The organism is Nocardia sp. NPDC056541, from assembly GCF_042794235.1.
In the GTDB taxonomy this organism is placed as follows: domain Bacteria; phylum Actinomycetota; class Actinomycetes; order Mycobacteriales; family Mycobacteriaceae; genus Nocardia.
Window position 1 is genome coordinate 1 of the sequence record NZ_JBHTUD010000015.1, and the last position, 115,343, is coordinate 115,343.

Below are 115,343 nucleotides of genomic sequence, written 5' to 3' on the forward strand. Positions count from 1 at the left end.
CCTTCGTCGCGTACGCAACGGCGCCTGATCGACGGGACGGCCGCGAACCCGCCGCTGCGCGGCGGATCCCTCCTCGGGGTCGGGATGTGCGGGGCTGGGTCGGGCCTTTATTTATTCGACGGTGACCGACTTGGCCAGGTTGCGGGGCTTGTCCACGTCGTAGCCCAGGGTCTGGGCCACCTCGGCGGCGAAGATCTGCAGCGGCACCGTGGACAGCAACGGCTGGTACAGGGTCGGGGCGGCCGGGATCTCGATCAGGTCGTCGGCGAACGGGCGCACGGTGTCATCGCCCTCTTCGGCGATCACGATCGTCCGGGCGCCGCGGGCCTGGATCTCGCGAATGTTGCTGAGCAGCTTGGAATGCAGCACCGCGCGCCCCTTCGGCGACGGCATCACGATGATCACCGGCAGGCCCTCTTCGATCAGCGCGATCGGCCCGTGCTTGAGCTCGCCCGCGGCGAAGCCCTCAGCGTGCATGTAGGCCAGTTCCTTGAGCTTGAGCGCGCCTTCGAGCGCCACCGGATAACCCACGTGGCGACCGAGGAACAGCACCGTCGGCACATGCGCCAGCTCGCGCGCGATGGCCCGCACCTGTGGCGCGGTCTCGAGCACCCGGGCGATCAGCTTCGGCATCGATTCCAGTTCGGCGAACTCGCGAGCCACCTCGTCGGGGTACTTGGTCCCGCGCGCCTGCGCCAGGGCCAGACCGACCAGATAGTTGGCAGCCACCTGCGCCAGGAACGCCTTGGTCGAGGCGACACCGATCTCGGGCCCGGTCCGCGTGTAGATCACCGCGTCGGACTCGCGCGGAATCTGCGCCCCGTTGGTGTTGCAGATGGCCAGCACGCGCGCCTTCTGCTCCTTGGCGTGGCGTACCGCTTCGAGTGTGTCGGCGGTTTCACCGGACTGCGAGATCGCCACCACCAGCGTCGACCGGTCGAGAACCGGGTCGCGGTAACGGAATTCGCTGGCGAGCTCCACCTCCACCGGCACCCGGGTCCAGTGCTCGATCGCGTACTTGGCGAGCAGGCCCGCGTGGTACGAACTGCCGCACGCCACGACGAACACCTTGTCGAACTCGCGCAGCTCCTGGTCGGCGAGGCGCTGTTCGTCGAGGACGATCCGGCCACCCTTCTCGTCGACGACGAAATGCCCCATCAGGGTGTCGGCGACGGCGGTGGGCTGCTCCTCGATCTCCTTGAGCATGAAGTAGTCGTGGCCGCCCTTCTCCGCGGCGGCGAGGTCCCAGTCGATGGTGAACGGCCGGCTGACCACCCCGTCGGTGTTGCCCGCGAAGTCGGTGACGCTGTAGCCGTCCTTCGTGATCACCACGGCCTGGTTCTGCCCGAGCTCGACCGCCTCACGGGTGTGCTCGATGAACGCGGTGACATCGGAGGCGATGAACATCTCACCCTCGCCGACCCCGACGACCAGCGGCGTCGACCGGCGAGCCGCCACGATCGTGCCGGGATGGTCCGCATGGGTGAACACCAGTGTGAACGCGCCCTCGAGCCGCTGCAACACGGCGTGGACACTCGCGGTGAAGTCGCCCGCGGTGGGGCCGTCGGCGTACGCGCGCGAAACCAGGTGCACCGCGACTTCGGTATCGGTGTCGCTCAGCAGCTCCACGCCGACGTCTTCCAGCTCGCGGCGCAGCGGCGCGAAGTTCTCGATGATGCCGTTGTGGACGACGGCGAGCTTGCCGGAGAGGTCGCGGTGGGGGTGCGCGTTGCGGTCGGTCGGCGCGCCGTGGGTGGCCCAGCGGGTGTGCCCCATCCCGGTCGACCCGGCGAAACGCTCGGTCCCCGCCTCGCCCAGTTCGGCTTCCAGGTTGGCCAGCCGCCCGGCCTTACGTTCGACCGCCAGAGCACCGTTTCCATCGAGGATCGCGACCCCCGCGGAGTCGTATCCGCGATACTCCATGCGTCGCAGCGCGTCGACGACAACGCCCAGCGCATCCCGGTATCCGACGTACCCCACGATTCCGCACATGGTCCCCCACCCTACTGATCGGATACTCTTCTCGCCGTGTCGGTGTCTGCAAAATCGCTCGTGAGCACCCTGTCCGTGCGCGGCCCCCACCGGGTGCTGCGTGGGAACTTAGGGATCGCAGGTCAGCCGGGTGTGGTGTACACGCCCGAGTCCGGGCTGAACCTGCCCGCTGTCGCGTTCGCGCACGGCTGGCTGACCAGCGCCGAGAACTACAAGAGCCTGCTCGAACACATCGCGTCGTGGGGTTTCGTGGTCGCCGCGCCCGACACCGAGCGTGGCCCGATTCCGTCACATCTGGACCTCGGCACCGACTTGCTCACCACGCTCGACATCGTGAGCAAGGTCCGCCTCGGTGACGGCACCATCAGCGTCCACCCCGACCGCCTCGCCCTCGCCGGCCACGGCATGGGGGCGGGCGCCGCGGTGATCGCCGCGGCTCAACGCCGGGTAGCCGCCGTCGTAGCGCTCTTCCCTGCTCCCACCTCCCCCGCCGCGGAGAACATCGCCCCCGACATCGACGCGCCCGGCCTGATCCTGACCGGTGACGACCTCGACTCGGTCAGCTCCAATGCCCGTGCCCTCGCCGCCGCCTGGTCGGGCCCATCGATCCTGCGCACCCTCGACGGCGCCTCGCACAACGGCATCATCGAGGGCCGCCGCCTCTTCGCCGCCCTCGGCGCGGGCCGCTACGAACACAAAACCGACAAGGCCACCCGAGCCTTGGTCACCGGCTACCTGCTCGCCACCCTTCTCGCCGACAAGAAGTACGCGATCTTCGCCGACCCGGAAGCCGAGATCCCCCACACCAAGGTCGTCGACCCCCACGCCGAGGTCGAGGTCGAGGCGCCCAAGTTGTCCATCGGCACAGTCGCCAAACTCATCCGCGGCTAGAAGCGTCCGGGCCGGCCGAGCGACGCCGGCCCGGCGCGATCACCCTCCGTATTCGGCCTGGCGCCGGTGATTCAGACCAGCCAGCTCTTGCGCTGGTAGTACTCGGCTTCAGGATCGTCGTCGTCATAAGGCGCGACGACATCGTTCGCACGGCGCGCCGCCGCCGCGCGAGCGATGGCGGCGCGCTGCTCCTGCGCCTCTGCTTCGAGGCGGTTCAGTTCGGCCTGGCGCTGTTCGGCTGCCGCCCTCACCTTCTCGTCTTCCTCCGCCTGCGCGAGCACCCGCTCCAGACCGGCGGCAGTACGTTCGGCATGGTCTCGGTCCCGGTCGGCGGTGGCACGGTTGATCGCGTCGAGTTCCTGATGCAGGATCGCCGTGCGCCGAGCGTGCTCGTCGAAAATCTGCTCGAGCTCGAGGACATAGTTCATGAGCGGGGCTCCTCACATGACGAGTGGACGATCACAGCGGGCCTGCCTCAGCCAGGACTGCGCCGGTGTCGACCGGCTCTTCGGCATCACCGGCAGGCAGCGGCTGCGAGTAATGCTCACCGTCGTCTTCGCGCTTGGTGGCACCCGGCATGCTCGGCGTGCTCGACGCGGGCGTCCCACCCTCTTCAGCGGTTCCGGAGCCGGAGCTCGGCGTGCCATCACCGATGACACCTTCTTCGGTCGCAGCCTCTTCACCGGTGGGTTCGCCCTCGCCGACGGGTTCGCCACTCTCGGTCGTGATGACCGGCTGGCCGTCGGCGCCGATCGTCATGCCATATTCGGTGGACTGACCGTCGGCGCCGGTGACGACCATCTTCAGGTTGCCGTCCTCGCCCATCTCGACCTTGACATTGTTTCCGGCAACGTCGAACTCCGCGGACTTGCCATCGATGACATCCGGCACCCCATCGCCGTCGGCATCCTGGAACACAGATTCAATCTGCCCGACCGCGTTCTCGATGCCTTCGGTGATCGTGGACGTGATGGTGTCCATGTTCTCGCTGAGAGTGCTGGCAGCCGTCGTCAACAGGTCCGTGGCGGCGTCGGTGACTGTGCTGACGATCTCGCTGAGCGTGTCGTCGGTCGTCGTGGACGGCGTTGTCGTTGTGGGCGTTGTTGTCGTCGGTGTTGTCGTGGACGGCGTTGTCGTCGTCGGCGTTGTCGAGGCGGGGGTCGTCCCGGACGGTGTGGTCCCTGCGGGAGTCGTCCCGTCACCTTTGTTATCGGTGGTGACAGTGCCTGCCGGTCGCGGATACGCCCCGCTGTCGAGCGCGTTGGTCGCCGTCGTCAGTACCCCGTATGCCAGCTTGACGGTGTCGTCGGTGTTGGAGCACAGGGAGAGGAAGTTCGCCAGCTTGTCGTCGAAGTCCGGTTTGAAGACATCTCTCAGCCACGCTTCGGATTGCTGCTTGTCGTAAGCCGTCTTTCCGATATAGGCAGAACCCAAGCCGGGGACGGCCATCGCAACGATGCCGAGGCCGATAGTCCCGACATCGACGACATCTGTTTCCTCGATCATCTCGTCGATGTCGGCGACGGTCTTTCCGCCGACCAACACCTGATTGCCGGTGACCAGCGCCTTGACCCAATCCTTCTTGCTGGTGACCAGCCCACGCAATTTGGTCGTCGCGGTCGCGAACGCTTCCACCGCCGTGGTCAATTTCGTGCGGTCCTCGGTAGCCAGCGTCAGCTGTTGTCCGAGCATCGTCGCTGCGGCCTCGGCCGCCGCGCCGCTGCTCCACACCGTGGACATCTTCTGCGAAAGCCCCTGCTGCACACCCCATTGCGTATCGGAGACCTGCAACGCGTTGTACAGCGCTTCGGCCGTGTCAGCCAGCTTGTCCAGATTCATACCGCGCTGTTCGTCGTACTCCGCGCAGATCTTGGCCTCGGTATGACTGCAGTCACCGAACGCCTTGTTGTATCTGGGGAGCAACTGGATGAAGTACTGCAGCCCCGGTGCACCGTCGTCGAGGAGCGAATCGACGTTCTGTCCGCGTATGCCCTCGACGGGGCTGCTCAACACCGTCATCGGTCGGCTCCCACATATCCTGCGTCGCTCACTACAGCGCCTGCCCTGCCTTGTTGGTCTGCTTGGCGTTTTCAGCATCGGTGTTGGAGTAGGCAATCGATGAGGCGCCGATCGCATCGCCGATAGCCGTGGTGGCCGAACTCCAGTTGTTCAGCCACGCGATCGCGACATCGAGGCCCGCCGTGACGGTCTTTCCCTCGGCGGCGTAGTTCTTCCCCGCGTCACCCGAGCCGAACTTGTTGTCGGAAATGCGTTTCACAGTGTCCTTGACCGCACCGCCCGACATCTTCAAATCGTTGCCCAACTGCCCGAGTTCACCCGTCTGCACGCCCAGCGTGTTCGAGTACCCCATAGCGTCCCCTCCGTTCCGGATCCCGTTGCCGTCCCCCACCGTCCCGGAAGACTCCTTGTCTTCTTAGACGCGCCAAGACCCGGATCGGTTCCACGATCACACGACGAATGCCGCTGTGCTCGGATTCGATCACAGCGGCACCCTGGTGCGCTACTTCTCCAGGTTCCCATGGTCGGTCTTGCGCCACTCCGACGTGCCGTCGGGATGACGGTGGTATTCCCAGGCGGCGTAGTCGCCGTCTTCCTCGACGACAGTGACGTGATCGGCCAGGCCGTCGTGGTCGTAGTCGGACCAGATGCTGGTCGAGTCGGCATCGCCGGTGGAGAGGGAGTCGACGACGCCGTCGTGGTCGAGGTCGAGAGATGGGTTGTTCAGCTCGACGGGGCCGAGGCCGCCCAGGGACGAGTGGGCGTCGATGTCGGGTAGGCCGAGGCCGGGGAACTCACCCGAGGTGACCATGACTGCTCCTCCAACGGAAAACTCGCGGATGACGACGTGGCGGGGTTGCCACCATCTTGTCATCCGCGAGCGGGCGCCGGGGGGTTCGGGGCTACTTGTTCGGGATGAGGATCCACATCGCCAGGTAGATCAGGAACTGGGGACCGGGCAGCAGGCAGGACACGACGAAGACCAGGCGGACGACGTTGGGGTTCCAGCCGTAGCGTTCGGCGAGGCCGCCGCAGACGCCTGCGATCCACTTGTTGCTGGTCGAACGGGTGAGGCGGCGGGCGGGGGCGGTCATGGTGTTGCCTTCCTGTGGAGCGGTGATGTCTCCACTGTGCCGTCGGAGCACGCCCGCCCGCATCGGTCCACAGACCCATCCGCACCCTGATTTCGACAGGCCCCGACCTCAGGGTCAGACCCCGAGACGGGCACAATCGTCGAGGTGAGCACGACATTGCACGCCAGTGGCCTCTCCGCGGGGCACGCCGAACGGACCCTGTTCGCCGACCTCGATTTCACTCTCGCCCCCGGCGATGTGATCGGGCTGGTCGGGGTGAACGGCGCGGGCAAGTCGACGCTGCTGCGGATGCTGGCCGAGCGGGAACCGGGCGAGGGCACCATCGCGTTGAGCCCGCCCGACGCGACCGTCGGTTATCTGACCCAGGAACCGGAGCGCATCGAGGGCGAGACGGTGCTCGAATTCCTTTCGCGCCGAACCGGTGTCGCACACGCCCAGCAGGTGATGGACGCGGCGGCCGAACGCCTCGGCGACGGTGGCGACGACGACTACTCGCCCGCGCTGGAACATTGGCTGGCGTTGGGTGGCGCGGATCTCGATCAGCGCGCCGAAGAGGTCGCCGCGGACCTGGGGCTGACCCACGGCTTGGCCGGTGGGCTCGACACCCCGATGACGGGCCTGTCCGGCGGCCAGGCGGCACGCGCGGGGCTGGCCTCGGTGTTGTTGTCGCGCTTCGACATTCTGCTGCTCGACGAGCCGACCAACGACCTCGATCTCGACGGCCTCGACCGGCTGGAACGGTTCGTCACCGGGGTGCGCGTACCGCTGATGGTGATCAGCCACGATCGAGAGTTCTTGGCGCGCACCGTGAACAGCGTCCTCGAACTCGATCTGGCGCAGCAGCAAACCGGTTTCTACGACGGCGGCTACGACGCCTACCTCGCCGAACGCGAGATCGCCCGCAAGCACGCCCGCGAGGCCTACGACGAATTCGCCGACACCAAAGCGGGTTTGGAGTCGCGCGCGCAGATGCAGCGCAACTGGCTCGAGCACGGGGTGCGCAACGCCCGCCGCAAGGGCAAGAACGACTCCGACAAGATGGGTCGCAAGACCCGCGCGGAATCCACCGAGAAGCAGGCCGCCAAGGCCCGCCAGACCCAGCGCCGGATCGAACGCCTCGACGTGGTCGACGAGCCGCGCAAGGAGTGGGAGCTGCGGATGGAGATCGCCACCGCCCCACGCAGCGGTGCGGTGGTCGCGACCGCCAACAACGCCACCCTCACGCGCGGCGAATTCACCCTCGGCCCGATCACCACCCAGATCGATTGGGCCGACCGGATCGTGCTCACCGGCGCCAACGGCTCGGGCAAGTCGACCCTGCTCGGCCTGCTGCTCGGCAAGATCGCCCCGGATTCCGGTACCGCCGCACTGGGTTCCGGTGTGGAGATCGGCGAGGTCGACCAGGCCCGCGGGCTGTTCCGTGGCGACGACGCGCTGGCCGACACCTTCGCCGCGGCGATGCCCGACTGGCCCGACGCCGAAGTCCGCACGCTACTGGCCAAATTCGGCCTGCGCGGGCCGCACGTGACGCGTGCGTGCGACACCCTGTCCCCCGGTGAACGCACCCGCGCGGCCCTGGCCCTGCTCCAGGCGCGCGGGGTGAACCTGCTGGTTCTCGACGAGCCGACCAACCACCTCGACCTGCCCGCCATCGAACAGCTCGAACAGGCCGTCGAATCCTTCACCGGCACGTTGATTCTGGTGACGCACGATCGCCGGATGCTGGATTCTGTTCGTGCGACCCGTCGTTGGCACATGTCCGGTGGGCTTCTCAGCGAGGAATGACGCATGGACTACGCATTGGGCATCGACACCCGAATCACCCTGCTCGTCACCGGATTCCTCTTCCTGAGCGCGTTGCTGCTCGGGGTGTGGAAGTACCACGGCATCCGGACTGACGGCGCGGCGCACGTCTATGTCGACATCGCCCACCGCGCCGCGCTGATGTACTCCTTCGCGGGGATCCTGCTCGCGGTGTTCACCGAGCTCAGCGCCTGGCCGACGATCGTCAATCTGACCGCCGATCTGGTGGTGCTCGCGTTCTTCGCCGGTGCGATCGCCAGTTACGCCCTGCACGGGCTGCGCCGGGACACCACCAACCAGTTCGACGGGAGGATTCCCGCCGAACTACGGCTGTCGATGTACGGGCTGATCGTGGGCGAGATCGGTGGTTTCGGGGTGCTGTTCAGCGGATTCGTCGCCGGACAGTTCTAGAGCGACTGCACTACAGCGGGCTCGGCCGCACCGAACAGGTCGATGTCGGAGCCGAGCTTGGCCCCGATCAGACCGACGCCGAAAGTGACACCGAGCACCGCGACCACGGCGATGAACGACCGCGAGCGCGGTACCCGCGGCGCCGCGAACGCACGGGTGCGTGGCGCCTCGGCGACCGGCTCATAGGCGGACTGCCCGTAGCCTTCGTCCCGGATCGGCACAGTGTGCGAATACCCTTGCGGCACTTCGCGGCACCCCGGTCGCCCGCAGGCTCCACCACAGCGGTGCGGCTGGTCGGCTTCGCCGTACTCGTACGGGTACTGGTCCTGGTAGTTGCGGGCAGGCAGCGGCGGAACCATGATCGGCCCCCTTCGAATCGTGCTGCGCGCCAAAATAACCGCCTGCGCCGAGCAGCACACACGCGCCACGGGGCACACAGGTCCAGACGGCGTATCCCGATACTAGTGGGGCCCGGTGGAACACGCCACAGCACCGATCGCCGACCCGTCGTCCGGGTCCCGGCGACTAGACCGCGGCGACCCGCTTGGCCAGATCATCGGCCAGCTGACGCGCCTGCGCGGGATCGGTGGCCTCCACCATCACCCGCACCAACTGCTCGGTCCCGCTGGGCCGCAACAGAACCCGCCCGGTGTCCCCGAGGATCCGCTCGGCCTCCGCGACAGCGTCCAGCACCTCGGGAGCGACAGCGACAGCACCCTTGTCCGACACCGCGACATTGATCAACACCTGCGGCACCGTGGTCATCACCGAAGCCAGCGAGGCCAGCGAGCGGCCGGTCTGCGCCATCCGCGCCATCAACCGCAGGCCGGTGAGCACCCCGTCCCCGGTGGTACCGAACCGCGGGAACACCACATGCCCGGACTGTTCCCCGCCCAGGCTGTATCCGCCGCGACGCAACTCCTCGAGCACGTACCGGTCGCCGACAGCGGCGGTGATCACGGTGATCTCGGCGGCACGCATCGCGATGTGCAGGCCGAGGTTGCTCATCACGGTGGCGACGAGGGTGTCGTCGACCAGTTCGCCCGCGTCGCGCATCGCCAGCGCGAGTACGGCCATGATCGCGTCACCGTCGACGATCTCGCCCGCGGCATCGACGGCGAGGCAACGATCGGCGTCACCGTCGAGCGCGATGCCCAGGTCGGCGCCGTGTTCGAGGACCGCGCGCCGCACGGTGTCCAGGTGCGTGGAACCGCACCCGTCATTGATGTTGAGCCCGTTGGGTTCGGCGTTGATCGCGATCACCGTCGCGCCCGCCTCCCGGTACACCTGCGGGGCGACCTCGGCGGCCGCACCGTGCGCGCAGTCGACGACGACGGTCAGCGAGGACAGGTCCTGGCTGGTGGATTCGAGCAGATGCTCGACATAGCGCTCGTGGGTGCCCTCGACGGTGTAGTCGCCACGCACGCGGCCGATGCCCGCGCCGGTCGGGCGCACGGTGACGCCTTCGGCGATCAGGGCCTCGATCCGGGCCTCGATGGCGTCGTCGAGCTTGTGCCCGCCCGCCGCGAAGATCTTGATGCCGTTGTCGGGCATGGGGTTGTGCGAGGCGGAGATCATCACGCCGAAGCACGCGTCGTACAGGCCGGTCAGGTAGGCCACGGCCGGGGTGGGCAGCACGCCGACCGAGAGGACATCGACGCCGACGGAGGTCAGGCCCGCGGTCACCGCGGCCTCGAGCATCTCGCCGCTGGCGCGCGGATCGCGACCGAGCACCGCCACCGGGCGCTTCTTGCCGCGCGAGAGCACCTGCGCTGCCGCGGCGGCGACGCGCATCGCCAGTTCCGGGCTCAGCGACTCGTTGGCGAGTCCGCGAACACCGTCTGTGCCGAATAGCCGTCCCATAAAAACCCTCTACCAGTAGTAGGTCCCCGAATACAGCACAAGAGCAGGCGACCAGCGGTGCTGGAAGCCTGCTCTTGCACACACGCTCCGCCGACCAGGCTCATCCCCACTCGCGCGGGCAGCATACCCAGCGTATGCGAAAGCCGAGAGTCGACAGTGCGTAAATCAGCGCTTCGAGTACTGAGGCGCCTTACGGGCCTTCTTCAGGCCGTACTTCTTACGCTCGGTGGCACGCGGGTCACGCGTCAGGAAGCCGGCACGCTTGAGCGCGGGACGGTCGTCCGGGGTGACCTCGATCAGCGCGCGGGCGATGGCCAGACGCAGGGCGCCTGCCTGACCCGACGGGCCGCCACCGACCAGGCGAGCGAAGATGTCGAAGTTCTCGACACGCTCGACCAGAACCAGCGGGGACTTCACGAGCTGCTGGTGCACCTTGTTCGGGAAGTAATCCTCGATGGTGCGGCCGTTGAGCTCGAAGTTGCCCGAACCGGGCACCAAGCGAACGCGAACGACGGCTTCCTTACGGCGGCCGACGGTCTGCACCGGGCGGTCGAGGCCGATCGGCTCGAAAGCCAGCTCTTCCTCGACGTACTCGCCTTCGGCGTAGCCTTCGCCGTCTTCGACGATCTCGACTACGACCTCATCGGTGGCGTCGAACTCTTCGGCTGCGAACTCTTCAGGAGCGGTCACTGGGCCACCTGCTTGATCTCGAACGGAACCGGCTGCTGCGCGGCGTGGGGGTGGTTCGGGCCTGCGTAGACCTTCAGCTTGCCCGCGATCGCGTTACCCAGCTTGTTCTTCGGGATCATGCCCTTGACGGCCTTCTCCACGAGACGATCGGGACGGGTCGCCAACACCTCGCCGACAGTGCGCGACTTGAGGCCGCCCGGGTGTCCGCTGTGGTGGTGGATGAGCTTGTCCTGCTTCTTGTTGCCGGAGATGGCAACCTTGTCCGCGTTGATGATGATGACGAAGTCGCCACCATCGACGTGGGGTGCGTAGGTCGGCTTGCCCTTGCCGCGCAGCAGGCCAGCGGCCTGCACGGCGAGACGGCCGAGGACTACGTCAGTGGCGTCGATGACGTACCACTTGCGGGTGACGTCACCCGCCTTGGGGCTGTACGTAGGCACAGTCGTTCCCTGTCTGTCGTCGGTGTTGCCGGCCCTGATGTGTGGATCGAGGCTGTCCTGGCGGCCGGTGGAGACCCAGGACATCGAGGAGACGCCGATCCGCGAACGGTTCGGCGTTCCACACGCCAACGGGCAACGATACCAGCCACGCATCACCGACCCGTAATCGGGCGAGGCTAGATCACGACCGGCGGACCCGGGTCGGTCGCACGCGCGGGACCGGGAATCAGGTAGCGCAAAGTATCGATGCCGGGGGTGACGCAGGCGGAGTCGTCGACCAGCAGGCCACGCGCGGTCTCGATGCCCTCGCGCGGGACCGTGTTCGCGTACGGGGTGAACGCGCAACTCACCGGTTCGGCGGCCGCGGCGACGGCGGGATCCGGCTGGAGCGCGACCAGCGCCAGCGCGCCGACCACGGCCGGTGCGCCGAAGAAGCCCTTCTTCACCTTGCCGAGCAGTTTGCCGCGGCGGTCGTCGTCCTCGGCATCGTCGTGTTCGAGCGCGTGCCGCGGCGCACGAGCGGGTGGACCTGACTGCTGCGGCGGTTGCGCGGTGGGCGGACCGGCGACGAACCCGGCCGGTCCGGGCGGCTGGGCGGCGGGCGGTGCGGTGGGTTGGGCACCCCACCCGACCTGCGCGGCGACTGCCTGACCCGGATGTCCCGAGTCCGGATAGTCGTCCTCCTCGTCGTCGAGATCGGGCTCGGTGACCAGCAGATGCGCGGCGCCGAGGACCAGCGCGTGCATCGGATGATCGGCCACGTGCAGGCGCTGGCCCAGGTGGTTCTGGAAGGCGAAGCGCAGCGCGTCGTTGAAGCAGACGTTGCCCGCGAGCAGCACCGTCGAGGTGTCCGCCCCGATCGAGCGGGCCGCGGCCATCGCCTCGATCACCACGTTGTCGGCCGTGCGGGCGTCGCGCAGCGCCTCGGCGCTGACCGAGACCTCCGTCGATTCGGTCGGCTGCTCGTCGTCGCCGTGCACCGCGACCACCAGCAGCGAGCGACCGTCGGAGTAGATCCCGGTGGCGCCGATGCCGGTGCGATGCCGCTCGCTGGGCGGGGAGACCAGGCCGAGCGCGCGCACATAACCCGAGAGCGCGACGCTTTCGGGCAGCGGTTCCACGACCACGTCGAGCTGTTCGACGAGCGCCGCGTACACCTCGACCTTGTCCTCGGGCCAGCTGTCCGGATACGGCAGCGCGACCAGCTGCGGCTTGCCCTGTAGGTACTTGCCGATCGCGGCCAGCGGGTTGTAGAGCCTGGCCCGGAAGACGAGTTCGGCGGGCCAGGTGGCGCCGGCGATCACGATCTGTGGGTGGCCGAGGATGTCGCGCACATCGGCGATCGCCATCCCCAGGTCCGGGCGCTGCCGGTCGACACCGGCGGTGTGCAACCTGCCCGCGGCATCGGCGAGCAGGTAGGCGGGCGGGGTGTAGGTGCCCTCGACCTGTACCGGGCGGACCGGGGTCGCGCCGCCACCCGCGGCCACGGACACCACGTCCCACCCCAGATGTAGGGCCCCAACTCGAACGGTCACAGGATCAAGTGTGCCCGGTCGGCGACAGACACGCGCAGCTTGCCCACCGAAACGATGCTGACCTGGCGGATCATGCCTGCGACTTCTTCAGTCGTAGTCTGCTCCAGGTGATCAGGGCGAGGATCGAGGTGATCACGATGAGCATCACGATGTCCAGGATCCAGATCCCCGCGCTGTGCCCCCAGAGTGGGTCGTCCTGCGAGCCGAAGACCAGCTCCGTCAGGTCCACCGTCGACGCGCCCGCCGCATAACCCCAGCGTGAGGGGAACAGGTACGAGATCTGCTCGAGGCCGACCCGGTCGGTCACCGGGATCAGGCCACCCGCCATCACCAGCTGCACCATGATCATCACCACGAGCATCGGCATGACCTGCTCGTTGGACTTGGCCAGGCTCGACATCAGCAGGCCGAACACCACGCAGCACACCGCGGTCATCGCGATATCGAAGTACAACTCGACGCTGCCGCTCGGAATCAGCGAACCGGCGCCCGGCGCCTTCTTCCCGATGAACGTGATACCGATCAGGACCGCCGACTGCAGGAACGCGGTCACGCTGAACACGACGATCTTGGCCATCAGGTATGCCGAGGGCAGCAGGCCGACCGCGCGCTCACGCTGGAAGATCGACCGTTCGCCGACCAGGTCGCGCACGCTGAGCGTGGCGCCCATGAAGCACGCGCCGAGGATGAGCACCACCAGCAACTGCTGGGCCTCACCTCCGCTCTCCCGCCCGAACGAGCCGTCGGGCAGCTGCACCAGCGCGCCCGCCGTGAACCCGTCACTACCCGGCACCACCAGCGACAACGCGCCGAGGATGAAGGGCAGCACCACCAGGAAGATCAGATATCCCCGGTCGGAGAAGATCAACCGCAACTGCCTGCGAGACAACGTGCTGAACTGCCGCATCGCGCTCGATTGCGGCGGCGCGCCCACGTTGCCGCGGTTCGGCTGCGCGGGCGGCGGTGGCGGCACATAGGCCTGCCGGGACCGATACTTCGCGAAGGCCTGATCAGGGTTGGCCGCGACCTCGGCGAAGATCTCCGCCCAGTCGCTGGTCCCCATCGCCGCGCCGACCCCACCCGGATGACCGGCGAACGCCGTCTTACCGCCGGGCGCCAGCAGCACCACCTGGTCGCACATATCCAGGCAGGCCACCGAGTGCGTCACCACGATCACCACGCGACCAGCGTCGGCCAGTTCGCGCAGCATCTGCATGACCTGCCGATCCAGCGCCGGGTCCAGACCCGAGGTCGGCTCGTCGAGGATCAGCAGCGACGGACCGGTGAGCAACTCCATCGCCACCGACGCGCGCTTGCGCTGGCCACCGGAGAGCCGGTCCACCCGGGTATCGGCGTGCTGGGTGAGCGAGAGCTCTTGCAGCACGCCGTCGATCACCTTCTGCCGGTCGGACTTGGTGGTATCGGGCGGCAGCCGTAGCTCGGCGGCGAAGCCGAGCGCCTGGCGGACCGTGAGCTGACGGTGCAGCACGTCGTCCTGGGGCACCATGCCGATGCGCGAACGCAGCGCCTCGTATTCGGCGTGCAGGTTGCGGCCCTCGAAGGTCACCACACCACCGGAGGGCTGGGTATTGCCCGCGATCAGCTTCGACAGCGTCGACTTGCCCGCGCCCGACGGTCCGATCAGCGCGGTCAACGTGCCACGCCCCGCCGTCATGTTCACATCGACGAGCAGTTGCTTGTTGTTCTCGACGGTGAACCCGACCCCGTGCACCGACAGACCCTGCTCGGCGACCGGCTTCTGCCGATGCGCCAGCGCCCCCTGGGTGACGACGAAGTCGATGTTGCCGATGGTGACGATGTCGCGCTCGCGCAGCACCGAACGCTGCTGGCGGTGACCGTTGACGAAGGTGCCGTTGGCCGAGCCGAGGTCCTCGATCACCAGGCCCTCGGGCGAGGCCAGCAGCTTCGCGTGCGCACGCGAAGCCAGCGGATCGTTGACGACGATCTGGTTGTCCGAGGTGCGGCCGATGCTCAGGCCACCGGGCGGAATGCGGTCACCGCGCGCGACCGGTTCGGTCGAGGCGGCCTTGCGGACCGGCGGCAGCATCGACGAATCGGCGCGGCGGGTCATATTGATGTTGTCCTGCGGCTGCGCGGGCAGCTGCGAGGTGGGAACGTATTGCGGTTGCTGCTGTTGCGGGCGCGACGGCGGCTGGAAGCCGGGATGCGGCTGCTGCGGACGCGGCTGCTGATAGTGAGGTTGCTGCTGGTGCGGCTGTTGCTGTGGTTGCGAAGGCGGCGCGACCATGGTCGCCGCGTGGCGCGCCCCAGGCGCCGCGGGGACCAGGTGCAGCAGCGGCCCGGTGATCGCGTCACCCAGGCGTACCTGGGTGGGTCGATCGATCGAGACGGGCTGGTTGAGCCTGCGCGCGTCGACGAAGACGCCGTTGGTACTGCCGTTGTCGGCGAGCACCCACGCGCCGTTGCTGAATCGAAGAGTGGCGTGCACACGAGAGACCAGCGGACTGTCCACGAACAGGGTGACCTCGGGCGCGCGGCCCATGGTGATCTGCTGACTCGCTTCGAAGACTCGTTCGGTTCCATCATGGCGCACGGTGATGGTCTGCGCCCCCGGTGAAGACATGGAGCGGATACTATGCCATCGCCCGGACATCGGCGGTGCCCCCGAGACGGCTTTGTGCCCGATCCGGCGATCGACCTGCACGTGTATCCGGCCGACCAGGGGGACGTATGCCGAAAGCCCAAGTGTTCGTTGCGATCTCTGTCGTGCTATGCGCGCTGATGGGTGTCGGGTGCACGCGGGCGATCGATGGGCACGGGGTCTCGATCTACGACGATCCGTTCCAGGTGGCGGGATTGCCGACCACCGGTGGGCCGAACGGTCCGCGCACCGGGGTTCCCGATTCGCCCCTCACCGCGTCCAACGGCGACGGCGGCGAGGTGGACCAGCTGGCGCTCAACGCGATCGACGACATCCAGTCCTACTGGCAGGCGGGCTTCGGTACCGAGTTCCCCGGCGAGACCTTCGACCCGGTCGAGAAGCTGATCTCCTGGAAGGCCAGGGCGGCCCGCAGCCAGGCGGTCGAATTCTGCAAGGAGACCACCTACCACCTGGTCAATGCCGCCTACTGCCGCAGCGACAACTCGATCGGCTGGGACCGCGAGATGCTGCTGCCCACCATGAGCGAGACCTTCGGCACGATGTCGGTGGTGATGGTGCTGGCCCACGAATACGGCCACGCCATCCAGAGCATGGCCAAGATGGTCACCAAGAAGACGCCGGTCCTGGTGAAGGAGCAGCAGGCCGACTGCTTCGCGGGCGCGTTCATGCGCCATGTCGCGGAAGGCAAGTCGAAGCACTTCACGATCAACACCTCCGACGGCCTGAATTCCGTTCTGGCCGCGACTGTTTCGATTCGCGACTCCGATCCCGACGACCCGGAAAGCGTGCACGGTTCGGCCTTCGAGCGCGTCACCGCGGTCCAGATCGGGTTCACCGACGGGCCGCGCGGCTGCAAGGGCATCGACGAGGACGAGATCGACTCGCGCCGCGGCTCTCTGCCGCAGAGTTTCTCCGGCGACAGCGGGCGCGGCGAATACCCCGTCTCCAAGGAAAATCTCGTCGAGCTGAGCAAGGCGCTCCAGGCCATCCTGCCGGTGAAGGACGCGCCGACCTACGACTACGCGGGCTCGCGCATCGACTGCAAGGACGGCGCGGTCACCGAACCGGTCACCTATTGCCCCGCCAAGAACACCATCGCCACCGATGTGCCCGGACTGGCCGAACGCGGGGCCAGCGATACCGACGACGACGGCCCGCTGCCGGTGAAGGTCAGCGGCGACTACAACGGCTACGTCGTCTTCATCTCCCGCTACACCCTGGCCGTGCAGCGCAGCCACGGCCAGCAGCTGACCGGCGCGAAGACCGGACTGCGCGCGGCCTGCCTGTCCGGGGTCGTCACCGGCAAACTCGCCCAGCCCGGCCGTCCGGTCACCCAGGGCGACATCCAGCTGTCGGCGGGCGATCTCGACGAAGCGGTCTCGGGCCTGCTCACCGACGGACTGGCCGCCAGCGACGCCGAGGGCAACACGGTGCCCAGCGGGTTCTCCCGCGTCGACGCCTTCCGCGCAGGCGTCCTCAACGGCGAAACCACCTGCCTGTCGCGCTACAGCTGAATTCTTGGAGCGCTGGCGCGCTCGGGTTCGCGGCCCCGCCGGTCCCGTCGATCAGGCACCGTTGCTTGCTCCTTCGTCGCGTACGCAACGGCGCCTGATCGACGGGACGGCCGCGAACCCGCCGCTGCGCGGCGGATCCCTCCTCGGGGTCGGGATGTGCGGGGCCGGGAATGCGATCGGTGGAGGGCTGTCAGCCGAACGGGGGTGGTGCGGCCGGTTCGTAGCGCAGCACCCGGTTGCCGATCATCACCTCGGTGCCGGGGACGAGCACCATCGGCTGATTCGGGGTGAGGCGGACCCAGTCGCGGTAGCCGGGGTGCCGGCTGCGGGTGCCGTTGGTGGAACCGCGATCGATGAGCTGCACGTCCCAATTCACCAGGTGCACTTCGGCATGCGCGCGCGACATGCCGCCGGAGGTGTCGTCGATGCGCAGCGGGATGAGTCCGCGCTGGGCGGCGTCGGAGTTCTCCGGGTCACGCCCGATCACCGCGTCGGCGGCCATCAGATAGGTCATGCCGTCGTCGAGCACGAGCATGCCGAGCGGCGGGCGGACCACCTCGGCGAGCGCTTGGGTCTGATCGACCGGCATGCCGCACACCGTGCAGAACGCCGAGCGCGGATCACTGGGATGCGCACGCGCGCACTTGAATCCCATCACCTTCACCGCCAGCACCGTCGACTTGGCGGTGGCTTCGAGCCTGCGCTGCAGGTCGGGGTCGGGTTCGGGTGCGGGATTGGTTCCGGAGAGCCGGGTTTCGGCGTTGTGCGGGTCGGCGACGGGGGTGTCGACCGTGCCGTGCGCCGCGCCGGTGACAGCGTCCAGCATCGAGGTCGCCGGCTGCATCCCCGTCGCGGGCTGCTCGGACGGTCGTGAATCCGGTTGCGCCGCACGCGGTTCCCGATCGATACGCGCGGTAGGCGGTGGCGGCCTGCGAGTCTGGCCCACCGGTTCCGCGGTGCGCACCCGGCTGCGCACATCGTTGGACCACATCACGGCCCCGCCTGCCTGCGCGATTCCCTCGACCAGCCAACCGATTCCGCGCTCCGGCGGCAGATCCGGGATGCGGCCCTTGGCGTCGTCGACGAACAGCGCGACCGCCTTCGCGGGCTCGGAGGCGACCCGGTCGACGGTGAACGCCGCGTCACTACCGCGGTAGTACTCCGGGCCGTGGTCGTCGGCGAGTACCGCCGTCACCGAACCGTGCAGGAAGATCGCCACGCCGCCGTTGTCGGCGGCCGAGAGCACCCCGAAATCGATCGGCACACCCGGCGAGATCTGCTCGGCGTACTTCATGAGCCACCGCGTCGCCTCGCGCGCCACCACCGAACCCGGCCCCGACGGCGCCTGCTCATGCGCGTCACGCACCAACTCCGCCAGCGATTCCAGCGCGATCGCCGCGGTATCGCCGGGCGTGAGCTTGCCCTGCCCGCGATGCGCGACCACGATCACCGCGCCCGCGACCCGTGCGACCGCGTGACTTCCGAGCACCACTTCGACCTGCCGATCCCTCACAGGTATCGGCCTCCACCGGAACTGCACAGCAGGGGGGTCGCCATGTCATCCAGACTATGGCAAGCACCCCGATCAGGTCCCCCTGGGCGGGGTAGGTCCGGTAACTTCATAGGTGTCGCGGGAGGAACATCGAGGGGAACCTGATGATCGATTCGACCAGAATTCGCATCGCGCTCGCCTGGGGTGGGGCTCTGATCGTCCTGTCCGGCTGTGCCGTCAGCGGCACAGCCGTCGCCGGTGAGCCCGATGTGCGCGGCCTGGAGACCGGGACCTTCGCCACCGACCGGCACGGCTACACCGACACCGCGGGCGACAGTGGCGCGATCGTCGAGGGTGCGCGGATGTCGGCGGCCGTGGTGCCCGCGGTGCGGATCGATCCGTCGCTCTCGCACGGACGCGGCGGCGCGATCGTCCCCGATATCGAACGCGCGCTGGATTTCGTCGCCAACGTCTCCAAACCTGTTCTGGAGAACCGCAAGTTCGTCACCGGCTATGTCGCGCTCGGCGCCGACAAGGCAGATCCCGACGGCCAGACCCGTCCCGGTCCCGACGCGACCGCGCTGACCACGGCGCTGTTCCGCTTCCCCACCGCGGCGGCCGCCACTCTCGCCGCGCGGGAACTCGAGGACGTCGACCTGGCCGTCTCCCCCGACAACCGCAAACTCGCCTCCACCGAATACCCTGACGCCTACCTCCATTGGCGCCCCGGCGTGCCCACCATCGGCGCCTTCCTCGCCCACGAAGAGTTCGTGATCTCGCTGTTCATCCAGCGGCCCCGGGCCGACGCGACCGACCTCACTTCCTGGGTCGACAAGAATCTCGCCGCCGAACTCGCCCAGCTCGCGAAGTTCGACCCCACGCCCACCGAGAAGATCTCCGACCTCCCGGTAGACCCCGCCGGACTCCTGGCCCGTGCGGTCGTCGACGACCGCGCCGCCATGCGCCCCGGCCAGTACTCGTTCGCCTCCTATGCTCCTGAGCATCTCGTCAACAAGGCAGCCAACCTCACCACCCGCCAGAACCTGGTCGACGCAACAGGAGTGGAAGCCCACGCGGTGGTCGAGGGCGGCTCCGTCACGCGGGTACGCGACCAGTCCGCCGCGCAATCGCTCATGCAGGGCCTGATCGATTCGGCGGGCCACTACGACCCGATCACCGCCCCCGCCGATGTCCCCACCGCGACCTGCCTGAAACTCAACGACAACGGCAACAAAGAAGACGACTACGTCTACCGCTGCTATGTCGCCTACAAGCGCTACCTGGCCATGGTCAGCGCCGACGGTGAGCCCGAGGTCCGCCAGAAAATCACCGCCCAGTACGCCCTGCTGGCCAACAGCTTGTGAGTTCGCTCGGCCCCACTCCTCGATTGCGGTGACGTAGGATCTCGCCGACGATCGTTTCGGGGAGGAAATGAGTTGCGAGCCACCAAAGTCGTCTGTGTCCTGGCGACCGCACTGTTGACCACTGTCGTCACGGCCTGCGGTGGTCCCGACGAGATCGCCGCCACCGACGCCCCGGTGGACCTCGCCACTCTCGACGTCGGCAACTATCCGACCCAGCCCCGCCAGGTCGGGACGGTCGCGAACCTGGACCAGGGCCGCTTCATCGAGGCCGAACGTCTCGGCGACTTCGTACCGACGCCCGCCGATATCGATCCACGGTTCATCCACACCAATCCGTCGATCGCGTCGGTGTTCCTCGACGCCGAAGCCGCGCTCGGCAAGATCATGGCCGTCGACCGGTTCGCCGAGGTCGCCCCCGATTTCATCGGCGGATTCGTGAGCTCGGCGGAGACGAAGCCCAGCAACATGGGCCTGGACATGGTGAACGCGGTGATGATCTTCCCCGACGCGCAGAAGGCCACCACCGCCGCGGCCGAGCTGGAGAAACTCGATTTCGGCTACGCCCCGAACAACCAGCGCATCGAGATTCCCGGTTATCCCGCGGCGATCGCGCACTGGCAGCCCGATCAGCAGTCGATCGGGTCCTGGTTCGCCACCGGTCATCTGGTGATCTACACCTGGTTCTACGACTATCTGAAGATCTGGCTGGAGAAGGTCGACAAGCAAGCACTGCTCGACCTCACCCGCAAGAGCCTCGACACCATCGTCCCCGCCGTCGCGAAATTCACCCCCACCCCCAGCACCGAACTGATGACCCTGCAGCGCGATCGCGACGGCATGCTCGGCCGCACCGCACCCCGCCCCCGCGAGGATTCCTGGATCAACCCACCCGGCGTCTACGCGGGCCGCACCGCCCGCCACTTCCTCTCCGACCCGGTGAGCGCCGCGAAGATGATCGACGACTACGGCATCGACCTCTACGCCAACGACGGCGCCGAGGTCTACCGCGCCCGCGACATCGCCGGCGCCCAGGGTGTCCGCGACGAGCTCGGCGGCGTCACCCGCAAATTCACCGCCTCCGCCGCACCGAAGAACCTGCCGAGCGCCCAGTGCAAGGAATACATCGGCAGGAAACAACGGATCGCGATCCGCTTCTATTGCGCGGTGTCCTACGACCGCTACGCCGCCTACGTCTGGTCGAACCAGCTCCTCGACGCCCAGCAGCGGATCTCGGCCCAGTACGCATTGTTGGTGAACGCGAAATGACAATCCGATCCGCCGTGCTGGCTGCCGCGCTGGCCACCGTCCTGACCGCGTGCGGCTCCACCCTGTCCGGGCAGGCGCTGCCTGCCGAGATGGATGTTCGCAGCCTCGACGTCGGCTCGTACCCGACCGAGCCGGTCAACGCCCACGACGACGACCCGGTCCCGCCGTTCTACGAGATGTACGAGGTAGCGGCGATGCGGATCGCCGACTATGTGATCAACTCCCGCGACGTCGACGCCCAGATGACCTACGGCAAACGCGCGACCACCGTCTCCGCCGGCGTGATGCCCTCCGCGCTCGGCGACGAGCCGGCGATGTCGGCGATCGCCAAGAAGTACAAGATGCTCTACGGCTTCGAATCCAATGGCGCCGCCAAGGATTCGCGGGTCGAAACCTACGGTGACTGGCCGACGAAGAAGGCCGACAACAGGCTCACCGCCACCACCATGGTCCTGCAGTTCCCCGACGCGGACCGCGCGACCGCCGCCGCGAAAGAGTTCTACGACACCGACTTCGCCATGAAGGAAGGCCGCAACCAACCCGTTGCCATCCCCGGACACCCTGCGGCCCTGTCGCATTGGCGTCCCGACTCACCCTTCCTGCGCACCGTGCTCCCCCACGGCCCGTACGTGATCGCCTTCCTGCTCTCGGTGCCGACCCCCGACCAGCAAGCGCTCACCACCCTCGCCGCGAACGCCCTCACCGAGCAGATCGAGGCACTCGCCGAAACCACGCCGCTCACCGACGAAGAGGTCATGACGCTGCCGTGGGACCCCGACCACCTGCTGATGCGCACCCTCAACCCTGACCAGCTGGCCAACCCCGAGGGCTCCGGCTACTACGTGGTCACCGGCAAACACGGCATCCTGCACTACGCGGGCGACCAACTCCCCACCGATCGCCACTTCATCGACGAGCAGCTCACCAAGATGAGCGCCCAGCAGGTGGCCCTGTCCTGGGGCTCGATCGCCGTGCGCACTCCCGACGAGCAGACCGCCCGCCGCGCGGTCACCGAGAAGATGTTCCTCTGGCAGGTAGAAACCGAAGCCGCCAACCCACCCAACCTCCCCGACACCGCCTGCGTGGAGAACAAACGCACCGGCGCGGCGAAACGCTTCAGCTGCATCCTCGCCTACAACGAATACGTCGGAATAGTCAGCGGCAACCAGCTTTTGGATGCCCATCAACGTGCGGCCGCGCAATATGCACTATTCGCCAACAGCCGATAATCCCACACCGGCCGACCCCTACGGAGTCCTATATGCTCCAGCCGGGAAAGCGGCAGTGTGCGGCATTGAGTCAGGAGATCGTAAAAGATGGTGATGAGCCACGGCACCATCGTCGGCGGGTACCGCGTGCAGCGGGTACTCGGTGCCGGCGGCATGGGCACGGTTTACCTGGCCAAACATCCCAGCCTGCCGCGGATGGACGCCCTGAAGGTGCTCAGCGCCGAACTCAGCCGCGACCCCGAGTTCCGTGCCCGCTTCGAGCGCGAGGCCAATCTCGCCGCCGGCCTCGACCACAACAACATCGTTTCGGTCTACAACCGCGGTGAAGAGCACGGCCAGCTGTGGATCGCCATGCAGTACGTGGACGGCACCGACGCCGCTGCCGAACTGGCCCGCGACCCGCATTCCATGACCCCGCTGCGCGCCCTTCGCATCACCAGCGAGGTGGGCAAGGGCCTGGACTACGCCCACCGCCGCGGCCTGCTGCACCGCGACGTCAAGCCCGCCAACTTCCTGCTGTCGAGCAGCGACGGCGAAGAGGAACGCGTCCTGCTCACCGACTTCGGTGTCGCGAAGTCCACCGATGACGCCACCGAACTCACCCAGACCGGCAGCTTCCTCGCCACCATCGCCTACGCCCCGCCGGAACAACTCAGCGGCGCCGTCCTCGACCACCGCGCCGACATCTACAGCCTCGCCTGCGCCTTCTACAAACTCCTGACCGGCCAAAACCCTTATCCCGCAGCCCAACCCGCCATGGTCATGATGGGCCACCTCCACGAGCCCCCACCCCAGGCAACCCGAGTCCGCCCCGGCCTCCCCCACGCCATCGACCACGTCTTCGCCCGCGCGATGGCCAAAAACCCCGCCGAACGTTTCGCCACCTGCCGCGAATTCACCGATGCCGCATCGAACGCGCTGACCCCGGGCTTCAACCCCACCGGCCACAACACTTCACCGACTTACCCGATCCAGGTGATGCCGCCCCGCGAGCACACCGATCCGCGGGCCGCGGTATCGCTGCACGGACTCACAGCATCCACACCGACCGCTCCCAGCAAGACCAAGCGCGCGGTAGTGATCGGCGCAGCAATCGCGCTCGTCGTCGGAATCGGCACCGGAGTCGGCATTTGGGCCGCGGGCGGATCCGACCCAACGCCCGGCACCACCACCAGCACATCGGCCTCTGCCCTGCCGCCGATCGAGCAGGAACGCAAGGACAATCCGCAGTTCGCAGGCAAGACTGTCACGCTCCTCAATGTCACGCAGCAACCGAACAAATTCGGAATCTATTTTACCGGCAGCCCGCAGACACAGTTTTTGGAAAAACTCGGTTTCGTCTACAACTTCAAATACACGAATACCGAAGGGATTCCGTCACCCAAAGAGGTCTCGGACAGCTCGAGTGCGCTCGAAGCACCGGACGACAGCTACGTCATCGTGCTCCGTAGCGACGAGAAGGCCGGTGGCGGTGGGCTTCTCGGTCTCCCGTACGGAATAACCAGCTCACGGGCAATTGTCGTCCCTATCGATGATCCCAGCACGGTATCCGCCATGCGGAATTGGTCGCCCGAATCCGAGGCACTGATGATCAGCAAGCTGGTCCCCGTCCTCAAATCAAAGATCAGATAGAAATCAGTTAACTAACGATGGGGGGATGCTTTGCGTTCTGAACCGAAATTATCGAAAGCTCTGAGAATACGAGCGTACAGAGCAGTATTCGGTGCAACAGTATCTTTCGCGTGCCTGCTTACGACAGGCTGCGGGGGTGAAGCGAGCCCATCGGCCGCTCCAGAGCCCCACGTCGACCTGAGTAAGCTCGACGTCGGAAACTACCCGAACAAACCGACCGCCTTGGGTATGGCCAAAACCGACGAAGAGGCAGCCTTGGTAGAGGTACAGCGCCTTGCCGAAGTCGCACCACTACCTACCGAGATTGACCCCGAATTAAATTTCACATTCAAATTCGATCAAAGTCGAACATTCACAGATGTATCAAAGAGTTCAATAGCCCGTGAGCTCCTGATGAGTCAAGACGAATTTAATGCGACCGCTCCGGGATTCCTCGCCGGTTACTACAGCGAAGCAAGAACCAATCCCAATGCAAACCTATCCTGGCAGCTGAAGAACTTCACGCTTCTGTTCACAGACGCCGACGCAGCGAAAAGGGCTGTACCCGCAGTCGGGGAAAAGCATCGACATGCCCTGGGAGATAAATACCAGGGCACCAATCTTGCAAAATACCCGGAAGCTCACGCCACGTGGACCTCACTATTTGATACACTATACGTGTGGCATTCATTCGACCGATTCCTGATTCTGACTGTCATAAATGACAAAGTAAGTGACCAGATCGGATCCCCCGATCTCCCTGGAATGCAGGCAAAAGCCGAGAAATCCATCGCCGCCATGTCGACGAGACTAGCAAAATTCACGCCTACACCACGCGATAAATGGAATACCCTGAATCGCGATGTCGATGACATGCTTGCCATGACCGTCCCCGCCATCAATGATACTCAAGCCAACAGCGTTACGATACCAGCTGTATACGAGACGCATGGCGCACTGCAAGTTTCACCAAAAATAGCCGATGACCAGAGGTTATTCGACGAAACCGGCGTTGACCTGGCTTCCTTCAACGGCGGGGCGCTGTATCGTGCAAAGGACGCTAAATCTGCACAGCAATTGGCAGAACGCCGATCACAACTGGGACGGATGTTCATTGTAGCGCCGAGCCCCGAGGGTCTACCCTCGGCCAAATGCCACGAAAATCGCGAGAAATTCCGCGGTGTCGACCCTCGGTACTACTGCACAATCAGCTTCGATAGATATGCAGCCCAGATTTCGGCAAATCAGCTTTCTGACGCACACCAACGCATTTCCGCCCAGTACTCGCTATTGGCGAACTCCAAATAGCAGCTTGACGGAAAGCGAGGAAATATCATGCGCAAATATATCGCAAGATTATCGATTGCAGTGACGCTTTCATCGATCTTGACAGCGACGGCAGGGTGTGGTCCGCAAGTCGATGGAACTGCAGTCGCCGGCGAGATCGATGTCCGTACCCTTGATGTAGGGAAGCTCCAGACACTTCCGGTAAGCGCTTACTATCAGTACAAGCACAGCTTCACATACGGCCAGAAGCTAGCGGCTATGCGACTTGCCGACCATCTCGTGCTCGGCACAGAGGTTGATCCGAGTCTAAAATATGGACACTGGTCTTCGTTTACATCGGAAAGCTTGCTGAACGAATTCAGCGAGAATGTGCACCCCGCGCTGAAGGAACATCGGATGCAATACGGGTTCAGCACCGGAAGCACCGACAAGGAACACTTCGACGCGTTTGTCCTTTCTCCCGGCGACGATGCCCTTGCAGATATCCAGCGCTCGCTTCAGCCGAAATATTTCGGCATGCGCGTCATGCAGTTTCCCGATGAATCGTCTGCAAAACTCGCGGCTGAATCAATCGAGACACTGGACTTCAATGTTGCTCCCGACCAAAACCAGAAGTTGACTGTCGATAGATACCCGACAGCCCATGCTCATTGGCGGCCCGGCGTGCCAAGCATGGCTGCGACCATCGCACGCGGCAGCTACGTCATTGATCTGCAAGTGGGCGTGCCTACTCCCGATTTGACCCAACTAGCGGACCTTGCAGCCCGAGTGTTCGACGCGCAGCTCCCGCGGCTGGACAGACTGCCACCGCTGACGCCGATGCAAATACTGATGCTCGACAATGATCCTGCGCATGTCCTCGAGCGTGCACTGAATCTGCAGCAATTGGGCGGACCCGAAGCCAATCGATCGGCGTCCTATGGCCTTCAAGGGTTCCTGCATGTCCGGCGTGACGAACAGGAGCATCAAAGTCTCTATCAGGAGACCGGGGTCGAACACATCGGGATTGGTTGGGAGGCAACTGTTTTCCAGGCACGTGACGCAGCTGCCGCCGAGAGGTTCCAGGCCGGAATGTTCGAGGGACCACGCTTCGCAGCGGCAAACGGGCCGCTGGCGGTCCCGTCAACCGTGTGCGTCGAAAACAAGGTCACGTCCAGTGATGTCAAGCGGTTCTCTTGCTCGGTGCGCTACCGGCAGTACGTAGCGGTCGTCAGCAGCCACCAGATCAACGACGCGTACCAGCGCTCGGCCGCGCAGTACGCCGTCTTCGCTAACGCGCAGTAGCTGATGTTGCAACCTCCGCTCCTGTACGACAAGGCGGCGGGTGCGGGGGTGTGCACACAGCGCCGCGATCGGTATGGTGATACGCGAAGTGCTGCGCGCCTGGCGACTCCGGCCGTGGCAGGGGAAGGAGGGGGAAGATTCGCGGACAGGTAGACCTCGTGTCGCCGTCGGCAGAGGGGCCCTGCATCCGCAGGTACAGCAAGGTGGGCATCAGCGTCATCCTGGGGGCCGAAAAATCTCGGAAGATGTGGGAACCGATCCACCCTTGCTCGCGTCCAATCATATGAACGGGTCGACCGGAGCAGTTGCTCTCGACTCCCAGCAACCGGAAGGAACACACCATGGCGGGTCAGCTCAGTGCCAGTAAAGAGGCAATCGAGGACTTCGTGAAGACCTCCGAGCAAAAGCATCTGGATCTACTCAACGCGATCAAGGCGCTGAAGACTCTCGAGGATCAGACCACTGCGACGTGGAGTGGTGGCGCCCGCGCGGCATTCGACTCCTTCATGGAGCGCTACTACTTTCAGGCTGACAGGCTCAACGACAAGCTGCTCGAGACCTGTGAGAACCTGCGCAACGCCGGGAAGAAGTACGACGAGCAGGACCACGACTTCGCCTCGCAGGTGAAGGCCCAGGTCGGCTCGCTCGACCTGCCCGCAATCTGATCCGAACCCACCACACCTTAGTAAGGAGCCATCGATGGCAGGCAACGACGTCACACGGATTTCCGCCAACTTCGGCGAGGTCGAGGCCGGTGCTCAGCGCATCGTCCAGGATGCCCGCGGCATCATGACCCAGCTGGAGGACTTCCACAAGCAGGTCACCGACTTCGTCACGAACAACTGGGCTGGTGACGCGAACGATGCGTTCACGCAGCTGCAGGCGCAGTGGAACACGCATGTCCAGCAGCTCAACACCACGCTCGAAGGCGCGGGCACGCTGGTCCAGTCCGGCAACTCGGATCTGCAGGGCACCGACACCGCTCTCGCGGGTCTGTTCTGATCCAGCACCATGCCAGTCAGGCCCCGGCTCAGCCGGGGCCTGACTTGTCTCACGAGCAGGCCGGGCTATTGGTCGTGAGTTGACTACTGCCCGCTGATCCGCACACCGCTGAGGATCGTGTCCAGCTCTGAGCGGTAGCGGGGGACGTTGGTGATGGGGGTTTGGGTGGTTATTTGGATGGGGTAGAACTTGTCGCCCACCGGGTAGGCGAACTCCAGGTAGTCGTGGTGGGAGTTGGCGGTGGTTCCGGCGGTGAGGTGGGCGGGGGTGCCGCAGATCCGCACCTCTTCGGAACGTGTTCGGTGCCAGTCGGATTCGTGGGGGCGCAGGATCTGAAGGGTGTTACTCGCGGCGTCGGCGGTCTTCGCGGGGCTGAAGGTGGTGACGGTGACCGTGGCCATGCCGAAGGGTGGGTCGGCGCCTTCGATGGTCTCGAAACGGTGGAGGACGAGACCACCACCTTCGACCGGCTGGGTCGACCAGCCCGGGAGTTGGGGGGCGTGGATGGTGAAACCGGCGGTGTTGGCCGTGGTAGCCGAAGGAACGTCCGTCGGGCACGAGGGCGTGCTGGAGGTCGACAGGTCGGCCGGGGTACATGCCAGCGTGCAGGACGCCAGGAGCGCAGCGAAGAGGATGCGGCTCATGGCCCGACGTGGACGCCTCCGACGACCTGCTCGCAGGCGGACATCACACCGGCCCAACCATTTTCGGCGTACTGGCAGCCGATGCTGACCTGGATTCCCCGTTCGACGAGGACCTGCCAGCGAACCGTTGACCCGTCGGCGGGACGCTCTTCGTAGGAGAGTCCGGGGCGGCCGGCGAAGACTACGTCTCGGCGCACCGGGGTGACGGTGCCTGCGGGCTTTTTGGCGATTTGGGCGCTGAGGTCGGCGGCGACCTCGTCGTAGCCGGCACCGGGGGTGACCGGCTTCTGGGTGATGGTGATGCGGTGGCGGGCCGCCTCGTCGGGGACGAGGTCGGCGCGGGCCTCGGTGGCCGTGGTGCGGTGCCAGCCCGCAGGGATCTCGATGACGACTCGGCCGACCGTCTCGGTGGTGGGTTTCGGCTTCGGCTTCGCCGATGTGGGCTGGGGTGCTGCGCTCGTCACCACGGGGGCCGAGGTGGTCGCGACGGCGGCCGTGGCCTGTTGGTCGCCGGATCCGAACAGGAAGAACCCACCGATCGCTGCCGCGGCGACGACAGCGGCGAGAGCCGCGGCGCCGATGTAGAGCGGGCGGCGATCGACCGGGTTGGTCGCCGCGGCACGTTCACGCAGGGGCTGCATCCACTCGGCCGCGGGCGGGATGTTCGGCGTGTAGGCGGGGGTCTTCTGAGTAGGTCGCGCCAGGTCTGTTCCGGTGAGCGGACTGACAGGAACGCCTGCGCCGCACGCACTTTCGACTGCTGCGGTGACCGAGGCCAGTACCGCCGGATCGGTGGCACCGAACACCTGGACGACGTCGGCGGGGCGATCGGCGAGCAGCCGGCCGAGAAGTGCCGTGAGCCGGCCGAAGCCTTCCTCGTCGGCGAGTTCCGAGGCCGCCAGGTTCGGTTCGACCTCGACCGCCTCGACGTGGGTGCCGTACGTGTCGTAGGTGACCGACGAAGCCGAGGTCGACAGCATGCCGAACTCGATGATCGCGGTGCGGCGGCTACGACTGGCGGTGACATCGACGGCCGAGGCCCGCAGTGCACAGGCCTCGAATGCCACCTCGTGGGTGAATTGCTGTGCGGCGGTGCCGAACAGATCGAGTTCGGGTTGCCCCCACGAGGTGGGATGCACGATGACGATCTGCTCACACAGCGGCGTCACCCGCAGAGTGTCCATGATCGCCGCGAGCAGCGCGGACAGGGCTTGGCCCACCGTCGGCATCCGAGGTGGCAGCGCGAGTACACCGCCGGCCAGGTACTGCACCACCGACACCGCCTGGGTGGGCGGGGTCAGCGGCTCACCGACGACGAGATCGGAACCGTTGCTGCCCAAGACAACCGACGGCGCGACATCCCAGTGGGTGGTGGCGCCACGCGCCCACACTTTGGCTTCGCTGACAACGAGCTCGACGACGGTCATTCCGGTTGCGGCATCCAGGCGGTCTGGACCAGGCCCTCGGTGTTACGCGTGACGAAGGTGCCACGCCCGGCGGGTTTAGGGCCGGGACGCGTGGTACCGACCATGACGCCTTCGTCTTTGCTGCAGCTCATCACCAGTGCGGCCGAACCGAGGTCCTTCATCCGGGCCAGCGTCGCCTCGTACATGGCGCGGCTGGCTCCGCCGGAGCGGCGAGCGATGATCAGGTGGAAGCCGAGGTCGCGAGCGTGCGGCAGATGCTCGACGAGTGCCGAGACCGGGTTGCCCGACGAGGTGGCCACCAGGTCGTAGTCGTCGACGAGCACATACAGCTCGGGACCGGTCCACCACGAACGCTCACGCAACTGCTGTGGCGTCACCTCGGGACCGGGGGTTCGCTTGGCGACATACGCCGCGAGGTCGGCCATGTTCTGGGTGAATTGCGGTGCGGTGGAACCGTATCCGGCCTGGTAACCCTCGGGGATGATGCCCAGCATCGAGCGGCGGTAGTCGCCGACGATGAACCGTGCCTCATTCGGGGTGTTCGACGCGGCGATGCCCTCGATGATCGAGCGCAACAGCGTGGTCTTACCGGACTCGGAGTCGCCGATGATGATGAAGTGCGGGCTTTCCGCGAAATCGATGTAGACCGGAGCGAGCTCGGCCTCGTTGATACCGATCGGGATTCGCAGGCACTTGGTCGCCGGATCGACCCGCGAGGGCCAGTTGCCCGCCAGGTACAGCAGCTGTTCGCGGGGCAGCTGATCGGGCAGCATGCGGACCTGCGGCGCGGGACGGCCCGGCGTCATCCGGGCGATCGTCTCGACCGCGGACGACACCGCTTGGCCCAGATTGGACGGATCGGCGGAGCCGTCGATCCGCGGCAGCGCGGTGAGCATGTGCAGGCACTCGGCGGTCATACCGCGGCCGGGGCGACCCTGCGGAACCAGCGACGCGAACTTGCGGCCGAGGTCGGAATCCATCGGATCGCCGAGGCGCAGCTCGATGCGGGTGCCGATCTGGTCCTTGAGCGCGGGGCGGGCTTCCGCCCAGCGGGCGAGCGCGATCACCACGTGCACGCCATACGAAAGACCCTGCACCGCAAGGTTCATGATGACCTGCTCGAGCGCGTCGAAGTCCTGGCGGATCGAGCCGTAGCCATCGATCACCAGGAACACGTCACCGAACGGATCCTCGTGCGCGCCCTGGGCAGCCGGGCTCGACGCCGGGTCCATCGAACGCAGACGACGGAACTCGACCATCGACTCGATGCCGAGCTGACGGAACTTCGCCTCACGGGTGCGAACGATCGTGGTCATCTCGGCGACGGTGCGCCGGACCTGGTCCTCGTCGAGGCGGCTGGCCACCGAACCGACGTGCGGCAGACCCTGCAGGCTGGTCAACGTGCCACCACCGAAGTCGAGGCAGTAGAACTGCACCTGCTCGGCGGTGTGGGTCAACGCCATCGCCATGATCATCGAACGCAGGGCGGTCGACTTACCCGACTGCGGACCGCCGACGATCGCGACATTGCCTCGCGAACCGGACAGGTCGACCACGAACGGGTCGCGGCGCTGATCGTAGGGGCGGTCGACGATGCCCATGGGGGCACGCAGGGTGGCGATCGCGGCGAATTCGCCGGTGAGGATCGAGCGCGGCACGAGCTGATCCATGGTCGGCGCTTCCTCGAGCGGCGGCAACCAGATCTCGTGGGCAGGTCGGCCGTGGCCCGAGATGCGCGAGACCAGCATGTTCAGGTTCGACATCTGCTCGTTGTCGTCGCCGACCGGCTCCGGCTCGAACTCGGCCTCCACCGGCAGCGGAACCCGGTCCGCGGCACGGAAGCCGACGTGGGTCGCCGCGAAAGGCCGGGCGTTGACGTCGATCTCGCCGCCGACGATGCCGGCGCTGGTGACCTCGCGCGCCGATCCACCACCGACATACGGACCCGACACGTACGAGGCCTGGAAGCGCTGGATCTCACCCGAGTCGGACTTCAGGTAACCGCCACCGGGGGTGCTCGGCAGGTTGTAGGCGTCGGGGACGCCGAGGACCTGGCGGGACTCGTTGGCGGAGAAGGTCTTCAGGCCGATGCGGTAGGACAGGTGCGATTCCAGGCCCTTGAGCTTGCCCTCTTCCAGACGCTGCGAGGCGAGCAGAAGGTGGACCTGCAACGAGCGACCGAGGCGGCCGATCATCACGAACAGTTCGGCGAAGTCGGGGTGCTGGGTGAGCAGTTCGGAGAACTCGTCGAGCACGACGAACAGTGCGGGCAGCGGGTCGAGGTCGGCACCGGCGGCGCGGGCCTTCTCGTATTCGGAGACGTTGGCGAAGTTACCGGCCTGGCGCAGGACTTCCTGGCGGCGGTTCATCTCGCCCGCCAGCGCGTCCTTCATACGGTCGACGAGGTCGGCTTCGTCCTCGAGGTTGGTGATCACCGCGGCGACGTGCGGAACGCCGTCCAGGCCGAGGAACGTCGCACCACCCTTGAAGTCGACGAGGACCAGGTTGAGCTGGTCGGGCGAGTGGGTGGCGAGCAGGCTGAGCACCAGGGTGCGCAGGAATTCCGACTTACCGGAACCGGTCGCGCCGATGCACAGGCCGTGCGGGCCCATGCCGTTCTCGGCGGCTTCCTTGATGTCGAGCTCCACCGGTGCACCGTCGGCGCCGATGCCGAACGGCACGCGCAGACGCTCGCGGCCGTAGCGGGGACGCCAGGCGCTGGCCGGGTTGAAGTTGCCGATATCGCCCAGGTTCATCAGCTGCGACCAGGTGGAGATGGTCTCGGTCTCGTCGGTCTCGACATCGCTGCTGCGCTGGGTGGCCGCACGGTAGGGCGCGAGCCTGCGGGCCAGCTGCTGGGCCTGCTCGGCGCTGACCCGGTCGATGGTGGCGAAGCGTTCCTGGTTGCCGGTGGCGCCGCGGCCGAGGCACTCACCGTCTTCGACGACCATCTTGATGCCGCGCGAAACAGCAAGGCGCGGTGCGTAATTGCACAGGTCGATGATGGTGACGCCCTCGTACCCGGACTCGCGCAGCTGGTCGTCCTCGGCCTCGAGCAGGCCACCGTCGACGACGATCACCACGTGCACCATGTTCGGGTTGTTCGGCTGGTTACGCGAGTAGCGGACCCGGTTGCCGAGCAGCGGATGCAGGCCGCTCATCGCCTCGCGGATGGAGCCGTAGAACATGCGCTGGGTGCCGATGCCGTCCTGGGAATCGGGGTGCTGGGTGTGCGGGAGCCACTTTGTCCACTCCCACTCGCGGGCGGTGTCCGGGCCACAGACCACGGCCACGAGCACCTGGTCGGGCGCCTGGAACATGCACAGCTGCAACAACATCGCGCGCGTCATGTCGCGCGCTTGGGCGCGGTCGCCGTCGAGGGCGACGGTGCCGAAGCCCTTCACCGCGATGGCGGTGGGCAGATCGGGAACCGTGGAATGCGCGCGCACGAAACGGCGCAGCGACACCGCGGCGATGGGCTCCAGCTCTTCGACGGGGCCGGTTTCGGGGGCTACCAGCCTGGTCGCCAGGCGCTGGCCGCCGAGGCCGATGCGCGCGTGGCAGAAATCCTTGTCGCCGGAGCGGCGCTCCCACATCCGGCTGGTGCCCGCGAGCATCCAGATCAGGCCGGGCTCGGGGTGGCTCCACTCGACGGCAGCGCGCTGCTGCTTGGCGGTCTCGTCGACGTCTTTACGGACCTGATCGAGGTAGCGCAGATAGTCCTTGCGGTCCTCGTTGGCTTCGGCGGCCTTGGCGCCCTTGCCACCACCCTGTCCGAACATGGTGACCATCGACATGATCATCATCATCGGGAACATCATCGACATCGGGTTGGACAGCATGCCGCTGCCCTGGGTGAACATCAGCGCCATCATGCCGACCATGCCGACGACCATGACGACGGGCATCAGCTTCGCGAGCAGGTTGCCCGGGGTGATCCGCGGGATCTCCGGCGGCGGCTGCAGCGTGACCTCGCCGCCGGGTGTACGCGGCATCTCGCGCCGGGCACGGCGCTGGAACCTGACGGTGCTCATGGTCGAAGACTCCCCCTGCTTGACTACTCGCTCATCTGTCGTCGCGACGGGCTCAGTGTAGAGGTCGCGGCCGACATGTCGTATGGTTCGTCAGGCATTCTGCTGTCCGAACGGTGGGTTCCGCAAACTGTCGACCGTGTGAGCGGTCGAGCGGAAACACGAGGTAGAGACGGAACTGGGGGAGTTTTGACGCACGCGCGACTCGATCATGTGGAAGAGGACTCCGCGCGCGGCATCGTGCGCGCGCCGGACCTTGCCCGAGTAACCATCCTGGCCAAGCACACGCAGGTAGACATGGCTATTCCGGTGGATGTGCCGGTCGCCCTCGTCATCCCCAGCGTGGTCGACATGGTCGCGCAGCACAGCCGCTCGAATGATTTCGACAACGACGGCGAACGCTACGAACCCGCCGAATGGGTGCTCGCCCGCATCGGCCACCCCCCGTTCTCGAACTCGCTGAGCCTCGGCGAGCAAGGCGTACGCGACGGCGAACTGCTGATGCTGGAGAGCGCCTCGCACGCGGCGCCGACGCCCCTGTTCGACGACATCATGTACAACGTCGCGGTCGCCGACGCCGAGCACTACCGCAGCTGGACGCCGAAGACCGCCCGCGTCACCGGTTCGGTGCTCGCCGCGCTCACCATGCTGGTCGGCTGCTTCGGCCTGCTGGCCGCGCCGGATGCGTTGCCGTTCTGGGTTTCCGGATCGCTCGCATTGTTCGTCGCGATCCTCTGCGTGGTGGCGGGCACGGTGCTGAGCCGCATGTACCGCGACGCCTCGGCCGCGCTCGTGCTCGCCGGCTGCGCGCTGCCGACCGCGTTCACCGGCGGCATGCTGCTGGTGCCCGATCACTACGGGGCGGCGCATCTGCTGCTCGGATTCGCGCTGCTCGGTTCCATCGCGGTACTCGCCTGGCGCGTCACCGGCATCGGCCTCGCGCTGTTCATCGGCGCGGCGACCGTCTCGGTGTTCGGCGTGCCCGCGGCCCTGGTGGGGCTGCTCGCCGATCAGCCGGTCAAGGCGATCGGCGCGGTCGTCGCCGCGCTCGGTCTGGCTGGACTCTCACTCGCGCCGCGTGTTTCGATGCTGCTGGCCAAATTGCCGTTGCCGCCGGTCCCCTCCCCCGGCACCCCGATCGATCCGACCGAGGACGATCCGGACGACCACCGCGCCCTGCCGACCCTCGACGCCCTGCGGGCGCGGTCGGAACGGGCCCGTAACTACCTCGCCGGCCTGGTCAGCGCGACCACGCTGGTCACCGTCGCCGGCGCGCTGCTGGCGACCGACGCGGGCTCCGAAGATCCCTACTGGCCCGGCATCTCGCTCGCGCTGGTGTGCGCGGTGGTACTGATGTTCCGCAGCCGCACCTACGCGGGCGCCGAACAGGCCATCGTGCTGATCGCGGGTGGCTCGTCGATCGTGCTGATCATGCTGGTCGGCGTCGCGCTCGAAATGCGCCAGCCGCTGGTCGTTTTCGGTGCCGCGCTGGTGATTCTGATCTCGGCGCTGGTGATGGGCCTGATCGTGCCGAACCAGTCCGCGACGCCGCCGATGCGCCGGGCCGTCGAACTGCTCGAGTACGCGTTCGTCGCCGCGGTGCTGCCGCTGGTGTTCTGGGTCGCCGATCTCTACTCGCTGGTTCGCGGGCTGTGAGGCTCGGCTTTCGACTGACGGCCGTTGCTCTGGTCGTCGGTCTGAACGCCGGATTCGGTCTCTACGGCACAGCGCACGCGGACCGGCCGCCGGCCATCGACCCCGGACTGCTGCCCGCGGGAGATCCCGCCGCGCCGCCGGACAAGACCGAGCGCGGCAGCGGTACCAACGGACTGTGCTTTCGCACCCAGGCGAGTACCGCGACGGCGGTGATTCCTCCCAGCCAGCGTTCCCTCGATCTGGAGCGGGCCTGGGAATTCTCGCGTGGCGCAGGACAACTCGTCGCGGTGATCGACACCGGCGTGGAACCCCATCCCCGACTGCCCGATCTGTGGGCGGGCGGTGACTACGTGGCCGCGGGCGGCAACGGGACCGAGGACTGCGACGTGCACGGCACCGTTGTCGCCGGGATCATCGGCGCGACCAAGATCGACAACCAGGGTTTCTCCGGTGTCGCGCCCGAGGCCCGCATCCTCAGCATTCGCCAGACCAGCTCCCTCTATCAGTCCGAGGGCGCGGGCCGGAACAAGGGGCCCGACGATTTCCCCGAGGGCTACGGCAAGGTCTCCTCACTCGCGAGCGCGATCCGGCGGGCGGCCGACTTCGGCGCCCGCGTGATCAACATCTCGCTCGTCGCCTGCAACAGCGGTTCCCCGGCCAACGAAGCGGCGTTCGGCGCGCTCGGCGCGGCCGTGCGGTACGCGGCGCTGGAGAAGGACGTGGTGATCGTCAGCTCGGCGGGTAACTCCGACAACGCCTGCAAGTCGGGCAATCCCGGGCCGGACCCGCTCAAGCCCGCACAGGATCTGTGGAGCACGATCCGCACCTATGTGAATCCCGCCTGGTACGACGAATATGTGCTCTCGGTCGGCTCCATCGGCGCCAACGGCGCACCGTCGTCGTTCACCGTGCCCGGTCCGTGGGTCGGCATTGCCGCACCGGGAGAAGGCATTACGTCCCTCGATGCCAGGACCGCCGGCATCTCCGACGGCAAGTACGACAACCAGGGCAAGTACATGGCCTACAGCGGAACAAGTTTCGCTTCGCCGTACGTCGCAGGCGTCGCCGCGCTGGTGCGCGACAGGTTCCCGGACCTGACCGCCAAGCAGGTCATCCAGCGGTTGCAGGCCACGGCCCACGCACCGGCAGAGGGCTGGAATCCGTACATCGGTTACGGCGCAGTGGATCCCGTCGCGGCGCTGACCAACGAAGTGCCGAGGGAACTTCCGCCGAAGCAGGCCAGCCCGGCGCGCAGCCTGCAGCTCGCGGTGCCCGCGCCGCCGCCGCCCGCGGACAACACCGCGCGCAACGTGGCGCTGATCGGTTCCGGCGCCATCGGCCTGATCCTGGTCCTCGGCGTCCTGGCGTCGTTCCCGATCCGGCGCAAATTCGGGATGTCGGCCGACGATCTCTGACCTGCTCGACCACAGAGCAGGGTACGGTCGGCGGGCCAGAGCCCGTCGACCCAGGTAGCCGCATGAATTCGTCAACAACCGACCGTCCACTCACCCGCAGGCAGCGGTGGGAGCGCGCGACCAATCTGCCGTTGATGGCGCTCGCGGTGGTGTTCGTCGTCATGTACGCGTGGCGGGTGCTCGACACCGATGTGTCACCGCGCCTCGATACCGGTCTCGTGCTGGCCGATATCGCGATCTGGGCGGTGTTCTTCGTCGATTTCGTGGTCAGATTGCGGCTCTCGGGCGACCGGTTGCGCTTCCTCCGCAAGCATCCTCTCGACCTGCTGGTCGTGCTCGTGCCGCCGTTTCGCCCGCTGCGGCTGCTCCGTGCTTCGCTGCTGCTGCTCGACGCCCTCAACCGCGCGACGCATCCGCGCACCCGCCTGGTGACCTTCGTGGCCACCAGCTCCCTGCTGATCCTGTTGCTGTCGAGTCTGGCCTTCTTCGACGCCGAATACGGCGCACCCGACTCCAAGATCGAGACCTTCGGCGACGCACTGTGGTGGTCGGCGGTCTCGGTGACCACGGTCGGCTACGGCGACGTCTACCCGGTGACCACCGAGGGCCGACTGGTCTCGCTGGTGCTGATGACGCTGGGCATCGGCCTGATCTCCTTCGCCATCGGCACCATGACCAGCTGGGTCGTCGAACAACTCAAGACCGTCGACGACGCCGCCGACCGCGCCGAGAGCATGCTCCGCGAACTGGTCGACGAGGTCAGAGCCCTACGGACCGAGGTCGCCGAACTTCGCTCCGATTCCGCGAAGTCGGCGACCCCGTCCGGCTAGTTCACCGTGGCGACAGGCTTTTTGGCGGGCGACGGATCCGGCGCGACACCGTCGTGCGCGACCATCGCCTCTTCCCGACCCATCGTCGGCCCACCCGCGAGCAGTCCGATGATCGGCCACGGCGCCGGTTCGGCCTTGACTTCCTCCAGGCCGAGCGCCTTGACCGCGTCGGCGTTCTTGACGCCGAAGCGGACGCCGGTATCGGCGATGTAGAACAGGCTGTCCTTGCGGCGGCTGTTCGGTTCGATGCCGGTGGACTGCACGTAGGCGCCGGACGCCGGCGGAATGAAGACGGTGTCCGCGTTCGGGCCCGCGCCGTCGGCCTGCGCGAGGTCGACCATCTTCGCCTTGTCCGGGATCGGCAGATCGATGCCGGTCAGCAAGGTCAGCTCGGCGCGAGCGGTCGCGTCGGTGTTGTCGGTGGCGCCCGCGATCGGCTTCCACGACATGCAGCTGACCGGCTGGTCCTTGGCGGTGATCAGCGTCGGCCGGTCGCGCGGGTAGTCCTGCACCTTCAATGTCTGGACGATGGTCGCGTAGGTGCGGTCGGTCGACTGAATTGTCGTGCCGTTCATCATGGTCGGATAGAAGTTGCGGATGATCTGGGCGGTCAGCGCCGAAATCTCCTGCAGTCCGTTCTGGAGCACCACGTAGTTCTGGTTGGGCTCGTTGAACACCTGGACCACGTCGCCGATCTTGTGGCCGCTCACGTTGTAAGTCGGTGTGCCACCGGGGTTGTCGATGACCGGCGTGATCAGGGGCAGCACTTCGGGAATCGCGTTGAGCAGGCCCTCGCTGATCGGACGCGGAGTCACGCCGGTGATCCCGAGCGCGTGGGTGACGGCCGGATCGTCCATCTTCACGCGGGCACGCTTGCCGTCGTAGACCAGGTAGACGGCGTCCTTGCCCTTCACGAGCATGGCCTTGCCCGCATCCACCTTCGATGCCTTGGCGCCGAGATTCGGGTCGCCGGCCAGCACCGACGTGGTCAGATCCGCTGTGCCGTCGGACTTGAGCTGATCGCACACCGTCCAGGTGCGGCCCTTGCCGCCCTTGTCGTAGAGGATCGACGACGGGGCGCCCGGAATACCGATCAGCTGACCGCGCGGCTTCTTCCCGAGCTCGGACTCCTTGACGATCGCCGCCTTGGACGCCTCACCGGCCGCCAACCGGGCCGAGGCCAGGTTCAGCGCGGGATGCACCACATTGTCGACGACCACGTAGACGCCGCCGGATTCCTTGGCGATCAGGATCTTGCTGTCGCCGATCTTGTCCTGCGGGCGCAGCAGCGCGAGCACGCCACAACCTGCTAGGACCACGATGCCGAGCACCAGTCCGACCACGTAGGCACGGGTCTGCGCGCGCATCGGGTCGTGCAGCATGCGCACATCCCGGCGCACCAGGGCGTGCTCCATTCGCCGCACCAGGAAGCGGTATCCGCTGACCTGCCAGCGCGTTGTGGGTTTTGAAGGCATGGTTCCTCCCCCGAACAGTGCTCTCGTCCGGGCAACACAGTACAGTTCCCGGCAGCAGTTGTTCGCATTCGGCCATCGGCCGATCGACAAATGGGTACCTGGGGGAGGAACGAATGGCTGAGTTCACCGGGGCGGGACCGCGCCCGCTGTTCGGTCGGATTTCGCTGCCGCACCTACTCATTGCGCAGGTCCTCGGCCTGATCGCGGGGGTTGTCGCGCTGATCTGCCGCATCGATGCGCTGATGTCGCTCGCCATCGCCGTCGTGGTGGCGCTGGTGCCGCTGATCCCGATCGGCAAGCGCACGATCCTCGATTGGATCTCGACCATCCGCCGGTATTCCGCCAAGCGCGACTACACACTCGGCGACACCGTCGACTTCCGTGACACCGACGGGCGCTCGCTCGGCCTGTACTGGGACGGCAGCCGCGTGGTCACCGTCGTCGAGGTGCTGCCGCCGCGCGGTGGGCTGACCCGTATCGCGCGCACCGCCGTGCACGCCTCACACCTGTTGCCGCTGCCCGAACTGGCCGCGTGCCTCAACCAGCACGACATCCTGCTCAGCGGGATCGACATCATCAGCCACGGCCACCGCAGCCGGTCCGGCACCCCCGCGGGCGCGATCTACGAATCGCTGCTCGGCCCGCTGCCCGCGACCGCGCACCGCACAGTGTGGCTCGCGATCAGCTTCGACGCGGTGGCCTGCCCGGATGCGACGGCTCGTCGTGGTGGGGGCACCGACGGCGCTTCCCGCTCGGTCACCATCGCCACCCAGCGGATCATGCGCACGCTCGAAGACGCCGACTGCAACGCGCGCATCCTCACCGCCCCCGAGATCCGCAAGGCCGTACAGCAGATCACCGCGGGTCTCGATCCGCGCACGCTGAGTCAGCGGTGGAAGTACGCCGAGATCGGCAACGCGGTGAACATCGGCAGTGCGGTGGATCCCAAGCAGCTGGGTTCGGATCTGCTCGCCCAGCTGTGGGTCGCGCCGTCGCGAGGTACGACGGTCGCGGTGCGGTTGCGTCCCGGTAGCGACGCCGAATCCGTGAGTGTCGGCGCCGCATGGCGATTGACCGCGCGCGAGCTGCCCGAGAAGACCAAGTCCAAGGGCATGGTGTCGATGAGCGGACGCCATCGCGACGCACTGCTGGCGCACCTGCCGATCGCAGTGCCCGGTGTCGACGACACGATCCCGACCATCGAGTACCCGATCGACGTCATCGGCGCGCTGCACCTTCCGTCGTCGGGTTGCGGGCAGCTGCTGGGCTCCGACGACGAGGGCAACGGCGTCGCCACCAGGATCGTCGGCGCCGGTATCTCCACCGTGTACGTCGCCGGTGAGCTGTATCTGGCCCAGCAGTTGGTGTTCCGCGCGCTCGCTGTGGGCGAGCGGGTGCTGGTGCGCACCGACCGGGCGCAGGCCTGGGAGCAGTTGGTGACCACCGTCGGCAATCCGGAGCGGCTGACCATCGCCGTCGAAACACACCAGTCCGACGCGGGTTTCACCGCGACGGTGGTGGACGGTGTGCTCGCGCCCGCCCCGCACGCCGGTGTCACCACGATCTACCTCACCGGTGATCCGAACGGCTGGCCCGCTTCTCGCCCCGACCTGGAGATCTTCCAGCCGGGAGCGATCGGCAACCGCGTGGTGCTGCGTACGGGAACGACCAGGGTGAACCTCACGCTGGTATCGATTCCGCGCGAGTCGACCTACATCGGCCAGCCGCGTGGTCAGCGTGCGATGGCGTCGGCCTGATCGGTTCGCCGTAGCTCGCGTCACCACGCGGGTGATGCCACCGCCGGCTCAGCCCGGATAGGGTTCCACCGTGCGGGCTGCCCGCAAAGTCGTTCCCCACCAGGCCAATTGGTTCAACATACGGTCGCATGCGTCGATCGCGGCGTCGTCGTTGGTCATGCCTGCCTTGTCGAAGCGGCGTTTGGCCTGGGCGAAACTCACCGATTCGCGCACCGAGACCATGTGCAGTTCCGCGACCACCTGACGCAACTGCTCGACCGCGCGCAACCCACCCGACAACCCGCCGTAGGACACGAACCCGATCGGCTTGGCCCGCCACTCGTGCTTGGCGCTGTCGAGCGCGGTCTTCAGCGAAGCTGGATACCCGTGGTTGTACTCGGAGGTGACGGCGACGAACGCGTCCGCACCGGCCAACCTGGCCCGGAACGCCTCGACCTCCGGCGTCTCGGTGAGGTCCACCGGCAACGCCAGATCCCGCAGATCGAGCACCCCCACCTCGAATTCCGGCCGCTCCCCCAGCGCGGTGACCAGCCAGCCCGCCACCACGGGCGCGAATCGTTCGGGCCGGGTGCTGGCGACGATGATCTCCAACCGCAGCGGTGCATTCATGCCGCCGAGCTTATCGACCCCGAAATGCCCCGGTACCGGAGCCGCTGACCGGCTCGTGCACGATAGGGCGGTCGGTTTCGTTCATGGGGCGCAGGGGGTCGCACGCGTGATTATCGGACGTTGGCAGTTGGTGGAGACGTTGGGGACGTCGCGGGATTGGTCGATGTTGACCGCGGGTACCGCGCCGCGTGAGTGGGCGTCGTATCAGCGGGCTGTTCCGGCCCGGTTGCAGCCGTTGATCGCGGCCGCGCACGAGACCGGGGCGCCGGTGGAGGAAGTGTTGCCCAAGTCGCGCAATCCCTGGTCGGAGTTGCGGTTTCGGGCCGTGCCGGTGTTGTGGCCGGATTCGTCCGTGCATGCGGTGAAGGTGTGGGTGGGGCCGGAGGTCCCGGCGGACGAGCTTCGGGTCGCCCCGTTCCAGGTCGACGCCTATGCCCGGGTGGTACGTATGCATCCTGCCGGGCTCGGATCTCACTTCGGTTCCGCCCCGGTCGAATACAGCGGTGCCGAGTCGTTCGAGCGGGTCGAGCGTTTCGATCGCGCGCTGGAATTCGTTGCCGCGCTGCACCATTCGCAACCTCGGAGTCGCTGGTCGGGCGTTGCCACCGTGCATTCGGCGATCGGCCCGCGTTCGCTGCTGGTGGCCGCGCGCAACGGCGACGCCGAGCAGCGGTTCGCGTGGCGCGGCGTGTCCGTCGATGTCACCGACAGTGTCGCCCCGCAACACAAGTCGTTCGAGGCCGCGACGCTGGAATTGCTGCGCGAGTCCCAGCCGGGCCTGTACCTGGTCATCGTCGATACCGCCCAGGTGCGCGCCGTGCGCTGGGTCACCGAGCCGGTGCCGGGGCTGACATGGCGCGGAGTCGACGAGCGAACCGTCCCGCATCCCGAGGACCGGCCCAGAATCGCCGCCCTGCGGGCCGAGGTGCTGGCAGGTGCCACGCGCGCCGGGTTGAGCGGGTTGCGGCTGGCCGCCGAGGTGGGTGGCTGGCTCACCGTCGACGTCGAGGTGTCACCACTGCCCGGCGGCGGCGCGGCGCCTGCTTTCCTGCTCGCTCAGGTGCAGGTCACCGCGCAGCCGGGGTGATCAGGGTAGTTCGAAGGGCAGCGACACCCCGGCGTGCACGCGGCAGCGTTCGCAGGTGCCGGTGTCGTCGACCGCGGTGACCGCACGTCGCATGAGCTCTTTGAAAGGTCCGAGGTTCTTCTTGAATTCGGCGAACACATCGACGGCGTGCACACCGTCGCCCTCTTCCAGACCGGCATCCAAGTCGGTGACGAGAGCGACTGCCGCGTAGCACATTTCGAGTTCACGAGCGAGAACGGCCTCGGGATGACCGGTCATGTTGACCAGGTCCCAGCCCTGCCCAGCGAACCAGCGGCTCTCGGCGCGGGTCGAGAAGCGCGGGCCCTGAACGACGACCATCGTGCCGGAATCCTCGACCCGAAGGTCACCGGCGGACTTCACCGCGGCGGCGCGCAGATCATCGCAGTAGGGATCGGCGAAGGAGACGTGGACACCGCCGCCGTCGAAGTAGGTCTGCGGGCGACCCGAGGTCCGATCGACGAGCTGATCCGGCACCGCCACGGTGCCGGGACCCCAATCGGCGCGCAGGCTGCCGACCGCGCACGGCGCGAACACCCGGCGCACCCCGAGCGAACGCAGCGCCCACATGTTCGCCTGGTAGGGCAGGGTGTGCGGCGCGAACTCGTGCTGCTTGCCGTGCCGGGGCAGGAAGGCGACGGCGCGGCCCTCGACCTCCCCGATCGCGACCGGCGCACTCGGCGCGCCATACGGTGTGTCGACCTCGACGTGCACCGCGTCGTGGTCGAAGAAGTCATAGAAACCGCTGCCGCCGATAACGGCGAGTGCGGGCCGGGGAAGCGAACTCATAGCGCCGATTCTTCCGCCCGGGCCGACCCCGCGCAGCACCGGGGACCTGTCATCTGACATTTCGACCGCGAAACTGTACCCTAGGGGGGTATTAGTTCGCCACGCGAGCTACCAGGCAGGCGAGGAGACCACGGTGACAACACCCACCCCCGACACCGCGACCGGCGACGAGCACGCGGGCCACGCAGGCCACGGCTACATCACCGCCAAGGACGACTACCTCAAGCGACTGCGCCGCATCGAAGGTCAGTCGCGCGGCCTCCAGCGGATGGTCGAAGAGGAAAAATACTGCATCGACATCCTCACCCAGGTCTCCGCCATGACCAAGGCACTACAGGCCGTCGCGATGGGGCTGCTCGAGGATCACATCTCACACTGCGTCGTCGACGCGGCGATCGCCGGTGGACCCGAGGCCGAAGCCAAGATCAAAGAGGCCACCGACGCCATCGCCCGGTTGGTCAGGTCCTGACCGGCTCACGAAATCACCAGTGAGCCCGCGAGCCGTACTGTTCGCCGCGACCACGATGTCGTCACCGACCTGGCGATACACGGTGAATCCGGAGAACGCGGCGACGTGGACCTGCTCCCGCCACAGGTCCACGCGCCGGTCCGGGCACACATGGTCGACTCCCCCCAGGACGCCGACCCGGCCCGGTTCGGTGTGGTAAACCGCCGACGGCGCCACACCGTCGGCGAAGACTTCACGTTCCAGTGGCGTCACTGGAACTCGGACCCCCGGTCGACCGACTTCAGCCATCGCCAACACGACGAGCTGTGCTCCACCGGCCCCGGCATCCTCGATGAAGCCGATCGTCTGCGCCCGCGGGCAGATGCAGCCACGCGGGCTCGGCCTGCACCGCTGCCGCCCTGATTCGAATCGACATCGTGATCGCTCCTCGTACCGCACTGGTCCAACGAAATCCAGTGTGCTGCGAGAACGATCGTGCCGGCAGTCCTCCCGCGCCAAGCCTCTGACAATCAGTGCCACGTTGATCAGCCGATGTGTGACTGCCGATATTCGCCGGGCGTCATCCCGGTCTCCTGCTGGAACACCCGATAGAAGTGCCGTTCGGAGGCGAATCCCGAGGCGTAAGCGACCGCTGCGGGCGGATGGCTTCTCGTGCGGGCCAACAGCTTGCGCGCATGCATGATCCGCAATCTGCGCAGGGTGGTGCTGAGGCTGTCGCCAGTGCCGTCGAAGATTCGGAACAGCGTGCGGCGCGAGATGTGACAGGCCGCGGCCACCTCGTCGACGGTCAATTCCGGGTCGGTGCACCGCTTTCGGAGGTAGACCATGACGTGTTCGCGACTGAGCGCGTCGGCAGGGGCCTCGACAGGTTCGCTCCCCGCGGCGAGCAGCACCGCCGAGCCGAGGAGGTCGAGCGCACTCCTGGCCAGGATGTCGGCCTGTGCGGGCGATTGCGCGCGGACCCGGGCGAGCTCACGAAAGTAGGTGGCCACCACACCCGCCGGGCTGTCCGGAGCAATCGCGGTGGCGGTCGGTATGCGGACCTCGGCGAGACCCGGCTGCAGGCGGAGCAGTCGCGTGGGCACTCGCACGAGCACCTGCTCGTAGGACACGCTGTCGTGCCAGAGCGAGGGCCGCGCGGTGTCGAGGAACGTCATCTCGCCCGGCCTCAGTAGCACCGAGCGGCCGTCTTGGGTGAGCCGGGCATGACCGGCGACCTGAATGCTGACAAGCAGGTATTCCTCGTCGGCACACGCCACATGCGTCTTGGTGCGCCGGAATTCCTGATTCCCACCCGCGAGCGCGGTCAGCGAGAAGTCGGCGACACCGGGCAAGGCACTGCTGGTGAGCCTGCCGAACGTGGGCGCGTCCAATGTGGGATCGAGCGCGAGTGGGAAATACGTCTTCGTCATCAACGCCTCCCACTGCTCGAACTCCGCACTGCGCGGTGTCTGCGCCGAGAACTCCAGCGTCGTCGTTTCGTTCGCCACAGGCGACCTCCGGAAACGAGAATCAGATGCTGCCGTCGTGCGGCATCGCCCAGAAGAATACCCCCGCTCCGCGCCTCGAATGCAATTGCAAATGTACTTACATTCGGTCTTGACCAGGTAAAACCTCCCTGCGCAAGCCTCTTTCAGCACGCTCCGGTACGAGGGCCGCGGACAGCACCCGACACACGTGCGCGCGGTGTACCGGAAGACGTGACCGGGCCGTGTTTACTGGTGGTTGCCAGCAGGATGCTCGTCGACGCGCCACCGGGAGGACACGTCCATGTCTGCCGAATCCGCCGTCCTGTCCGTGCGCTCCGAGGACGGCCGCTCGTTCGTCGTCGAGAACGCCGCGGCCAGCCCCTTCCCCGCCGGATCCCTGATCGTGGTCAGTTGCGCGGGGCGCAGGCAGCTCGGGCTGGTCGAGGAGCGCACGGCGACCGTGCCCGTCGGGTTGCGGGGCAGGTTGATCGGCGAACTCACCGATGACGGGATCGACACCAGAGCCAGTCACGCGTTCGACGGCGGGGAGATCGGCCCCGCCGATCGCGACACCGTCACCGCGCTCCACCACATCACCGGCGCCGAGCTCGAGGTCGGCGTGAGTCTGTCGGCGCCCGGCGGCCCCGCTCGACTGCTCCCCACCCGTTTCAACCGGCATACGTTCTGGTGTGGACAGAGCGGTTCCGGCAAGACCTACGCTCTCGGCGTGGTCCTCGAGCAGCTGATCGCGTACACCGCGCTGCCGATCGTCATCTTCGACCCGAATTCCGATTTCGTCCGCATCGGCGAGGTGATCCCCGGCGCCACCGGCCCCACCGCGCAGGCCCTGCGCGAGCGCGACATCCGCGTCCTGCGACCGAAATCCGAACCACCCGGCCGCCTGCGGGCGAAGTTCATCGACATGCCCTTGACCTCGAAGGCCGCTGTGCTGCAGCTGGATCCGGTGGCCGACAGGGAGGAGTTCAACGAACTGATCCATCTGGCGTCGGCGATGTCCGGCGAAATCCACGATGTCCTGGACAACCTGCGCGCCGTCGAGAACACGGCTCGCCGCCGGCTCGCGATGCGCGTGGAGAATCTGGGGCTGCTCGACTGGGAGGTCTGGGCGGGAGCCGACCAAGCGGTCACCGAGATCGTCGCCGATCGCCCCGATGTGACAGTCCTGGATCTCGGCGGATTCTCCACGCCCGCACAGCAACTCGTCGTCGCCCTGTCGCTGCTCGACGATCTGTGGGCCAAACGCGAGGAACGCCGCCCGGTTCTGCTGGTGATCGACGAAGCGCACAACCTCGCCTCACCCCGACTCGAATCGCCGGTGGCCGTCGCGGTGCGCGAGCGGTTGATCCAGATCGCCGCTGAGGGGCGCAAATTCGGCCTGTGGTTGCTGCTGTCGACACAGCGGCCGTCAAAGGTGCACCCCGGCATCATCTCTCAGTGCGACAACCTCGCCTTGATGAAAATGACCTCCCCCTCCGACCTGGAGGAACTCGGCACCTACTTCGGCTACGCGCCTAGCGGCCTGCTCGCCCAGGCGCCCTGGTTCCGGCAGGGTGAGGCGTTGCTGGCGGGCGGATTCGTCCCGACGCCCGCACTGGCCAAGGTGAACGCCCGGCTGACCCGTGAAGCGGGCGCCGATGTCTCGGTGCCGCTGCGATGACCCCCGGCTTCGTCGCACTGTGGTTCGCGGCCGTCGTCTCAGGCCCCCGTGAGGCCGACGCGCACCGGCTCACGCCGCACGATCCGACCGCTCGGTCCCCGGAGCGGCAGGCGCTCACCGCGGGGCGCGGCCGCGGCGGCCGGGCGCACGGTGCGGCCGAGATCTAGATCGGCGTAGAGCAGTCCCTCGTCACCTTCGGCCAGCGGTGCGGCGAGTTCGAGTCCGCCGGGCCCGAAGATCCGCGAGACCCCGCCACCGCCACGCAGCAGGCGCCGCTCCGGCATCCGCGCGTCGACGACCTCCCAGCCTGCCACCGGCACGACCGCGACGGGCGCGATGACATGGGTCGATCCGTCCATCGCGTAGCGAACACTGGCGGCGGTATTGAGATCGGGCCCCCATTCCTTGCCCTCCCCGTAGTACACGGTGAAGCCCGACCACGCGGCGACGTGGAGCTGCTCGCGCTGATCGTGCATCTGTCCACGCAGGTCGGCACGGAGATGATCGGCGCCGCCGAGTACGCCGATCCGGCCGTGCACGGTGTCACGAACCAGCGGTCCCCCACCGGGTGCGGCATTGAAGACAGTGCGCTCGAGCCCGGTGGGTTCCGCCTTGCGAGCGACAGCGATGGTGCCGTCGGCATCGATCAGCGCCTGGGACATGAAGACCTCGTGCCCGGCCCGCTCGGCGAAGCCGATCGAGACGTGCACGCCCGTGCGCCGGGCGGCGTAGGCGATGGCGCGCAGTTCGGGGCCGTCGGCGGTCAGCGCGTTGGCCAGATACCTGGCCAGGAATTCCTCGCCCCAATCGACCGAATTGAGCCACATCCACCACGGGAATCCGGGCAGGAATGTCTCCGGAAAAGCAATCACTTGCGCGCCGCCGCGTTCGGCCGACGCGATGTATTCGATTGTCTGTTCGACTCCGGCAGACAGATTCAACCACTTCGGCTCGGCTTGCACCGCTGCCACGCGTACCCGACTCATCGTGCCCCCTTGTCGCTCAACCAGTGAAGAGTGTTCAATTCACTCTCTCGCAGAATGGCGCCACACAAACTGTCATCCCGTGCCAGCCGACTGACGGTCTGTGCCAATCCGCCGATTGCGATGAGTTTCGCCGAAGGTCTACCGAATATCGCGTGAGAACACGCGGTATCAGATAGACAGCGCGCTCGACGCGAGCATGCGGAATTCGCCGGGAGTCATCCCCGTCTCCAGCCGGAAGGCCCGGAAGAAGTGTCGCTCGGAGGCGAAGCCGGACGCGAGCGCGACCGTCGCGGTCGCCCGGCCGGGGTCGCGGGTGAGCAGGGTGCGCGCGCATTCCACCCGCATACGCCGCAGCACGGCGCTGAGTCCGTCTTCCACATCACCGAAGAGCCGGTACAGCGTTCGACGCGACACCAGACAGGCACGGGCGATGTCGTCGATGGTCAGGCCAGGGTCGGCGCACCGGGTCCGCATGAAGGACAGCACCTGCTCGCGGGACAGTGCCTGCGCGGGCTGACCCGACGGGATCTCCCCCGAGGCCAGCCGGACCGCGGAGGCGAGCAGTTTGACCCCGTTGTCGGCCAGGACAGTCGCATGGCCGGGAGCGCTCTGCTGGATACGGGCCAGATCGCGAAAGAAGCCGGCGACCGCCCCACCCGCGCTGTCGGCGGTGACCGTCACCGCGGTCGGCAACGGGGCACCACCCGGGCCGAGCTGCTGACGCAGGACCTCGAGTGGCGTCTGCACCACGACTTGCGCCCACGGACCCTCCAGCTCCCAGTGGTATGGGCGCGAGGTGTCGTAGAAGACCATGTCGCCGGGGCGGACCGAGGCGACTCGATCGTCTTGGTGCAGCAGTCCGGAACCTTCGGTCAGGATGGAGACCAGGAGGAATTCACCGTCGGTCTTCGCGATTCCGCGCGGGGTGCGGCGGATGCGCTGGCCGCTCGCGCGGACCGTCGACAGATCGAAGCCGGGGTGACTGCTGCGCTCGATGCGGCCGTGGAAGGTGCCGTCACCGCTCGGATCCGCCATCAGCGGGACGTAACTCTCCGACAGCAGCGACTCCCATTCGGCAAACGATTCGCGTGCTCCGGCGCGCGTCTGCGCGATCTCCATGCCAACCACCTCGCTTCCTATCCGAGTCGAACAGCAAACAGTTGGCGTCGCACAATCGTCGGGCTCGCCCGTGGCCGAGCCTGCCAGATCAACCGTCCAATTTCCATCAGCTGTTTCCGAATGGGATGGTTTGCCGACATCGGAAATGCGTCTAGCACTGCCGATTCCAGCGGATAACCGACTCGGGTCTTTCAATATGAAACATCCATGTGAGGCACATCACCTAACCCGGCTTGACGGCAATCGTCAGCCGATATCGGCGCCGGAACGAGCTACTACTCGGTACTCACCCGGCGTCATACCCGTCGCCGCGTGGAACGCACGATAGAACTGCCGCTCGGTGGCGAATCCCGATGCGGTCGCCACCGCGGCGATCGAACGGAAGTCGCTCGCCACGAGCAACACCCGCGCCCGCTCCAACCGCATTCCGCGCAGGACCGCCCCGAGCCCGCCCTCGAATTCCGCGACCACCCGATAGAGCGTGCGCCGCGACACCCGGCAGCCGTCCGCGATCCGTTCGATCGTCAGTTCGGGGTCGGTGAAATGGGCGCGCAGATAGTCCAGCACCTGCTGCCCGTTCACCGCAGCGATCTGCGCCCGGCCGGGCCGCTCGCCCGCCGCGATGGTGGCCGCCGCACCGAGGAGGTCGATACCGCTGCTCGCGAGCACCGCCGCCGACGCCGGATCGGTGCTGTGCAGCTGGGCGACCTGGCGGAAGAATCTGGCCAGCATCAACCCGACGCCCCCTTCCCCGATCACCATCCCGGCAGGCAGCAGATCAGCACGGATACCCAGGTAGTCGACGACCTGCTGCCGGGGCACCCGGATCGTGAGATCCTCGATCAGGCCCTCCGAGCGCCACCGAATCGGCTGTGCGGTGTCGTAGAAGATCATCGCGCCCGGTGCCAGCTCGACGCGGTTGCCCGCGTGCTCCACCTGGGCGTGGCCGGCGAGCACCACGCTACCGATGACGTGGAAATCGTCGGCCCTGGCGATATGCCTGCGCGTGCGGCGCAATTCGTGACCCTCGGCCACCACGGTGCCTACAGAGATGTCCCCGAAATCGGCCGACCTGATCCGCCCCTCGAACGCGCGTGACACAGTGGGCGCGATCGACACCTCGGTGATCGCGCCGGCGACCAGCTGTTCCCAGTGCGCGAAAGCATCCGGCGGCGCGATCTCCGCGGTCGAGCAGATCTCGGGAAATCCTTCGAACGACGTCATCGCCCGACGTCGCTATTCCACCGCGACAGGGCGCACGCTCGCCCCGAATTCAGCTGACGCCATTCGTGTCTCCGCCATGATCGCTGCCACTCGTCGAATGCGGTGACCGAGGAAGTATCCATCGTCTGGGAAATCTAGCATCGCCCCCGATTACCACACCGATAACGTGAGCGCCGCCACCACAACTCGGCGGCCGAGACAAGAAAATTTCCTTACTTTCTTCGACTAGGGAAAGTCTCGAACAAATATCGGATCGCCACTCGACAGTTCAGGTGTCACAGAATTCGGTGAACGGATACGGCTATTAATCGCCGCAGCAACCGCCCTCTGGCACCGGCACAGTTCTGGATTCCCGGGTTTGGGCATTACGCGCGGCGAGGTCGGCGTCGGCCGGATAGTCGACGGCGATGAGGCTCAAACCGTGGGCGGGAGCTACCGTCACCGAGCTGGAACGTGCCGTCTCGGCGAGCAGGGACGTAGTCCATTCGGGGGCGCGGCGGCCCTCGCCGACCGCGAGGACGGCGCCGACGAGGCTGCGGACCATCGACCAGCAGAAGGCATCGGCGCTCACGTAGGCGGTGAGCAGGTCGCCGTCACGTTCCCAGTCGAAGCGCTGGAGTTCGCGGATGGTGGTCGCGCCCTCACGACGTCGGCAGAAGGCGGCGAAGTTGTGCAGGCCCAACAGGTTTCGTGAAGCGGCGCGCATGGCCTCGAGTTCTACGCCGGGCTTGCACGGCACCACCCCGCGCGCCTGCAACGGCTGGGCGCCGTAGGGGGCGGTGGTGAGCCGGTAGGCGTAGTGGCGGCGCATCGCGGAGAAGCGGGCGTCGAACTCGGGCACAGCGGTACGGATTTCGGTGATCCGCACGTCCTTGGGCAGGAACTTGGCCATCCGGTACAGCAACTTGTCGGCGTCGAACTCGGCCTCGGTGTCGAAGTGCGCGACCTGTCCCTCGGCGTGCACACCCGCGTCCGTGCGGCCGGCGACCGTCAGCTGCAGCGGCTCACGCAATACCTTCGACAGCGACTCCTCCAGCACGCCCTGCACGGTGCGCAACCCCGGCTGCCGTGCCCAGCCGGTGAAATCGGTGCCGTCATAACTGATCCCGAGCCGCACCCGAGTCATGTCATCCTCCTGAATTCGCACGTGGAAAAGAACCGAGCCCGCCACCCACGAAGGGTGACGGGCTCGGCAGAACTCCTGAGAATCAGGCGTCCTTCTTGTCCTCGGTGGCCTCGTCGGCGGCCGGGGCGTCAGCCTCGGTCTCGTCGGCGACGGTCTCCTCGACCTCAGCGGCCGGGGCCTCTTCGGTCTTCTGCGAAGCGGCGACGCGACGGGCCCGATCGGCCTCGTTGGTCACGGTCTTCTCGCGGACGAGTTCGATGATGGCCATCGGCGCGTTGTCACCCTTGCGCGGCAGCGCCTTGGTGATACGGGTGTAGCCACCCTCGCGACCCTCGAACGAGGGGCCGATGTCCGCGAACAGGACGTGCACGACGTCCTTGTTGCGGATGTCCTTCATGACCTCACGACGGTCGGCAAGGCTGCCGCCCTTCGCCTTGGTGATGATCTTCTCGGCGTAGGGACGCACCGCCTTGGCCTTGGCCTCGGTGGTCGTGATCCGACCGTGCTCGAAAAGCGCCGTGGCCAGGTTGGCGAAGATCGCCTTCTGGTGCGACGCCGAGCCGCCGAACCGGCGGCCCTTCTTGGGCTTGGGCATTGTGGGTTTCTCCTGGGCGTATTAAAGCTGTTCGGTTTCGGCGTAGTCCTGCTCGCCGCCGTCGGTATCACTGAACGTGCCGCTGTCGCTCCACGTTCCGGTGCTCGCGTCGTAACCCACCACGGAGGACGGGTCGAACGACGCCGGGCTGTCCTTGAGCGAGAGGCCCAGCGTGTGCAGCTTGACCTTCACCTCGTCGATGGACTTCTGGCCGAAGTTGCGGATGTCGAGCAGGTCCGACTCGGTGCGGGCAACGAGCTCGCCCACCGTGTGCACACCCTCGCGCTTGAGGCAGTTGTAGGACCGGACGGTGAGGTCCAGGTCCTCGATCGGCAGACCGAACGAGGCGATGTGATCTGCCTCGGCCGGGCTGGGGCCGATCTCGATGCCCTCGGCTTCGACGTTGAGCTCACGGGCCAGGCCGAAGAGCTCGACCAGGGTCTTACCGGCCGAAGCCAGCGCGTCCCGAGCCGTGATGGAGTTCTTGGTCTCCACGTCGAGGATGAGACGGTCGAAGTCGGTGCGCTGCTCGACACGGGTGGCCTCGACCTTGTAGGTCACCTTGAGCACCGGGGAGTAGATCGAATCCACCGGGATCCGGCCGATTTCCGCGCCGGTCGCCTTGTTCTGCACGGCGGGCACGTAACCGCGGCCCCGCTCGACGACGAGCTCGATCTCGAGCTTGCCCTTGTCGTTCAGGGTGGCGATGTGCATGTCCGGGTTGTGCACGATGACGCCGGCAGGCGGAACGATGTCACCGGCGGTGACGGTGCCCGGGCCCTGCTTACGCACGTACATGGTGACCGGCTCGTCCTCTTCGGAGGACACGACCAGGCCCTTGAGGTTCAGGATGATGTCGGTGACATCTTCCTTCACGCCGGGGACGGTGGTGAACTCGTGCAGGACGCCGTCGATGCGGATGCTCGTGACCGCGGCCCCCGGGATGGAGGACAGCAGGGTACGACGCAGCGAGTTGCCGAGGGTGTAACCGAAGCCCGGCTCGAGGGGTTCGATGGTGAACTTCGAGCGGTTCTCCGCCACAACCTCTTCGGTCAGTGTCGGACGCTGGGAAATCAGCATGAGGATCTACTTCCTGTTCAGGGCATCCGCTATTTGATGCCTCGTCAGTGATTGCGGGGGTCGCCGCGTAGCGACCCCCACCGTTAAGCGATTACTTCGAGTAGTACTCGACGATGAGCTGTTCCTGCAGCGGCACATCGATCTGCGCGCGCTCGGGCAGCTGGTGCACCAGGATGCGCAGGCGGCCGGGGACGACCTGCAGCCAACCGGGAACCGGACGGTCGCCGACGGTCTCGCGAGCCACCTGGAACGGCAGCGTCGGGAGCGACTTCTCCTTGACATCGATGATGTCGTACTGGGAGACCTGGTAGCTGGGGACGTTCACCTTGACACCGTTGACGATGAAGTGACCGTGGCTGACCAGCTGACGGGCCTGACGACGGGTACGGGCCAGACCGGCGCGGTACACGACGTTGTCCAGACGCGACTCGAGCAGACGGAGCAGGTTGTCGCCGGTCTTACCCTTGAGGCGGTTGGCCTCTTCGTAGTAACGACGGAACTGCTTCTCCATGACGCCGTACGAGAAGCGAGCCTTCTGCTTCTCCTGCAGCTGCATGAGGTACTCGGATTCCTTGATCCGCGCGCGGCCGTGCTGGCCGGGCGGGTAAGGACGACGCTCGAACGCCTGGTCGCCTCCGACGAGGTCGACGCGCAGACGACGCGACTTGCGGGTGATGGGGCCTGTATAACGTGCCATTTTGAGCTTTTTCCTTTCCCGCTATTAGACGCGACGCCGCTTGGGCGGACGGCAGCCGTTGTGCGGCTGAGGAGTGACATCGGAGATCGAGCCGACCTCCAGGCCGGCGGCCTGCAGCGAACGGATCGCGGTCTCGCGGCCCGAACCCGGGCCCTTCACGAACACGTCGACCTTCTTGACGCCGTTCTCCTGCGCCTTGCGGGCAGCGTTCTCGGCAGCGAGCTGCGCGGCGAACGGGGTGCTCTTACGCGAACCCTTGAAACCGACGTGACCCGACGACGCCCACGAGATGACATTGCCCTCGGGGTCGGTGATCGAGACGATGGTGTTGTTGAACGTGCTCTTGATGTGCGCGTGGCCGTGCGGGATGTTCTTCTTATCCCGGCGACGCGACTTCTGAGTCTTCTTCGGGCCAGCGGCCCGGCTCTTCGGAGGCATACGCTATCCCTACTTCTTCTTGCCGGCGACGGTCTTCTTCGGACCCTTGCGCGTACGCGCGTTGGTCTTGGTGCGCTGACCACGAACGGGCAGGCCACGACGGTGGCGGATGCCCTGGTAGCAGCCGATCTCGATCTTGCGACGAATATCGGCCTGAACCTCGCGGCGCAGGTCACCTTCGACCTTGTAGTCCGAAGCCTCGATGTACTCGCGGAGCTTCGCCAGGTCGTCGTCGTTCAGGTCCTTGGAGCGCAGGTCGGGGCTGACGCCCGTCTCGGCCAGGATCTGGGTGGCGCGGGTGCGCCCGATTCCGAAAATGTAGGTCAGCGCGATCTCCATGCGCTTTTCGCGCGGGAGATCAACGCCCATCAGACGTGCCATGTGGCAGGTTCCTTAATGGTTGCGGAGGTCTGCTCCCCGTCCGTCCCCCCGTCTTCACAAAGGTGGGGGCACCGGCCTCCGTGCCGGTGGATGGCGCGCACAAGTACGTGCGTGCTGGAACTGGGAGTGCTTCTTTCGGTCAGTCCGATCAGACGATCGGTGCCCGGTGGTGAGGCTGTATCAGCCCTGACGCTGCTTGTGGCGCAGGTTGTCGCAGATCACCATGACCCGACCATGACGGCGGATCACCTTGCACTTCTCGCAGATCTTCTTGACGCTCGGATTAACCTTCACGTCAGTCCAATCTTGTATTGGTCCACACAGGTGGTGTGAACACAGTTTTTCCCCAGCCAGAGGACCGGGGAAGTCTGGTGTGCGTCCCGTTGCCGGGACACTGTGCGACGCCGCGCGCCGGTGAGGCTCGCGACGCCGTCAGGCATCACTTGTAGCGGTAGACAATCCGGCCGCGTGAGAGGTCGTACGGCGACAGCTCGACGACCACGCGGTCTTCCGGAAGGATACGAATGTAGTGCTGCCGCATCTTTCCGCTGATGTGCGCGAGAACCTTGTGACCGTTCTCGAGCTCGATCCGGAACATCGCATTGGGCAGCGGCTCGACAACTCGACCCTCGACCTCGATGGCCCCGTCTTTCTTCGCCATATCCTCCGCGATCCCGGTTACGCTCAACCTGAGTTTGATGGCCGTCCGCGTGTGTAGCGTCGACCAAGAGCCTGTCGACATGCATGCGAACAGTCGGCGCATAGGTGCACCGCCGCTCAAGCTTACCGGGCCGGGCGGCCAGAGGCAAAAATGCCCCGAACCGTACACCCTGACCGGGCACCGTGCCGCACAATCGGGAGGCCTGCGCGCGCGCCGCCCTGAGCACGGTGTCTAGCCACCGGGCGGCCACCACGCCGTGGGGGTTGTCGCGTAAACTCACCGGCGTCGGAGAAGTGGGTCGATCAGATCGGGGGACCCTGGTGAGCGAGGCGTGCCGGTGAGCCGCAACAACGACAGCCTCCCCATGCTGCCGCCGTGGCTGTCGGAGAGCGACGTCACACAGGTCGGTTACGAGGCTCCGGTCGAGAACCTGCCCCAGGACGACGAGATCGACGACGCACCCAAACGCCGCCGCTTCATGGGCGGGCGCGGTGACGACGCGCCGCGCAAGGAAAAGGGCAGGCGCCGCCGCAAGGATCGCGAATCCGAGGAAGAGGCAGCCACCCCACGTCCGGGCGAGGCCGCCGAACAGCGCCGCCCCGCCGAGCCGACCCACCAGTCCGGTTCCGGCTGGTCCACCCCGCAGCAGCCCGCCGACCCGCTGATCCCCGGCCCGTCCCACCAGCAGCCCCGCCGCGACGAGCAACCGCGTCCGCAGCCCACCTACGAGCAGCCCGCACCCCAGACCGGCCGCGACGCGTCGCAATACCAGCAGGCCGCGCCCGCACAGCCGAACGCCGGGTGGCCACAGCCGAACGCCGGGTGGCAGGCCGCCCCGAACCCGCTGACTCCCCCGGTCAACCCGCCGTTGTCGTCGGCGGATCCGGCACCGCGACCGGACACCAACGGTCCGTCGTCGGTTCCGGGGCCCTCGGCCGCGGATCCGGCGCCGTGGGCAGGCGGTCAGGCGTCGACAGCGGCTCCGTGGTCGGCAAGTCAGCCACCGGCAGATCACGCGCCGACATCCACCGGCACACCCCCTCCGCTCCCGCCGTCGCCCACCAGCGTGCCCACACACACGGGCCCGGCAATACCCGCGCCGACCAGCGAGGCCGTGGACCACGCCGCGAACGCGCTCCCGACCCGGACGCCCGCGCCACCGTCGACCGGCTTCACCCCGCTCGGCCCGAACCAGCAGCGCCCCGACCTTCCCCCGCCCCCTCCGCTGCCGGACCCGCCCGCGCGTCCGACCCAGGCCCCACCGCGCCTGACCGTCCCGCCGCAGCCGACCACCGCCGAATCCCGGCCGCTCGCCGCCGAACCGCAGCCGATCGGCGCCGACCAGGCGGTCGGGCAGGCAGACCATGCGCCATCGCCGGTCACCGCACGGGACGAGGTCGAACAGCACGCCACAGACACACTGTCGACACCCGCGCCCAGCGAGGTCGCGCAGTCCGCCGATGTGGAACCTCGTCTGCCGTCGTCGTTCCAGGAAGCCGAGCAGGCCACACCGCCTCGTCGCGCAGCGGCCGAGGTGGCCGAACCATCCCCGGCGACGACCGCCGCGGAGGCCACCGAATCGCCGACAACCGGTGCGCGCCACTCGGCCGACGGGCGGTCCGCGCCCGACGAGGACGCAGTCGCGTCTCGACACGGGTCGCCGTACAGCTCCGCCGAGTCCGTAGCTCCGCAACAGCCGCCGGCTACCGAGCAGCGGTCGCCGTACGCATCGGGCGAGCGCGTGCCGCCGTCGGCTTACCCCGCGACGCAGTACAACTCGGTCCCCGGTGACCCGACACCGGTCGCGCCGACGCATGCGCCGGATGGGCGGACCGAGGTGTACCGGTCCGATGATCCACGGCTACAAGGCAGTGCGCCGGGTGAGCACGGGCAGGCGAATCGGCAGGGTGGCACGAACCCCGCGGAACAAGCACGCGCCGCGCAGACCGGGTATCGCTCGGGTGAATTCGTGCAGGCGGCCGACACCGCGTCGCCGTATCCCCGCCCCGACGGCACCCCGGCCCAGCACCAGCAGCCCGACGGTCTGCCCACGTACGGTCCCGACGGCGTCGCCCAGCGGCCCGACGGCGCGGCACCGCAGTATCGGCCCGATGCCGCACCCGCGCAGCAGCCCGACGGCGCCCCCGTGCAGCAGTATCGGCCGGACGGCTCCCCCGCTCCGCACTATCAGCAGCCGAATCAGGGGGCGCAGCAACAGTTCCCGCCGAACGGTCCGGCCCCGCAGTACCAGCCCGACGGCACGCCCGTGCCGCAGTACCAGTCCGACGGCACGCCCGTTCCGCAGTACCAGCCCGACGGCACGTCGGCACAGCAGTACCAGCCCGACGGCACGTCGGCACAGCAGTACCAGCAGCCGCAAGGCCCCGGTCAGCAGTACCAGCCCGACGGCACGCCCGCGCAGCAGTACAACCAGCCCAACGGGCCCGGCCCGCAGTACCAGCCCGACGGCACACCGGCCCAGCAGTACCAGCAGCCGAACGCGCCGCAGCAGTACCAGCAGCCGGGCAACTACCAGCAGGGCCACCAGCAGCCCTACGGCCAACCGGGTTGGGGCGCACAGCCACAGGGCTACCAGCCCTCGCTCGACGACGTCCCGGTCAAGCGCGCCAAGAAGGCTCCCGGCAGTGGTTGGCGCAAGGCCGTGCATCACGTGTCCGGCGGTGCGATCAACCCGGGGATGTCCGCCGAGGAGCTGCGTCTGCAGGAACTCGTGGCCCGTATCCGCCAGCCTGTGCGCGGCGACTACCGCATCGCGGTCCTCTCACTGAAGGGCGGCGTCGGCAAGACCACCACCACCACCGGTCTCGGCTCGATCTTCGCCTCGATCCGCGGCGACCGAGTGATCGCCGTCGACGCCAACCCCGACTTCGGCACCCTGTCGCAGCGCGTCGCCATCCAGACCCGCTCGACCGTGCGCGACCTGCTGCTCGACCCGGCGATCCAGCGCTACTCCGATGTCCGCAGGCACACCTCCCAGGGCTCGAGTCGCCTGGAAGTCCTTGCCAGCGAGCGCGATCCGGCTGCGTCGGAGGCGTTCAACGACGAGGAATACCGGGCCGTGGCCCGCATCCTGCAGCGCTTCTACAACATCATCCTCACCGACTGCGGCACCGGTCTGATGCACTCGGCGATGAGCGGCGTCCTCGACCTCGCCCATTCGCTCGTGCTCATCTCCTCGGCCGCCATCGACGGCGCCCGCAGCGCCGCCGCGACCCTGGACTGGCTGTCCCTGCACGGCCACGACCATCTGGTCCGCAACGCGGTGGTCGTGATCAACCTCCCGCGCGAGGGCTCACCGAACGTCGGTGTCCAGCAGCTGCGCGAGTACTTCCTGTCCCGCTGCCGCGCCGTTCACATCATCCCGTTCGACGAGCACCTCTCCGAGGGCGCCGAGATCGACCTGCACCGCTTGCACAAGACCACCAAGCGCGCGTACGTGGAACTGGCGGCGACGGTGGCCGACGAGTTCGGCGTCCACCACCACCGCCTCGGCTGACACACACGGCACACCACGCCCCGCGGGGCGTGGTGTGCGGTCGAAGGGCTAGCTCACCACTCGGGCAGCCGCCTGCGCCCGGCCAGTACGTCACGCACCAGATCGTCGTAGGCGTCGGCCAGTTCGGCCAGGTGGTGCCACGCGCAGTGCAGCATTTCGTCGTTGGCCGCCAGCGTCATCAGTGCGTGGTGCGCTCGCACGGAAGCCTCGGCCATGCGGTCGATGACCGAGCCGACGGTCTCCGTGTGCAGCGTGGCGCCGAGGCGGTGCTGCGGGATGGCCCGCAAAACCCAGTCGTCGATCGCCAGCACCAGTTCACTACGCCGGCAGTCGATTTCGCGCAGGACCACCGGATCGGTGTCGACTCGCCCCCCGCGCCCGACGATCCGTTTCTCGTGCAGCACGGCCAGATCACGCGCGAACCACAGCAGCGGTCCGCCGACCACCCGATGTCCGCGACACGCCCGGACGAGAATGTCGGAGAGGGGTAACAGACCGGTAGCTGCCGGGAGCCCGGCGGTATCGACACTCCGCACTGTGTCGGGGAAAGCCATTACAACTGTAGAACTCTCCGAACCAGCCACGTTGCCTCGCCGTCATCGCCGCAGAGCACCGGATCAGGACGTTCATTACAATAAACCTCGCAAGCTTTCTGTCAAGCATTACTCGGCCGTAGGTAACCGATACGAGTACACTTCGTTACCTGCACGACCTACCGAGGAGCATGATGGCGGACGGTCCGACCTATCTCCGGATCGCGAACCTCCTCCGTGAGGAGATCCACGCGGGCACATGGAAACCGGGCGACCGGTTACCCAGCCACTCCGAGCTCGCCGATCAGATGCAGGTCTCGATCACCACCTCGCGCAACGCGATTCAGGTGCTCGTCGCCGAAAATCTCGTCTACACAGCAACTTCCCGCGGCACCATCGTGCGCAACCAGGAGGTCCTGGAGTCGGTGGTCACCGACCACATCCGGCGCGATCGGCCCAGGTCGGCACACGACATCTTCGAGGAGATCGCGCGCGCGGCCAACCGGGAACCGTCCAAGCAATTCAGCACCAGGATGGAACCCGCGAACACCGAAGTCGCGCGCTGGCTCGGTGTCGCCGCCGATTCCTGGGTGCTCGCGCGCACGGTGGTGCAGTACCTGGACAACGAACCGTGGTCGTGGGAGGTGAGTTTCTACCCCCGCGACCTCGCCGAAGCCGCGGGCATCGACTCGCCACACGACATCCCCGAGGGCACCACCCGCCGTCTGGCCGATCGCGGCTACGGCGAGACCGCCCACCGCGACACCGTGCTGGCGCGCGCCGCCACCGCCGAAGAAGCGGCAGTGCTCGGCGTCGCCACCGGCACCGTCCTGCTCGACCATCTGCGCATCGGCGCCAACCATGAACGCGTCACCCGCGCCACCCGCCACCGTTCCCTGGCGGGCCGCAACCAGCTGGCCTATCAGCTCGGCGACAACACGGGCACCGACGTCATCGCCCGCACGTTGGGCATCGCACCCGGGTTGGCCGTCGCGCTGCCATGACGGTGCGCCTGCGCCCGGCCACCCTGGGCGACCTGCCGCTGATCTGCCGCCTGCGCGTGCAGCGCACGTCGTGGCTGACGGCACGCGGGTCGGATCAGTGGACAGTGGCGGGACGCGGTCGACCGATCGAGATCTTCGCCGGGGCGGTCGGGCGGGCGCTGGATCGCGGTGAGACGTGGATCGCGGAGGTCGACAGTGAGCCCGCCGGGACGATCACGGTCAACCAGCGAGCCGATCCCGGCCTGTGGTCGACGTGGGAGCTGGCCGAGTCGGTGATCGTGCACTTCATGATCGTCGACCTGCGGTTCGCGGGTCTGCAGGTGGGGCACCGGATGCTCGCCCACGCCGCCCGGCTGGCCGACCAGAAGCACCGGGACTGGGTCCGCCTCGATGCCTGGACCGCCAACCGCCACCTGCACGACTACTACCGCCGCGCCGGCTTCACCCTGGCCCGCATCGCCGACCCACTGGCGAGGGGCCCGTCCTGCGCGCTGTTCGAACGCCGCACCGACAGCTGGTGCGGTTCACCGGTCCGCCGCCCGGCGCACCGGCGTTCCGTCCCGGCACTGCCGCTGATGGATCACTTCCCCGGCTGAGTGCGCGGTTACAGCGGTGGCAGGTCGGCGATGTGCACGAGTTCGATGCCCTGGCTGCGGGAGACCAGCGTGCCTCGGCCGGGCGGCATCTTGCTCGGGCGGACATCGCCGATCAGCTTTCCCTCGTCCCGGGAACCGCTCATGATCAGCGTCTGCACCGACAGGTTCTTCATCGCGCCGAGCACCGGGTCGTACAGCGCACGCGACGCGCCACCGATGCGGCGGGTGACGACCAGGTGCAGGCCGATATCGCGTGCCTGCGGCAGGTATTCGAGCAGCGGGGCGAAGGGGTTGACCGATCCGGTGACCACCATGTCGTAGTCGTCGACGACGACATAGATCTCCGGGCCGGACCACCAGCTGCGTTCACGCAGTTGCTGCTGGGTGATGTCGGAACCGGGAATTCGCTTGGCCAGATAGCCCGCCACCTCGGCGATCATCGGCCCACAGGTCTGTGACGAGGTCGAGTATCCGGCCAGCTGATCGCCCTCGAGCACACCGAGCATGGTGCGCCGGTAGTCGATCAGGATGACCCGCGCCTCGGACGCGTCGGACTGTTCGGCGATGCTCATCACGATGTTGCGCAGCAGCGTGGTCTTGCCGCATTCCACGTCCGCGAAGGCCATGAAGTGCGGTTCGAGACCGAAATCCAGTACCAGCGGCTGCAATTCGGACTCGCCGAGACCGACGACGACCTTGCTGCGGTCGAGCTTGACGCCCTGCCCCTTGGCGGTGGCGACGACCTCGTCGCGCGGGAAGCTCAGCGGCAGCATGCGCACCTGCGGGGCACGGCGTCCCGGATACAGTGCGATGAGCTCTTCGCGAGCCCTGGTGACACCGTCGGCGACCGTGGACGGATCGGAGTCCGAATCCAGGCGGGGCAACGCGATCAGCATGTGCAACTGTTCGCGGGTGAGACCCCGGCCCGGCCTGCCGACCGGAACCTGGTGCGCGGTGCGGCGATTCATCTCCGAGTCACCGGGGTCGCCCAGGCGCAGCTCCAGCCTGGTACCGACCTGGTCCTTGACCACCGGCCGGATCTCGGCCCAGCGCGAGGCGCCGATCATCAGGTGGACGCCGAAGGAAAGACCCTGGGTGGCAATGGCATTGATCAGCGGTTCGAGGATGTCGAATTCCTCGCGGATGGCGCCCCAGCCGTCGATCACCAGGAACACGTCACCGAACTGGTCGGCTGCGAGCAGGTCGCCCGGTGCGGCGGTGGTCCCGTTGATCTGTCGCGCCTCGAGCGCGGAGAACTTGCGCCGGCGGAACTCGGCCATGGATTCGATGCCGAGCTCGGCGAATCGTTCCTCGCGCTGCCGCATGAGGGTGGTGAGCTCGGCGATGGTGCGCCGGACCCGATCGCCGTCGAGACGACCGGCAACCGAACCGACGTGCGGGATCCCGACCAGACCGGCCATGCTGCCGCCACCGAAGTCGAGGCAGTAGAACTGCACCTGCTCGGGCGTGTGCGTGGCGGCCGCGGCCAGGATGATCGTGCGCAAGGTGGTCGACTTGCCCGACTGCGGGCCACCGACCACCGCGACATTGCCCTGTGCGCCCGCGAGATTGATGGTGAGCACGTCGCGGCGCTGCTCGTAGGGCTTGTCGATGACACCGATCGGCATCCACAGCTGACCGTGCCGGTTCACCGGCGATCGCCAGTCGGGGTCGGGCAGCAACATGTCGGCGGTCGGCGATTCCTCCAGCGGTGGCAGCCACACTTCGTGGGCGGGCCTGCCGTGCCCGGTCAGCCGCTTGACCACCACGTCGAGCAACGAATCCGGGATACCCTCCTCGGCGCTCTGACCACCGGGCGGGGGCGGTGGTGGGAGTTCCGGCCGACCGCGCAGGATCGGGTCGGTCTCCTCGTGTTCCGGCTCGAGCTCGGCGGCTTCGACGGGGGCCGCGGTGAACACCACGGGCCGTTGCCCGCCGACCGGCGCGCCGTCGTCGTCGATGACCGTGCCGACCGGCGCGACATAGGAACCCGAGACGTAACTGGCGTTGAACCGAAGCGGTTCGGAGGCATCGCTTTTCAGGTAGCCCGCGCCGGGCACGCTGGGCAGGTGGTAGGCGTCGGTGATGCCGAGTACCGCGCGCGATTCGTTGGCCGAGAAGGTGCGCAGACCGATCCGGTAGGACAGGTGCGATTCCAGGCCGCGCAGCTTGTTCTCCTCCAGGCGCTGCGAGGCCAGCAGCAGATGCACGTGCAGCGAGCGACCGAGACGGCCGATCATCACGAACAGTTCGGCGAAATCCGGTTTCTGCGAGAGCAATTCGGAGAACTCGTCGACCACCACGAACAGCGCGGGTAGCGGGTCGAGCGGAACGCCTGCCGCCCTTGCCTTCTCGTAGTCGGTGACGTTGGCGTAGTTGCCCGCCGAGCGCAGCAGTTCCTGGCGGCGGTTCATCTCACCGGCGAGCGCGTCCTTCATGCGGTCGACCAGCGAGAGCTCGTCCTCGAGGTTGGTGATCACGGCCGCGACGTGCGGCAGCGAGTCGAGGCCGAGGAACGTCGCGCCACCCTTGAAGTCGACGAGCACCAGGTTGAGGGCATCCGGCGAATGCGTGGTGACCAGCGAAAGTACCAGCGTACGAAGGAACTCCGACTTGCCCGAGCCCGTGGCGCCGATGCACAGGCCGTGCGGGCCCATGCCGTTCTCGGCCGACTCCTTGATGTCGATCTCGACCGGCGTGCCGTCCGGGGTGATACCGATCGGCACCCGCAGGCGTTCCCGCGCGGTTCGCGGTCGCCACACCCTGGCCGGGTCGATCTGGGCGGCATCGGGAATGCGCAGCAGGGCCATCAGGCCGGGGTCGCTGGTGGTGCCCTCCCCCAGGCTGACGATCTGCGCGGCCGTCGCGAGCCGATAGCGGGCGAGTGAGCGCGCGAAGGCCGCCGCCTCGGCCGAGCTGACCTCGTCGGCCGTGGCGAACCGTTCCACCCCGGCGGCACTGCGCGCCGACACCGCGCCGTCGGCGACGACCAGTTGCAGGCCGCGGCGCGCCGCGAGTCCGTTCTCCGGCGCGGTCAGATCGAGCACGGTCACCGAGTCGAGGCCGGATTCGCTGATGGTGCGCTCGTTACCGCTGATGTAGCCGTCATCGATCACCACCACCAGGTGCAACCGGCCCTGGGTGGGCTGCGGATTGCGCATGAACCGGCCGCGTTCCATCAGCTCGGTCTGCAACGCCGATTCGAGCTCGCCCAGCGAGGTGTACATCATCCGCGCCGAGCCCAGTCCGTCGCGCACCGACGGATGCTGCACGTGCGGAAGCCATTTCGCCCAGGCCCAGTGCGTATCGGGATCGGCGCAGACGATGGCGACGACGAGATTGTCCGGCCCGTGGAAGGTGGTCAGTTCCATCAGCATGGCCCGCACCAGCTCGCGGCCCTCGTCGAGGTCGCCACCGATATTGATGGCGGGGAAGGCCCGCAGCGAGACCGCGGTCGGCAGTTCGTGCACCACCGAATGCGTGCGGACGAAACGGCGCAGCGCCACCGTGGACACCGGTTCGAGGTCTTCGAGTGGGCCGGTTTCGGGCCTGGCCAGCTTGGTGGCGAGGCGGTGGCTGCCGACGCCGACCCGCACATGCCCGAAGTCGGGGTCGTTGGGACGGCGCTCCCACATCCGCCTGCTCCCGATCAGCGAGGGCAGATCGGCGGGTTCGGGATGACTCCAGCCGAGCGTCTCGAGCTGTTTGGTGCCGGTGGTGCGCACGTCCTTGCGCACCTGGTCGAGATACCGGAAGTAGTCCTTGCGTTCCTCGTTGAGCTCGACGGCGCGCTTGGGACCACCGCCGCGCATGCCCGCCATCATGCCGACCATCGACATGAGCATCATCATCGGGAACATCATCATCATCGGATTGGCCAGCAGATTGCGGCCCATCGTGACCATCATCGCGATCATGCCGACCACCGCCACCACCATGATGACGGGCATCAGCTTCATCATCAGCGGCGACGGGATGGCGCGCTGGATCTCCGGCGGCGGGGTGAGCGCTACTTCACCACCCGGTGCGCGCGGCGGCGCGATCCGGGGGCGACGGACGAAACCTTCGGTTGCCATCGAACCCTCTACTCCTCGAATTCCTGATTGAGGTCAACACCGCGGCGGCGGAACGGGAACCCGAACGCGGCGCCGATTCCCAAGGCGGCCAACAGCAACAGCGATCCGGCGATCGCGACCTGGCGCGGGCGGGAATCCGGTTCCGGCGCCACGTAGGGTTCGGCGATCGGATGGCCGATGTCGGCGCCCCTGCTGGGCGGCTCGGCGGACAACGGTGCGGTGAGCGCCGCGAGCGGGTCGATCAGACCGGCGCCGATGGCGTCGTCACGGCCGCGCCCCGGTGCGTGCGCGGTGCGGGTGATCCGTTCGATCACCTGCTGGGCGGACAGGTCCGGAAAGCGCGACCGGATCAGCGCGGCCAACCCCGCGACATACGGTGCGGCGAAACTGGTTCCGTCGACCGGCTGCACACCCTCCATCGTCTGCACGCCGTCGACCAGCCCGGTGCCACCGGGCTTGCTGTCCAGCGACACGATGTTGCGGCCGATCGCGGCGGCCCCGACCCACGGCCCGCGCAGCGACAGCGCCGAGGGCTGGCCGTCGGCGTCGACCGAACCGACCGACAGCACGTACGGGGTGAACCACGCCGGGGACGGGACAGTGGTCACCGAACTCCAGCCGGACCCCTCGTTCTGGTTCTGGCACGGCCCGCCCTGCTCCACATTGCCCGCCGCCGCCACGACCACCACGTTGCGGTCGTAGGCGTACTTCACGGCGGCGCCGAGCGCGCCGTCGGCGGTATTGGAACCGGCTGCGGTGCAGGCCACCTCGGAGATGTTGATCACGGTGGCGCCCATGTCCACCGCGCGCACGACCGCACCGGCGAGGGTGAGCACACTGCCGTAGCCGTCGCTGCGCAGCGCACCGTCCTCCTTGACCGAACCGGCCCTGTCCTTGCGGTCATAGGCGAGGCTGAGCTGGCGGATGGCCAGGATCTCCGCGTCCGGGGCGACCCCGACGAACGCGTCGTCGGGTGAGGGCCGGGCGGCGATGATGCCCGCCACCAGTGTGCCGTGGCCGTCGCAGTCGACGGTGCCGTCGGTATCGCTCACGTAGTCGCCGCCCGCTTGCAGCGCGGGCAGGCGCGGATGCCGGTTGACGCCGGTATCGATCACGGCCACCTTCTGCCCGGCCCCCCGGCTGAACTGCCAGGCCGAGGGCAGATCGAGGACCTGCTGCGACATCGGCGGTTCGACCGGGGCGTTGCCGCGCAGCACCGGTTCGGCACACAGTTCGCGCTGTTCGGTCGCCTCGAGTGGAGCCGGCCTACCACTCAGCGCCAGCGCGGCGTCGAGCGCGCCCGGATCGATGCGCGGCGGAGCGATGGCGCCCGCGGGCGCCGGGAATCCGGCGACCGTGCCGAGCACGGTCGCCGCACAGGTGAGCCGCAGCAGCGCGCGCCGCATGGCTGCGCCGGTCATATGTTGCGGGCGGTCGAGTACACATCCATCACCCACAGTGCGAGCGGGATCATCGTGATGATCAACAGGTACTCGAAGATCTCGATCATCCGCCGCGTCACCGGTGTCACTTCGACATGGGGTCCGATGACGCCGAACCCGATCACAGCACCCGCGGTCGCCAACAGCAGTGCCACCGCGACGAATTCGAGCGATTCGTGGCCGAGGCCGAGGCCCGTGAGCAACGCGAACAGAGTGAGCGCGCCCGCGATGATCAGCGTGGCGGCCTGCACCAGGTCAGCGTAGGAGCGACCGCGCAGACACAGCACGATCCCCGCGACCGCCGCGAGCGCGACGCCGCCGGAGTGGAACGAGCCGAACGGGTCGGCCGCGCCCACGGCACCGATCAGCGCGGCGAGCGCGCAGGCGACGACGAGGCCGGTCTGGATCTGATTCGCGACCCGGGCACGTTCGCCGAGCCCGGCCGCCGAAGGCAGCGCGATCGCGCCGACCGCGCCGACGCCCTCGATGGTGGGGCGCTGTTCGTGATCGGCGGGATCGATCGCCCCGCCCGCCGTGGGCACCGGCGGAATAGGCAGCCGTGCCGTCACCGCGGCCAGCCGTGGCACCGACGACAGCAGCATCACCGCCGCCACGAGCACCCCGGCGAACAGCTTGGCCAGCCCCGGATGCCAGATCAGGTAGATCACACCCGACACCGCGCCGAACACGCTGAGCGTGATCGCGGCGGCGAACAATCCGGCTCCGATTCCGGTGACCCGATACCCGATCACCGCGGCGACCAGGAGCATCACGCTGCCGAGCAACAGGCTGCCCGCACCGAGCACGCCCGGCACCACCAGCGCACCACCGCCGAACAACAGCAGCAGCGCGTCCAGCGAAAGCCAGTTCGCGGTAATCGAATCCGTGAATTTCCGCGCGGCGATTCCGGCCGCCGCCGACGCGGCGATCCCGGTACCGAGCAGCGCGAACGCCGGGGCGAGCGGATCGGTGTGGGTGCGCGAGACGATCAGCAGCGCGAGTGCGGCGATGATCGAGACGGTCGCCAGCACGAGCCCGGCCCAGCGGGCCGCCGATCCGGACCAACCGCGGAACTCGCCTGCGGTGAGCCGGGATACGGCGTCGATGACGTCGTCGAACAGCGCGGGCGACTCCCTGCGGGTCACCGGGCTCAGCACCAGCAGCTCACCGTCGTAGACCTCGGCCTCGGTGAGCGTGCGGCTCGGCGCGAGGGGGTCCTGCCCGAGTCGCGCCAGCGTCCAGTGCTGGGCGCGGATCGGAGCGGAGTCCTCGTCGCCGTCGGGCAGGCGCGGATCCCGCGAACGGATCAGCGCCACCAGATCACCGATGAATCCGGCGATCGGCACCGTGGCGGGCAGACCTATGTCGAGCTGCGTATCACCCCCGATCACTGAAACTCGGCATAGTTCGGGCTCATTGCCTAACAACGTCGACACCAGTGATGAACTCTCAGTCGTAGCTGACTACTTCCGTTGCGACCACACGGCAGCGTTACCTAATCTAACGGACAGGGCAAACCGGCGCGATCGAAGTCCTACCGCCGGATTGAACACCAGCTGTCCATCAGAGGAAGATTTCGGGGTCCGACACCACATGCCAGACATTCGCCAGGCTCAGCGCGCCTTCGACGCGGGCGTCCTCTCGCTCGGTCTGTCCATCGACGGTCAGGAGTCCGCGCGCGACGAGGAGTACGCGAAGCTGGCCTTCCAGCGCGCGACGGAATGGGATTCGTCGATGTGCGACGCGTGGCTGGGCCGCGCGGCCGCCGGCGAGGTGACCAAGGAGGTGCTGTTCAATCTGCACCGGACCAGCCTTGATTCACTCGGTCGCGAGCAGCGCAGGATCGGCCTCGCCCCGCGCGCCATGGCCGGCCGGTTCCTGCCCGGGCTCTACATCGACTACCCGCTGGCCGGGCTCACCGAGATCTGGCTGGCCTGGGCATCGCAGCTGATCGCCGACACCGACTACGACCAAGCCGAGCAGGTGCTCGACGAACTGGCGAGGTTGCGCGGCGGTCGCGCCGACGACCCCGACAAGCAGATCGACGATCGGATCAGCTCCTACATCCGCGGCATCCTGCACTACAACACGCAGCGCTGGTCGGACGTGATGACCGTGCTGGCCGGCTCGGAAAGCTGGAAAGACCCCTATCTGGCCACCGGCGCGAATGTGATGGTGGGCACCGCGTGCGCGCAGCTGGGATTGTTCGGCGAGGCGATCCGGCGGATGGAACAGGCTGAGGCGGGTCCGATTCCGTCGGCCAAGTTCACCGCCATGTACAACCGTGGCCTGTGCCTGCGGGAATCGGGCAACGAGGCCGAGGCCCAGAAGCTGTTCGAGCAGGTCTACTCGCAGCTGCCCGATTTCGCCGCCAACACGACCGCCATGCGCGACCGCACCTTCCGGATCGTGGTCACCAGCCGCGAGGTGATCGACGCGCGCACCGACAAGTGGGATTCCGGCTCGGCGCCGACGCTGGCCTCGATGAACGAAGCCGCCGCGGAGGACCGGGCGAAGACCGTGCTCGCCGAGGCCCGCGCACAGCTCGACAAGCAGGTCGGACTGGCCTCGGTGAAGAACCAGGTGGCCAAGCTGCAGTCCTCGGCGCAGCTGGCCAAGATCCGTGCGGGCAAGGGCCTGTCGAGTCAGTCCCGTGGCCAGCACCTGGCCTTCACCGGCCCGCCCGGTACCGGTAAGACCACCATCGCGCGAGTGGTCGCCAAGATCTATTGCGGTGTCGGGCTGTTGAAGACCGACAAGGTGGTCGAGGCCAAGCGTGTCGACTTCGTGAGCCAGAACCTCGGCGGCACGGCGATCAAGTCCGAGAAGCTGATCGACAGCGCGATGGACGGCGTGCTGTTCATCGACGAGGCCTACACGCTGATCCAGACCGGACTTTCGGGCGGTGACGCGTTCGGTCGCGAGGCCGTGGACACGTTGCTGGCGCGTATGGAGAACGACCGCGATCGGCTCGTGGTGATCATCGCCGGGTACGACGGCGAGATCGACCGGTTGCTCGCCGCCAACGACGGCTTGGCCTCGCGTTTCGCCAAGCGTCTGCAGTTCCCCTCCTACACGGCCGCCGAACTCGGGCAGATCGGCGAAATCGTGGCCGGCAGCCGGGATTCCCAACTCTCGCCGGAGTCGCTGGCCACCCTGATCGAGACCTGCGACTACCTGTACAACCTGGAGAGCACCGACCAGAGCGGACAACCGCGCCGCGGTGTGGACCTGGCAGGCAACGGTCGCTTCATCCGCAATGTGATCGAGTCGGCGGAAGAGGAACGCGAGTTCCGGCTGGCCAATACCGACGGGCTCGACCTGGCCGAGGTCGACGACGACGTGCTGATGCGCATCGAGGAGCCGGACATGCGGACCGCGCTCGCCGGGATCGTCGCCACCCTCAATATCGGACAGATCCCGAACCTGGGCTGAACGCCGAAGGGGCCCGGTGCGAATGCGCGCCAGGCCCCGCTCTTTTCGGCTACTTACTGGCCGAGGGCAACGAATCGTAGCTGGTCAGTGCGTCTTTCGCGGACAGCGTCGGGCCGGGGACGAGCTGGCCGATGATCGACCACGGTGCGAGCTTCGGCTTGTCCCCGAGGCCGAGTACCGCGGCGGTCGCGGCGTCGGGGATGCCGTAGCGAATCCCGTTGTCGGCCACATAGAACAGCGATTCACGCCGCAAGCTCCCCGGCTCCACGCCGGTGACCTGCACGAATTCGCCGGTGCTCGGCGCCAGGTACACGGCATCCATTCGGTTGCCCGAACCGTCGGCGGTCGCGAGAGTCACCGGCTTGGCCGATCCGGCCAGCGGCAGTTTCGTTCCGGCGAGCAACGTCACCGTGGCGCGTTCGGTCGGCCCGTCCACCGACTTGCCCTGCGCGGTCGCCTCACCGGGGTCCTTGGCCCAGTTCACGCACGCCACGGGGGCGTCCTCGGCGGACAGGATCCGGGGCTTGTGTTCGGGAAAGGCGTCGATCGGCAAGGTGTGCAGCATCGGCATCCGGTCGAGTACATCCGGCGCCAGCTCGGCGATCTCGCGCATACCCCGCGAATCGGCGTTGCGCAGCAGGTCGGCGGTGAACTCCGAGACGCGCTGCACGCCGTCGGCGAGCACCACGTACATCGTCTCCTTGCCCGCGGCCTCCACGCCGGTCACCGAGATGATCCCGCCGATCGGCACATTCGACAGTTTGCCGGGGCCGGGTTCGCCCGCGCGCTCGATGGTCGGCACGGCGAGCGGCGGGGCCTGGGTGGTCGCGCCGAGCACCGCGCTACCGATCGGACGGACCTGCTGACCGGTCAGCCCGAGCGTCCGGGCGAGCACCGAGTTGGTCGGGTCGACCTCGGCCCTCGCGCCCTTGTACAGGAGGAAGGTCTTGTCGCTGTGGCGCATCAGCATGGCGTCGTCGGCGCCGACCGCGCCGATCCGGTCGCCGGTCTCGAGCTTGCCGACGATGGCGGTGGTGAGGCCGCCGCCCGCGCCGGACGCGCTCCCCGCGGCCGAGAGCGGGGTGGTCTCGCACAGCGTCCAATTCGAGCTCGACCCCTGCTTGGACCCCGGCATGGCCGCCGGGGCGCCGGGAATGCCGAGCAGCGGACCACGTGGCATCGAACCGAGCTTGTCGTCCTTCACCGATTTCGGGGCTTGCGCGTCGCCGGCGATGAGCCGGGCCGAGGCCAGATTGAGCACCGGGTGGAGGGTCTTCTCGCCCTCTTTCGCCTCGACGACCACATACATGGCGCCGCTCTGCTTCCCGGTGACGATCAGCGCGTCGCCGATCGCGCCCTGTGGTTTCAGAAAGCCGAGGATGGCCGCCCCTGCCACGATGATCAGACCGAGGACCGCGCCGACCATCAGCGACCGGCTCTGCGACTTCATCGGATCGTGCAACATGCGCACGTCACGGCGGACCAGGGCATGATCGAGCCTGCGTAGCAGAAAGCGATAACCGTTGACCTGGGCTTTGGTTGTCAGCTGTGCCGGCACAGGGACTCCATTGCTGAGTTGATCACCATCTCGTCGGACACGGTACCGTAAATCCGGAACTTGTCCTTCACCATGATTCGACGTACGCCAAGCGGGGACAACGGCTTTGAACAACAGTATGAACGCCGGGCAAACCGGCAGCGCACACGTCTACGACACCCTGCGTGACCCGGAATTCTGGTTGTTCCGGATGTACCCGCTGCGTGCGTGTGTGCCGACCGCGATACTCGCGGCGATCGTGGCCTGGATCGTGCTGGCGACGACGGATTCGGTCTACGGCGCGATCGGCGGCGCCGCGGTCGTGCTGTTGATCGGGCTCGTGCCGATCCGGCGACGGCCCCCGGCGGTCCGCATCGGCGACTGGTTGGCCCGTCGCCTGCGCGGCCGCGCAGACACCCTCGATCGGGCGCCCGCGTTCGACGTACCGCTGCCGGAGGGCGGCGGTTGCGGGGTGCGCTGGGACGGCGACCTGCTGCTCACCATGCTGCGGATCGACCCGCCGCCGGACACCCTCACTCTCCTGCGTCGCGGCTCGCTCAGTGCCGACCAGCTGCTGCCGCTCACCGAAGTGGCGCGCTGCCTCGAGCAATTCGATGTGGGCCTGGTGAGCATCGATGTGATCTCCACCGGCGCGCGCACCGCGGGCACCGGTGCGGCCGCACAGCTGTACAACCGGATTCTCGGCCCGCTGCCCGCCATCGCGCACCGCACCTGCTGGCTCGTGCTGCGCCTGGACCCCGTGGCCAACGCGACCGCGGTGGACAAGCGCGGCGGCGGTGCGACCGGTGCGCTGCGCACCATGATCATCGCCACCCGCCGGGTCGCGAATCGGCTGGCCACCCAGGGCATCGACACCGCGGTGCTCACCGCGACCGAGATGAACAGCGCGCTGCGCGAACTGTCCTACGGCTTCGATCCGCTGCGGCTGACCGAGTCGGCGCACGGCCTGGAATCCGAGTACGGCAGGCACCTCACCCACTACCAGCTCACCGCACCGATGATCGGCACCAACGGGCTGGCCGAGATCTGGTCGCTGCCCACGTTGTCGACCACCGTCACCCTGCGCCTGCACCCCGGCGCGGGCCGGATCGGCCGGGCGGACGACAAGGCGGGGACCGTCGTGCTCAACGCCGTGGTCCGCTTCGATTCGGTGGAGCCCTACGACAAGGCGCCGATCGCCGGGCTGCGCGAGCTCCCCGGCAGCCAGCGGCGAATCCTGCTCGACACCTTGCCCATCGGCGCCGCCGACGCCCTCGGTGGCCGGGACGGCTACCGAGGCACCCTCACCGCACTCACCGACATCGCCGTGCCGACGACCGGCTGCGGCCAGCTGATCGGCGCCGACGAACGCGGCCAGGGCATCGCCGTCCCGCTGATCGGCGCGGGCACACGCCATGTCGACGTGATCGGGAACCTGGACCTGGCTCAGCAGGTGGTCCTGCGGGCCACCGCGCTCGGCGCGCACGCCGTCGTGCACACCACGCGCCCGCAGGCGTGGCAGTCGATGGTCGCCAATCTGGCTACCCCCCAGCTGCTGTCGATCGCGCCACGCGCCGCGGGCGCGACCCCACAGGCGCCCCCCGGCCCGCCACCCGTCCCCGCGGCGCCGTATCCGACCACCACCGTCCTGGTGTTCGACGGCATCGCGCCGACCACCCACCTGGGCGGTGCGACCTTCGTCGAAATCCGCACCACCGAACGTGATCCGGACGCGCTGCCGCCCGACGTGACCCTCATCCAGGACCCGTACGCCCCGAACCGGATCACGGTCCGAACCAGCACCGGCAGCGCGACGGTGTCGATGGTGACCACCCCCGACGAAATGCACTACATCGGCGAATCACTCGCGGCCCGCTGAGAATCGCCCGACTTCACACCCAGTTCGGGAAAACCGCACTACGTACGAACCCAGCACCAACACAACCGAACCCCATACGGGCCGACCTCGCACGGGTCCACCCCGTACGAGCCCGACCCGCACAACCCAACCCCCACGGGCCGACCTCGAGGAGGCCCCCGCCCGCGCAGCGGGCGTAGCGGCCCGGCCGCCCGAAAAACGGGGCGGGACAAAGTGCCGAAGGCACGAGTCCCGCCCCGTTTTTCGGGTGGCCCCTCAGGGGCCGCGCTCGAGCGCACCAGCGCTCCAATAACTCAGCTCCTAGAAATCAGCGAAACCGTCGCCGACCTTGCCGTCGGCCTCGAGCGCGCGGTTCAGCGCGGACTCGACCTGAGCGGCGAGCTTGTCGAGCTTGTCGAGCGTGTCGGTCAGCTCGGTGGTGACGTTCTTGTGCGCGGTGTCGAAGGTCGAGATCGCCTGGTCACCCTGCAGGTTGTTGCGGAAATCCGAAGCGGCGCCCTCGAGTTCGTCGATTTCGCCCTTCATCTTCCCGCCGTAGGTCTGCAGGTCGCTGAACAGCTCGTTCATCGCCGCGGGATCATAAAGAATGGTCATAGCTCAGTTCCTGTTCGTGTCTGAATCGCGGTCAGAGGTTGGTGTAGCCGCCGCCACCGCCGGTGGAACCGCCACCGGACAGGCCTTGGCCGTCCATGTTCACCAGGGTGGACTTGCCGGAGCTGACCGCTTCGGTGAGCCGGTCGAACTTCTTGTTCAGTGCATCGGACTCGTCGTGCCAGGCCTGGGCGACCTTCACGAACTCGTCGGAGGCGTCACCCTTCCAGCCGCGGAGCACGGCCTGGGCGGCGTCATCGATCTGGCCGACCGACGTGCGGAGGTTGCCGATGCTGCTTTCGAGCTTGGAGACGACGCCGTCTACGCCGCCTGCTTCTACACCTACTGGTCCCTGAGGGGGCATGTGCCGAACCTTTCCTACTTGATGGTTGAAACGAGAGATGGCTTAATCTGGCCGCCACCCCCCACCGGGAAGCCCCTCGAGGAGCGCACCGATCGCCTGCGTGAGGCGGTGATCGGTGCCCGGCGTGATGGTCGACCACACCTGCCCGTCGGGCGCCGTCATCGGCGCTACGACGATCCGGCCGCGCGCGGTGTCGTACACCGCGACCGCGCCAGGGGCTCGGGTGGTCAGCCCGTCGTGGTGGACTACGGCGACGATCTCGGTGTAGCCATGGCAGGTGCCGAAGGCCGCGCCGAGCACGGTCGCCTGGTGCGCGTCGATACCGAGCGCATACATCGCGTCCACGTACTGGGAAGTTGTGCCGGCCGCGTCGAGGCGCGCCGCCAGGTCGTCGGCAGCGACGCTCACCGGCGCTACCTCGGCGGGCGCGCAGGTCGGCAGCGCGGCCAGTAGCAGGCGGGCGAGTTCGCGGTCGGATCCGTCGATGGCATCGGTGGCGATCTCGAAGGTCTCGCCGGTGCGTACCGCGCTGGCGTGACCGGAACCACGGCGGGCCAGGCAGATTCGCCGCCTGCCGTCGTCACCGTAGCCACGGGCGACGAGTTCGGCGTCGGGTTGGGCCAGGGTGTGCAGCGCGCCCGCCAAATCGGGTTCGACATCGCCGTAGCTGTCGAAGATACCGGTGGCCGTGAGTTCGGTGACCGCGGCGTCGCGGGCCGCGCGCCAGGCGTCGAAGGTGTCCTGCTGCGGGCCGACGGCGAGCACCAGCGGCAGGGTCTGCACACCGAGCCGGTCGGCGACGGCGAGCAGCGCGTCGTTGGTGAGCGTGGTCATGGCCGTCCCTCCGCGGTGGCGGTGCCGCCGGTCTGCGCGGCGGCGCGCTCGGCGACGCCGAGCACCGCGGGCGCGGCCTGGATCTCGCCTTCGGCGACCAGCTGGTCGGACTCCTCGTAGGCCAGGCCCGCGCGCGGGAAGCGGGCAGCCGAGTCCTGGCCGCCGCCTTGCGCCATCGCGCCGGGGACGAGCGGCGCCGACTGCCCGGCCGGGGCGGTGGTGACCGGCGCAGTCTGTGCCGTGGTTCCGACCGTGGTCGCTGACTGAACGAAAGTCGGTGCACGGTAAGCAGTCTGGACCGGAGTCGGCATCGACGGCAGCGCGCCGAGGCCGATCGCGCCGATCCCGGGCATCGCCCCGGCGCTCGGCGTCGGCGACGCGCTCTGACCCGACTTCTCGCCGGTGAGCGCGGCTTCCGGGGCGATCGGCGGTGGCGGCGCGTGCAACCACGGCGTCGCCAGCGGTTCGGTGGCCGCCTCGTAGCTGCGCATCACCCGGGAGGCAACGGCTTTGGCCATGTCGGCATCGGCGTCGGTCTGCGCCGCGATGGCCTTGATCGGCGCACCGAGGGCGGCGCCGACCTGTTCCAGTGCCTGCTGCATCGCCGTGATCGCGGCGATGTCGGCGGTATTGGGCATGGCGATGGCCGCCACCTCGTAGGCGAGGACCTGGGCTTGCATCCTGGCCGCGTTGGCGGTCGCGGCCGCCGCGGTCTCGAGCAACCACTCGCGCAGCGTCGAGATCCGTTCCCACACGAGCTCGCTGCTCCCGGACTTCCAGGAACCACGCAAGGTCTGCAGCACCTGCTCGTAGTCGAGCACGGCCGCGCCGAAGGCCGCAGCGAGCCGCGTCCAGGCGGCGGCCGCGTCGGCCATCGGCATCGGTCCGGCACCGGCGGTGAGGTCGGTGGCGAGCTTGTCCGGCTCGCGCGCCTCCCACACCACTCCGGTGAAGCCGGGCTGCGGTGGTTCGATCATTATCCGTTGAAGCCGCTGGTGTTGTCGGTTTCCATCTGGTCGAACTCGCTCACCTGCGCGCGCAAGGTGGCGGCGAGCTTGTTCATCTCGTGCGCACCCGCCTCGGCGCCGGTCAGGTAGTCGTCGGCGACGCCGTTGGCCGTGTTCGCGGCGCGCACCGACACCTCCTCGGTACCGGCCGGTGCCACGTGCAGCGCCGGTGCCACGGCGGTCAGTTCGGTGGTGAGCCGGTCGGCGATGCCGTCCAGCGCTGCCGCGGCTTTGCTCGCCGCGGCCGAATCGAATTCGAAGGTGTTACTCATCTGCCACTCCTGTCATGGTCGTGCCGCGTCACAGTGAGAGTTCTTTGTCCGGCGGAGCATCGGTGACCACCGGTTCGGCGGCGCCGACGACCGGGGTCGCCACCCCCGCGATCTGGCCGACGACTTCGTCGCCGTGGTTACCGGTGACCAGCTGCGAGTGCACGGCCTCGTTGCCGCCGCCCTCCACCGCGCGCGCCATCGGCATGCCCGCGCCGGCACCGCCCATCGGCATCATTCCCGGCGACGAGCCGCCTGCCGATGCCGTGGTCGTGTTCGCGCCGCCGGAGGTGGTGCCGCCCGCGCCGCCGACCGTACCGGTGGCACCCACAGTGGACAGACCACTGGCGCGACCGCCCTGCCACGGACTCAGTGGTGACGACGACGACCCGACGCCGCCGATCGCACCGACCCCACCGATCGCACCGCCTCCGCCGCCACCGCCACTCGCGGCGGCCAGCTCCTCGGCGGATTCCTCACCGGTCGCGGAGATCTCGGTACCGGTGGTCGTCGAGCCGGTGGTACTGGTCGACAGCGAACTCACCTGTTCGGCAAGCGAACCGAGCGAGGAGACCGCGGTGCTCGCGGTACTGATCAACGGCGTGATCAGGCTCATCAGCTGGCTCAGCGACTCGCTGCCCGCGTCGACGCCGGACGGCGCGTTGGTCACCTCGACCTTCTCACCCGCCTGCACCATCTCGCCGCTGCGCGCCACCATCTCGGCCTTGGTCTCGGCCGTGATCGCCAGACCCTCCGCCATCGCCTCCATGGTCGCCGCGATCAGCACCGCCTGACCACCCGGTGTGAGCACGTAGAGCGGAGCGAGCGCCAGGGTGGCCGAGTACCGGGCGATCACCGCGGCCAGCTTCGCGCCGCCGACCGCGACATTGCCCGCCGCCTGGGCGAGCACCGCCTTCTCCTGGGTGCTCTGGGTGGCGAGCTTGGCGCCGTCGGACTGCGCCGCGGTCGCCTTGGTGGTCGCCTCCGTCGCCGCGGCGCTCTGCCACAGCTGCATCACCGTCTGTAGCGCGGTCGAGCCGAGCGACATCACGGTCTCGAGCACCGAGGAGATATTCGTCAGTGCCTCAGCGGGATTGCTCGACGTACCGGTGCCCGAGGTCGCGCCGGTACTGCCGAGCGCACCGGTGCCGAACGCGGAGGCCAGCTCGGTGAGTGGCTGCATCAGCGCCGTCAGATCGATCGTCGGCAGCGCGGGCATTTCCGGCAGCTGGATGAACTCGGGCAGCTGCGGCAGCTGCGGCAACCCCATCGAGCCGAGCACCTGGCTCACCGGCTGATCGAGCATCGGCGCAAACGAACTACCGCGCAGCACCTCGAGCACAGTCGGATCGACCGACGCTGCCACGCCGGCCGAATCTCCCCCTGGATACGTCATCGCTACTGATCGACCGCCGAGATACCCAGCTTGGACGCGCCGTCGGCGCCCTCATAGGTAGCGGCGGCCTGGGTGGCGGTCAACGCGGTACCCGCGTGCACCGCGGCCAGCTGGGCCACCGAGGTGAGGTGGTTGGCCTGCGCGTACGCGAACGACATCAGGAATTCCTGGCCGATCAGGCCGAACACGGGCACCGCGGCGGCCATCGTGGCGACCTGGTCGACCGCGCCTGCCTGGGCGACCCCCGCCGCCATCGTGGCCGAGGCACCCGCGTACGCACGAACTGCGTCCGGAACTACCGCAACATGGTTCATGGCTATCGTCCAATCTCGAAACAGCCCATGGTGTTTCGTTACTTTATCTACCCGTCCGGCCCTGACACCACACAAATCTGCGGTGAAGATCAGTTGAATCTCACGTACCGGCCCGGTTGTACGCCGTTACCAGCTCGGCTCGCTCACCGAAGGCGCGGTGCGCGGCGGCCTGCGCGGTCTGTACCAGCACCCGCTCGAAATCCGCCGGTGACAACTTGGCGATCGCCGCGCTGAACTCGAGCCCGACCAGCGCGCCCGCACCGTCGACCGTCACCGTCACCGCGCCGTCGGGCGAAACTTCCTGCGCCCGGATGCCATTGGTGGCATCGGCCAGATCCTGCAACCGATAGAGCTGACCCTGCACTTTCGCGATCAGCTCGTCCATGGTCTCGACCATCGCCTTGTCCTCCCCTCTTCGCTCGCTAGACCGACCGCAGCCAGCTGTCCGGCTCGGTGTCGTATTCCTGCTCCTCGACGATCTCCGCCGCCGCGACCTCGGTCTCGGTGGGCAGTCCCGTCGCCGCCAGCAGCGCCGGGTCGAACCCCGCCTCCGCCAGCTGATTACGCCGTGCCAGACCCGCCCGCTTGGCCGACTTCTGGCACAACCGCAGGATCTCGGCGGCCAGCTCGGCGGGGTCGCGGCGGACCTGTTCGCGATCCACCGTGATCCCCACCGGCAGCCCCTGCTCGGTGGTACGCACCACGATCGCGCCCGTCACCGACGACGCGCTGAACTCGGTCGGAAACTCGTCCACGACTCCCCCTTCCGTCTGGCCCGGCATCATTACGCCCGATCGTCCCTGATGGCTCTGACAACTTCGGCGATCTGAGTGTTGATCAGCGACACCACCCGCCTGCGATCGGCACCGACCGCCACCCGCGGCGTGCCGGGCACCAGCACGTAGCGACCGTCGTCGGTCAGGTCGCGCCAGCCCAGCCGCAAGCGCACGATGCCGCGCGGACCGAATCGCGACCAGCCCTGCTCGATGTCGATGAAACCGTCGCGGTCGAGCGGCGCCTGCTGAAAGGTCAGCGTCCGCACCGCGGCATCGTCGTCGTAGTGCTGAACCAGCGAGCGGCCGTAGGAGTGGTCGAGCTGGTCGTCGGCCGGTTCGTCGAGGCGGATCTCCTGGCCGCGCCCCGCTTCCGCCGGGGGCAGGTGGCCTGCGACGACGTCACCGAGAGACAGCGCATCATGGCGGGTGATCACGAATCCCTCAGCGTGGTACAGGGTGCGGCCGGGACGCTGGCGCACCAGATAGCCCACGTCGCCCTTGCGCGCCGCGAGCATGCGCACCGAGAACGCGGGATCGGTAAGTCGCTCGCCGCCGCCGTAGCCGCGCACGATCAGCCGGATATCGGGATGGGTGAGCACGTCGATGATGTCGTCGAGCTCGTGCCCCCAGCGCTGCTTGATCGTCATCCAGTTGTGCTTCAGCGTGAACTCCGCCGCATCGGAGGTGCTCGGCTCACTGCTGTGGATGAACGGGTCCGGCATGTACTCCTCGTCGATGCCTGCCCACAGCGCATCGAACTCGTCGCCGGTGAATTCCCAGGTGGGCGTCACTGTTCCACCACCGGCCTCGCGACGATCGGCGCGTCACCGAGCGCTTCGTCCAAGTGGGTCGTCGAGTCGAGGTAGTCGGCCCGCTTGTGTTCCTTCTGCTGGCCCTGACCACCGCCGGCCCCACCCATCGGCGACATCGGCATACCACCCATCGGCGAACCGGCCGCCGACGACGCGACGCCCGTGCGGAAGCCCTCCATCCCTGTGGTGGCCGAAGCACGCGGGAACAGCTTGGACGCGCTGTCCAGGCTGGGCGACAGCGGCGCGGCGCCCGCACCGGCGCCACCACCGCCGGAACCCGAGCCACCGCCGCCACCGCCGCCCTTGCTCGCCGCGCTGAGCGCCTTCTTGGCCTGGTCCTGCAGGGAACCGAGCGCCGCGGAGCTCGGAATACCCGCCAGGGCACTCTGTTCCGCGGCCGAGGTCGCCTGTTCCACGGCCGACTGCGCGGCGGAACTGGCCTGTTCGAGACCGGATTGCAGGGCCGAGGTCAGCTGATCGGTCGAGGACGACCCCGTCGATCCCGTCGAACCGGTCGACCCCGGCGAGCCGTTGCCCGTGGTATCCCCGCTGCCATTGCCCAGCTGGCTACCGGACTTCTGTTCCTGCAGCTCCGCCATGGCCTTCTTGAACGCGGCGGAGGTGTCGCCCGAACCCGATCCGCTCCCCGAACCGGAGCCGCTCCCGCTGCCGTTTCCGGAGCCGTTCCCATTTCCGTTCCCGTTGCCGTTTCCGTTCCCGTTGCCGGTTCCGTCCCCGGAGGACGGCGCGGTCGGATCGGGCAGCGTGGGAATGTGGCTCGTGGTGCTGTTGAGTCCGGGAACGTAGGTGTTCCACATGACCTGGCGGCCGTTCTTCGCGCAAGCCTCCTTGTCGGCCTGTGCCTGCGAGCCGTTGGGATCGGAGTAGCACCGGGGCAACATGAGCGCGGTCGCCAGCCCCTTGGAGGTGGCGTTGATCCAGCCGACGGTGTAATCGAGTGCTGCGGCCACCTGTTTGGTCTGATCGACCAGCAGTCCGTTGGCCTCGTGATAGGCCGACATCGCCGACATGGCGCGCGTGGCGCCGCCCGGGCTGGTCCAGCTCTTCTTGCTCGCTTCGACTTTGGCGTTCAGGTCGTCGAAACCCGTTTTGAGCCAGCCTGCCAATCTGCCCCAATACAACGCGGTGTGAGCCAGATTCCCGGGAACCGTCGACAGGGAATTCATGATCGCCTGAAGTTCGTTGTAGTTGTAGCCGCCGGGGCCCTCCGCCTTCATTCCGGCCGGATCGAAGGTTTTGCCGTCGGACAGGATCTTCGGCAGGTTGACCGCGGTCGCCACCGCCGGAAACTGGACGACCGTGGGCGGCAGCGGCGTCTTGGCCATGCCTGCGCTTCTACCCTGCTCGATCTTGGTGCGCAGCGCGTCCAGATCCACCTTGCTGCCGTCCTCGGCGCCCTTGTAATGCCGGGCCGCGTCGAGAAAGGTATTGGCGACATTGTCGAGTACCGTCTCGTGCTTGCCGAGCACGGTCTGCAGCTGACCGGCCTTCCCTTCGAACTGCTTCGACAGCTGTTTGCCCGACTCCAGCGAGGAGAACTCGGGCAGGTTCGAGACCATGTCCACCTGGGATTTCACCGAGTTGACCCAGTAGCGCGCGTTGTTGGCGGCTTCGACCAGGTTCGGCAGCGCCGACGGCTCGAGCATCAGCGATCCGTCCGAGGCTGCCGAACGCAGCCCCGCCCACTGATCCTGCGCCGATGGTCCCGTCATGAAGTCGACCCTCCCTGTCCGTACCGGTGTCGCCTCGCGCCCCGCCTGGCACCGCTACCACGACACCGCCGATTCGCACGGCTTGCTAACGATTCTACGGTCTGTCACATGAATTACGCATGTACAGCAGCGATCTCACTGGTGGCGATGGTTCGACCATCTCCGACCATCGCGATCACCAGCCCGCGTCGGTAGCGGGCCGCGACGGATCACGGGATCCGTCTTCTTCGTCGGTCGAGAGTCGTTCCCGCTCCGGCGAGTTGGGCGGCTCCAGCGAGGCTTCCACCGGCTGCGGAATCGCGAAACCGTCCATGTCGTCGACCAATTCGGTGATCTTCGGCAGGCGGGCGCGTTCGCTCTGGATCGGCGCCATCAGCGCCTGCGTCTTGCGGGCCACCTCGACCGAGGCCTGCTGCGCGGCCTCGGTCACGGCCTTGGCGATCTCGGTGTAGGTGAGGTCGTCGATGTCGGGGGTGAACTTCGTCTCGATGACCTTGTAGTCGGCGTTGACCGTCACCGTCACCCGTTTGCGCACGGTGGCGCTGGCGATGATCTTGGCGCGGTCCTGCTGGACCTGCGCGATCGCACGCATCTGGGTCTGGACAGTCTCGAGGATGTCCGCCATCTGTGCCTTGGCGTGCTCGTTGGCCATTCCCGGTTCCCTCCGACTCGCGGGCCGTCGCGCCCAGCCCGTCGGTTAGCGAGCACACCACAACTGCCACACCCACGCAACAGCACGACGCCGTACGTCAGGTCGCCAGGCCGACGGTGTGGGTGCCCGCCGAACCGGCGAGATTCAGCTGGAACCAGGCGGAATCGACGTTGTAGACATCGTCGGGAAAGACGCGGGTGAACGCCTCCCTGGCCACGGCCCCACGCTCGGCGGCCTCGACCAGGCCGGGGACCGCTTCCTTCTGCGCCTGACCCGCTTTCGCGCCGAGCAAGCCGGTCAGCACGTCGACAACGGTCCTGGTGTCCCACATCCCGGGGACGGCGGACGTCAGCGCATCGGCGCCGGCCGACGCGCCCCGATACCAGCGGCCGCCCTCCCACCAATAGCAGAAACTCAGCAGACCGTTCTCGGCGCGGCGGTTGATCACCGGCTCGGCGACCCAATCGGGCGCCCCGAGGAAGAACTGCGGCATCGGGAGGTCTTTGTTGTAGACGGCGTCGAGTTCCGGTGCGTCCCACACCCCGCCGGAGAGCACCGCACGATCGCCCGGGAGCAGACACAGGGTGGAGCCGCTGTGTTTCGAGCCCTCGAAGACGTGGAAGGCCGGTGTCACCCGCGGGCCCCACTTGGAGCCGATCGCCACGAACGCGGCGGCGATCAGCGCCCACCGGCGGGCCAGGAGATCGAGCGGCGGGAATTCCACGTCCGGCGCCGACCCGATGGCGGTGCGGCCCGCCGCGGTATCGGCGCGCGCCTGCTCGGCCGCGGCCAGCGGCGTGCGGATCTGCCGGTTGCCGTGACCGATGTAGGCGGCCAGCCAGATCGGCAGCCGGTCGCGCGGATAGATCTCGATGTCGGTGCGGTACACCGTCGGCGGGAAGAGCTGGTCGTCCGGGAACGGGTCGTCGCCGTAGTCGTATTCGACGTTCATCCGGCCCGCGTTGCTCAGGGTGAGCAGGTAGCGCCACCACGGCCCGTCGCCCATCGACGCGGAGAGGTGCCGGTGCTCACGCAGCAGATCCAGCAGTTCCGGGCTCGGGAACACCCGGGCGAAACGCTCCTGCTCATCGTGGAACACGACCATCGACACCTCGGCCGCCGCCGTCAGCGCGAAGGAAGCCTCGACCTTGGTCCAGCCCGGCGGACCCAGCGCCGCCAGCGTTTTCGCGATGCGATGACTCAGGGCGGCGGCCCGATCCGTGATCCCGTCGTCGTCGGCCACCACCGTGGTGAGGGTGAATCCGACATCGGGATCCCCGGCCAGCTCGTCAGCCACTGCGCACTCCTGTTGCCTAGTCCTGGTTCTCGCCGTACCGCGCCGTCACGGTGCCTGCCTCGTCCCACACGGTCCGGGTGAGCAACGCGCCGCCGGGGGCGAAAACGGTTTCTTCCTTGCGATTCCCGGTGGGGAACCACGTGCACCAGCGGCCCACCTCGTGCCGATCGGCGTACTCGCCGGTGTAGCGCGGGGTGCCGTCGAGGTACCAGCCGCGCGTCGGACCGTCGGGGTAGCCGTCGGTGTAGCCGGCCAGGTCGGTGATGGGGCTGCTCGGTGCCGGGCGACGGAACTGCCTGCCGGTGAACGGCTCGTCGCCGTAGTACATGCGGCCTTCCTCGTCGTCCCAGCGGAACGCGGGATCGTCCGCGGGCACCGCGTCGGCCGCGATGTCCTTGCGGGTGCGCTCGTCCTCGAATTCGATCGCCTCACCCGCCTGGTTCCAGACCGAGTGGGTGAGCAGCGTGCCCTCGATGTCGTAGACGTCCTCCAGGCGGCGGGCGCCGTCGGGATACCACTCCTGCCAGGTGCCCACGGGCCGGTTGCGGTAGAACTCGCCGTTGTAGCGCATGGTGCCGTCGGGGTACCAGCCCGTCCAGTCACCGTCGCGGTCGCCGTCGTCGTAGCTCCAGTACTCGCGCCAGGTGCCGTCGGGGCGGGTCTGGGTCACCGCGCCGCTGTAGGGCTCACCCCGATACGACAACCTGCCGGTCGCCGCGTCGATCACCACATCCGGATCGCTCAGTTCGATCGGATCGTCACTCACCTTCGAAACCTCTCCGATCGCATCAGACTCGGTCGCTGAAGATTGTCATCCGGCCCGCCGGATCGGCAACCACGTTACGGATCAGCAGGCCGAGGTCCAGCTCCGGCGGCAGCGAACGGTAGATCAGCTCACCCATCGGCCTGCCGTCGACCGCGACCGTGAACCGCGTCATCCGCTGCCGTGAACGCTCCCAGCCCACGTGCGCGGCCCAGGTGAGCTCGATCGGCTGTGCACCGACCTGCACCATCAGCCGATCGGCGAGCCGATAGAAGATCACCGTCACCCCACCGAGATCGGCGTACAGGCCGTCGGCGCCGAGTTGTCCCGGCGCCGCGGGCCGCAACGAACCGGACCGCGGATCGAACTCGGCCAGCACGCCACCGCCGTACGGACGGACGAGCAGCACGATGTGCTCGGTCGGCGGCTGATACTCCGGCCGATAAGGCCTGCGGGTATCGCCCTGCCCGCCGGCAGGCGGCATCGCGGGCGGCGGATACATCGGCGCACCACCCTGCGGATTACCGGTACCCGGCTGCTGCCAACCGGATTGGTCGAGGGCCGGGTTTCCGCTCACCGGAGGGTAGAGCTGGCCATTGCCCGGAGGGTGACCATTGCCCGGCACGTACGGCTGACCGTTACCGGGTGGGTACGGGTGACCACTTCCAGGCGCGTACGGCTGACCGTTGCCGGGGTACGGCTGACCGCTACCGGGGAACGGCTGACCGTTACCCGGGGGGTACTGCTGCCCACTTCCAGGCGGGAACGGCTGACCATTACCCGGCTGGTACGGCTGACCATTACCCGGCTGGTACGGCTGGCCACTACCCGGCGGATAGGGCTGACCGCCTCCCGGCTGATCCGGCATGCCCGAGCCAGGGGGTTGCGTTCCCCACGGCGGAAGAGACGGCAGACTCGGATTTCCGCCCGGCGGTGTCGGCTGGACCGGCCACGACGGCACCGTCGGTTCGTTCGGAGCCGGCTCAGTCGGCGTCGGCTCAGTCGGCCACGGCGGCACAGGTGGCAGCGGCGGCTCAGTCGGTACCGGCGGCTCAGTCGGTACCGGCGGCAGCGGCGGTACCGGCGGCAGCGTCGGCGCAGGCGGAAGCGTCGGCGCAGGCGGAAGCGTCGGCGCAGGCGGAAGCGTCGGCGCAGGCGGAAGCGTCGGTACCGGCGGCGCGGGCGGCAACGGTGGCACGGGTGGAACCGGCGGCAGCGGTTCGCCCGGCGGCAGCGGTTCGCCCGGCGGCAGAGGAGGTTTCGGTGGCACGAACGGATTCGGCTGATCCGGCGGGCACGGCGGATTTGGCTGGCTCGGCGGGCGCGGCGGTTCCGGCTGGCTCGGCGGTTCCGGCGGCAGCGGTGTCTCCGGCGTCAGCACCAGCGGCGGCACCGGCCATTGGACGGCGTCGAACACCGGCACGTCGAGCTCGACCTCGTACTCGTGCGGCGGATGCGGAATGTGCGAACGCATCGCCGACCCCGGCAATTGTCTGCGCACTCCCGGCCGCCCCTCACCATCGGGCGACCGCGGCGGACCCTGGCTGTCCCCGTCGGCACCACCGTCCCGATCCAGGTCGAAGCTCTTGTCGGGATCCCCCGAATCAGCGTTGTCCCCACCCTTGTCCGAGTCCCCGGCCGAGGTCGGCTCACCGTCATCGACACCCGAATCCGGATCGTCCACCGACGGCCGACGCGCACCCTGGCCCGTGTCGAACCCTTCGTGTTCGACCCGACCAGTATCGGCCTGTTCAACGCCCGATGTCGGTGTGCCCGGATCCGCTTCGCCCACAACTACATCCGCACCAGGCTCACGCGGGATGGACGACGGATCCGCCTGCCCAGCCGCAATACCGGGCCGACCCGTGCCGACGTCGCCATTGGAATCCGGCCCCGCAGGCAACGCCGGCGGAACCTGGTTGTTGCCGTTGACATCCGAACCCACAGATAATGCCGGCGGCACGGGTGTACCGGGGCGCGCAGGCGTGGCGGGATCAGGTGTGGGCAGTGCGGGGGAATCCGGAGTGGGGGCACCCTGGGTCGGCCCACCGTTTACCGCGGGCGGGGACGTGGGCGCGTCGATCTCGGGGTCGGTGACGAACGGTTCGTTGAGGAGCTCGCGCAGGCGGGCGATGTCGGCGGCGCGCTGCCGGATCTCGTCGCGGATCTCCTCGTGCACCCGCGCCAGCTGTTCGAGGGTCAGGCGTTCGTGCTTGTCGATGCGGCCGTCGCGGAACCACTCGTAAACCTGTGCCACCCGCTTGTCGTCGGCGTCGGTGAGGTCGACGCCGAGCAGACGCGCGTGGTCGCGGCTCGGTCCGGGGACGGCGTCCTCGGGGGCGGCTGGTAGCGGCGACCGGTTGCCGAGGTCGTCGGCGCCCACTTCGCGCAGGAAGTCGAGGGCGTCGCGTGGGTGCACCGGAGGGTCGTCGCCGATGGCGCGCGGGTCGGTGTCCGGGTCGTAGACCAGGTTGTCGGCGTACGGATCGACCTTCGCGAGCGCCCGCACGTAGTCGGCGAGCGGCCCGACGAGATCGTCGATGTCACCGCGCGCGGCCCGGTTGGACAGCGCCTCGGCCAGCGCCGCCGCGTCGAGCGGCAGCGCACCGCGCGGCAGGCCGAGATGGGGGGCGAGCGCGTCACGGGCGGCGTCGACGGCCGCCGGGTCGAGTGCGCGCAGCAGCTTCGCGTAATCGGTGAGATTCGCCGACCGCTGACGATGCAGCTCCACCCGCGTCGCCGGATCGGCGAGCCCACGGGCGATCACGTCAGGGCTGAGCGCCTCCGGCGTGACACCGAAGCGCAGCGCCAACGCACTGCGCGCATTGTGCAGCGCGTTGAAGTTGTCGATCGCGTCGGCGCTGCGCGCGTAGTCGACCAAGCCCTCGACCTGCCTGGCCCGCACCTGATTGGCGCGTTCCTGCTCGGCGAGCAGCGTGTCGAGCTGCTCCCCCGCCAGGTTCGACGGATCGTCGATGCCGAGCCGCTGCGCCACCTCGGCGATGTCGGCCCGGAGCTCTGCCAGCGAACGAGGTTCCGGCACAGGCTGATTCGTGTGATCCGCCACGGCGGGAAGACCGGCATCCGGCTCGGCGCCCGTGGGCGGCCGCTCGATCATCCGCCACGGCTGCGTCCCGTCGCGCACCATCGTCGCGTCCACCGTGCGCCCGTCCACCTCGGTGCGCAGGTGCCGCACCTCGGGCGCGTCGACCTCGAGGATGTGCACGCGGCCGCCGTCATCGATCCCGACCACCCGGATCTCGATGTCGACCTCGCCACGGTTGAGCCGGTCGATGAAGTCGGCATCGGCATCGGCGAGCGCACGGGCCAGCGCGGCCTCGTGTCCGGCCCCGGTGTCGACGATCGCGATCTTGCCGTTCTCGGGGTCGACGACGAGCCGATCGCCGCTGTCGCTGTCGTTCAAATCGGCTACTCGCTGGGTGAGTTCACCGAGTACTCCGACGTTGTCGTCCAGCTGCCCGCGCAGCCTCGCGATCTCGCCGTCGAGATTGTTGACCAGCGCCTCCAGGTCCGCCCCGGCCAGGTGTGCCCAGGTGGACCGTTCGTCACGCAGTCCGGCGCGGCGCAGCGCGTCGTCGAAGATCTTGCGTGCGTCCTCGGCGTGCACGGTCGGATCGCCACCGTCGTCGCTGAGATCGCCCCAGATGTTGACCCATTCGCCGCCGTTGTTCACCCCGCGCCAGTTGAGCATTCGCAAGCTGAACTCGTCGCCCTTGGCCGCGACGACTTCCTTGAGGTAGGCGCCGAGCGGGTCGTTGCTGTGGAAGTTGGCGGGCCGGAACGGGATGTCCGCGTGCTCGGCGTTGAAGAATCGCGCGGCCGCTTCCAGCGCCTGGATCACACCGTCGCGGCGCAGCAACCGGTATTCGGCCTCGGCGACAGCCTTGCGCAGCCCTTCTTCACTGAAATCGGTGAGCTGGACCCCGAGTTCGCGGGCCAGCGCTTCGAGCACGGTCGCATCGGCGATTCGCCCGTTGACCGCGTCGACCACATCCTGCAGCCACGGCGGCAGCGGTTCGGCAACGGCGGGAACTTCCTCGCCCTTGCTCGAAATCTGCACCGGCTCATCAGAATCCGCGAGTTCCTTCAGCTCCCGCGCAGCCAGCTCCCCGGGCGACAAGCTCTCCGGTTCGAGCAGATGCTCCAGCCCCGCGTCGCGCAGGTCCTGCTCGATCTGACGGCGCAGCTGCGGGTCGGCATCGGAGATCCACGGCTTGTACTCGCTGCCGTCGAGATTGCGCAGCGGCAGGAATTCGCCCGCCTGATCGGCGATCCGCGAGGACAGGTGCTTGAGGATCGGCACCAGCTCGCGGTTCTGCCACATGAGCACACCCTCTTTGAGGATGCGCGCCGGATTGAACTTGATCTGCAGCTGGTCGTATTCGCCACCTGGCTGGCCTGGCGTCGAGTCCTTCACCGTAGTCAACGGCAGCCCGGCACTGTGGCCGAGCATCGACTGACCGGCACCGTCCATGCTCGATCCGGACGGGTACTTCGGATTGTCGCCGTAGTAGCCGCGATTGACGAGCCGGTCCCACAGCTTGCGCAGCCAGTTCTTCTTCGGCGGCACCTCGACCGCCTTGTCCGCGGTCGAGGTGAACGGCTTCGGTTCGATGCGCGCGAGTGGTTCGAGATGCCAGGCGTCGGGCCCGTCGGCCACCAGCCGCACCAGCATCTTGTCGCCGTCGACGTCGAGCGACAGCACGCGGTCGTCGAGCTCGGTGCGCACCATCTGATACAGGTGCGCCATATCACCGGCGTCGCGCGTCACCCCTGCGCGCAACCGGTTGAGGTCGTCGGCGGCGCGGACGAGACCGGGGTCGGCAGGCAGTCCCAGCCGGGCCGCCCAGCGCCGAGCGATGGCCTCACGCAGCGCCCGCTGCTGCGGATCGGTGGCGGCCTCGGCATGCCGGACCGCGGCGGCGAACGCCTCGACCGCACCCGCCCGCAGCAACTGGCGGTACCGGGCGGCGTCGAGGGAACCCGCATCGGTGAGATCCACACCGAACCTGGCGGCCAGGCGATCCATCGCCTGCTGCGCGGGCTCGATCCTCGGCCCGCCGGGCCGGCGCGCACCGTCTTCCGGCGGCAGTATCGCGGACGGGTGCAGCGGCGTGGCCTGCGGGTTCGGCTCCGGATCGGCGCCGACGGAGGGTCGGGCGTCGTCGAGTCCGGCCAGCCGCAGTTCCTCGGCCATCTCGGCACGCACCTGCGGATCGCCCTCGACCCGCCAGTGGTCCAGCCCGTCCTGCAACTCGTCGACGTCGAGCGGCTCGTAGTCGTCCGGATACCGCATGGGTGTGCCGAGTTCGGCATCGGGATCCAGTGCGCTGTCGAGGAATCCGCGGGCCCGCGCCATATCGGCGATCTCGGCGAGCGCTCCGAGCGGATCACGCTGGCCGGTGAGCGCGTCACCGAGGCCGAGCGCTTCGGCGAGTACACGGACCTGCTCGGCTTGCTCCGGGGTGAGCGGTGGCGTGTCGGCGGTGGCCGAGGGCGGCAGATCGCTGAGTTCCTGCAGGAACTGGTGGACATCGTTGAGGAAGTCTCGGCGCTGGTACGCGCGCTGGGGTGCGTCGCCGGCGTCGGCACCGTCGGTGACCGGCTGATCCAGCACGGCGTCGCCGGGTACGGCCAGTTCGGCGGGCGTCTTGGGCAGACCGAAGTCCAGTGGCGACGAATTCTTCGCCGGCTCTTCGGGTTCCGGGCTCGGCGCGGTCGGCGGACGCGACGGCGGCTTGGACGGCGGGCCACCGGGCGCCGTCTGCGCCGCAGGCGGATCCCCCGAATCGTCGTCATCGTCACGCGAACCGTCGTTGTCGCGGGAACCGTCGTTGTCGCGGGAACCGTCGTTGTCGCGGGAACCGTCGTTGTCGCGGGAACCGCCCTCAGAACGCGAACTGTTGCCGCTCTCGCTTGTCGACCCGTCCCCACTGCCCGGCGTCGAGTCACCACCCTGCCGTTCGACCGCGGCGGCGAACCGGGCGGCCATTTCCGCACGGGCAGCGTCGAATTCCTGCTGTGCCCGCAGATACGACTCGAGGGCCTGCGCGTCGGCCAACGCCTCGGCGTCGAGCTCGTCGGGCCGTGTCTGCGCGGCCTCGGCGAGTTCGGCACGCAGCGCGTCGAACTGCTGCTGCGCGGCGAGGTAGGACTCGAGCGCGGCCAGGTCGGCCGCGCGCACGGCGAAATCCGCGTCGGCGTCATCGCCACGCTGCGCGGCGGTCTCCGCGTCCCTGGCCGCCAGTTCCTCGAACCTGGCGGCGATGTCCGCCTGCGCGGCGTCGAAATCCCGTTGGGCGCGCAGGTACGACTCCAACGCGGCCAGATCCGCGTCGACACCGTCGAGATCACGCAGCGTGTCCTCCAGCGCGGCATCGGCGCCGTCGGCGCGGCGCTCGTCCGCCTGGTCGTGCAGCTTGTTCTGGCGTTCGACGGCGTCGTCGATCATCGCCAGCGGATCGACCGGCTCGCCCGGTCCGACCAGATCGTCCAGCGAGGGAATCGGTTCGGCCAGTTCGCCGGCGACCTCGTCCAGCTTGCGCATGGTCTGGTCGAGCTTCGCGTCGGCCCGATCGTCGAGGTCGCGGCCGCGTTCGGGCGGCACCTCGGAATCGGGTCGGCCCGAATCCGGTTGCGGGCCAACCGGTCGCGGACCCCCGCCCGGCTTGCCACTCTCCGGCGCCGCGGGCAGTCCGCGCCGCCCCTCGGGCAACGCGTCGGGCTGCGAGCCGGGGTGCTCTCTGGCCGGCGTTCCCTCGGCGGCCGGCAGGTCGGCCACCGGCCGGTAGAACTCGTCGGTGAGCGCCTTCAGCTGCTCGAGCTGCTCGGTTCTGAGGCGGATCTCCTCGCGGATGGCCGCGATCTCGGCGGCCAGCTTCTCCGGGCTCAGTCCCTCGTGCTTCTCGATCTTGCCGTCGCGGTAGGCCTCGTAGATCTCGACGAACTTCGCACCGTCGGCGGTGGACACATCCACTCCGACCAAGCGTGCCCAGTCCCGATTCGGCTGTGGTCGTGGATCATTCGGGCCGACCGGCTCGTCCGCGCCATAGGAGCGGGCGATGTTGCCTGCGACCTGGGCGGCGAAATCGGCGGGATTCGCACCGGGCTCGGCGGCGCCGACCACATCACGCAGGCCGTGGATCGCGTCGCGGTCGTAGATGTGCGGGTCGCCGGTGGTGCGCGGATCAGCCGCTCTGGTGCCCGCGGGATGATCGGTGTAGGGGTCGATGCGCATCAGCGCGTCGGCGTAGGCGGCCAGCGCCTCCCGCGCATGGTCGCCCGCGCCGAGCCGGTGCATCCGCGTGACGAGTTTGCGCAGCTTGGCCGGATCGATGCCGCTCTCGGCCGGGCCGACCTTCGACCGGCCGGTGCGCGGGTCGGTCTTGCTGACCTTCGGGCGCAGCGCCTCCGGATTCCCCGGGCTCAGTGCCTTGATCAGCGCTTCCTGCGCCGCCTTGACCGCGGCCGCGTCGACGTTGCGCAGCTGCTGGGAGTAGCCCGCGGTCTTGCTCGGTTCGCGCTGCTGCCCGTCGAGCAGGTCTTCGAACTGCTGCTGGCGTTTGCCGCGCCGCTGTTTCGGATCGGTCAGGGCCTCGGCGATCCGCCTCGGCGTGAGCTCGCTCTGCGCGATACCGAGCCGCGATGTCAGCTGATCGCGCGCGTCACCGATCAGGTAGAAGGTCTCGATGTCGGCCATCGTGCGGGCGTAATCGAACAGCGCCTCGGCCTGCCCCGCGCGTACCGCGTTGTCCAGGTGCAGCGCACGGATGGTGGCGTCGATATTGTCCGGGTGCAGCGCGGCCGGACCCAGACCGAGTTGCCGTGCCAGATCGACGATTTCGCGCACCATGTCCGCACGGTCGCGCGGGGCGGGCGGCGGTTCCGGTGTCGCCTGGACCGGGCGCCACTCGCCGTCCTCGCCGCGCATCATCGTCACCTGCAGTTCGGCGCCGTCCACGGTGCGCCGAATGTGCTGCACCTCCGGTGTGGCCACCGGATCGAGGAACTGCCTGCCCGCGCCGTCGGCGTGCACGGCCCGGAAGTCGGGCCGCAGTACCCCGTTGTCGATGTCGATCGCCAGCTCCGGGTTGTCCCGCAGCGCGCGGGCCAGCGCCTCCTCACGGTCGAGCGCACCGTCGACAACCAGCAACCGGTCCGGCCCGCCGTCGGCATCGGGCACCCGCGCGACCTGATCACCGTAGGACTTGCCCACCGGTTCGGCGCCGTCACCCTGCAGGATCGGCTGCGCGGCGGCGATGAAATCGGCGAGGTTCTGTGCCCGCTGCCGTGCCGCGTCACGCAGCTCGTTGAGCGTCGGCTCCATGCGATCGCCGGACAGATCGCTGAGGTCACGGCCGAACATCGCCGCCCAGCCGGACAATTCGTCACGCAGCTGGTCGCGGCGCAGCGCGTGTTCGAAGAACTCGCGGGCCCGCGCCTCGTCCCGGCCCGGCTCCCGATCATCGGAGAAGCTGGCCCATTCGGGCAGCCGGTCCGCGCCGTTGCCGACCCGGTCGTAGTCGCGCAGCGAGGTGACGCCCTCGAAGGCGACGATCAGGTCGCGCAGGAACCGGCCGAGCGGATCCTTGTCGAGGAAGCTGACCTCCCGCGAGAACGGCACCGGGCGTGGGGCGCTGGTGTCGCCCCAGTGACTCCGCGATGGGTCGGCGCCGCCCGGTTCGTCGTCGTCGTCGTAATAGTCGGCGTCGTCGCGTGGTTCGTCCGACTCGAGCTCGCGCAGACGGTCCGGTCCGTGCAGGGTCCGGTCGTCAGGGGCAGGTGCCGGATCGGCGGGATGATCCGCGCGCCGGTACGGGCGGGTCTGTTCCTCGTCGGCTCGGCGTGCCGCGTCGGCCAGGCCCTCGATCGCACCGATCTCGCGCAGCAGCCGGTGACTCTGGAGATCGATCGCCCGGCGCACATCCCGAGCTCCCTCACCGTCGAGATCGATACCGAGCCGCTCGGCCATCTCGGCCAGCGTCTCGCCCTCGGGCGGCGGACCCTGCTGTTCCGGCGGCGTCTCGACGGGCGGAACGGGTGTGTCCTCCATCGCCCGCGCTTCGTCGGTGTCGATGAGTCCGTTGAATTCCAGATCGTCGATCAGGTCTTGGCGCAGCCGCGGATCGCGAGCATCGGCGAACAGTTGCTTCAGGATGTCGCGGACCTCGTCGGCGTCCATCCGGTTGGCCCGCAGCTCGCTGAGCACGGTGTCGCGCACCGCATTCGGATCGGCGTCGGAAATCCACGGCCGGTATTCGGTGCCGTCGGGGAAGTACACCGGGCGGTAATCGCCTGCCGAATCCGCCTCGCGTCCCAGTATCCCGCCGATAACCGGAATGTGCTCACGGTTGTGGTACCAGGTGAGCCCCTCCTTGCCGATCCGCGCCACGTTCAACGCGGGATCGCCTGCGCCGGGCGGCGGTTCGCTGATCATCGGACCGTCCACCGGCGGCGCGGGATGCGCGGGTGCCGGCGACGCGGGCGGGTCGGTCAGCAGATGCGCGCCGCCACTGACGCCGTCGCGCAGCGCGGTCTGTCCGCGCCCGTCGAGACCCGATCCGGACGGGTACTTGAGATTCAGCCCCTGATACCCGGCATTGAGATCGTCGACCAGTTTCCGCAGGGCATTCCGGTTGTCGACTTCGGGAATGTCGGCGTCATTGCGCGCGGGCACATTCTGCGTGGCCTCGTCGCCGTCGTTCCGCGCGACCACCCACTGCCCGTCGGCCAGCTGGATGTGCAGCGCGACGACTTCTCCGTTCGCACCCAGCTCGACGCGGACCTCGCGCTGCGTCGGTTCAGGCTCCGGGTCAGCGAAATCCGGTTTCCGGTTCCGTGTTTCGCCGTCTTCGTCACCCATGAAGTCGGTATCGGCCCGCAGCGCACCGTCCCAAGAGACAAGGGGTGGCTTCCTCGGCGTGCCATCCGGATTCGCCGAGCCTTCGAGGTCTGCGCGGAGTTCGGCATCGACAATGTCTTGCGGCACACCCTCGGCGTGCCTGCGGGAGAAGCCTTCGGCGCTCTCCGTCCCGGAGACCATTCGGGTGCAGTTCGCACAGCACACGACGCCTTCGGCCGACTTGAGATTCGTGGGTGCGTGAACGAGCGCCGCCATCGAGGCGCGATCGGTGCGCTCACCGTTTCGTTCGCGATCGTGCAGCGCTTCGTTGGTCGTGCGGACCTCGGCATGGCGAAGCGGATCGTCGCCGTGATCCCACACCGTCGCGTCCTTGTTGCCCTTGGCCAGCTCGGCCATATCTTGACCGGTCGCTTCGGCGTTTTCGTACAACCTCGGATGCAGGTCAGCGACGCGGAGGCCGGATTCCGGCGCGCCATTCGCCGCTTCATAGACACGCCCGGTCAGACGATCGATCGTGACGGCCACCACGGGTCCGATCGGGTTCGCCCGCCCATTCGCCTCACCGAACGCGGATTTCGCCGCCGCGGCCTTCTTCTCCAAGGCTTCGAACTTTTCATTCGCCTGGTCGCGAATCTCGGTCAAGGTACTGAGATCCTCGGGCGCCGCACCTTTCAGATTGCGATTCGCGATGCCTCGCGCACGCTTGGCGGCGTCCAATTCATCAGCGAGACGGGCCTTTTCCGGCTTGGTCGCCGCGATATCGGCAGCCTTCTGCCGGTCCGCCGTTTCGCTGACCGCCGCGTACAAAGGCAACCGCTCGGCAGCCACCCGGCGCACGAGTTCGTCGACGTACTCACCGTCGACCTTGGTGATGTAACCGTCGGCATCCCGGACTATGTCGCCGGTCAGCTCGCCGAGCAGGTGCGCCTTCGCGGCGGGCACGTCGCTCGAACCCAGCTCTTCGCCGACGGCGGGCACCGGTTGGACCTTCGACATCGCGGGGGCCAGCTCAGGCGGATCGCTGTCCCGTGTATCCGGTGTATCGCTGGGCGGCAGGTCGTCGTCATCCATGAAATCGATGTCGTCGTCGCGCGAGTCATCGCCACGGTCGAGCGCATTCGGATCGGCGCCGAACGGCAACGGAACATCGGCGAGCACATTCACGCCGTCGCGCTGGAGCAACAGCTCGGTGACGGTGATCGTTCCGTCGGCGGCAGTATGTACCAGCCGGTACTCGACCTGCAGGGTCCCGTCTTCCATCGCTTGCCGCAGGTCGGCGACGGCGTCGGTCAGCGCGCGGCCCTCGGCGCTGTCGGGGTCGATGCCCCGGGCCACCATCTGGCCGGGAGTCTCGTTGAGGATCTGCGCGAGATTGCGATCCATGTCCAAGGTGCGCCGCAGGTATTCCGGCGAACCCTGTTCCGCCTGTGCGATTTTGGAACCGCCGAGGACCGAGCCCACACCCTTGGCCTCGACGACGACCAGGGTCGGCGCCGAGTCGGCGTCCGCGCGCGGGACGTAGGCAGCGATGTCGACCACACCGGCGCCGTCGAATGCCCCGTCGAACGGCGTCAGCAGCACGGCCCGCGGGCGGGCGTCCGGATCGAGCGCGAAGTCGATTCCGGCTACCTCGCCGAGCGTCTTGGACACCTCGATCATCTCGCGACCGAGGTCGTTGTAGTCGGTGGCGGTGTCTTCCAGATCGCCGAGCAGCTCGAGCCTGGCGGTCCGTTCGTCCGGGCTCAGGGTGGCATCGGACCGGATTTCCTGGCGCAGGTTCTGGATCGCTTCGGAAAGACGCTTGGGAGCGAGCTCTTTCGCCTCTTTGATCTCGAACTCGGCCATGAGCTTTTTGAGCTCGGTCCGAACGCCGTCACGTTCGGTTTGCAGTTCGAGGCGCCGCTCCGACGCGGCTTCCAGCTCGGCCGCCCGGTCCGGATCGCGCATCTCGTGCGAGTCCGAATCGCCCTTCATCGCGTCGTACAGGTAGTCGGCGCTACTCAGGTGGTCCTTGATGAACGAACCATCGGGACCGTACAACCCGAACTTCACATTGCGCTTGGTGTCCGCCGGGTCATCGACGTGATGCCAGGTCCCATCCGGATCCCGATAACTGTCTGTTCGATCACCGGGCCGGTGCAACAGCCCATCTTCCCCACGGAACATCCCCGGCGGCACCGAATCATCGGACCCGCGATCCGGACCGGCGACATCATCGTCGTCGCCCATGAAGTCGGTCTCCGGGTATTCGGGTGAGACCAACCGGGGTTCGATGGGATTGCCGTCCCTGGCCGCCTGTTCGAGATCGGCGTGCCGCAGCGGGTCGACCCGGGGTGCCCCTTCGTCGATGATGTGGCCCGCGGTGCTCTCGGTGCCCTGCACCACCCGGGTGCAGTTGGCGCAGCAGGGCGCTTCGACGCCACGACTGGGGACGAACGGCGAGTTGAGAATGGAGGCCAGGCCGTCGAAATCGGTCGGCAGCTGGTCGTCCGGCCCACGCTGCTGGTTGAGCAGTTCCCGGTCGTGCAGCGCGGCGTTGGTGCCGCGCACTTCGGCGTGGCCCAGCGGGTTGTCCGTGTGCGGGAAATGGGCCGGGTCGCGCCCGTTGTGGTAGGCGTCGGTGGGGTCCTGGTAGCGGGCGACGTTATCGTGCAGCGTCGGGTGCAGCTCGCTGGGGTGGATGCGCTGCTCGGAGGTGCCGTTGGCGGCCTCGTACACGCGACCGGTCAGGCGGTCGATGGTGATGGATGTGACGTGGCCCCGCCGCTTGCCGGGCAGCCGCTCGGCTTCGGCCTTCTCCAAGCGCTTGGCGGGCGAATTGCCTGCCTCGGCTTCGGCCGCGTCGGCGGCCAGGAAGTTGTCGAGGGCGGTCTTGGCCGCCGCGGCCTGCTGCTTGGCGTCCGCGACGCCTGCTTCCGCGCGTTGCACCCCGTCCGCGGCGTCCGCGGCGGCGCGGTCGAGCGCGTCGGCGTCCGCGGCGCCACGGTTGCGTGCGTCCGCGGCGGCCTCGACCGCGCGGGTGTGTGCTGCCCGGGCGTCCTTGAGGGCCATCGCGGCATCGCGCACCGCCCGGCCCTTGTCGGACTTCGCGGTTTCCAGCGCCTGCTGCTGGGCCTTGTGCTGCTCGTAGTCGGCGACCAGGGCCGCGTCCGGCGTGGACGCGTCGACGAACGCCTGGCCACGCTCCTCGCTGAGCCGGTGGGAGAACTCGTCGATCGGCTCCCCGCCGACATGGGTGATCCGGGGTGGGTCGCCCGCGGTCTGCACCATCGGGTCGTTCGGATCCAGCACGCCCAGCAGATGCGCGTCGACACCGGGCGTTCGGCTGAACGGTGCGTTGACGGTCCCGGGTTCGGGTTGGAGGAACGACATCGCGGTCGGGCGGGTCGGCGGGTCCTGGTCGCTCATGAAGTCGACGAGATCGCGATCCAGTGGTGGGCCGTCGCCGTCGAGAGTGTCACGATCGCGAGGATCGGACGAATCGGAATCCGTTCTGGGCGAAGGTGTATCGCTCGGTGTCGTCGCGGACTCCGGGCTGAACGTGCGCCACTTGCCACCGCGATCGATCACCGGGTCCGAGCCCGGCTCGCGCCGCACACCGACGCGATCGGTCGGCGCGGTGACATCGACCCCGAGCTGGTCGGCGATGTACTGCGCCCAGCCCTTGCTGTTGCCCGCGTGGCAGGAGAGCAGCCGGATCGGCGTTCCTGGAACGTAATTCGGGTTGCTGCGGATCGCGTCGACGATGTCGCGCGGGTGGACCGGGTCCCCGTTGCTCGGCGTCACCGAACCGTCGCGCCGCCCGTGCACGACCACGTCGTGGGAGCCGTCGTTGCGGACGTTCTCGCTCACCCGGTGCGTGCGGGCGTCCTCACCGATGGCCGTGCCGGTCGGATGGTGCACGACGCCTTGACCATTGGGCAGCTGGGTGTCGTAGACGGGGCCGCTGTCGTTGTCGTCTGGCTGCGGTTGCCTGCGATCATCGCCGGAGTCGGCGCGGTCCCTCGGCGAGGCGGCGTCGTCGGCGCCCGGTCGCCCGGGACGACCTGTCTCCGGGCCCGGCCGAGCCGGGCTCGCGCCCGGATCCGCACCGACGATAGGCACCACCGGCGGAATATCAGCCAGCGGGTCGGACTCCGGCCGAACCTCCGAATCCCCGGCACGAGTCCGGTCGGCGATTGCCTCGGGCTCGCCCGCGCGGGTCGGCGGCGCTTCGCCCGGCGCGGCCTGCAACCCCTGCAGCGGCGTCTCTGCCACACCGGCGCCACGCTGTTCACCGACACCCGCGCGACTCTCACCATCGGGTCGACTCGTCGCGCCGGGATCTTCGGCGGTGCCCTGCGGGTCCGCCACCCTCGACTCATCGACAGTCGGGTTGTCGGTTCTGACTTCCGGTGCGCCGGAACGAATGTCGGATCCGGGCTGTACACCGTCGGTCAGCCCCGCGCGGACTTCCGGAGCGCCGGGGCGGGCCGCCGGCTGCGAACCCTGCGCGGGCGCCTGCTGGCCCGGCGTCGACTGCTGCGGCGTCGATTGCGTTGGCGCAGTGGGTGATTGAGCGGCGCTTGCGGCGGGCTGACCGGTCGTCGGCGTCGCGGCCTGATTGGTGACCGGCGCCTGACCGGTCGCGGCAGGCGAGGGCCCCGCCGTCGCCGCGGGCCCGGCACCTGTCATACCCGCGCCGACCGGCGCCCCGGCCTGCGTCGCGGTGTCCCGGTTGGTCGCCGGAGAATCGTTGACCTGCGTCACCGGCTGACCACTCGACTGCGCGTCGGTGCGCGTGCCCTCGCCGACGCTCGCGCCGTCGGCCTGGTCGGCCTCGCCCGCCCGGGACTTGTCCTGCCCGGAATCCGACTGTGCCGCAGGGCTTTCCCCTTCGGCACGGCCGCTGCCGTCCTGACGACCGCCGTCGCCTGCCTGCGATTCACCGCCCTGCACCTCGGGCTTGGAATCCTGTCGTCCAGCACCCGCGCCGCCCTCTGCCGAGGACTGTCCGTCGTCGCCGGACTGCTGATTCGCCCGTCCCTCTTCGGAATTCGTCGGCCCTTGGGCTTCGCCTTCGGGCGACTGCGTGCTACCGGCGGGGCGCATCGACTGGCCGTCGTCACCCGCGCCGGCCCGCGACTCACCCGAGCCCTGGTCGCCCATGGTGTCGTCGCCCGCACCCGCGCGCACGCCGTCGTCACCACCGGCACCGGTCGCCTCGTCGTCGGCTCCGGCCCGGTTCTCGCCCTCGCCGCCGGGACGGTTGGACGACCCGTCGCCGCCCGCACCGTCGTTCTGCCCGAACGTTCCGAGGTCGTGGCCGGGCATGGCATCGCGAACCTGCGAGCTGAAGCTGGGGCGCTCGAACAACCCGGGCTTCATCGCCGACCACGCGGAATTCGCCCCGGCCTTGTTCAGCCCCGAAAGCCCGCCGTTGGTGGCACCCGCACTCCACATGAGCGGGTCGGACGCCGCGGTCTTCAGGTTGTTCCAGGCCTGATCCCACCCCTGGGTCATGCCCTCGTACCCGAATTGGCCGAGCATGCCGCCGCCCGCGCCGACCAGGCCGGCACCGGTGCCGGTGATCGCACCCTTGAGCCAGGGCGACATCCCGTCGCCGAGCCGCTTGCCGAGGAAGTGGCCGAACGGCCCGGCCGCCAGACCACCGGCGGCGGAGGAGACCGCGGCCGCCTTGACCTGGTTCCAGTCGACCTCCTTGCGGTGGCCCTGATCCACCTGCCACTGCTGGACGCCGAGTTCCTGCAGGGTGCCCAGCGCCGTGTCGATCGCGACGTGCTGGCCGATGAACTTCAGGACCCGGGTGATCACGGCCTTCGCGCCGTGTCGCAGGATCGCGGCCAGCACGCGCCCGAAGATTCCCCGCGCCACCACGCGGGTCACGCCGATCGCGGCGGCCTCCACCGCGGGCGCTGTCGGCGGAAAGATCCACGCCGCAGCGATTTCCAGCGCCAGCAAGCCCAGCGAGGACAGGAACATGATCTTGGTGTATTCGATCTCGGTGCCGGTCTGATACACCGAGTCGCCGAGGATGTCGAACAGTTCGCCCAGCTTGGTCACCGACTGGTCGCCGCGGGCCATCCCCTCGAAGGCCTTGAGCATGTCCTCGACGCCGTCGCCCTGCGGATATGCCTTGAACGCAGCATCTTTGGCGGCGTCGACGTCGTCTACCAGGCCACGAAGACCATCTGCGGCCGTGCGCCAGTCCTCGGCCATGGCCCACATCTCGTCTTCATTGCCCTCCGGCCACTCCATGCCGGCAAGAATCGAGAGCCAATGCAGCCCAGATGGGAGATCTATCATGGAGCGCTACGTCACCAACTCGAGTCCGTGAACGTCGCCATCGCCCCTCATCCCTCAATAGTGATGCCCGGTCGAGCACACCACAACTCGTTCGCCTGCGCAACAGAGTGACAGCTACCAACGAATCCGTGGTGACGACAGAATGAACGCCAGGCAGCCGGAACGAACCCCGTGCGGGCGACTTGACGACCAGCCGGTGCGGGCGAAGGATCGGGGTCGGGGCACGCCGAAGCGCTGGCACGACGGGGCGCCCCGAGCCGACGAGCACGCCGAGCCGGACACAGACTCCATGATATCGAGAACGGGACGCACGCAATGGAATTGAAGCCGGTGGCCATGTACCGCGAGATGTACGAGCGCGGGCACGACGAGCTGCCCTCGGTCTTCGACGCGCCCACCGGTCCCGTCGAGGGCGACCGCGACCGGATTCTGAACTACATGCGCAAGGTTCGCGCGATCTTCGACGTCATGGGCGAATCCCCCGACCTGTTCATCAGAGACGCCGACATCGAGGGCGGCCCCTCCCTGTACTCCGACGGCGTCTGGATCTGGCGCGAGGACTCGCTGAAGTACCTCGCCGAGCAGGCCCTCGTCCTGCCCACCGAGTTCGTAGAACACGTCCGCGCGCTGGACTACGTCCCCCAGAATTTCGACACCCGCGACCCCGATTTCGACGCGGCGTTCCTGTCCTATTTCTGAGAAGCGAACGAGCGGGAAGGAACGTCGCGTGTCGCTGTTCATCGACATCAATGACCCCGAACTGACCACGGTGGACGGACGGGTCTACTACCGCAGCGAACCATTCACCGGTGAAACAGTCGAATACCTGCCCGACTTCACCGAAATCGACAACACTTCCTACGAGAACGGCTACCGCGAACAAAGCTGCACCGCCTGGTATCCGGACGGAACACGGCGGCACTCAGGCTGGTACAGGCGCGGATTCAAGTACGACGACTGGCGCTACTGGTCCCCCGACGGCACGCTCATCCAAGAAGACAACTACGACACGAGCGGCTATCTCCAACACCGTAAACGCTGGGACTCCGCCGGAGTTCTCATCGAAGACTTCGACGCCGCAGCCCTTGCCAAACCCCTCCTCCCGAGCGCCGTCAACCACAAAGACCCCGGACTCGTCTACGACAAGAACCACGACGGCCTCAACACCTACCACGGCCGACCATTCACCGGCCAAGCCGTCGGATACGGCTACAACTACGCGGACGGGCCCATAGTAGAAATCGAATGGCACCTCGACGGCTACCGCGACGGGCCTGAATTCGCCTGGCACTGGGACGGCGCACGCGACCACGCCTGGGTCAACGACCGGGGAAACCCCATCGGTCTCCAGATCACCTGGAACCAGGACGGCACACCACAACACCGCGAAATCGCCGACGACTCCGGGAAGACTCTCCGCCAACAGCGCCGAGACGACAACGGCGAGCTCACCACCTACCCCGCCGAGACACACCCCGACCTGGCCCACGACGATCCCACGCTCACAGCCGCCGAATCCGGTGCCCTCCAGCACAACGGTCGCCCCTTCACCGGACGAGTCCACGCCCCCACATACATCCAGGACTATCGCGACGGCTATCCCGACGGCCTCTATACCGAATCAGTCAGGGGGAAGGTCAGCCACGAAGGTGTCAACAGCCCCACCGGCCCCATCGGATCCTGGTACCGGTACCGCCCCGACGGCCGGATCAGCGAAGAACACCACTACGACAGACACCACCGGCTGTTACTCCGACGTCAATGGGATGAGGATGGCGCACTCGCGGCTCCCATGACCGGCCTCGCGCTCCAAGACAACAGGAAGGCAAGCGAATGACCACATGGCGAACGATGCCATCCGCCGACGCCGCCGATCTCTCCGGCAGACTGGCCGCCCTCGACTGGTCATGGAACATCGACGATGCGCCCGCGATTGTCGAACAATTCGGCTGGCAGACCATCTCCAGCCGACCGCGCCGAATCATGCTCGACACCGGATTCGGCCCCGACAGCGGGACCATCCAAGCCAAAAGTGGTGATGTAACCCGCATCGAGCTGCAGCTCACCGACTACGCCGAGGCGAGCGAAAAGCTCGCAGTGAAAACAGCTTTCGCCGACTACGCGCAGGCGATCAGCGAGCGCCTCGGTGAGCCGACCGCACAGGTCACAGCACCGACCCCGCAAATTCGATGGGCAGGCGCCGAAACGACCGTCGTCCTCATCCTCTCCGCCACCTCGATCTGGCTGAACCTGGTCACCAATACCCGCCTCGCCGCAGACGACCGCAACCTCCAACTCGACAACCAGGGCCTACTGTGACCGACTGGGAAGAATTCGCCCGTGGGTTGGCAAACGAGCTCGCCGCCGCCCCCGACACCACCGTTCTGGTGATCGGCGAAGCGGCACCATCCGGTTCGCGCCGCTTCGCACAATTTCGCAAGACGAGCGAATCGGTCCTGGCCGAACTCCCCGGCAACGCTTGGCTCGACCCGGCATCCCGCCCCGACGACGCAGGCTGGCGAGCTATCACCCGGGCCGGCTGGCGCCAACCCGACCAGGACCACTGCGACAACTGGTGGGCCGAATTCCCCTGGCCGGTCGACACCGACGCCTACCGTCGGATCGCCGCGATCACCGTCACCGGACTCCGTGACGGCTTCGGCATCGACTCCCCGCTGGCGCTGGGCTACCAGGGCTGGGTCGAGCGTGCCGGAAACAGCAGCCTGCATCTGCCGGGCCTCGGTATCCCGGACGCGAGTTGACCGACTGCCTGACTACGTCAAGCCGTCGCGGTTGCCCTTTTCCATCTTGTCGATGTAGTCGGCGCTTTCGGTCTGGCCGTCGGCGAACTCGCCCATGGACTTCGCCATCGTCTTGACGTTGTCGCTGGTGTTGGTCCACGAGGAGTCGTAACCGTCGTTGCCGCCGGGGCCGTCGTTGAAGCTCTGACCGAGTTTGTCGTTGCCCCAGACGTTTCCGCGGCCGTTGAGCGAGCTGTTCAGCGTATTGATGATGCCGGTGAGTTGCGTGCTGACGTTGCGCGATTTTCCGGCCGCGGTCCGGAAATCGTCGGCGTCGTACTCGAAGGTGCCCATCGCCCTCATCCCTCCACGAGTGGTGGCTCTGAGCACACCACAACTCTTTCGCGTGCGCAACAGCCTCGCACGACGGAACGAACCCGAGATGAAAGCGCTGTGAACGGTGGGTACCTCGCGGCCCCTATGCGCTTGCTTCCCAATGTGATTCCACGCGCGACATCATGCGCTGGATGGACGTGTTGACCTTCTCGGTCAGGTCCGATCGCGACATCGGGGTGGCGATGGGATTCTCGCTGGGGAGTTCGATGACATAGCGCCCGTCGTCGGGAAGATCACGCCACACCAGGATGTCGCGATGCATCCCCCGCGAGCCGAACATGGACTGATTCTGCAGGATATTGATGGTTCCGGTGCGGTCGGCGGAACGGCTGAAGAACTCGGTGCTGCGCTCGACGATCGAGGTGTCGGCTTCCTCGAAGAACATCGAGGATCGCTGCCCGTACTCGTCGCCGACGCCGGCGCTCGCGTCGGTGACGAGCGGGATCATCCCGCCCGTACCCGAGCCGGTGGCCGGCATCAGGTCGACGATGGCGTCGGCCAGGCCGTGGGGACCGATGTCGACCACCGTGTAACCCCCACTGTGCGTGGGAGTTTCACCGGGGAGTTGGTAGACCAGGTATCCGTTGGCGCCGGCTCGTGCGGCCCTGGCCTTGAGCCACTGGCCGGCGTCGTCTCGCGCACGATCGTTCCAACCACGCAGCCGCACATACACTTCCGGCCGCTCCAGCACATCGAAGACCGAGCGAAGCGTCGGATCGACCGTGTGTTGCAGACGCTGCCAGACCTGGTACTTCTCTTCCTCGTAGTCCTCGTGCAGGCGAGTCCTGGTCTGGAAGGTGAGCGGACGCGGCAGATCGGTGCCGACGAATCGCTGCCACAGCACCCGGAATTCGATGTCGGTGAGCTCCCACTTCCGCGTCACGCCTGCGCCTCCGGCCGTGCGTGCGCGAGCGAACCGGCGGCGCCGACTTCCACGGATTCGACCGGCGCTTCCACAACCTGCGCGGGGGCTTCGGTCGCCATCGACTCGGCGAGCAAGCCGGTGAGCGGGGTGACGACCTCGCCCAGACCCGAGAGGTTGGAGAAGTCGGGCAGCGAGGCGCGCGGGAATGCCTCGCCCGCAGCCGTTTCGGCGCTCTCCTCCGGCACTCCCGCCCCGTCGACGGTCGTCGTCACGGTGTCGATGCCGAGCAACTCCGCCAGCGGCGAGAGGGCGGGGTTGTCCGCGATCAGCTGGTTGAGCTCGGGCGACTGCGACAGCAGTTCGGTCAGGTCGGGGAACTGCCCGAACAGGTTGCCCAGCTGGGTGAAATCGGGCAGGCCCGAGGTGGCGCCGGTACCGCTGGTGTCGGCGGACACCTGCTGCAACGCGGTGGCCAGCGAGGGCAGCGCCTGGGTGAGTGAGGAGACCGCAGACGTCACCGCCGACATCACCGAGGACAGGATGCTGGACATGTCGCCGGACCCCGACCCGCTCGACCCCGCCGACGACCCGGTGGATCCAGTTGATCCGATGGAACCCGCCGTCTGACCGTTCGCGCTCTGCTGCGAACCGTTGGTGCCGTTCTGCTGCAGCTCCGCGGCCGCCTGCTGGGCGGCTTGCTGCGCCGCTTGCTGGGCAGCCACCGCGGCCGGCGACGTCGCCTGCTGTTGGCTCCCACCCCCGGAATTACCACTGCCACCGGAATTTCCGCTACCACCGGAGTTGTTGTTACCACCGGCATTGTTATTGCCGTTGTTATTACTGTTGCCGTTATTGTTATTATTGTTGTTATTATTATTGTTGTTGTTGTTATTGTTCTCCGGCGGCTTCACCAGCCCCTTCGGCGCCGCGGGCTCCGCGGCCGCAGGGAAGAGCTTCTCGGTCTGCCCGACACCGTCGACGTAGTGGCGCTTGTACCGATCGCGGTTCTCCTGCAGATCGTCGTCACACTTGTCTTCTTTGTCGATCGGCATACACACCTTGGTCGCGTACAACCAGTTCGCGGTGTACTCGAGGTTCTGCTGCATCATCGTGAAGGAGTCGCTCGCGGTCATCGCCGACTTGCCGAACGTGGAGATCGCGGCGAACGCGGCGTCACCGCCCTGGCTCTCCCACCGGTCGCGGGTGATCTCACCGAGCTTCTGCTCGAGGTTGTAGGCGGCGCCGTGCACGGCATGGGCCATCGCCTCCCAGATCGGAGCGTCGTTGGCCACCTCCTGCCAGGACAGCCGCTGACCGAGGTCGTACATATCACGCCAGGACATGTTGTCCGCGGCGCGGACGGGTATCCGCACACCGACCGATTCCGCCGTCGCGGTGCCCGCGTGCTTGGGCACGTTCGCGGTCTCGATGTCGTAGTTGTGCTTCTCCATCTTGATTTCCATGCCGGTGCCCTGCCGCACCTTGACATCGACTTCCCAGTGGGCCGGCGTGTAACCACCGGCCTGGGAGACCTCGCCCTTCATATCCTTGGCACCCGGCGAGGAGTTCACATTCTTCAGATCGCCCTTGAGCGCGGCGATGTTGTCGCCGGAGCCCTTGTCGGTGTCGGTGTACGACTCACCCGCGGCCTTGAACATGGAGACCAGATCCTCGAGCGAGTCGATATAGCGCCCGAGCAGGTCCTTGGCCTGGGTGGCCTCGGAGATGAACTTGGTCCGCAGCGGCGGACCCGCGTCGACTTGGCTGCCGCCCAGCTTGGACTCGTCGTAGTTGTTGAGGTCGTGGTCGCGGAACAGGTTCTGGCAACCCTTGAACACCTCGATCGCCGTACTGCACGCCTTGGCCGCCTCGAGCGCAGCTCCCGTCTCGACCTTGACTTTTGCCTTGCTGGCCAGTCCTGACCAGGGAGAATCGCCCACGCTAACCGCTCCTCGAAGCACCCCACCGCCGACCCTCGCAGCCGACTCGATCGCATCGCATTCTAGTGAGCAATGCGAAATATGCACAGCACCAAGGAAACACCGGCACCGATGCCGGATGAACAGCCGGTTCCGGCGAACGATCCGGCAGCCGACACCGATCTGTGACAGACTCGATCAAAGCGCTAGCGGCCGCCGGACGGCCATGAACGAACGAACGATGGGTGCCCAGCTTGACGTCGCGATGGAACTGCTCATGACCGATCTGAGCGGCCTCGAACGGCGCGTGGCAGCCAATCGCGCCAACACCCGCAGCCAGCACGCCGACGACTACCTGCGCTTGGCCGGATCGCTGACCGAATTCGCCCAGGGTCTGCTCACGACCAGGGATGATCCGTCGGGGCGCGACCGCACGGCGGAGGCGCTGGAACCCGCGCAGGAAGCGGTGGCGATCCGGCTGCACTGGCTGGTCGGCGGGTACGTCTCCTACGAGTACGCGGGTGCGTTGCAGGACGCGTTGCGGTTGTTCGAGCAGGCGACGCGGCTGGTCGGGCACCGGCAGCTCGCGACCAACACCATTCGCAGCGCCTGTTCGGCGTATCGGCAGGTCGCGCAGGACTACCCGGATGTATCGGCCATGTGCGCCGACGGGTTGTCCAAGTGCGGCGTGTGGTTGATGCGGCTCGATCACGACGCGGCGGTGGCGGCCAGTGAGTCGGCGGTCCGGATTCGGGCGGCGATGTACGCGCGCGCTTCCGAACAACCGGGCAAGTACCTGGCGAGTCTGAGCACTCTGCTGCGCACCCTGATGGTGGGGCGCTCACGCAAACAGGCCATCGCGACCTACCGCACGTTGTACTCCGAGGTGACCACCACCGCGAGCACGGCGAAACTGCGCGAAACCCGGGTCGAGGAGCTCGACCTCACGGTCAAGACCACGCAGGCGCTGGTGAAGCTGGGCGCACCGACCCTCGAACGCGCGGGACGGCTCACACAGCAGCAGATCCTGTACCAGTCGGGTGGCGACCTGGCCACGATCGACGAGATCAATTGGCGGCTGGCCCTGGTGGGTCTCAAACCCCTTGCGGCAGGGGCGATGCCGGAGCCGCCGTCGCGACCGGTCGAGATCTCCGCGACCTACGGCGCGATCGCCGTCCGGTGCTCGGCGCCGGACGCGCTGGAGCAGGTACGCGCCGCGATCGTCGCCGCGTACGCCCAGGACGGCGCGAATCCGGTCGACGCGGGCCGCTTCGCCGGGGTGCACGACAAGCACTGGGGTGTCAAAGAACCCAAGACCAACCTCGAGACCGAGCTCGGCGCCGATGTGGTGCTCGTCGAAAAGTCCTCGGGCAGCTGGATTTCGGTGAAAAGTCTCAACTGGGAGATCGGCGCCCTCGGCAAACACCCACTCGCCGTGGCCCTCTCGATGAAATGGCCGGTCCTCACCGTCGCCACGATCGAGAAGATCTCCTACGAACTGTGCCTCTACGACAACGGCGTCGCCACCCAGTACGCCGCCCTCGGCAGGCCGGCGGGCCAGGCACCCCTCGACACCCCACTGGCGCCCCTGGATTTCGCGACCCTGGCCGACTACGGCGCCGACTACGCCTCCGAAACCCAGGTCAGAGCCGCCTTCGGCAATGCCGAGATGTTCGCCAAGGTCACCGAGCTCCCCGGCGCGGGCATCCGCCAGTCCGCGGAGAAGGCCCCACTCACCGACTACGGCCCGAATATCCTCTTCTTCGGCAAGGATTGAATCGTCACCGCGAAAAGCCACGGTGCCCACCAGACCCGTGGTGATCGCACCGACAGATGAGTCGCCCCCCGAACGCCGCACAGCGCGGTCACCCGGCATGATCGGAGCTGTGCGAGTACTGCTGCAACGTGTGACCAGCGCCCAGGTGAGCGTCGACGATCAGGTCGTCGGCCGCATCGACCCGGCGGCGACGGGAGTCCCCCACGGCCTCCTCGCTCTCGTCGGCGCTACCCACACCGACACCGCGGCCAACGCGAAAGCTCTGGCCGACAAGGCCTATCGCCTGCGCATCCTCGACGGTGAACGCTCCGCCGCCGACCTGGACGCCCCCATCCTGGTGGTCAGTCAGTTCACCCTCTACGCCAACACCGCCAAGGGCCGGCGCCCCTCCTGGAACGCCGCCGCCCCCGGTTCCCTCGCCGAACCCCTCGTCGACACCTTCGCCGAGGCACTCCGCGAACTGGGCGCCACCGTCGCCACCGGAAAATTCGGCGCCCACATGCAGATCGAACTCACCAACGACGGCCCGGTCACCGTCCTGCTCGAAGGCTGACTACTTGTCGCCCGGCCGGTACGGGATGCCGTCGGCGGCGGGCGCGACCGCCTTTCCGATGAATCCGGCGACCACGACCAGGGTGACCACGTAGGGCAGCATGCCGAGGAATTCGGTGGGGATCGGGTTGCCCGGCATGGTGTTGAGGAAGCGCTGCAGGGCGCTGGAGAATCCGAACAGCAGGGCGGCCAGCAGCGCGCCGACCGGCTTCCAGCGGCCGACGATCATCACCGCCAGGGCCACGAAGCCGAGCGCGGCGGTCATGTTCTTGCTGAAGGCCACATTGTTGGCGATGGTGAAGAAGGCGCCGCCGAAACCCGACAGGGCACCGGCACAGGTGACGTTCCAGAAGCGCAACCGGTTCACGTCGATGCCCGCGGCGTCGGCCGCGGCCGGATGTTCGCCGACGGCGCGGGTGCGCAGGCCCCAGCGGGTCTGGAACAGCAGATACGACAGCCCGAACACGCAGGCCAGCGCCACATAGACGAACAGGTTCTGGTCGAACAGCACCGGCCCGAGCACCGGGATGCCGGTCAGGAAACCGAGGCCGATGTCGTGGAGGAACCCGCCGATGCGCGGCACCGTGCTCGGCTGGTTGAGCGAATGGTCCATGCGCATGAGCCGTTCGAACAGGAAGCCGGTGAGCCCCAGCGCGAGCAGATTGAGGATGACACCGGTGACCAGCTGGTTCACTTCGAAGCGGGTCGCTAGCCAGGCCAGTAGCAGCGTCGACAGCATGCCGCTGATCACCGCGGCCACAATCCCGGCGTAGGGGCTGCCGGTGATCGAGGAGAACAGCACCGCGGTGAACGCGCCCGCCAGGAACTGGCCCTCGATGCCGAGGTTGATCACGCCCGACCGTTCACAGACCACGCCGGACAGCGCACCGAAGATGAACGGCAGCGCCAGGAACAGCGTCGACGCCAGCACGAACTCCACCGGGAAGCCGACGCCCGGCGTCACCACCCACGACAGCGCCGCGATCACCAGGGCCGCCACCGCGATGCCGACGATCGCCCCGTGCGCGCGCCGCGAAAGCGGCCGCGCCGCCAGCACCCCACCGAGCACCGCCGTCACCACGCCAAGGATCAGCACGATCGTGAGAGTGTTGACAGTCCAGCCACTTTCGACGGTCTGATCCAGCCGGAACGTGGTCGTCCGCCCACCGTCGACGAACAGCAGCCCGAGAACGCCGAGACCGATGCCGAGCACGATGAGCACCACCCCGGCCACACCGTGCCTGGCTGATTCGGCCGTGACGACCGGTGACGCGGTGGTGGTACTCACCAGCCCCTCGCTTCCAGAGTGTTGAGACCACCGCGCGGTGTGCGCAGGTGCAGCAGGGTTTTCACCAGCGCGGGCGCGGCGACGAACAGCACGATCACCGCCTGCAACAGCGTGGACATCTCGACCGGAATGGCGGGCTGCATGTGCAACGTGCCCGATTTCAGCGCACCGAACAGCAGTGCGGCGGCGACGATACCGCCGGGATGCGCCCGCCCGAGCAGCGCGACGGTGATCCCGTCGAACCCGAATTCGGCGACCGTGCCCGGATTCACCGTGTACGGGTTGAGCCCCAACACCAGTGCGGCGCCACCCAACCCGGCCAGCCCGCCCGACACCGCCATCGTGGTGACGAACGTGCGCCCGATATCGATACCCGCCGTTTCCGCCGCGTGCGTATTGGCACCGACCGCGCGGATCCGGTACCCGAAGGTGGATTTGCGCAGCAGCCACCAGATTCCGGCCGCGAGCGCCAGCCCGAGCAACAGCCCCGCGCTGACCCGCAGGCCCGAGCCCGCCCAGCCGAGCAGCCGGGGCAGTCGGCCGGAGAAGTCCACCTGCTTGGAGACCAGTTCCTGCGAGGTCGTCGAGTGGATGAACGTGGTGCTCAACGCCCAGAGCAGAAAATAGGTGGCGATATTGTTCAGCATGATCGACGAGATCACCTCGTGCGCGCCGGTTTTGGCCTTGAGCACGCCGGGGATGGCGCCGAGCAGACCGCCCGCGAGCGCACCCGCGAGCAGGGCCAGCGGAACATGCAGCAGGGGCGGCAGGTCGAGCGCGAACCCGACCACCACGCCGCCGAGCAAGCCGAAGATGAACTGTCCGTGCCCGCCGATATTGAACAGTCCGGCCCGGAAGGCCAGGCCGACGGCGAGTCCGGTGAAGATCAGCGGGGTCGCGTAGGTGAGCGTCTCCGAGATCGGGCGCAGCACCTGGGCCAGGGTGGCGTCACCGTCGACATACTGCTGCACACGCCCGAAGTCGATGATCGCGCCCTCGAACATGTCGCGATAGCCCGCGCTCACCGCCTGCCACGAGAAACTCAGCGCATCGGCGGGCCGGTTGAAGAAGTAGCCCCAGGCACCCCGCACCGCCGCGTCGGAGACGATGATCAACAGGGCCCCGATCGCGAAGGCCAGCAACAACGAATAGAACGTCACCATCACGCTGTTGGCTTCGGTCAGGTACCCGATGAATGTGCGGCCGACGTCGCGCCTGTCCGGTTCACGCTCGCCGGGTGGGTCGATGTCCGGCTCGATGGTCGTACTCGGCATGGGTTTCCTCAGCTCGCGGGTGCTGGATCGGCGGGACGGTGGCCCGCCATCAGCTGACCGATGATCTCGCGCGGTGTATCCGGGGCCAGGACACCTACGATCTGCCCGTTGTGGATCACCGCGATGCGGTCGGACAGGGCCAGGATCTCGTCCAGCTCAGCGGAGATGAGCAGGACGGCGGTTCCCGTGTCGCGTTCGGCGACCAGACGGCGATGGATGAACTCGATCGCGCCGACATCCACTCCTCGCGTCGGTTGCGCGGCGACCAGAACCGAACGCGGCCTAGAGAATTCGCGCGCGATCACCACCTTCTGCTGATTGCCGCCCGACAGCGCCGACACCAGCTCCCCCGGCCCCCTGGTGCGGATGTCGAAATCGGCGATGGCCTTGTCGGCCAGCTTTCGTACCGCCGCCGCGTCGACCACGCCGCGATTCGACAGGGGTCTGTCGCGGTACTGGTTGAGGACGAGGTTCTCGGCGACGGTGAAATCGGCGGCCAGCCCGTCGCGGCCGCGATCCTCCGGGATATAGCCGAGCCCGGCCACGATCCGCCGGTACGGGTTCCACCCGGTGACCGGGATACCGCCCATCTCGATCGAGCCGGTCTCGGGCGTGACGGTCCCGAGCACCGCCCTGGCCAGTTCGGTCTGCCCGTTGCCCTCGACCCCGGCCAACCCGACGATCTCACCGGCCCGCACAGCCAGACTCAGTCCGTCGAGCATCGGCGTCCCGCGCTCGCCCAGCACGGTCAGATCCTTGATGTCCAGGGCGATCTCGCCCGGCTGCGCCTGCGGTCGATCCACGGTCAGCACGACCGACCGCCCGACCATCGCCGCCGCCAACTCGGCCTCGCTGTCCTGCGGCGACGCCTCGGCCACGACCCGCCCACGCCGCAGAACGGTGATCGTGTCCGCGATCGCCTTCACCTCTTTGAGCTTGTGGCTGATGAAGATCACCGACATCCCCGAGGCCGTGAGATTGCGGATGATCCCGAGCAACTCGGCCACTTCGGGCGGGGTGAGCACCGCGGTCGGCTCGTCCAGGATCAGCAGATCGGTCCTGCCGGACAGCGCCTTCACGATCTCGACCCGCTGCTGCACACCGACCGGCAGGTCCTCGCACACAGCGTCGGGATCCAGCGCCAGACCGTACCGCTCGGACACCTCGCGCACCGCCCGCCGCGCGGCCGCCCGATCGAGGCCGCCCCGCTTGACGTGTTCGCGACCCAGCTGCACGTTGTCGGCGACACTGAACGGCCCGACGAGCTTGAAATGCTGATGCACCATGCCGATTCCGGCGGCGATGGCGTCGCCCGGCGATCGCAGCCGTACCGGCTCGCCGTCGATCAGGATCTGGCCGCTGGTCGGTTCGAGGATGCCGTACAGCATGTTCATCAGGGTCGACTTGCCCGCGCCGTTCTCGCCGAGGATCGCGTGCACCTGGCCTGGTTCGACCACCAGGTCGACGCTGTCGTCGGCGAGAAACGTTCCGAAGGCCTTGGTCAAGCCCTGTGCTTCGAGTCGCATGCGCCTGTCCTCTACAGCTTCGGGGCGGCCGGGGAATTGATCACGATCTTGCCGTCGACGATGTCGCGCCGAAGAGTGGTGAGCTCCCGCTTCAGCGGCTCCGGCACCTTCGCGTCGAAATCGTGGAACGGCGCGAGCCCGACCCCGGCATTACTCAGGGTGCCCACGTACCGTCCGTCTGTGACGCCGTCGCCGAAGGCATTGTCGATCGCCACCCGTACCGCGGCGGAGATGTCCTTCATCGACGAGGACAACATGATGTCCTGGTACTCCGGAACCGCCTCGTAGCCATCGGAATCCACCCAGATCATGGAAACGTTCGACGAGTCCTGCACGGCGGAGGCCCCGCCCATGCCGACCGGTCCCGCGACCGGGTGGATCACGTCGGCGCCCTGGGCGATGAAGTTCTCGGTGAGCGAGCGGCCCGCGCTCGTATCGTCGAAATTGCCGGTGAACGAACCGTTCTGGTCCTCGACATCCCAGCCGAGCACGGCGATCGAGGTCCCGTGCGCCGCGTTGTACCCGGCCACTCCGGCGGCGAACCCGTCCATGAAGATGGTCACCGCGGGGATCTGCATGCCGCCCCAGGTGGCGACCCGGCCGGTCTTGGACACTCCCGCCGCGAGATAGCCTGCCAGATAAGAGGATTGGGCGGCGTTGAACTCCATCGAGTAGACATTGTCCAGCTCGACGTGCGCGTCGACGATCGCGAAACGCTGATCGGGGTACTCCGCGGCCACCTGTGCCACCGCCTCGGCCATCAGGCCGCCGACGCCGATCACCAGATCGCAGTCGTCGTCGGCCGAGGCTCGCAGGTTGGGTTCGTAGTCGGCGGAACTGTTGGACTGGCGGTAGGAGCCGTAGACGCCGGGGTTGGCGTCGATCGCGGCTTTCACCCCGTTCCAGCCGGATTCGTTGAACGACTTGTCGTCGACGCCGCCCGCGTCGGTCACCATGCAGGTCTCGAAACCCGCGTTCGCGGTGCCGTAGGTGTTGCCCGATCCCGTATAGCGCGCGTCCGGCGGCGGCTCACCGCAGCCGACGAGCAAGGCCGAGGCCGCGCAACCGACGGCGACCAGCGCGATCCGGGATCTCATCACTCAGAGATACAGGATCGCGCAGGCGACCAGACAGATTAGAACGATTACTTCACCGAAAAGCCGTCGGTGAACTACTCAGGGCGCAGCGTGAGAATGCGCGGCCCATCCTCGGTGACGGCGACGCTGTGCTCCCAATGCGCCGCGCGCGTCCCGTCGGTGGTGACCACGGTCCAGTCGTCGTCGAGCGTCTTGGTCTCGGTGGTACCGAGCGTCAGCATCGGCTCGATCGCCAGCACCGACCCGACCACCAGGCGCGGGCCCTTACCGGGCGCGCCCTCGTTGGGCAGGAACGGATCCATGTGCATCTCGCGCCCGATGGCATGGCCACCGTAACCGTCGACGATGCCGTACTGCCGGCCGTGCGCCTGCTCGGCCGCGCGCGTACCCAGCTCGATGGCGTGCGAGACGTCGGTGAGCCGGTTGCCCGGCAGCATCGCCGCGATGCCGGTCTCCATCGAGAGCCTGGTGGCCTCGCTCAGCAGCTCATCGGCCTCGATGATGGTGCCGATGCCGAACGTCCACGCCGAGTCGCCGTGCCAGCCGTCGAGGATGGCGCCGCAGTCGATGGACACAAGATCCCCCTCGACGAGAATGTCACTCGCCGAGGGGATCCCGTGGACCACACGATCGTTGACCGAAGAACAGATCGAGCCGGGGAACCCGTGATAGCCCTTGAACGACGGGACAGCGCCCGCGTCGCGGATCGTCGCCTCGGCGACCTCGTCGAGCTCCAGCGTCGAGACGCCGGGCTTGGCCGCCGCGCGAACGGCGACCAGCGTCGCACCGACGATCGCGCCGGCCGCCTGCATGGCATCCAGCTCGCCCGCCGAACGGAACGGCACGACCTTCTTCTTACGGTTGAAGACCATCCGGCCTCAGTACTCCGATCCGCTGATTACTGACCGAGCGCCTTCAGCGCCCGCGCGTTGACCTCATCGACTTCGCCGATGCCGTCGACGGTCACGACCAGACCGTCGTAGTGCTCGAGCAGCGGCTCGGTTTCCTCACGGTAGACCCGCAGCCGGTTGCGGATGACGTCCTCGGTGTCGTCGGCGCGCCCACGGGCGAGCATGCGCTCGACCACGGTGTCCTCGGCGACCACGAAGCACAGCACCGCGTCGAGCGTGGTGCCGTTGTGCTCGAGGATCTTCTTCAACGCGTCGGCCTGATCGACCGTGCGCGGGTAACCGTCGAGCACGAAACCGTTCGCGGCGTCGGGCTCGCCGACACGCGCCTCGACCATGCGGTTGGTGACGTCGCTGGGGACCAGGTCGCCCGCGTCCATGTACTTCTGCGCCTCGCGACCGAGGGCGGTCTGCTGGCTGATATTCGCGCGGAAGAGGTCTCCGGTGGAGATGTGCGGAACGCCCAGCTTCTCTGACAGCAGGACGGCCTGAGTACCTTTGCCGGCACCCGGCGGACCGAGCAGAACAACTCTCACTTGAGGAACCCTTCGTAATTTCGATTCATCAGCTGGCTCTCGATCTGCTTGACCGTGTCGAGACCCACGCTGACCATGATGAGCACCGCGGTACCGCCGAACGGCAGGTTGGCCGCTCCACCGTTGGCACCCATGTCCAGGAACAGGTTCGGGAGAACGGCGACCAAACCGAGATAGATCGAGCCAGGCAGGGTGATGCGGCTCAGAACGTAGTTGAGGTAGTCGGCGGTCGGCTTACCGGGCCGGTAGCCCGGGATGAAGCCACCGAACTTCTTCATCTCGTCCGCGCGTTCCTCCGGGTTGAAGGTGATCGCGACGTAGAAGTAGGTGAAGAACACGATCAGACCGAAGTAGAT

Annotated in this window: 91 protein-coding genes (1 of these 91 running past the window's edge); 30 read left to right on the top strand and 61 right to left on the bottom strand. The window is 67.6% G+C overall.

Annotated elements, in window-relative coordinates:
- Nucleotides 1-111: 111 nt before the first annotated feature.
- Nucleotides 112-1,992: a glutamine--fructose-6-phosphate transaminase (isomerizing) gene (glmS, locus tag ACFQ9R_RS24755; protein WP_378993576.1), complete on the bottom strand. Its 1,881-nt coding sequence runs from the start codon at nt 1,990-1,992 to the stop codon at nt 112-114.
- A 36-nt stretch (nt 1,993-2,028) separates the two neighbouring features.
- Here glmS and ACFQ9R_RS24760 point away from each other — a divergent pair, with 36 nt between their 5' ends.
- On the top strand, nt 2,029-2,883 hold the full coding sequence (locus tag ACFQ9R_RS24760) for a dienelactone hydrolase family protein (RefSeq protein ID WP_378993577.1): 855 nt from the start codon (nt 2,029-2,031) through the stop codon (nt 2,881-2,883).
- A gap of 71 nt (nt 2,884-2,954) precedes the next feature.
- On the opposite strand, the gene ACFQ9R_RS24765 is transcribed toward ACFQ9R_RS24760, so the two are convergent.
- The 5 genes from ACFQ9R_RS24765 to ACFQ9R_RS24785 form a co-directional block, all read right to left on the bottom strand.
- Nucleotides 2,955-3,311: a hypothetical protein gene (locus ACFQ9R_RS24765; RefSeq protein ID WP_378993578.1), complete on the bottom strand. Its 357-nt coding sequence runs from the start codon at nt 3,309-3,311 to the stop codon at nt 2,955-2,957.
- Between the two features lie 31 nt (nt 3,312-3,342).
- Complete coding sequence (locus ACFQ9R_RS24770) at nt 3,343-4,902, bottom strand: hypothetical protein (RefSeq protein ID WP_378993579.1); 1,560 nt, start codon at nt 4,900-4,902, stop codon at nt 3,343-3,345.
- A 31-nt stretch (nt 4,903-4,933) separates the two neighbouring features.
- Nucleotides 4,934-5,293 (bottom strand): hypothetical protein, encoded by a 360-nt coding sequence (locus tag ACFQ9R_RS24775; RefSeq protein WP_378993580.1) that lies wholly within the window; start codon nt 5,291-5,293, stop codon nt 4,934-4,936.
- Nucleotides 5,294-5,404: 111 nt separating this feature from the next.
- Nucleotides 5,405-5,713, bottom strand: coding sequence for a DUF6802 family protein (locus tag ACFQ9R_RS24780; RefSeq protein WP_378993581.1), 309 nt, complete (start codon nt 5,711-5,713; stop codon nt 5,405-5,407).
- 91 nt (nt 5,714-5,804) lie between these two features.
- On the bottom strand, nt 5,805-5,996 hold the full coding sequence (locus ACFQ9R_RS24785; RefSeq protein WP_063057023.1) for a PspC domain-containing protein: 192 nt from the start codon (nt 5,994-5,996) through the stop codon (nt 5,805-5,807).
- Between the two features lie 144 nt (nt 5,997-6,140).
- Between ACFQ9R_RS24785 and ACFQ9R_RS24790 the strand changes: the two genes are divergently transcribed.
- Nucleotides 6,141-7,781 (top strand): ABC-F family ATP-binding cassette domain-containing protein, encoded by a 1,641-nt coding sequence (locus ACFQ9R_RS24790; protein WP_378993582.1) that lies wholly within the window; start codon nt 6,141-6,143, stop codon nt 7,779-7,781.
- Between the two features lie 3 nt (nt 7,782-7,784).
- Nucleotides 7,785-8,210, top strand: a complete 426-nt coding sequence (locus tag ACFQ9R_RS24795; protein WP_378993583.1) for a hypothetical protein — start codon at nt 7,785-7,787, stop codon at nt 8,208-8,210.
- Here ACFQ9R_RS24795 and ACFQ9R_RS24800 read toward each other — a convergent pair.
- The 6 genes from ACFQ9R_RS24800 to ACFQ9R_RS24825 form a co-directional block, all read right to left on the bottom strand.
- On the bottom strand, nt 8,207-8,569 hold the full coding sequence (locus tag ACFQ9R_RS24800) for a hypothetical protein (RefSeq protein WP_378662011.1): 363 nt from the start codon (nt 8,567-8,569) through the stop codon (nt 8,207-8,209). The genes ACFQ9R_RS24795 and ACFQ9R_RS24800 overlap by 4 nt on opposite strands.
- A gap of 166 nt (nt 8,570-8,735) precedes the next feature.
- Entirely contained in the window at nt 8,736-10,073 is a 1,338-nt protein-coding gene (glmM, locus tag ACFQ9R_RS24805) for a phosphoglucosamine mutase (RefSeq protein WP_378993584.1), read from the bottom strand.
- Between the two features lie 165 nt (nt 10,074-10,238).
- Nucleotides 10,239-10,763 carry a 30S ribosomal protein S9 gene (gene rpsI, locus ACFQ9R_RS24810; protein ID WP_378993585.1) on the bottom strand — a complete coding sequence of 175 codons (525 nt, stop codon included), beginning with the start codon at nt 10,761-10,763 and terminating at the stop codon, nt 10,239-10,241.
- Entirely contained in the window at nt 10,760-11,203 is a 444-nt protein-coding gene (rplM, locus tag ACFQ9R_RS24815) for a 50S ribosomal protein L13 (protein ID WP_022567307.1), read from the bottom strand. Before rplM ends, rpsI begins: the two co-directional genes overlap by 4 nt.
- A 176-nt stretch (nt 11,204-11,379) precedes the next feature.
- Nucleotides 11,380-12,738 (bottom strand): hypothetical protein, encoded by a 1,359-nt coding sequence (locus ACFQ9R_RS24820; protein WP_378993586.1) that lies wholly within the window; start codon nt 12,736-12,738, stop codon nt 11,380-11,382.
- Between the two features lie 70 nt (nt 12,739-12,808).
- On the bottom strand, nt 12,809-15,343 hold the full coding sequence (locus ACFQ9R_RS24825; protein ID WP_378993587.1) for an ATP-binding cassette domain-containing protein: 2,535 nt from the start codon (nt 15,341-15,343) through the stop codon (nt 12,809-12,811).
- 107 nt (nt 15,344-15,450) lie between these two features.
- Here ACFQ9R_RS24825 and ACFQ9R_RS24830 point away from each other — a divergent pair, with 107 nt between their 5' ends.
- Nucleotides 15,451-16,896, top strand: coding sequence for a metallopeptidase (locus ACFQ9R_RS24830; protein WP_378993588.1), 1,446 nt, complete (start codon nt 15,451-15,453; stop codon nt 16,894-16,896).
- A gap of 190 nt (nt 16,897-17,086) precedes the next feature.
- Here ACFQ9R_RS24830 and ACFQ9R_RS24835 read toward each other — a convergent pair whose 3' ends face one another.
- On the bottom strand, nt 17,087-18,409 hold the full coding sequence (locus ACFQ9R_RS24835) for an FHA domain-containing protein (protein WP_378993589.1): 1,323 nt from the start codon (nt 18,407-18,409) through the stop codon (nt 17,087-17,089).
- Between the two features lie 143 nt (nt 18,410-18,552).
- Between ACFQ9R_RS24835 and ACFQ9R_RS24840 the strand changes: the two genes are divergently transcribed.
- The 8 genes from ACFQ9R_RS24840 to ACFQ9R_RS24875 all read left to right on the top strand — a co-directional run bounded on the left by ACFQ9R_RS24840 (nt 18,553) and on the right by ACFQ9R_RS24875 (nt 27,431).
- Nucleotides 18,553-19,752, top strand: coding sequence for a hypothetical protein (locus tag ACFQ9R_RS24840; RefSeq protein WP_378993590.1), 1,200 nt, complete (start codon nt 18,553-18,555; stop codon nt 19,750-19,752).
- A 72-nt stretch (nt 19,753-19,824) separates the two neighbouring features.
- Nucleotides 19,825-21,018: a hypothetical protein gene (locus ACFQ9R_RS24845; RefSeq protein ID WP_378993591.1), complete on the top strand. Its 1,194-nt coding sequence runs from the start codon at nt 19,825-19,827 to the stop codon at nt 21,016-21,018.
- Entirely contained in the window at nt 21,015-22,247 is a 1,233-nt protein-coding gene (locus tag ACFQ9R_RS24850; protein ID WP_378993592.1) for a hypothetical protein, read from the top strand. The genes ACFQ9R_RS24845 and ACFQ9R_RS24850 overlap by 4 nt, the downstream gene beginning before the upstream one ends.
- Before the next feature lie 93 nt (nt 22,248-22,340).
- The gene (locus ACFQ9R_RS24855; protein ID WP_378993593.1) at nt 22,341-23,879 is read left to right on the top strand and encodes a serine/threonine protein kinase; all 1,539 of its coding nucleotides are present in this window, start codon (nt 22,341-22,343) and stop codon (nt 23,877-23,879) included.
- A 228-nt stretch (nt 23,880-24,107) separates the two neighbouring features.
- Complete coding sequence (locus ACFQ9R_RS24860) at nt 24,108-25,166, top strand: hypothetical protein (protein WP_378993594.1); 1,059 nt, start codon at nt 24,108-24,110, stop codon at nt 25,164-25,166.
- A 27-nt stretch (nt 25,167-25,193) separates the two neighbouring features.
- Nucleotides 25,194-26,429 (top strand): hypothetical protein, encoded by a 1,236-nt coding sequence (locus ACFQ9R_RS24865; protein ID WP_378993595.1) that lies wholly within the window; start codon nt 25,194-25,196, stop codon nt 26,427-26,429.
- 341 nt (nt 26,430-26,770) lie between these two features.
- Nucleotides 26,771-27,094: a WXG100 family type VII secretion target gene (locus ACFQ9R_RS24870; RefSeq protein WP_378993596.1), complete on the top strand. Its 324-nt coding sequence runs from the start codon at nt 26,771-26,773 to the stop codon at nt 27,092-27,094.
- A 34-nt stretch (nt 27,095-27,128) separates the two neighbouring features.
- Nucleotides 27,129-27,431, top strand: a complete 303-nt coding sequence (locus ACFQ9R_RS24875; protein ID WP_358110868.1) for a WXG100 family type VII secretion target — start codon at nt 27,129-27,131, stop codon at nt 27,429-27,431.
- 83 nt (nt 27,432-27,514) lie between these two features.
- Here ACFQ9R_RS24875 and ACFQ9R_RS24880 read toward each other — a convergent pair whose 3' ends face one another.
- The 3 genes from ACFQ9R_RS24880 to eccCa (ACFQ9R_RS24890) are packed head-to-tail and all read right to left on the bottom strand — an operon-like array spanning nt 27,515 to nt 33,536.
- A complete protein-coding gene (locus tag ACFQ9R_RS24880) occupies nt 27,515-28,075 on the bottom strand; it encodes a hypothetical protein (protein ID WP_378993597.1) in 561 nt (186 codons plus the stop codon).
- Entirely contained in the window at nt 28,072-29,502 is a 1,431-nt protein-coding gene (locus tag ACFQ9R_RS24885) for a type VII secretion-associated protein (RefSeq protein WP_378993598.1), read from the bottom strand. Before ACFQ9R_RS24885 ends, ACFQ9R_RS24880 begins: the two co-directional genes overlap by 4 nt.
- Entirely contained in the window at nt 29,499-33,536 is a 4,038-nt protein-coding gene (gene eccCa / locus ACFQ9R_RS24890) for a type VII secretion protein EccCa (RefSeq protein ID WP_378993599.1), read from the bottom strand. Before eccCa (ACFQ9R_RS24890) ends, ACFQ9R_RS24885 begins: the two co-directional genes overlap by 4 nt.
- 186 nt (nt 33,537-33,722) lie before the next feature.
- Between eccCa (ACFQ9R_RS24890) and eccD (ACFQ9R_RS24895) the strand changes: the two genes are divergently transcribed.
- The 3 genes from eccD (ACFQ9R_RS24895) (at nt 33,723) to ACFQ9R_RS24905 (ending at nt 37,434) form a co-directional block, all read left to right on the top strand.
- Complete coding sequence (gene eccD, locus ACFQ9R_RS24895; protein ID WP_378993600.1) at nt 33,723-35,189, top strand: type VII secretion integral membrane protein EccD; 1,467 nt, start codon at nt 33,723-33,725, stop codon at nt 35,187-35,189.
- Nucleotides 35,186-36,604 carry a type VII secretion-associated serine protease mycosin gene (gene mycP, locus ACFQ9R_RS24900; protein ID WP_378993601.1) on the top strand — a complete coding sequence of 473 codons (1,419 nt, stop codon included), beginning with the start codon at nt 35,186-35,188 and terminating at the stop codon, nt 36,602-36,604. The genes eccD (ACFQ9R_RS24895) and mycP (ACFQ9R_RS24900) overlap by 4 nt, the downstream gene beginning before the upstream one ends.
- Nucleotides 36,605-36,666: 62 nt before the next feature.
- Nucleotides 36,667-37,434: a potassium channel family protein gene (locus tag ACFQ9R_RS24905; protein ID WP_378993602.1), complete on the top strand. Its 768-nt coding sequence runs from the start codon at nt 36,667-36,669 to the stop codon at nt 37,432-37,434.
- Here ACFQ9R_RS24905 and eccB (ACFQ9R_RS24910) read toward each other — a convergent pair.
- Complete coding sequence (gene eccB / locus ACFQ9R_RS24910) at nt 37,431-38,909, bottom strand: type VII secretion protein EccB (protein ID WP_378993603.1); 1,479 nt, start codon at nt 38,907-38,909, stop codon at nt 37,431-37,433. The two genes, ACFQ9R_RS24905 and eccB (ACFQ9R_RS24910), sit on opposite strands and share 4 nt — an antisense overlap.
- A 113-nt stretch (nt 38,910-39,022) precedes the next feature.
- Here eccB (ACFQ9R_RS24910) and eccE (ACFQ9R_RS24915) point away from each other — a divergent pair, with 113 nt between their 5' ends.
- A complete protein-coding gene (eccE, locus tag ACFQ9R_RS24915; RefSeq protein WP_378993604.1) occupies nt 39,023-40,666 on the top strand; it encodes a type VII secretion protein EccE in 1,644 nt (547 codons plus the stop codon).
- Between the two features lie 48 nt (nt 40,667-40,714).
- On the opposite strand, the gene ACFQ9R_RS24920 is transcribed toward eccE (ACFQ9R_RS24915), so the two are convergent.
- A complete protein-coding gene (locus tag ACFQ9R_RS24920) occupies nt 40,715-41,275 on the bottom strand; it encodes an NADPH-dependent FMN reductase (protein ID WP_378993605.1) in 561 nt (186 codons plus the stop codon).
- A gap of 106 nt (nt 41,276-41,381) precedes the next feature.
- On the opposite strand from ACFQ9R_RS24920, the gene ACFQ9R_RS24925 reads away from it, so the two are divergent.
- On the top strand, nt 41,382-42,362 hold the full coding sequence (locus ACFQ9R_RS24925; RefSeq protein WP_378993606.1) for a GAF domain-containing protein: 981 nt from the start codon (nt 41,382-41,384) through the stop codon (nt 42,360-42,362).
- On the opposite strand, the gene ACFQ9R_RS24930 is transcribed toward ACFQ9R_RS24925, so the two are convergent.
- The gene (locus ACFQ9R_RS24930) at nt 42,363-43,169 is read right to left on the bottom strand and encodes an S-methyl-5'-thioadenosine phosphorylase (RefSeq protein WP_378993607.1); all 807 of its coding nucleotides are present in this window, start codon (nt 43,167-43,169) and stop codon (nt 42,363-42,365) included.
- 133 nt (nt 43,170-43,302) lie between these two features.
- Between ACFQ9R_RS24930 and ACFQ9R_RS24935 the strand changes: the two genes are divergently transcribed.
- Complete coding sequence (locus ACFQ9R_RS24935; protein ID WP_378993608.1) at nt 43,303-43,638, top strand: metal-sensitive transcriptional regulator; 336 nt, start codon at nt 43,303-43,305, stop codon at nt 43,636-43,638.
- A 524-nt stretch (nt 43,639-44,162) separates the two neighbouring features.
- On the opposite strand, the gene ACFQ9R_RS24940 is transcribed toward ACFQ9R_RS24935, so the two are convergent.
- Complete coding sequence (locus tag ACFQ9R_RS24940; RefSeq protein ID WP_378993609.1) at nt 44,163-45,128, bottom strand: helix-turn-helix domain-containing protein; 966 nt, start codon at nt 45,126-45,128, stop codon at nt 44,163-44,165.
- Between the two features lie 280 nt (nt 45,129-45,408).
- Between ACFQ9R_RS24940 and ACFQ9R_RS24945 the strand changes: the two genes are divergently transcribed.
- On the top strand, nt 45,409-46,785 hold the full coding sequence (locus ACFQ9R_RS24945; RefSeq protein WP_378993610.1) for an ATP-binding protein: 1,377 nt from the start codon (nt 45,409-45,411) through the stop codon (nt 46,783-46,785).
- A 38-nt stretch (nt 46,786-46,823) separates the two neighbouring features.
- Here the strand turns inward: ACFQ9R_RS24945 and ACFQ9R_RS24950 are convergent, their stop codons facing one another.
- The 11 genes from ACFQ9R_RS24950 to infA form a co-directional block, all read right to left on the bottom strand.
- Nucleotides 46,824-47,771, bottom strand: coding sequence for a nitrilase-related carbon-nitrogen hydrolase (locus tag ACFQ9R_RS24950; protein ID WP_378993611.1), 948 nt, complete (start codon nt 47,769-47,771; stop codon nt 46,824-46,826).
- 168 nt (nt 47,772-47,939) lie between these two features.
- Nucleotides 47,940-48,890: a helix-turn-helix domain-containing protein gene (locus tag ACFQ9R_RS24955; RefSeq protein ID WP_378993612.1), complete on the bottom strand. Its 951-nt coding sequence runs from the start codon at nt 48,888-48,890 to the stop codon at nt 47,940-47,942.
- Nucleotides 48,891-49,136: 246 nt separating this feature from the next.
- Nucleotides 49,137-50,114 carry a helix-turn-helix domain-containing protein gene (locus ACFQ9R_RS24960; protein WP_378993613.1) on the bottom strand — a complete coding sequence of 326 codons (978 nt, stop codon included), beginning with the start codon at nt 50,112-50,114 and terminating at the stop codon, nt 49,137-49,139.
- Between the two features lie 304 nt (nt 50,115-50,418).
- Nucleotides 50,419-51,231 (bottom strand): tRNA pseudouridine(38-40) synthase TruA, encoded by an 813-nt coding sequence (gene truA / locus ACFQ9R_RS24965; protein ID WP_378993719.1) that lies wholly within the window; start codon nt 51,229-51,231, stop codon nt 50,419-50,421.
- Nucleotides 51,232-51,322: 91 nt separating this feature from the next.
- On the bottom strand, nt 51,323-51,835 hold the full coding sequence (gene rplQ, locus ACFQ9R_RS24970) for a 50S ribosomal protein L17 (protein WP_378993614.1): 513 nt from the start codon (nt 51,833-51,835) through the stop codon (nt 51,323-51,325).
- 21 nt (nt 51,836-51,856) lie between these two features.
- On the bottom strand, nt 51,857-52,915 hold the full coding sequence (locus ACFQ9R_RS24975; protein WP_056818293.1) for a DNA-directed RNA polymerase subunit alpha: 1,059 nt from the start codon (nt 52,913-52,915) through the stop codon (nt 51,857-51,859).
- 91 nt (nt 52,916-53,006) lie between these two features.
- Nucleotides 53,007-53,612, bottom strand: a complete 606-nt coding sequence (gene rpsD / locus ACFQ9R_RS24980) for a 30S ribosomal protein S4 (RefSeq protein ID WP_301904992.1) — start codon at nt 53,610-53,612, stop codon at nt 53,007-53,009.
- Nucleotides 53,613-53,636: 24 nt separating this feature from the next.
- A complete protein-coding gene (gene rpsK, locus ACFQ9R_RS24985) occupies nt 53,637-54,050 on the bottom strand; it encodes a 30S ribosomal protein S11 (RefSeq protein ID WP_019045110.1) in 414 nt (137 codons plus the stop codon).
- Nucleotides 54,051-54,059: 9 nt separating this feature from the next.
- A complete protein-coding gene (gene rpsM, locus ACFQ9R_RS24990) occupies nt 54,060-54,431 on the bottom strand; it encodes a 30S ribosomal protein S13 (protein WP_067448181.1) in 372 nt (123 codons plus the stop codon).
- A gap of 180 nt (nt 54,432-54,611) precedes the next feature.
- The gene (gene rpmJ / locus ACFQ9R_RS24995; protein WP_056818299.1) at nt 54,612-54,725 is read right to left on the bottom strand and encodes a 50S ribosomal protein L36; all 114 of its coding nucleotides are present in this window, start codon (nt 54,723-54,725) and stop codon (nt 54,612-54,614) included.
- Between the two features lie 145 nt (nt 54,726-54,870).
- On the bottom strand, nt 54,871-55,092 hold the full coding sequence (infA, locus tag ACFQ9R_RS25000) for a translation initiation factor IF-1 (protein WP_003418601.1): 222 nt from the start codon (nt 55,090-55,092) through the stop codon (nt 54,871-54,873).
- A 337-nt stretch (nt 55,093-55,429) separates the two neighbouring features.
- Here infA and ACFQ9R_RS25005 point away from each other — a divergent pair, with 337 nt between their 5' ends.
- The gene (locus ACFQ9R_RS25005) at nt 55,430-58,609 is read left to right on the top strand and encodes an AAA family ATPase (RefSeq protein WP_378993615.1); all 3,180 of its coding nucleotides are present in this window, start codon (nt 55,430-55,432) and stop codon (nt 58,607-58,609) included.
- 53 nt (nt 58,610-58,662) lie between these two features.
- Here the strand turns inward: ACFQ9R_RS25005 and ACFQ9R_RS25010 are convergent, their stop codons facing one another.
- Complete coding sequence (locus tag ACFQ9R_RS25010) at nt 58,663-59,163, bottom strand: DUF4254 domain-containing protein (RefSeq protein ID WP_378993616.1); 501 nt, start codon at nt 59,161-59,163, stop codon at nt 58,663-58,665.
- A gap of 173 nt (nt 59,164-59,336) precedes the next feature.
- On the opposite strand from ACFQ9R_RS25010, the gene ACFQ9R_RS25015 reads away from it, so the two are divergent.
- Both ACFQ9R_RS25015 and ACFQ9R_RS25020 read left to right on the top strand, forming a co-directional pair.
- On the top strand, nt 59,337-60,146 hold the full coding sequence (locus ACFQ9R_RS25015) for a GntR family transcriptional regulator (RefSeq protein ID WP_378993617.1): 810 nt from the start codon (nt 59,337-59,339) through the stop codon (nt 60,144-60,146).
- Nucleotides 60,143-60,742 carry a GNAT family N-acetyltransferase gene (locus ACFQ9R_RS25020; RefSeq protein ID WP_378993618.1) on the top strand — a complete coding sequence of 200 codons (600 nt, stop codon included), beginning with the start codon at nt 60,143-60,145 and terminating at the stop codon, nt 60,740-60,742. The genes ACFQ9R_RS25015 and ACFQ9R_RS25020 overlap by 4 nt, the downstream gene beginning before the upstream one ends.
- 8 nt (nt 60,743-60,750) lie before the next feature.
- Here the strand turns inward: ACFQ9R_RS25020 and eccCa (ACFQ9R_RS25025) are convergent, their stop codons facing one another.
- From eccCa (ACFQ9R_RS25025) to eccD (ACFQ9R_RS25035), 3 genes are read right to left on the bottom strand one after another with little or no spacing between them, the layout of a single operon-like run.
- Nucleotides 60,751-64,818 carry a type VII secretion protein EccCa gene (eccCa, locus tag ACFQ9R_RS25025; protein WP_378993619.1) on the bottom strand — a complete coding sequence of 1,356 codons (4,068 nt, stop codon included), beginning with the start codon at nt 64,816-64,818 and terminating at the stop codon, nt 60,751-60,753.
- Nucleotides 64,819-64,826: 8 nt separating this feature from the next.
- The gene (gene mycP, locus ACFQ9R_RS25030) at nt 64,827-66,239 is read right to left on the bottom strand and encodes a type VII secretion-associated serine protease mycosin (RefSeq protein ID WP_378993620.1); all 1,413 of its coding nucleotides are present in this window, start codon (nt 66,237-66,239) and stop codon (nt 64,827-64,829) included.
- Nucleotides 66,236-67,696 carry a type VII secretion integral membrane protein EccD gene (gene eccD, locus ACFQ9R_RS25035; RefSeq protein ID WP_378993621.1) on the bottom strand — a complete coding sequence of 487 codons (1,461 nt, stop codon included), beginning with the start codon at nt 67,694-67,696 and terminating at the stop codon, nt 66,236-66,238. Before eccD (ACFQ9R_RS25035) ends, mycP (ACFQ9R_RS25030) begins: the two co-directional genes overlap by 4 nt.
- Before the next feature lie 157 nt (nt 67,697-67,853).
- Between eccD (ACFQ9R_RS25035) and eccA the strand changes: the two genes are divergently transcribed.
- Entirely contained in the window at nt 67,854-69,695 is a 1,842-nt protein-coding gene (eccA, locus tag ACFQ9R_RS25040; RefSeq protein WP_378993622.1) for a type VII secretion AAA-ATPase EccA, read from the top strand.
- Nucleotides 69,696-69,744: 49 nt separating this feature from the next.
- Here the strand turns inward: eccA and eccB (ACFQ9R_RS25045) are convergent, their stop codons facing one another.
- Complete coding sequence (gene eccB / locus ACFQ9R_RS25045; RefSeq protein WP_378993623.1) at nt 69,745-71,253, bottom strand: type VII secretion protein EccB; 1,509 nt, start codon at nt 71,251-71,253, stop codon at nt 69,745-69,747.
- A gap of 118 nt (nt 71,254-71,371) precedes the next feature.
- Here eccB (ACFQ9R_RS25045) and eccE (ACFQ9R_RS25050) point away from each other — a divergent pair, with 118 nt between their 5' ends.
- On the top strand, nt 71,372-73,111 hold the full coding sequence (eccE, locus tag ACFQ9R_RS25050; RefSeq protein WP_378993624.1) for a type VII secretion protein EccE: 1,740 nt from the start codon (nt 71,372-71,374) through the stop codon (nt 73,109-73,111).
- Nucleotides 73,112-73,411: 300 nt separating this feature from the next.
- On the opposite strand, the gene ACFQ9R_RS25055 is transcribed toward eccE (ACFQ9R_RS25050), so the two are convergent.
- The 15 genes from ACFQ9R_RS25055 to ACFQ9R_RS25125 all read right to left on the bottom strand — a co-directional run bounded on the left by ACFQ9R_RS25055 (nt 73,412) and on the right by ACFQ9R_RS25125 (nt 100,060).
- The gene (locus tag ACFQ9R_RS25055; RefSeq protein ID WP_378632332.1) at nt 73,412-73,705 is read right to left on the bottom strand and encodes a WXG100 family type VII secretion target; all 294 of its coding nucleotides are present in this window, start codon (nt 73,703-73,705) and stop codon (nt 73,412-73,414) included.
- 31 nt (nt 73,706-73,736) lie between these two features.
- On the bottom strand, nt 73,737-74,066 hold the full coding sequence (locus tag ACFQ9R_RS25060; protein ID WP_378993625.1) for a WXG100 family type VII secretion target: 330 nt from the start codon (nt 74,064-74,066) through the stop codon (nt 73,737-73,739).
- A gap of 42 nt (nt 74,067-74,108) precedes the next feature.
- A complete protein-coding gene (locus tag ACFQ9R_RS25065; protein WP_378993626.1) occupies nt 74,109-74,900 on the bottom strand; it encodes an ESX secretion-associated protein EspG in 792 nt (263 codons plus the stop codon).
- Nucleotides 74,897-75,877: a PPE domain-containing protein gene (locus ACFQ9R_RS25070; RefSeq protein ID WP_378993627.1), complete on the bottom strand. Its 981-nt coding sequence runs from the start codon at nt 75,875-75,877 to the stop codon at nt 74,897-74,899. The genes ACFQ9R_RS25065 and ACFQ9R_RS25070 overlap by 4 nt, the downstream gene beginning before the upstream one ends.
- Nucleotides 75,877-76,179, bottom strand: coding sequence for a PE family protein (locus ACFQ9R_RS25075; RefSeq protein ID WP_358062216.1), 303 nt, complete (start codon nt 76,177-76,179; stop codon nt 75,877-75,879). The genes ACFQ9R_RS25070 and ACFQ9R_RS25075 overlap by 1 nt, the downstream gene beginning before the upstream one ends.
- Before the next feature lie 28 nt (nt 76,180-76,207).
- Nucleotides 76,208-77,542 carry a hypothetical protein gene (locus ACFQ9R_RS25080; RefSeq protein ID WP_378993628.1) on the bottom strand — a complete coding sequence of 445 codons (1,335 nt, stop codon included), beginning with the start codon at nt 77,540-77,542 and terminating at the stop codon, nt 76,208-76,210.
- 32 nt (nt 77,543-77,574) lie between these two features.
- Nucleotides 77,575-77,886, bottom strand: coding sequence for a type VII secretion target (locus tag ACFQ9R_RS25085; RefSeq protein WP_378632320.1), 312 nt, complete (start codon nt 77,884-77,886; stop codon nt 77,575-77,577).
- A 100-nt stretch (nt 77,887-77,986) separates the two neighbouring features.
- On the bottom strand, nt 77,987-78,283 hold the full coding sequence (locus ACFQ9R_RS25090; RefSeq protein WP_378993629.1) for a YbaB/EbfC family nucleoid-associated protein: 297 nt from the start codon (nt 78,281-78,283) through the stop codon (nt 77,987-77,989).
- 25 nt (nt 78,284-78,308) lie between these two features.
- Nucleotides 78,309-78,641, bottom strand: coding sequence for a hypothetical protein (locus ACFQ9R_RS25095; RefSeq protein WP_378993630.1), 333 nt, complete (start codon nt 78,639-78,641; stop codon nt 78,309-78,311).
- A 29-nt stretch (nt 78,642-78,670) separates the two neighbouring features.
- Entirely contained in the window at nt 78,671-79,453 is a 783-nt protein-coding gene (locus tag ACFQ9R_RS25100; protein ID WP_378993631.1) for an ESX secretion-associated protein EspG, read from the bottom strand.
- The gene (locus ACFQ9R_RS25105) at nt 79,450-81,207 is read right to left on the bottom strand and encodes a hypothetical protein (protein WP_378993632.1); all 1,758 of its coding nucleotides are present in this window, start codon (nt 81,205-81,207) and stop codon (nt 79,450-79,452) included. Before ACFQ9R_RS25105 ends, ACFQ9R_RS25100 begins: the two co-directional genes overlap by 4 nt.
- 175 nt (nt 81,208-81,382) lie before the next feature.
- Nucleotides 81,383-81,859 carry a YbaB/EbfC family nucleoid-associated protein gene (locus ACFQ9R_RS25110; RefSeq protein WP_101464408.1) on the bottom strand — a complete coding sequence of 159 codons (477 nt, stop codon included), beginning with the start codon at nt 81,857-81,859 and terminating at the stop codon, nt 81,383-81,385.
- 97 nt (nt 81,860-81,956) lie between these two features.
- Complete coding sequence (locus ACFQ9R_RS25115; protein WP_378993633.1) at nt 81,957-83,156, bottom strand: hypothetical protein; 1,200 nt, start codon at nt 83,154-83,156, stop codon at nt 81,957-81,959.
- A 16-nt stretch (nt 83,157-83,172) separates the two neighbouring features.
- On the bottom strand, nt 83,173-83,922 hold the full coding sequence (locus tag ACFQ9R_RS25120; protein ID WP_378993634.1) for a toxin-antitoxin system YwqK family antitoxin: 750 nt from the start codon (nt 83,920-83,922) through the stop codon (nt 83,173-83,175).
- A 22-nt stretch (nt 83,923-83,944) separates the two neighbouring features.
- Entirely contained in the window at nt 83,945-100,060 is a 16,116-nt protein-coding gene (locus tag ACFQ9R_RS25125) for a hypothetical protein (RefSeq protein WP_378993635.1), read from the bottom strand.
- 363 nt (nt 100,061-100,423) lie between these two features.
- Between ACFQ9R_RS25125 and ACFQ9R_RS25130 the strand changes: the two genes are divergently transcribed.
- The 4 genes from ACFQ9R_RS25130 to ACFQ9R_RS25145 are packed head-to-tail and all read left to right on the top strand — an operon-like array spanning nt 100,424 to nt 102,870.
- Nucleotides 100,424-100,807 (top strand): hypothetical protein, encoded by a 384-nt coding sequence (locus tag ACFQ9R_RS25130; RefSeq protein ID WP_378993636.1) that lies wholly within the window; start codon nt 100,424-100,426, stop codon nt 100,805-100,807.
- Nucleotides 100,808-100,835: 28 nt separating this feature from the next.
- Nucleotides 100,836-101,945 carry a toxin-antitoxin system YwqK family antitoxin gene (locus tag ACFQ9R_RS25135; protein ID WP_378993637.1) on the top strand — a complete coding sequence of 370 codons (1,110 nt, stop codon included), beginning with the start codon at nt 100,836-100,838 and terminating at the stop codon, nt 101,943-101,945.
- A complete protein-coding gene (locus ACFQ9R_RS25140; protein WP_378993638.1) occupies nt 101,942-102,427 on the top strand; it encodes a DUF6301 family protein in 486 nt (161 codons plus the stop codon). The genes ACFQ9R_RS25135 and ACFQ9R_RS25140 overlap by 4 nt, the downstream gene beginning before the upstream one ends.
- Nucleotides 102,424-102,870 (top strand): hypothetical protein, encoded by a 447-nt coding sequence (locus ACFQ9R_RS25145; RefSeq protein WP_378993639.1) that lies wholly within the window; start codon nt 102,424-102,426, stop codon nt 102,868-102,870. The genes ACFQ9R_RS25140 and ACFQ9R_RS25145 overlap by 4 nt, the downstream gene beginning before the upstream one ends.
- Before the next feature lie 12 nt (nt 102,871-102,882).
- Here the strand turns inward: ACFQ9R_RS25145 and ACFQ9R_RS25150 are convergent, their stop codons facing one another.
- From ACFQ9R_RS25150 to ACFQ9R_RS25160, 3 genes are all read right to left on the bottom strand, one after another.
- The gene (locus tag ACFQ9R_RS25150) at nt 102,883-103,203 is read right to left on the bottom strand and encodes a WXG100 family type VII secretion target (protein WP_301904962.1); all 321 of its coding nucleotides are present in this window, start codon (nt 103,201-103,203) and stop codon (nt 102,883-102,885) included.
- A 124-nt stretch (nt 103,204-103,327) separates the two neighbouring features.
- Complete coding sequence (locus ACFQ9R_RS25155) at nt 103,328-104,128, bottom strand: ESX secretion-associated protein EspG (RefSeq protein ID WP_378993640.1); 801 nt, start codon at nt 104,126-104,128, stop codon at nt 103,328-103,330.
- Nucleotides 104,125-106,050 (bottom strand): hypothetical protein, encoded by a 1,926-nt coding sequence (locus tag ACFQ9R_RS25160; RefSeq protein ID WP_378993641.1) that lies wholly within the window; start codon nt 106,048-106,050, stop codon nt 104,125-104,127. Before ACFQ9R_RS25160 ends, ACFQ9R_RS25155 begins: the two co-directional genes overlap by 4 nt.
- 220 nt (nt 106,051-106,270) lie before the next feature.
- On the opposite strand from ACFQ9R_RS25160, the gene ACFQ9R_RS25165 reads away from it, so the two are divergent.
- A complete protein-coding gene (locus tag ACFQ9R_RS25165) occupies nt 106,271-107,806 on the top strand; it encodes a hypothetical protein (protein ID WP_378993642.1) in 1,536 nt (511 codons plus the stop codon).
- A 109-nt stretch (nt 107,807-107,915) separates the two neighbouring features.
- Nucleotides 107,916-108,359: a D-aminoacyl-tRNA deacylase gene (gene dtd / locus ACFQ9R_RS25170; RefSeq protein WP_378993643.1), complete on the top strand. Its 444-nt coding sequence runs from the start codon at nt 107,916-107,918 to the stop codon at nt 108,357-108,359.
- Here dtd and ACFQ9R_RS25175 read toward each other — a convergent pair whose 3' ends face one another.
- From ACFQ9R_RS25175 to secY, 7 genes are all read right to left on the bottom strand, one after another.
- Complete coding sequence (locus tag ACFQ9R_RS25175) at nt 108,360-109,646, bottom strand: ABC transporter permease (protein WP_378993644.1); 1,287 nt, start codon at nt 109,644-109,646, stop codon at nt 108,360-108,362. It abuts the gene before it with no gap.
- Nucleotides 109,643-110,920: an ABC transporter permease gene (locus ACFQ9R_RS25180; RefSeq protein WP_378993645.1), complete on the bottom strand. Its 1,278-nt coding sequence runs from the start codon at nt 110,918-110,920 to the stop codon at nt 109,643-109,645. The genes ACFQ9R_RS25175 and ACFQ9R_RS25180 overlap by 4 nt, the downstream gene beginning before the upstream one ends.
- Before the next feature lie 8 nt (nt 110,921-110,928).
- Nucleotides 110,929-112,446 (bottom strand): ABC transporter ATP-binding protein, encoded by a 1,518-nt coding sequence (locus tag ACFQ9R_RS25185; RefSeq protein WP_378993646.1) that lies wholly within the window; start codon nt 112,444-112,446, stop codon nt 110,929-110,931.
- 11 nt (nt 112,447-112,457) lie between these two features.
- Complete coding sequence (locus tag ACFQ9R_RS25190; protein WP_378993647.1) at nt 112,458-113,543, bottom strand: BMP family protein; 1,086 nt, start codon at nt 113,541-113,543, stop codon at nt 112,458-112,460.
- A gap of 74 nt (nt 113,544-113,617) precedes the next feature.
- Nucleotides 113,618-114,415 (bottom strand): type I methionyl aminopeptidase, encoded by a 798-nt coding sequence (gene map, locus ACFQ9R_RS25195; protein WP_378632268.1) that lies wholly within the window; start codon nt 114,413-114,415, stop codon nt 113,618-113,620.
- 26 nt (nt 114,416-114,441) lie between these two features.
- On the bottom strand, nt 114,442-114,987 hold the full coding sequence (locus ACFQ9R_RS25200) for an adenylate kinase (RefSeq protein WP_378632266.1): 546 nt from the start codon (nt 114,985-114,987) through the stop codon (nt 114,442-114,444).
- Nucleotides 114,984-115,343 carry the end of a preprotein translocase subunit SecY gene (gene secY / locus ACFQ9R_RS25205; protein WP_378993648.1) on the bottom strand. It continues 963 nt past the right edge of the window, so the window shows 360 of its 1,323 coding nt (coding positions 964-1,323); the start codon falls outside the window, past its right edge; it ends in the stop codon at nt 114,984-114,986. Before secY ends, ACFQ9R_RS25200 begins: the two co-directional genes overlap by 4 nt.

Bases quoted from the DNA above. Each gene is read 5' to 3' on its own strand.
- glmS (WP_378993576.1), bottom strand. From the start codon at position 1,992: ATGTGCGGAATCGTGGGGTACGTCGGATACCGGGATGCGCTGGGCGTT.
- ACFQ9R_RS24905 (WP_378993602.1), top strand. From the start codon at position 36,667: ATGAATTCGTCAACAACCGACCGTCCACTCACCCGCAGGCAGCGGTGG.
- glmM (WP_378993584.1), bottom strand. From the start codon at position 10,073: ATGGGACGGCTATTCGGCACAGACGGTGTTCGCGGACTCGCCAACGAG.
- eccB (WP_378993603.1), bottom strand. From the start codon at position 38,909: ATGCCTTCAAAACCCACAACGCGCTGGCAGGTCAGCGGATACCGCTTC.
- eccE (WP_378993604.1), top strand. From the start codon at position 39,023: ATGGCTGAGTTCACCGGGGCGGGACCGCGCCCGCTGTTCGGTCGGATT.
- mycP (WP_378993620.1), bottom strand. From the start codon at position 66,239: ATGACCGGCGCAGCCATGCGGCGCGCGCTGCTGCGGCTCACCTGTGCG.
- ACFQ9R_RS25060 (WP_378993625.1), bottom strand. From the start codon at position 74,066: ATGCCCCCTCAGGGACCAGTAGGTGTAGAAGCAGGCGGCGTAGACGGC.
- ACFQ9R_RS24855 (WP_378993593.1), top strand. From the start codon at position 22,341: ATGAGCCACGGCACCATCGTCGGCGGGTACCGCGTGCAGCGGGTACTC.
- rplQ (WP_378993614.1), bottom strand. From the start codon at position 51,835: ATGCCCAAGCCCAAGAAGGGCCGCCGGTTCGGCGGCTCGGCGTCGCAC.
- ACFQ9R_RS24920 (WP_378993605.1), bottom strand. From the start codon at position 41,275: ATGAATGCACCGCTGCGGTTGGAGATCATCGTCGCCAGCACCCGGCCC.
- ACFQ9R_RS24795 (WP_378993583.1), top strand. From the start codon at position 7,785: ATGGACTACGCATTGGGCATCGACACCCGAATCACCCTGCTCGTCACC.
- map (WP_378632268.1), bottom strand. From the start codon at position 114,415: ATGGTCTTCAACCGTAAGAAGAAGGTCGTGCCGTTCCGTTCGGCGGGC.
- ACFQ9R_RS24975 (WP_056818293.1), bottom strand. From the start codon at position 52,915: ATGCTGATTTCCCAGCGTCCGACACTGACCGAAGAGGTTGTGGCGGAG.
- ACFQ9R_RS25190 (WP_378993647.1), bottom strand. From the start codon at position 113,543: ATGAGATCCCGGATCGCGCTGGTCGCCGTCGGTTGCGCGGCCTCGGCC.
- ACFQ9R_RS25165 (WP_378993642.1), top strand. From the start codon at position 106,271: ATGGGTGCCCAGCTTGACGTCGCGATGGAACTGCTCATGACCGATCTG.
- ACFQ9R_RS24870 (WP_378993596.1), top strand. From the start codon at position 26,771: ATGGCGGGTCAGCTCAGTGCCAGTAAAGAGGCAATCGAGGACTTCGTG.
- eccCa (WP_378993599.1), bottom strand. From the start codon at position 33,536: ATGAGCACCGTCAGGTTCCAGCGCCGTGCCCGGCGCGAGATGCCGCGT.
- ACFQ9R_RS25010 (WP_378993616.1), bottom strand. From the start codon at position 59,163: ATGGCTTTCCCCGACACAGTGCGGAGTGTCGATACCGCCGGGCTCCCG.
- ACFQ9R_RS24950 (WP_378993611.1), bottom strand. From the start codon at position 47,771: ATGAGTCGGGTACGCGTGGCAGCGGTGCAAGCCGAGCCGAAGTGGTTG.
- eccCa (WP_378993619.1), bottom strand. From the start codon at position 64,818: ATGGCAACCGAAGGTTTCGTCCGTCGCCCCCGGATCGCGCCGCCGCGC.
- ACFQ9R_RS25105 (WP_378993632.1), bottom strand. From the start codon at position 81,207: ATGACGGGACCATCGGCGCAGGATCAGTGGGCGGGGCTGCGTTCGGCA.
- ACFQ9R_RS25110 (WP_101464408.1), bottom strand. From the start codon at position 81,859: ATGGCCAACGAGCACGCCAAGGCACAGATGGCGGACATCCTCGAGACT.
- ACFQ9R_RS25020 (WP_378993618.1), top strand. From the start codon at position 60,143: ATGACGGTGCGCCTGCGCCCGGCCACCCTGGGCGACCTGCCGCTGATC.
- ACFQ9R_RS24780 (WP_378993581.1), bottom strand. From the start codon at position 5,713: ATGGTCACCTCGGGTGAGTTCCCCGGCCTCGGCCTACCCGACATCGAC.
- ACFQ9R_RS24785 (WP_063057023.1), bottom strand. From the start codon at position 5,996: ATGACCGCCCCCGCCCGCCGCCTCACCCGTTCGACCAGCAACAAGTGG.
- ACFQ9R_RS24850 (WP_378993592.1), top strand. From the start codon at position 21,015: ATGACAATCCGATCCGCCGTGCTGGCTGCCGCGCTGGCCACCGTCCTG.
- ACFQ9R_RS24945 (WP_378993610.1), top strand. From the start codon at position 45,409: ATGTCTGCCGAATCCGCCGTCCTGTCCGTGCGCTCCGAGGACGGCCGC.
- eccA (WP_378993622.1), top strand. From the start codon at position 67,854: ATGCCAGACATTCGCCAGGCTCAGCGCGCCTTCGACGCGGGCGTCCTC.
- ACFQ9R_RS25150 (WP_301904962.1), bottom strand. From the start codon at position 103,203: ATGGGCACCTTCGAGTACGACGCCGACGATTTCCGGACCGCGGCCGGA.
- ACFQ9R_RS25125 (WP_378993635.1), bottom strand. From the start codon at position 100,060: ATGGAGTGGCCGGAGGGCAATGAAGACGAGATGTGGGCCATGGCCGAG.
- ACFQ9R_RS25075 (WP_358062216.1), bottom strand. From the start codon at position 76,179: ATGAGTAACACCTTCGAATTCGATTCGGCCGCGGCGAGCAAAGCCGCG.
- ACFQ9R_RS24770 (WP_378993579.1), bottom strand. From the start codon at position 4,902: ATGACGGTGTTGAGCAGCCCCGTCGAGGGCATACGCGGACAGAACGTC.
- ACFQ9R_RS24960 (WP_378993613.1), bottom strand. From the start codon at position 50,114: ATGACGTCGTTCGAAGGATTTCCCGAGATCTGCTCGACCGCGGAGATC.
- ACFQ9R_RS24800 (WP_378662011.1), bottom strand. From the start codon at position 8,569: ATGGTTCCGCCGCTGCCTGCCCGCAACTACCAGGACCAGTACCCGTAC.
- ACFQ9R_RS25140 (WP_378993638.1), top strand. From the start codon at position 101,942: ATGACCACATGGCGAACGATGCCATCCGCCGACGCCGCCGATCTCTCC.
- ACFQ9R_RS25055 (WP_378632332.1), bottom strand. From the start codon at position 73,705: ATGACCATTCTTTATGATCCCGCGGCGATGAACGAGCTGTTCAGCGAC.
- ACFQ9R_RS25085 (WP_378632320.1), bottom strand. From the start codon at position 77,886: ATGAACCATGTTGCGGTAGTTCCGGACGCAGTTCGTGCGTACGCGGGT.
- ACFQ9R_RS24865 (WP_378993595.1), top strand. From the start codon at position 25,194: ATGCGCAAATATATCGCAAGATTATCGATTGCAGTGACGCTTTCATCG.
- rpsM (WP_067448181.1), bottom strand. From the start codon at position 54,431: ATGGCACGTCTGATGGGCGTTGATCTCCCGCGCGAAAAGCGCATGGAG.
- ACFQ9R_RS24765 (WP_378993578.1), bottom strand. From the start codon at position 3,311: ATGAACTATGTCCTCGAGCTCGAGCAGATTTTCGACGAGCACGCTCGG.
- ACFQ9R_RS25130 (WP_378993636.1), top strand. From the start codon at position 100,424: ATGGAATTGAAGCCGGTGGCCATGTACCGCGAGATGTACGAGCGCGGG.
- ACFQ9R_RS25090 (WP_378993629.1), bottom strand. From the start codon at position 78,283: ATGGTCGAGACCATGGACGAGCTGATCGCGAAAGTGCAGGGTCAGCTC.
- ACFQ9R_RS24840 (WP_378993590.1), top strand. From the start codon at position 18,553: ATGATCGATTCGACCAGAATTCGCATCGCGCTCGCCTGGGGTGGGGCT.
- infA (WP_003418601.1), bottom strand. From the start codon at position 55,092: ATGGCGAAGAAAGACGGGGCCATCGAGGTCGAGGGTCGAGTTGTCGAG.
- ACFQ9R_RS25015 (WP_378993617.1), top strand. From the start codon at position 59,337: ATGGCGGACGGTCCGACCTATCTCCGGATCGCGAACCTCCTCCGTGAG.
- ACFQ9R_RS24875 (WP_358110868.1), top strand. From the start codon at position 27,129: ATGGCAGGCAACGACGTCACACGGATTTCCGCCAACTTCGGCGAGGTC.
- ACFQ9R_RS24830 (WP_378993588.1), top strand. From the start codon at position 15,451: ATGCCGAAAGCCCAAGTGTTCGTTGCGATCTCTGTCGTGCTATGCGCG.
- ACFQ9R_RS24930 (WP_378993607.1), bottom strand. From the start codon at position 43,169: ATGAGTTCGCTTCCCCGGCCCGCACTCGCCGTTATCGGCGGCAGCGGT.
- rpsD (WP_301904992.1), bottom strand. From the start codon at position 53,612: ATGGCACGTTATACAGGCCCCATCACCCGCAAGTCGCGTCGTCTGCGC.
- ACFQ9R_RS24825 (WP_378993587.1), bottom strand. From the start codon at position 15,343: ATGTCTTCACCGGGGGCGCAGACCATCACCGTGCGCCATGATGGAACC.
- ACFQ9R_RS25070 (WP_378993627.1), bottom strand. From the start codon at position 75,877: ATGATCGAACCACCGCAGCCCGGCTTCACCGGAGTGGTGTGGGAGGCG.
- ACFQ9R_RS24885 (WP_378993598.1), bottom strand. From the start codon at position 29,502: ATGACCGTCGTCGAGCTCGTTGTCAGCGAAGCCAAAGTGTGGGCGCGT.
- ACFQ9R_RS24955 (WP_378993612.1), bottom strand. From the start codon at position 48,890: ATGGAGATCGCGCAGACGCGCGCCGGAGCACGCGAATCGTTTGCCGAA.
- ACFQ9R_RS25185 (WP_378993646.1), bottom strand. From the start codon at position 112,446: ATGCGACTCGAAGCACAGGGCTTGACCAAGGCCTTCGGAACGTTTCTC.
- ACFQ9R_RS25180 (WP_378993645.1), bottom strand. From the start codon at position 110,920: ATGCCGAGTACGACCATCGAGCCGGACATCGACCCACCCGGCGAGCGT.
- ACFQ9R_RS24880 (WP_378993597.1), bottom strand. From the start codon at position 28,075: ATGAGCCGCATCCTCTTCGCTGCGCTCCTGGCGTCCTGCACGCTGGCA.
- ACFQ9R_RS25065 (WP_378993626.1), bottom strand. From the start codon at position 74,900: ATGACCACGCTCACCAACGACGCGCTGCTCGCCGTCGCCGACCGGCTC.
- rpsK (WP_019045110.1), bottom strand. From the start codon at position 54,050: ATGCCTCCGAAGAGCCGGGCCGCTGGCCCGAAGAAGACTCAGAAGTCG.
- ACFQ9R_RS24860 (WP_378993594.1), top strand. From the start codon at position 24,108: ATGGCCAAAACCGACGAAGAGGCAGCCTTGGTAGAGGTACAGCGCCTT.
- eccE (WP_378993624.1), top strand. From the start codon at position 71,372: ATGAACGCCGGGCAAACCGGCAGCGCACACGTCTACGACACCCTGCGT.